This is a genomic window from Deinococcus aerolatus (genome assembly GCF_014647055.1).
Taxonomy (GTDB): Bacteria; Deinococcota; Deinococci; order Deinococcales; family Deinococcaceae; genus Deinococcus; species Deinococcus aerolatus.
In genome coordinates this window covers 1-115343 of sequence record NZ_BMOL01000009.1, presented here as the reverse complement: position 1 = coordinate 115343, position 115343 = coordinate 1, and the positions used below count along the sequence as shown (strand labels likewise).

The following is a 115343-nucleotide window of genomic DNA, read 5'->3' as shown; positions in this document are numbered from 1 at the left end:
GCCGCCCCCACCCCCAGCAGCGGCGAGAGCAGCTTGTAGGCATCCTGAATTTCGGCGATGTCGGTGCGGCCCGCGAAGTGAAAGGCCGCCGCAGCCAGAACCAGAATCGAGGCGTTGATGAAAAAGGCGAAGGTCAGCGCGATGGTCGAATCGATGGTGAAAAACCGGATGGCCTCGCGTTTGCCCTCCGGCGTGCGGTTGTAGCCGCGTGTGTTGACGATGGCTGAATGCAGGTACAGGTTGTGGGGCATGACTGTGGCCCCCAGGATGCCGATGCCTAGGTACAGCACGCCGGAATCGAGCAACTGGCGTGACGGCACAAGGCCCGCCAGCAGGGGCGCAAGTTCGGGCCGTGAAAAGACCATCTCGAAGATAAAGGCCACGGCGATGGTGGCGATCAGGGTGATGACCAGCGCCTCAATGTACCGGAAACCGCGCTGTTGCAGCATCAGAATCAGCAGCACGTCGGCCACGGTGATGATCACGCCGATCAGCAGCGGGATGCCGAACAGCAGATTCAGCGCGATGGCGGTGCCGATCACCTCGGCCAGATCGGTGGCGATGATGGCGATCTCGGCGGAAAGCCACAGGAACATGGCGGCAGGCCGGCTGAAGTGGTCCCGGCAGGCCTGCGCCAGATCGCGCCCGGTGGCAACGCCCAGCCGCGCCGTCAGGGCCTGCAGGTAAATCGCCATCAGGCTGGAGATCAGCACCATGCTCAGCAGCGTGTAGCCGTAGGCGCTGCCCCCGGCGATGGACGTGGCCCAGTTGCCGGGATCCATGTAGCCCACCGCCACCAGTGCCCCCGGTCCCAGAAAGGCCAGGAAGCGCCGCCACGGCGGCTTGCTGTAGTCCACCTTGATGCGCGTGACATCGCTCAGCGATTCGCTGAGGTTTTCCTGCCGCCAGCCCTTTTCGCCGGTCACTCCACCAGTCCAGGGCCGAGCCAGAGGGGCCGGGCGCCCACGCTGCTGTTGCAGGGGTGAACGGGCGCAGACGTGTGAACTTCAAAAAGCATGGCGTACTTTAGGCCCGCCTAAATGAAATCGCAAGCGCTTGCTTGTGTTGATGGTGACTTCTTAAAGCGATTCGTCCGGCTTTGGCCCTCACCGCTGATGTTATTCGTTTTAAGCGGACCATTGGCAGAGTTTCTGGAGCGCTTTGGCCAGAGGCTCGGGCAAAGCAGCGGGGTGGCCGCCAGCCGCCCATCGCCTAAGCTGAGGGCATGGCGATCAAAGCGGTGTACTGGGATATCGGCGGCGTGCTGCTCACCAACGGCTGGGACCGCGAGCAGCGGGCGGACGTGCTGAAGCGTTTCGGCCTGAACACTGGCGAGTTCACCGAGCGCCACAGGCTGGCCGCGCCGGAGCTGGAACTGGGCCGCATGACCCTGGCCGAGTACCTGGACCAGACCCTGTTCTACACCCCGCGCGAGTTCACGCCTGACGAGTTCCGCGCAGCGATGGAGGCCGAAAGCCAGCCGCACGCCGACACGCTGGCGCTGGCCCGCGAACTGTCCGGGCGCTGGCGCATGTACGCCCTGAACAACGAGGGCCATGACCTGAACCACCACCGTATCCAGACCTTTGGCCTGCACGACTGCCTGCTGGCGTTCTTTTCCTCGTGCTACCTGGGCGTTATGAAGCCCAACCCGGCCATCTACCGCATGGGCCTGCACCTTGCCAACGTGCGCCCTGACGAGGCCGTGATGATCGACGACCGCCCGCAGAACGCCGAGGCCGCCCGATCCGTGGGCATGAACGCCGTGCACTACAGGAACGCCGCGCAGCTCTGGGAGGAACTGGCGGCGCTGGGGGTGACCTGAGCTGGTGGGGCGTTCAGACCTTCACGAATTCCTGCACGCCCATCACAAACATCACGGCCCCGCCCACCGGCACCTCCACCGGATCGCTGACCAGCCCCTCGTTCTGCTCGCCCATCGGGACGCTGGGGGCCACCAGACGGCTGCGGGTGCGGCAGGTCTGACGCACGAAGCGTTTCAGATCCTCCATTCGCTCGTCGGACACGCCGATCATCAGGGTGGTGTTGCCCTCGCGCAGAAAGCCGCCGGTGCTGGCAAGTTTAGTGACCTCGAAGGCATTTTCCGAGAGAACGCGGATCAGCGCCGTGGCGTCTGCGTCCTGAATGACTGCGAGTACAAGCTTCATGCGGGGCAGTTTAGCAAATGTGTTGTGGCGAACGGTCAGGGCGGGCTATAAGCGCTCGCCATGGGAAGGTACAGCTACAGCGCGCTCAGATTCGCGAACTTCACCAGCAGTTTCTTGGTGCCCGCCGACGGGAAATGCACCGTGACCTCCTGCTTGTCGCCTGTGCCGGCCACCGCCAGCACCTGACCCTCGCCAAACTTGGGATGCCGGACCCGCTCGCCGCCCCGGTACGCCATGCCTGCCGTGAGGGGGCTGGTGTTCTTGACGGCGCTGGGGGTCACGGGCACGGTGGGCCGGTACTGTTTCCAGGTCTTGGCACGGTACTCGACCGTCTGGCCGTAGGGGTCCACCGTGTCGAAGCCACCCTCGATTTCCTCCAGAAAACGGCTGTCCTCGGCGGCGTTGGTCTTGCCGTACTGCATGCGGTTCTGCGCGGCGGTCAGGAAGAGACGCTCCATCGCGCGGGTGATGCCCACGTAGAACAGGCGGCGTTCCTCCTCAATGCCCCCGGCCTCGGTCAGTGCCCCCTTGCTGGGCAGCAGCCCCTCCTCGGTACCGACGATGAACACCACCGGGAATTCCAGGCCCTTGGCGTTGTGCAGGGTCATGAGCGTCACGGCGTCTTCCGGCACGTCCCTGTTCTCCGTCTTCGAGCGCATGTCGTCCACGCTGGACAGCAGGGCGGCCTCGTCCAGAAAGTCGCCGATGGTGCCGTCGTTGTCGCCGGACCATTCCTCGGCGGCGTTGATCAGTTCGTCCAGGTTTTCCATGCGGACCTGCCCCTCCTGCCCCTCCTGGCGCAGCAGGTCCGTGTACCCGCTGGTCTCGATCACGAAACGCAGGAAGGGGGCGGGTTCGTAGTTGTCGGCGGCGTCGCTCATGGCGGCCATCAGGGCGGCGAACTCCACCGGCTTCTGCGCCCCCCGGTCCAGGATGTGGTCTGTCTCGGCCCGCGCGCAGGCCGCCAGCATGGACGTGCCGTTGATACGCGCCCAGTCCATCAGTTTTTCCAGCGCCGTGTCGCCGATACCGCGCCGGGGCCGCCCGATGATGCGGCGCAGGGCCACGTCGTCCGAGGGGTTCAGTGCCAGACGGGCGTAGGCCAGGATGTCCCTAATCTCACGGCGGTCGTAGAAGCCCACGCCACCCACAATTTTGGCCGGAATCTGCACGCGCCGCAGCGACTCTTCTATCACGCGGGACTGGGCGTTGGTGCGGTACAAAATGGCCATGTCGGCGAACTTGCGGCCCTCGGTGTTGTGCAGCCGGGTCAGCCACTCGGCCACGAAATCCCCCTCGGCGCGGTGGTCCGTGGCGCGGTGGAACATCACCGCGTGGCCGTCTTCCTTGACCGCCCGCAGGGTCTTGTCCATGCGCTCGGTGTTGTTCTCGATCAGCTTGTTCGCCAGATTCAGCACGCTGGCGCTGGAGCGGTAGTTGTGCTCCAGAATGTAGACCTTCGCGTTGGAGTAATCCTTCTGAAAGTCGAGGATGTTCTGAATGTCGGCGCCGCGAAATTTATAGATCGACTGGTCCGGATCACCCACCACAAGCAAATTTTTATCCCTGCTGGCCAGCAGACGCGTCAGCTCGTACTGCGCCTTGTTGGTGTCCTGATACTCGTCCACGTGGATAAATTTGGCGCGGTTCTGCACCGCGCTTAACACGCCCGGTACCTCATGAAACAGCCTCACCGTTTCGGTGATCAGGTCCCCAAAATCAATGGCGTTCTGGCCCTTCTTGCGAGCCTCGTAGCGGCGGTAGGCCTCGGCGGCGGCCTCACGTGGCAGGCCGCTGATGTAGGGATCGCCGCTGCGTGCCAGATCGGCCGGTGTCAGCAGATTGCTCTTGGCACGGTCCACGATGCCGCGCAGCACGCGCGGGCTGGTGTCGGGGCCGATGCCGGGAATACTGCCCATGACTTCCTTGAAGATGTCGAGCTGATCGTCATCGTCGTAGATCACGAAACCACGTCTGAGCCCGATGTGCTCGCCGTAGGCCCGCAGAACCCGCACGCCTGCGCTGTGAAAGGTGCTCATCCACAGTTTGTTGGCGCCGGGCATCAGGTGGGTGGCCCGCTCGCGCATCTCGGCGGCGGCCTTGTTGGTAAAGGTTACCGCCAGAATCTCGCCGGGGTCCACGCCGTAGTGGGTAATCAGGCGGGCAATGCGGTAGATCAGCGTGCGGGTCTTGCCGCTGCCTGCCCCGGCGATCACCAGCGCGGGGCCGGTGTAGTGATCGGCGGCCTGCGCCTGCGTCTCGTTTAACTGGCCCAGCAGGTCTGGCTGGTTCGGGTGGGTCTGGTCCGGCGCGGAAGTCACCGCAGGAGTCTATCAGGCTTGATTCTGCTGGGGGCGTAATGGCGGCAGGCGGCGACGGTGTGGAGGGTGGCGCTCACGCCAGCTCGGCCTCGCCCCGCGTAATGCGGTCCACTTCTGCCAGCTCGGCCTCGTTCAGGGTCCAGGCCGCCGCCTGAACGTTCTGGGCGATCTGCTCAGGCCGCGTGGCCCCGGCGATCACGCTGCTGACGGGTGACTGGGCGGCCAGCCAGCTGAAGGCCAGCTCCAGCAGGGTGTGGCCGCGCCCCTGCGCAAAGGTTTCCAGTGCCTGAACCTTGCGCCAGTTCTCGGGCGTCATGTAGCGATCCTGCGCGCCCTGCGAGGAGGCAAACCGGGTGCCCTCGGGAATGTGGTCCGGCGTGTACTTGCCGCTCAGCAGGCCGCTCGCCAGTGGGAAGTAGGGGAGCAGGCCCATTTCCAGTTCCCGCAGCGTGGGCAGCAGCCCGGCCTCGACGTCTCGCACCAGCAGGCTGTACTCATCCTGGGCGCAGACGAAGGCGGTCAGGTGTTGATCGTGAGCGACCTGCGCCGCCTCCCGCACGCCCGCCGCGTCGAGGTTCGAGCAGCCGATGGCGCGCACCTGTCCGGCCTGCACCATCTCGTGCAGCGTGCCCAGCGTGTCGGCCAGCGGCGTCTCCGGGTCCGGGCGGTGCAGCTGATACAGATCCAGATAATCGGTGCCCAGCCGCTTGAGGCTGGCGGCCAGTGCCTTGTGAATGTATTCGGGTCTGGCGCCCTTTCCCGCCTCGCCCATGTCATGCCCGAACTTGCTGGCCAGCACAATGTTTTGCCGCTCTGTGCCCAGCGCTTTGCCCAGCATTTCCTCCGAGCCCCCCTGGTTGCCGTACACGTCGGCAGTGTCGAACAGGGTGATGCCGTGGTCCAGCGCGGCCCTGACAACGGTATTGGTGGCGTTTTGATCCAGCCGGCCACCGAAGTTGTTGCATCCCAGGCCCACCACGGAAACGCTGGGGCCATTCTTGCCGAGTCTGCGTTGGTGCATGGCGCATTCTGTCGCGTGAGGGGCCGGACGGTGTGAGGAGGATGTCAGGAAAGATTGGCCGTAAGGCGGGGCTGTTCTGGCCCGAGGATACCGGGACTGGGGGCCGTCGCCACCCGGGCAATTCGACGCTGAACGCCCTCTCACGCGCCTATACTTGGGTTCAATGACCACCACAACCTCAGCCCGTCCGCCCCATCCGTGGGTGCTGTCCGCCTTCTGGTTCGGCACGGCGTTTCACTGGCTGGTGCTGCTGCTGATCCTGATGCCGGCCAACGTGGAGATGTTCGTGGGCGAGGCACGCAAGGGCACCTACCTGGGCGCGCTGGTGGCGATCGGCGCGGTGATGGCGCTGATTCTGCCGCCGCTGGTGGGTGCCCGCAGTGACCGGACCGGGCGGCGGCTGCCGTACCTGCGGCTGGGCGTGGGCGTGAATCTGGCCGGTCTGGCGGTGATGGGCTTCGCGGCCATGACCCTGAGTGGCATGACCGGCTTCTGGGTCTACGTGCTGGGCTTCCTGCTGGTGCAGTTCGGCAACAACTACGCCACCGCGCCGTATTCGGCCCTGATTCCGCAACTGGTGCCGCCTGAGCAGCGCGGGCGCTACAGCGGCGTGATGGCGCTGCTGCAGGCGGCGGGACAACTGCTGGGCGCGGTAGCGGCCTTCGCGGTGGGCATTCTCAAGCTGCCGGTTGTGGTGTCGTTCGTACTGATCGCTGTAGTGCTGCTGGTGCCCGCATTGATCACCATGCGCGGCATTCCCGAGGCCACCCACCCGGTGCCGCTGGCGACGGCAGGCGGCCCCACCCTGAGCATCGCTGAACTGTTCGCCCATCAGGCGTTCCTGTGGGTCTTCCTGACGCGGGTGCTGTTCTCGCTGGGGCAATACAGCGTGCAGCCGTTCTTGCAGTACTACAACCGCGACGTGCTGCGTCAGACCGACGCCCCCACCAGCACCAGCATTATGCTGGCGTGCATCATCGTGGGCAGCATCATCTCGGCGCTGATCGGCGGCCGCGTCAGTGACCGGGTGGGGCGTAAGCCGGTGATCTACGTGGCGGGCGCGGCCATGGCCACCGCCGCGTTGTTGCTGCTGGTGGCCCCCAGCTACCCGGTGGCGCTGGCACTGGCGCTGTTCTTCGGGCTGGGCTTCGGGGCCTTTACCAGCGTGGACTGGGCGCTGGGCAGCGACGCCATGCCCAGTGCCAGCAGCTACGCCCGCGATATGGGCATCTGGCACGTGGCCTTTGTCGCGCCGCAGATGACCAGTGCGCCGCAGGGAGCGCTGCTGGACTGGGGCAACGCACGCGGCGACAATTTTGGCTACACGCTGGTGTTCGGAATTGCCGCCGTGTTCTTTATCGCGGGGGTGCTGCTGGTCCGCAAGGTGCCGGACAACACGCACCGTACGCAGCAGGTGGCGGCGTAACTGTCCAGAGTCCCTTACCCGATCTGCCGGAACCCTTAGCCTCCTATTAAGACGGTGCGGCGGGTTTCACAGACCTGTGCGTCTGCGTGGCAGGCTGCTGGCATGAGTGACGATCTGACCCGTGAGCAAGTAATCAAGCACATCGCCAGCATCATCAAGGACGTCAAGTTCGCCATGCTGACCACTGTGACCGATGAGGGCCACATGCACGCGCGGCCCATGACCACCCAGCAGACCGAATTCGACGGCGACCTGTGGTTTATCGGGGGCAAGGACACCGAGGGCGTCCACGACATGGCCCAGCGCCCGCAGGTGAACGTCAGTTACTCCAGTCCAGAGGACAGCAACTACGTCAGCCTGACCGGCACCGCCGAACTCGTGGAGGACCGCGCCAAGCTCGACGAGCTGTGGAGCGACTTCTACAAGACCTACTTTGAAGGCGGCAAGGACGATCCCAACATTCAGCTGATCAAGATCAACGCCCACGGTGCGGAGCTGTGGGAAGGTCCAGGCAAGGTCAAGGCCCTTTACGAACTTGCCAGAGGCGCGGTCACGGGCAAGCGCGGCGAGATGGGCAACAACGAAACCGTCAACCTGTAGTGCTGACTGTCGGCTGAGGCGCAGGCCCTCGCTTCCCCTGACCGGGCGGGCGGGGGCGCTTTTATAGCTTCAGTGTTTTCTGGCAGTGGGCCGGGCGTCCAGACTCAACTGGCCCGCCAGACCCAGATGTGGGGCGGTCACCCGCCACCGACACCCGGTAAACTGGGGGCCGATGCACAAGTTCATGGCCTTTGGCGACGTACACGCGGATTTCGAGACGTTGTGGGCTGCCCTGCGCGCCGCGAGCTGCGTGGACGGTTCCTATCTGCCGACGGCGCCGGTGCAGTCGGGCCTGTTTCAAGTGGTGATCATCGGCGATCTGGTCCATCCCAAGAGCGAGCGTGACTACACCCGGCTGACCGGGCAGCAGGATTTCGACACACACAACCCGGAGCACCTGCTGCTGGCCGCACGCCGTCAGGCGGCCCAGCTGGAGCGGCTGCGAACCTATCAGGCTGCCGCGCCACATGCGGTTCATATTCTGTTGGGCAACCACGACGACGCTGTGCTGAATGGCAGCTACATCCTGGGGACCAGCGGCGGGCTGGTGCATCTGGAGTTTGATCCCGGTCACGGGGGCGTATTGCTGCCGGAGCACCTGCGGACCTGGATGGGCGGCTTTCCCCGCGAACTGCGAGTGGGCGCGGTGCAGTTCGCGCACGTCTCGCCTCTGCCGGCCCACACGCACTATGACGATCTGTTCTACGGGGACCGCAGCACCAAGCACTGGTTCCGCGACACGCCGGAGTACGTGGCGATGTCGGGCCTGGAGTTCGGTGTCTATGGCCACACCCAGATCGAGGACGGCATCCTGCTGGACGGAGTACACCGTTTCGCGATGATCGACGCCCTGCATGCCCGCGAGTACCTGGAGCTGATGATCGATGAGTCCGGTGCGGCGGCCCTTCAGGCGGTGCGGGCCGTCCCATTCTGATTCCGGCACAGCTGATTCCGGCCTGTGGATTCTGCAAGATGGGCGTGCCAGGATTGTCGCCTTGTTGACAAGTTCCCGGGGCGCGGCTATCCTTAACCCCGCTGCTTTTCGTGGGCAGCAAAATGAAAACCAAGCACCAGAAAAGATTTGGTCCGGTAGTGTAGCGGTTAGCATATCTGCCTGTCACGCAGAAGGTCGCGGGTTCAAATCCCGTCCGGACCGCCAAGGTTTTCTCCCGTGGGGGGAAAGCATGGCTGGATAGCTCAGCTGGTAGAGCAAACGATTGAAAATCGTTGGGTCGCCGGTTCAAGTCCGGCTCTAGCCACCAAGTCAAAACCTCGTCCTAGACGGGGTTTTTTCTTTTTGTCCTGCCGTTCCAACGTGTGCTCAACTGACCCATATGCCCAACGGGTTTTTCTTTGCGTCCTTTCTGGTCTTGAATGAGGCGGAGAAGTCCAACGTCAGGGTCTTGCATTCTTTCGCAAAGACTGTTTTGTATCTGTCCCGAATGAGGTGCGGGCGTGTCCCACATGGGTAGAGATGATCTCCTCCGGCTACCTGTGCTGCCCCTCAACGGAAATGAAGCTGTGGCGTAGAACATGGGTCTCTAAAAGGGCATCTCTGCCGCCACGCACAGCCATCTCTTGGCGCCCTACACGGTGTCAGGCAGCATCGGCCCGCCAATCAAGTTGCTGAATACCAGACCACGTACCGCGAGTGCGGCGTGGTCACCGGCACTGCTGTCTACGCCGTTATCACCAGCCGCACTGGCCAGGGTTTCATGACGGAAGTCGACGGGCAGCTGGTGGACGTGCTGACCGCCGACCGCATCCTTCGCGCTGCTGATCGACTGGAAATGCTGGACGAAGTCCTGCCCACCATCGGCAAGCCCGCCGCGTTCAACCTGCACCGCGAGTTGGGCCGATTGGGCCTTCAGGACCACTATCAGACCGCGGCCAATGTGCGAGTAGCGATCGGCTCTCGAAGGAACACCTATCCGTTTTCAAAAGGTAGGTGCCCAGAATCTCATCGATGAGGTCCGGGCACCTACGTTTGGCAGGAAACAATAGGCTTTAAAAGAGTGAAAGGATCAGGATGTTATGTCGCAGATCATTAGTGTTGCGCCATTTGACGCAAAATTCGGCACATCTGCGGCGGTGGCTTGTCCCTCTGGGCTGGCCATGCCTGCCTGGAAGCTTTCCATATTGTCGAAGTACAGTTCAGCAATCAAAAAATAGGGAGGAGGGCTTCCGTCAGGCGTGGCAACGACATGCGCATCTTCAAATCGCACTAGACCAGGGATCTTGTGAACCAGTGGGGTATGCGTTTCCCGGTAGTAAGCATCGAACTGGGCTGGATCGGTGGGATGCGGATACAGCACGGTGAGCTTCATCATGGTGAACCTCCTGAAGATGACTGCAGCTTTTCTGGTGGATGATTGCATTCGTTGTATCAGATTCTGGCAAAGATGTAAAACCCACAATTCGCCCCGATCTGAACTGCTCAATCGTCAGGCTCTCCTGACCTTCTGCCCGCTTTCAGCGCGAGTATCGCCGACGTTCGCCACCATTAATCCCAGCGCCGCGTTGATCTAGCCCTTCCGCTGCAGACACATCCAACCTTTTGCTTGACACGCCAATGGATGGGCGCTGCTGGTGAAGGACGGCCCTAACATAACCAGCCCCGGCGACATGGACGCCTGCCAAGTGGATTCCAGCAGCCCGTAAAGTGCCAACTCCCCTTAAGAAGGGCTTTTAGGCCGCAGCAGCCCGCGCGCCCATTCCCTTCAATTCTCCACGCGGTAGGTGTGAGCGCTGCCTTGCTTGGCCAGGAACGTGCCGCCTAGACCCAGGCGAAGTTCGCTGTCGCCGCTACCCAGTCGCATTTCCCCTTCCAGCACATGAAACATCCCATCCTCGCGCTGATGGACGTGCAAGTGGAGAATCGCCGAAACGCGCGTGATGCCCCATCACGGCGATGCCATCGGAGCCGATGAAATCTGACTGATGAATCGTGACGAGGGTGTTGAGGAACCAGAGCTGCTCTGTTGAACCTGTCAACCTTCTGACCTCCATAGACCCCTGAAGTTAGGGGCGGTGCTGGGTGGGGTTTCAATGCACCATATCGTCAGAGCAGGACAAGTAAAACGGGTTGGAGAAACGGGACGGGAGCATCTCGAGGGCGGTGTCCCTTTATGACCGGCTAGGTCACACACATTGGCCGTTGATGGCCGGCAGGCGAGGGAGATTCGGCGGAACATGGCTATTTCGCCGGTGAGGGTTACGGCCCCCGGTAGACCTTGCCGGAAATCATGACGGTGCACCATGCTTTTCCCCGTAGATGTGCGGTCACATCCTCAATGTGAAGATGGCCGGTACAGAGTCCCAGGTCAGAGAAGCGCACTCAATCAAAATATAAGTGCGCATTATTTGCCTGGCCTATCACATGGTCTCGGCATAGCCCTGAACTTGGCCCCCGATTACTGGCTACTTTTTAACGACGTTGCACCAGGCCAGCGTGACATCCTTGGCCCCCTGAATCCACACTCCGGCGTAAGACACTTTGCTGCTGGTCAGGGTGAACGTCTCGTATGAGCCGTCGTCCAGCTCATCCGCATCAACGAGTTTGTACCTGAAGCTGGCAGGAATTTTGGAGTTGAGGGCCTTGGCAATGGCGACTGGATTGCCCTCCCAGTACAGTAGTTCGTGGTACTGACATTTGCCCTTCATGGTCGCTGCCGTCTCCTCGAGGAGAGTCACCATGTCATCGGAAAAGTCGTCGTCGGTGAGTTCAAGGGCACCTTTGGGAAGCTGGACTCCCGTCAGATTGGACTCGACGACAAAGCCGGTCGCCAGGGCAGAGGGTGTGAACGACAGTGCTGCAAGCATCAGAAAAGCGAATTTTTTATCCACGAGTCAGTATCGGTCGCCTGTCATTACATGGCCCTTACGCGGAAAATACTGACGAGGAGCGCTCCTTACAGTTCAGATGTGTCAGGGCGGCCCGTGGTTCCTTGTCCGTCAAGCCGCGACCGCCTCGCCCATCCGGCCCGCCTCACCTCCCAGGTCCGCATGTCCTGCCCGGCACAACACCGCCGCGCCGCGCCTTCATCCGGTGCGGCCAGCTTCGTGAAGGCTTCCAGGTCGTGTCTGATCGCCCGGGCCTGGGCGTCCAGTGTTTCCCGGTCTGTCGACCCGCCGCTGCGCTGGCCCAGATGGGCGGCCACCGTCCGGGCGGCCAGATCGGACAGCCGGGCCAGTTCGACTTTCAAGCGCCCTTCCAGCTCCTCGACTAGCCCCCGCTGGACGGCCAGGGCTTCAAGGTGCTGCTGAAACATGCCTGCCCGGCATCCTCGTTGGTGAGAACTGCGCCGCCCAGCAGGCAACAGATCTCGCTGTCGCCTTTGGTGTTGGCAAGGAGCCTACCTGCACCTGCCCACAACCGCCACCCGTCCGCTGAAGTGCGGCTCCTGAGAGGGATGCGGACCTCGGTCACCCAGGCGCCTCGGCCCGCACGCTGGAATCGTCATCGTGCATGAGGATGTCGCGCAGGGCGGGGGAGAGGTCCGCGCGGCCCGCCACCGTCAAGCGGACCCCGGCATCCGGATCGGCACCCAGCGCGTCGGCCAGGGCAGTGGGAAGGTCCGCGTGGGCGGCGGCGGCGCGGCGGACCCCGATATTCGGATCAGCGGCCAGCACCCTCAGCGTGTCGGTCCCCGGCGCGGCGGCGTAGGCCACCGCCCGCCGGACTTCAGCGCTGTCATCGCGCGCCAGCCACCCCAGCCGCTCCAGGCCCAGGTCGGGCCGGACCGCCAGAATCGTGCGGATGTTGGGATCGGAGTCGCGCAGCAGCACGTCCAGCACGCTGCCCGGCAGGCCGTCGGCGCTGGCGACATGCAGGCGGATGTCCTGCTCCGGGGCGCGGGCCAGCGCCAGAATTGCGCCTTCCGGCAGGTCATCACGCTCCAGCACGGCGCGGCGGACCGACTCGGCCTCATCGTGGGCCAGCCGTTCGAGGGTGGCTGCGGGCGTATCCGGGCGGCGGGCCAGGGCGGCGCGCACGTCCGGGTCAGCGTCGGTCTGGGCGCGTTGCAGCCACGCGGCGGGTACGTGCCAGCCTTGCAGGGCGGCGGCCCGCACCAGCGGATCGTCGTGGCCCGCCAGCCACTCGCGCACGTTGCGGGGCAGGTCCACCCGCCGCGCCAGTGTGGCCAGCACGTCGCTGTCGCCGTCGGCCGCCAGGGTCAGCATGCAGTCCAGCGGCAGGTCCAGGCGGCGGGCCACGCTGGCGCGCACCAGTCCGTGACTGTCCTCCACCAGCGTCCGCAGAATGTCTCCGGGCAGATCGGCGCGGGCGGCTACGGCCTTGCGCACGTCGTAGTCGTCGTCGGCGGCCAGCTGACGGGTCAGGGCCAGCGACAGCTCGTCGCGTCTGGCCACCGTCTCGCGGATCTGCCAGCCCGCGTCCCCGGCCAGCGCCGTGACGCGGGCCTCACTCAGTCCTGGGCGGGCGGCCAGCGCCGTGCGCACGCTGTAGTCCTCATGGCGCAGCGCCGCGTCCAGCACCCACTCGGGCACCGTGGGCAGCGACAGCAACGCGGACACCCCCTCGCCGGGAAAGACATTCAAAAAGCCTGGACGCGCCAGCCGCAGCAGCGGCACTCCCGGGTTGTCCAGCACCTCCTGCGGGTAGGCGGCGGCCAGCGCGCCCAGCACCTCCAACGGCGCGTTGGGGTGCCGGGCCACCCGAGAACGCACCCGCGCGTCTGGGTGGGCGCTCAGGCCAGACAGCACAGCCGCTGTGGCCCTTGGGTGGGCCGCCGCCTCCAGCGCGCCGTCCACCCCCAGGGCTGTCAGCGTGCGCGGATCGAGGTCAGAAGGAGTGGTCATGGGGAACAGGATAGGCGTCCGCCGGACCCAGTCCCAGGGACACGGCGCGGTCAATGAGGTGCCGGGCAATGCTGAACGGCGCGGGCAGGGCCGGCAAGGCGGAGACGGGAAACCACTGCGCGTCCTCGATCTCGTCCGGCTGCAGCACGATCTCACCGCCGTCGTACTCGGCGTCGAAACCGATCATCAGCGAGTGCGGGAAGGGCCAGGGCTGGCTCACGACGTAGCTCAGGCTCCTGATGTTCACGCCGACTTCCTCCAGCACCTCGCGGGCGGCGGCGCGTTCCAGCGTCTCGGACGGCTGCACGAAGCCGGCCAGCGCCGAATAGATGCCGGGTGGGAAATGGGGGCCGCGGGCCAGCAGCAGCTCGGTGTCTGCGCCTGTGCCGCGCCGGATCAGCACCATTGCCACCGGCGCGACGCGCGGATATACGGTCAGGCCACAAGTCGGGCAGACTTTGGCAAACTCTTGGCCCGTGAAGGCCAGGGGCGCGGCGCAGTGGCCGCAGAACTGGTGCGTGCGGTCAAACTCCACCACCTGCGCAGCGAACCCGGCCAGACCAAACAGGTCTTCGCTGAGGCGACTAAACAGTGAACGGAGGGGGGAGAGGGCATAGCCGACAGGCACGTCGCCTTGCAGCTGAGCGGCGGCGTAAGCCTGACCGTCCAGTTGGCCCAGTGGATTGGGCCGCGCCAGTTCAAAGTCCTCGGCACGGCCCACGGGCAGCGTGTTGTCCTGGCTCAGCAGCAGGCGGCCATCCTGGAAGATGAACCAGCGGGTCCCCTCCTGAGGCACGTCCGGTTGCAGCTCGAAGCGCGCGGGGCGCGACACCATCAGCCCTCCTCCAGCCGCAGAATCTCGCCGAACGGGAAGCCCTCGTCCTCCAGCCCACCGGGCGGCACCACCCACAGCGTCGGCATGCGCGGGGCCGCGTCGGGAAAGTCGCCGTAGCCGTCAGTCAGGTAGATCAGCACGTCCGGCTCGTGGTCATCGAGCAGGGCAAAAATAGGCCGGAAGTCGGTGCCGCCGCCCCCCTGGGGCGCGGGAATGGCGCTGCCGGGGGTCAGCTCGTGCGGCCCATACGCCTCTGTGTCGGCGTAGTACAGGGTGGCACGGACGTGCGGGTACGCGCCAAGGACGCCCTGAACCTCGCCCACCAGCGCCCCCACCGCCTCGTCGTCCACGCTGCCGGAAGTGTCCACCGCGATCAGTGCGGTCAGCGATTCGTCGTCCAGCGCCTCTAGATACAGCCCGCGCCCCACGAAACGGCGGTCAAAGCCCCCGAAATCCACCGGCGTCCGCGCCAGAAAACGCCATAGGTGCGCCCGCCAGTCCAGCCGGGCCGGGGCCAGCCGCGCCAGTTCGCGGTGTGCGCCCAGCGGATCGTCGCCCTGGCCGCCGCTCATGGCGTCCATGCTGCGGGCCTTGGCCATCGCCTGTTGCCACTGCTTCGCGGCACTGGAAGGGTACTTGCCGTTCTTTGGGGGCGCGTCGCTGGGGGGGCCGTCCAGCAGATCGTCGCCCCCCTCATCACCCTCGCCGTCCTCCTCGCCCTCGGCCAGCAGGGCGGTGTAGACCTCTTCCACGCTCAGCTTTTCCAGATGGTCATCGCGGCGCGATCCCTGCGGCGTGGGCAGGCCCGCGGCGTCCACCATGCCGTTCACGATCAGGTCCGCTGACTTGTTCCAGCGCTTCTTCTCGCGCGGCCCGCGGCGCTCCACATGCGACAGCGCCGCGTGCAGCACCTCGTGCAGCAGCAGCCCGTCCAGCACGTCGGAGGGGAGGCTGGCCGCTACCTCCGGATTCACGTAGACCCGCTCGCCGTCCGTCCCCGCCGCCGCCACTTCCTTTGACGGTACGAATTCCGCGTGCAGCAGCAGCGTGGCGAAGAAGGCCGATTTGCCGCGAATCCGCAGTCTTGAGCCGGAAATCAGGTGCTGGAAGTCGGGCGTCATTGCGCCGCCGTCAGGCGTAGGCGGTTCACCTACATTCCCTCCGACATTGCCAGGGTCCCCTCCACCAGGGAAGCCAGCCGCTCGTCGCGGGCCACCAGTTCCGCCAGGTCGCCCAGTTGCCCGATGGCCTGGAACTTGCTGACCAGCGTCGCCACATACAGTTGCAGCCACTCCGGTCCGGCGCTGTCGGCCAGCCAGGTAAAGGCGTGGTAGGCGGCGTCGGCGGTGGCTGCGCGGGCGGCCAGACCCACCACGGCGGCGTAGCGCACGCTGGGCTCGTCCGGCAGCCGCAGGCCCCCGCCCCGGCCCTCCAGCACGATGCCCAGATCGGGCAGTTGCTCGTACAGGCGCACAAAGGCACTGAACTCGGCCCCCGCCGCCTCACCAATCGCGGGGGCGACATCCAGCCCGGCGCGGTGCAGGCCGCTGGCCATCTCCCAGGCACGCGGGCTGGGCCACGCGGGCTGCTGTGGGTCAAGCCGGTGCAGCAACTCCGGGCGGAAGGTCAGGAAGGCGATGATGTGCTCGTGCAGGCTGCGGCCCAGCGCGTAGCTGCGCCACGAGTCGAAATCAGGCCGCACGGTCAGGTGCAGGAAACGGTTGGCCAGCGGCGCGGGCATGTCGAACACGCTGGCGCGGTCCTCCTTGCGGTTGCCCGCCGCCCACACGAACCAGCCGTCGGGCAGCACGTAACTGCCCACCCGGCGGTCCAGAATCAGTTGCTGGGCCATGCCCTGCATGGTGGGCGGGGCCATGTTCACCTCGTCCAGAAAGAGGATGCCGTGGCCGCCGCGCGGCAGGAACTCGGGCGGATACCACTTGGACACGCCGCCGCCCTGGCCGTCCGCCTCCGGGACGGGCAGGCCGCGCAGGTCGGTGGGGGCCAGTTGCGACAGGCGCACGTCCACAAAGTCCAGCCCGCGCTCACGGGCCACCTGCGCCACCACTGCGCTCTTGCCGATGCCTGGCGGTCCCCAGATCATGGTGGACAGCTTGAGTTCGCCCGCGATCAGGGCGCTTAGATAGCTTTGTAGCTCGGTTGCAGTCAGGCTCACCTGTCCACGCTAGGGCTTTTGTGCTGATTGGAGCAAGTTCAATCTTCGGGGGGTGGGTCAGCCGGACAGGGACGGTCCAAACCACAGACACGCCGGCGCGGACGAAGACAGTGTGTCTTCGTCCGCGCGGGGGCCTGAAGTTTCCAGGCTGGACTGCTGGCGGGAATGCGTTACCAGAGGTGCATGTTACTTGCCGCCGGTGCCGACCCCCACGTCCACGCCTACTCCGATACCCACACTGACGCCCAGGCCGCCCTGACCCGAGCCTGAAGCGGTGCCGCCCGCGCTGCCCGAGGCCTCAGCAGATGCGTTGCCTGCAGCCGGGGTGCTGGCGCTGCCCGCCCCACCCGCACTGACGGTGCCGGTTGCGGACGTATCCAGCAGAACACGGACCAATGACGCGCTGCGGTCGTTGGTGCGGACCTGCAGGCTGTCGAGATTCACGGCGCTGCGGGCGTCTACAGCGAGGCGCTGGGTCAGGCTGTAGGTGGCGCGCTGACCGTTCTGGAAGGTCACAAGAACATCGGTGGCCTGGGAGGCGCTGGCGCTGCCCTGCCACTGACCGCGGGCGTTGAAGGTGCCAATGACCTGACCGCTGGCGCTGAGCAGGGCCACCGACTTGCCCACCAGGGCGCGGTCCGTCATGACCTGTGCGGCTGCGCTTGCCTGGGCCTGCATCTCGGCGCGAATGGCCTGGCTCAGGCTTAGCGAACCTGAACCGCCAGCCACCACGACGGCGTCAAGACTGATTCGCGCCTGGGCCTTCAGACGGTTGGACAGGGTGTAGGTGCGTTTCACGCCATTGCGGAAGGTGACCTGTGCGCGTGTTGCAGCGTTGCTGGCGCCCTGGAATACGAACTGCCCGGTGCTGTTGGCGGTGCCGACGATCTGACCCTGGGCATCGAGCAGCACCACAGCGCTGACGCTGAACTGCGCGTTGCCTTCGGCTGTGTCGCCCGCCGCACTGCCGACCGACGTGGCCGCGGTGCTGGAGACAGAGGTCACGGCAGTCGCCTGGGCGGCACCGAAGAGCAAGGTGGTCAGGGTCAGAATATGGGTCATGTTTCTGTTCATGGGATCATCCTTTCCGGTCAGTCTCTCTGACCCGGTGCTTTAAGGCTCGCAAGTGGTTCTAACATGTAGAAAACTGACGTTCTTTTATTTATCGGGGGCGGATAGGGGTAATGAAGTTAAACAGATTCCATGTTAAAGCCGCCCCGCTCAGATCACTCCTGGAGCCGCCTGATTCCATCAGTGGAGGCTCAAAAAAGACACAAAACCGTCCAATCCATGGTTCTCTGGGCGTTGGCGGCCCTTCTGGAGCGGCGCTGACGGCGTGGCGTGGTACGGGGCCATTCACTCTGTCCGCTGTGTTGCCAGCGGCTGGTACCGAGTCCCAGCCACGCCTGGGGCGTATGCTGTGGCGACTCCACTTCGTGCTGCACGCCGCCCCTGCCATTGCCCCTCACCGGGCGGACCCCGCTATACTTGCACCCGGTTCAATATTTGCATCAGGCCACAGGCGCAAGACAGAAGGCCTCAGCCCCGCTTCAACTCCCCCGGAGGTTTCCCCGCCGTGCTGCCCCTTACCCACCAGATTCTGTTTTTCGTCTTTGCCGTCGTTGCCGGGGCCTTTGGCCTGTGGGGCTTTTACCGCCTGTACCTGCGTATTCGCCGGGGTGCGCCCGCCACCGAGCGGCGCTTCGACATTCCGGGCCGCCGCATTCTGGACGCGATTCGGGTCAGCCTGACGCAGGAGCGCACCTTCCGTCGCCGCACGGCGATCAGCGTGCTGCACAGCTTCATCTTCTACGGCTTTGTGTTTTATCTGCTGGTGAACGTGATTGACGGGCTGGAAGGGTATATTCATTTCAGCATCCTGTCCAGCAATCCGCTGGGCGCCGTCTATAACTTGCTGGCCGATGTCCTGAGCTTCCTGGTCCTGTTCGGCGTGGTGGCGCTGGTGGTTCGCCGCCTGTTCACGCCCAGCAAGCGCGACTTCCGCTTTACCGAGAAGACGCTGCTGCACCCATTGCTCAAGAACAACTACATCCTGCGCGACAGCCTGATCGTCTCGGCGTTCATCTTCTTCCACGTCGGCAGCCGGGTGCTGGGCAACGCGGCGAAGGTAGTGGCCGAGGGCGGCGACGCCTTCCAGCCGTTTTCGAACGCTGTGGGCGCGGCCCTGTTTTCCGGCCTGGGCGAGGGCGCGCTGCTGAACTGGCGCATCTTCGGGTTCTGGGGCGCGCTGGGCAGCGTGCTGGCCTTCCTGGCGTACTTCCCGTTCACCAAGCACATTCACATCTTCATGGCGCCCCTGAACTACACCCTCAAGCGCCCGGTGGGCAGCGGCGTGCTGCCGCCCATGAAGGGTCTGGAGGAGGCGATGGAGGCCGACGAGCCGCGCCTGGGCGTGGAAAAGCTGGAAGAACTGGAGTGGCCCCGCCTGCTGGACGCCTACGCCTGCATCCAGTGCAACCGCTGCCAGGACGTGTGTCCAGCGAACGCCACCGGCAAGGCGCTGTCTCCCGCCGCGCTGGAGATCAACAAGCGCATGGAGCTGAACGTTATTGCCGCGCACCCCAGCCCCTTCACCCTCAAGGCCGCGCCCTTCGAGTCCGGGGCCAGCACAGCTCACCCGCTGCTGGAGTACGCCATCAGCGAGGAAGCGGTGTGGGCCTGCACCACCTGCGGCGCGTGCATGCAGGTCTGCCCGGTGCAGGACGAGCAGATGCTGGACATCATCGACATCCGCCGTCAACAGGTGATGGTGGCCGGGGAGTTTCCGCAACAGCTTCAGACGGCGTTTAGAGGCATGGAGCGGGCGTCGAACCCCTGGGGCATCTCGCGCGACAAGCGCATGGAGTGGGCCGAGGGCCTCAAGGTCCCCACCATCGACGAGAACCCCGAACCCGACGTCATCTACTGGGTGGGCTGCGCTGCCGCCTACGATCCCGGCGCGCAGAAGGTGGCCCGCTCGTTCGTGCAGCTGCTGGACAAGGCCGGCGTGAACTACGCCGTGCTGGGCAAGAAAGAGGCCTGTACCGGGGACAGCGCCCGCCGCGCCGGGAACGAGTTTCTGTACCAGACGCTGGCGCAGGAGAACGTGGAGACGCTCAACAGCATCCGCCCCAAGCTGATCGTTGCCACCTGCCCACACTGCATGAACATCATCGGCAACGAGTACCCGCAGATTGGCGGCAACTACAAGACCATCCACCACACCGAGTACCTGGAAACGCTGGTGGCCGCCGGGAAACTGCCGCTGGCGCAACTGGCGGACAACGTGACCTACCACGATCCCTGTTACCTGGGCCGCCACAACGGCGTGTACGACGCGCCCCGCACCCTGATCACCAAGATGGCGGGCGAGGTGCTGAGCCTGGAACGCGAGCGGGACAACAGCTTCTGCTGCGGCGCAGGCGGCGCGCAGTTCTGGAAGGAGGAGGAGGAGGGCCGCGAGCGCGTCTCCGACAACCGCTTCCGCGAGCTGCAGGCGCGGTTGGACGACGCAAAGGTGGCCTCTGAGGAATTCGAGCAGACCGGGAAGGTGGTGGCGGTGGGCTGCCCCTTCTGCAAGGCGATGCTGAACAGCACGCCGGAAAAGCAGAAGCGCGACGACATCGTGGTTAAGGACGTGGCCGAGTTGATGCTGGAGAGCATGCAGCGGGCCACCGGGGAGTGGGTGGCGCCATCGGTACACACCGAACCGGCTGGGGTTCCCAATGCCGAGGTGCCGATGGAGCGCACGGGCGCGGTGCGTTCCGCCGATGCGCCGGACGCCGTGGTGGGGGAAACCTCCGCCGACGTGGTCAACGCGCAGCCGGGCAGCCCCGTTCAGAACGCCGACACTCAGCCGGAACCGCAGGCGGCGCACCCCGAGGCCGTCACCGAGCGCAAGGCCTGGAAGCCGAAAACGGACGTCGCGCCTGGTGTTGCCCCGCAGACAGACGCCAGTGCTGCGCCAGCCCGCAAGAGCTGGAAGCCCAAGGCCGGGGTGGATGACGTGAGCGCCGCGCCAGTTGTGGAAGCACAGGCCGAAAGCGCAGAGACGCCCACCCGCAAAGCCTGGAAGCCCAAGGCGGGGGGGGATGATGTGGCACCGGCGGAAGCGCCATCCCCCACCGAACCCGCGTCCCGCAAGACATGGAAGCCCCAGGCCAGGGTGGACGATGTGAGCGCTGTTCCTGTCGCTGCTGAGCCTGTCATCCCTGAGCCTGATGAGGCGCCTGCCCGTAAGGCGTGGCAGCCCAAAGCCAAAGCGGATGACGTGAGCGCCGACGTTGTGGCCAACGCACCTGCCCCCGCTTCCGAACCGGCCGGAGCCACTCCCGCCCGTAAGGCTTGGAACCCGCAGGCCAAGACAGATGCGGCGCCACCCGCACCTGTGCAGGCCCCGTCCGCCGAGGTCCCGGCCCAGCCTGAATCTGCAACCAGCGGGGGAGAGCGCAAGAAGTGGATGCCGAAAGCCAGCGGCGCAGTGGCAGGTGCGTCCGTCGCGGAGGCCAGCGCCCCAGCAGCCGGGGCTCCAGAAACTGCCGCGCCGCAGGCTGCTCCTGAAGCCCTGGCTGTCGTCCCGCCGCCTGAAGTGGCTCCTACCGAACGCCCCAAATGGCAGCCCAAAGCCAGGGCTGAGGCCGCCCCAGCCACCGCACCCGTCAATGACGCGCCCATCACCGAGCATGTCCATCTGGACGAGGTGGGCGAGAACGCGCTGGAAGCGGGGGAGCAGGCCACCTCCGCGCCGGACGGCACCGAAGCCAATGCGGGTGGGCGCAAGAAGTGGGTGCCCAGGAAGAAGGACTGAGGTCGCAAGGCCCCACGGCCAGGGCAACGCCGTTCACTGCGGGCGGCGTTGCCCTTTGCACCCGGTATAAGGGTGGCCCGAATTCGATGTCACGCTAAGATCGGACCATGACCATCGCCATCGTCACCGATTCAACGAGTGACCTCAGCCCGGAACTCTGCGCCCAGCACGGGATTGTCAGCGTGCCCCTGTATGTGCTGTTCGATGGCCGGATGCACAAGGACGGCACCCAGATCACGCCGCCGGAACTGTTCGCGGGTCTTCGGGCGGGCAAGAAGACGCCCAGCACCTCGCAGCCCAGTCCCGCCGAATTCGCCGACGTGTACACGAAAGCGCTGGAATCGGCCGATCAGGTGCTGAGCATTCACATCAGCGGGCAACTGTCGGGCACGGTGGGCAGCGCCCGACTGGCCGCGCAGGACTTCGGTGACCGGGTCACTGTGCTGGACTCGGGTTCGGTCAGCATGGGCCTGGGCATGCGTGCGCTGCGTGCTGCCGAGCTGGCACAGGCCGGGAAAACCACGCCCGAAATCGTTGCAGAACTGGAGCGGGTCGCCAGGGCGGCCGACATCCGCTTCACCGTGGACACCCTGGATTTTCTGAGGATCAACGGGCGCATCGGCGGGGCGCAGGCGCTGTTGGGCGGGCTGCTGAACATCAAGCCGATTCTGGTGGTCAAGAAGGGCCGGGTGGAATCCGGCGGGCGCGTGCGCGGCCACCGCAAGGCCATTCAGGATCTGGTGGAATACACCCGCAAGTACGTGGCCGCCCACGGCGGGGCGCGGGTGGCCTTCATGTCCACGCTGGGTGGCGAGGAGTCCGTGCAGGAGGTCCGCGCCGGACTGGGGGGGCTGGATGTTCTGGATCTGGGCAACCACGGCATCGGCGCGGTGGTGGCGACGCATACGGGGCCAGGCACGGCGGGCGTGACCCTGGAACCCCTCTGAGGCGGTGAGCGGCCACAGCAGCGGCCTGGGGCGCGGCACCCGCGCCGCCGCCGCCGCGCTGTGCAGCGTGCTGGCACTCCTGGGGGCCTGCCACAGATTGCCGGCGTCCAGCACCGGGAAGGTGATGGCCCCGGCTGGGGGCGCGCCCATAGTGCTCGTTCCCACCGATTTGCCTCGGGCTGCTGGGGTCCGCAGTCCGGTCAACAGCCGCCCCGATGGCTGCCTGGCCGCCGCGCCGGTGGTCAAGAAGGCGCCGCCGCCGCCCTTTTATCTGAGCGGGCGGCTGGGGCTGTGGGTGGCGCAGGTCGATCCCGTGACGCTGGAGCCTGTCCGGGCGGTCGGCACCAACCCGAACAGCGTCTTTCCGCTGGCCAGTGCGTACAAGCAGACCGTGTTGTGGGCGCTGCTGCGGGAATTCGACGCGGGCCGCCTGAGCCCCAATGAGCGCTTTGACGTTACCCGCGAGAACCAGAGCCTGGGCAGCTATCCCTTCGATGGCAGCAACGTCAAGACCCTGAGTGTCCGCATGATCGCCAGCAGTGACAACACCGCCACCGATATCCTGCACCGCCGCGTGGGCCTGCAGCGCGTGCAGGATGTGGCCGACAGACTGGGGCTGTGCCGCACCCGCGTGATCCTGCCCACCCGCGACTGGTGGGTGGCGCAGGCGGGCCTGTCGGCCACCTTCAACGGCACCACGCGCTGGGCCTCAGCCAGCGGCAGGGACCGCCAGCGGCTGGCTGCCCTGATCGACGACGACGCCCGCGCCTACCGCGCCGATTACGTGCAATCCAAACTGGACCGCTACTTCGAGACGCGCCATGCTCCCGCCGATGATCTGCGCGTCCACAACCTCAGCACGCCGTACGAGCTGAGCACGCTGCTGGCCCACGAGTTTCTGCGCCCTGGCCTGTCGCCCCGAGCCGAGCGGTGGCAGCGCGAGGTCATGGCGCTGGGTTACGGCAGAGCGGCGCTTCGGTGGGGGCCGCACATCAACGTCTTTGGCGGCAAGGGCGGCAACGGCTGGGGCATCCTGACCTACAGCGGATTCTTCCAGACCAATGATGGGCGGCAGGTCGTCTACGCCTTCATGCAGCACGGCGCGGACCAGACCTACACCATGCCGAACACCCGCCGCGCCTTTGCGTGGATCAATGCGGGCGTCGAGCAGGTGCTGGGGCCGCCGCCCAGGCCCGAGCAAAAGCTACGGCAAAAGCGGTAGACCCGGCGTCTCACGGGTGGCCACGAAGAATGCCGCCGAGCAGTCGATCCTCGGCGGCATTCTTCAAAATCCATTTCTACAGAAACCGGGTCAGCAGGCCGCTCAGCAGCAGCAGGACCAGCAGCCCCAGCACCACCGTCAGCAGGCCGCGGGCAGACGGAGCTGGATTCATGCGGCCTGCCCCTGCTGTGTGGGCCCTGGATGCAGGCTGCCCAGCGCGGCCTTCAGGTGCTTGTACACCTCTCGTTGCAGGTCCAGGTCTTCCGGCAGTTCGTAGCGCAACTGCTCCATGGCCTGCACCAGATGGGCGCCGCCGGGGCTGCGTTCGTGATCGGGCCGCGCCCAGTCAGGCAGTTCCGGGGTGACCTTCGGCTGCCGCCGGGCGTCATCCCAGTCCACCCACTGCTTGGGCAGATCGTACAGGTAGCGTCCAATGCCGAACTGCACCGCGCAGCGCTTCAGCGCGTCCGAAGAGGCGGCCTTCAGGGTGCCCAGGTTGCCGTCACCCGCCTCACCGATGTCCTCGCGGGTCACGCCCAGCACCGTCAGGCGACCCTTGACGGTGGCGACGGCTGCGCCTGGGATGACCTCAATCTCGAAGCTCCAGGCGTCGGGGCAGATGGCGTCCAGCCGGTCTTGCACCGCGCGGGCATCCACATAGGACAGCAGCAGCGCCCGGCTATGGTCCTTGGTGAATGCCTGGGGTTTCCAGCCCACCAGATGGGACGGAAACGGGGCCTGGAGTCGTTTCTGAACATCACTGAGCTTCATGCATTTAGTATATAACAGAATATAATTACGGTCAAGACAGAATATGCTGCCTCGATAGGGCTGGCAGGAGAAGGAGTGTAAGGACGCGTTGAACGGTTCTGGGGTCAGGTACTTGCGGCCTTTGTCCGCCAGCCCGCCTCCCCTCCGGGGGGCGAACCCTGAGGCAGCCCGTGGTACGTCCGGTTCCTCTCCACTACACTTCTGCCCATGAGTCCCACGGCCCCCGCTCCGCGCACCGCCACCCTGACCCGCAAGACCGCCGAGACCGACATCACGGTCCGTCTGAATCTCGACTCTGCCGCGTACGACGCGCCGCACAGCGGGCATGGCTTTTTTGACCACATGCTCGACGCGCTGTCCCGCCACAGCCGTCTGGGCCTGAGCGTGGCGGCCACGGGGGACCTGCATATTGAGCCGCACCACCTGATTGAGGACACTGGCATCACGCTGGGGCAGGCGCTGTCGCAGGCGCTGGGGGACCGCCAGGGCATCGAGCGCTACGGCAGCGCCTTTGTGCCGATGGATGAGACGCTGGCGCATGTGGTGGTGGACCTGTCGGGCCGCGCCCACCTGGCGTTCGAGCCAGAGACGCTGGATGTGTGGGGCGACGCGGGCGGCATGACCCACTATCACCTGCGCGAGTTCCTGCGCGGCTTTTGCAACCACGGGGGCGTGACCCTGCACGTGCGCGTGCTGGCCGGGCGCGAGGCCCACCACGTCATCGAGGCGGTGGTCAAGGCGCTGGCCCGGGCCCTGCGCGACGCGGTGGCCGTGACCTCGGCCCAGATGCCCAGCACCAAGGGCAGCCTGTGAGCGCGCCCGCCGTGGCCCGGCCGGAAGTGCTGCTGCTGGATTACGGGGCGGGCAACGTCCGCAGCGCAGCCAAGGCGCTGGAGCGGGCCGGCATGACCGTGCGTGTGTCAGACAATCCGCGCGACGTGGCACACGCCTCCGCCCTGGTGGTGCCGGGGCAGGGGCACTTCCGGCAGGTGATGGAAGCCTTCGACACGGGGGGCTTCCACGGTCCCGTGACGGACGCGGCGCGGGCGGAGGTGCCGATCCTGGGCATCTGCGTGGGTATGCAGATGCTGCTGAGCGATTCCGAGGAAGCGCCGGGCACGCCGGGGCTGAACCTGATTCCCGGGACGGTGCGCAAGTTCGCCGCCGCAGCGGACCACAAGGTGCCGCAGATGGGCTGGAACGCGCTGGAACCCGTGGGCGACTCGCCGCTGCTGCGGAACCTCGGCGGCGCGGCCTACGCGTACTTCGTGCACAGCTATTACGTCCCGGCTGAAGTTTCTGTGGAACACGGCGCACTCGCCACCTACGGCGTGCCCTTCTGGGCGGCCCTGAGTGTGGGCAACCTGCACGCCACGCAGTTCCACCCGGAAAAGAGCGGCGCGGTGGGCCTGGCCTTGCTGGAGCGGTTCCGGCAGAACGTGCTGGAGTAAGTGCAGAATGTGCTGGAGTAAGGGAGTAAGAACGTGCGGGCTCAGGGTTCACGGTCCGGTGCCGGGCAGCCTGACTCCCCTGCGTTTCGGCTGCACTGCCCCGCCTTTCAACCGCGCTCCATTTGCGCGACAATCGGGCCATGACCCAAACCGCCTCCAAAGAAGCTCCGAACATCGACTGGGCGAACCTCGGTTTCAGCTACATCCGCACGGACCTGCGCTACCTGTCGCACTGGAAAGATGGCGCGTGGGACGCCGGCACCCTGACCGAGGACAATGTGCTGCACATCGCCGAGGGCAGCACTGCCATCCACTACGGCCAGCAGTGCTTCGAGGGCCTCAAGGCCTACCGTTGCCAGGACGGCTCAATCAACGTGTTCCGGCCAGACCAGAACGCTGCCCGGATGCGCCGCAGCTGCCGCCGCGTGCTGATGCCCGAGATCAGTGACGAGCAGTTTATCGACGCGGTTACGCAGGTGGTCCGGGCCAACGAGCGCTTTCTCCCGCCGTACGGGTCGGGCGGCTCGTTGTATCTGCGCCCCTACATGATCGGCGTAGGCGACAACATCGGGGTCCGGACGGCCCCGGAGTTCATCTTCAGTGTGTTCTGCGTGCCGGTGGGACCGTACTTCAAAGGCGGCCTGACCCCGCAGAACTTTCTGGTCTCGGGCTACGACCGCGCCGCGCCGCACGGCACCGGGGCGGCCAAGGTGGGCGGCAATTACGCCGCCAGCCTGATGCCGGGCCAGCAGGCCAAGGACACTGTGATCGACGGGCACCACTTCGCCGACGCGCTGTATCTGGACCCTGAAACGCACACGAAGATCGAGGAGGTGGGGGCTGCCAACTTCTTCGCCATCACGGGGGACGGCCGCTTTGTCACTCCCAAGTCGCCCAGCATTCTGGAGAGCATCACCAAGTACAGCCTGCTGTGGCTGGCTGAACACCGCCTGAACATGACGGTGGAGGAGGGCGACGTGTTCATCGACGCGCTGGGCCAGTACACCGAGGCGGGTGCTTGCGGCACCGCCGCCGTGATTACCCCCATCGGCGGCATCCAGAACGGTGAGACCTTCCACGTTTTTTACAGCGAAATTGAAGCTGGCCCGGTCACCCGCCGCCTCTATGACGAGCTGGTGGGCATCCAGTACGGCGACGTGCCTGCCCCGGACGGCTGGATCGTGAAGATTTGAGCTAGGGGAAAGATTTCACCGTGCGGGACGCCTTTTGCGGGGTCTGTTCCGATGCCGGAGGGCCGGGGGCATCTGGACGTGGTCCCCTCCCATCTGGTGCCCCCCGTTAGACTCCGGGCATGACTTCACCGCTTCCCCTCGATCACGAACATCTCCAGAAGCTGGCGACGGCGGATCTGGTCCGCCCCGATCACCTGCTGGGCGCACACCCCGCCACCGAGAACGGCGTGGAGGGGGTGCGCTTTGCGCTGTGGGCCCCCAATGCCACCCACGTCAGCGTGGTGGGCGACTTCAACGACTGGAACGGCTTCGACAATGCCATGAACCGCATGGACTTCGGGTGCTGGGGCGTGTTCGTGCCGGCGGCCCGCCACGGCCAGCGCTACAAGTTCCGTATCACCGGGCAGCACGGACAGACCCAGGACAAGATGGACCCCTACGGCACCTACTTCGAGACCCGGCCCGCCACCGGCAGCATCGTGTGGAACCAGCCGTACGAGTGGCAGGACGGCGAGTGGATGAAGCAGCGATCGGCGGGCTTTGACCGGCCTGTCAGCATCTATGAGTGCCACGCTCCCAGCTGGGGCCGGCGAGACGACGGCTGGTTTCTGAACTACCGCGAGCTGGCGCACCGGCTGGGCGATTACGTGCAGTACATGGGGTACACCCACGTCGAGTTGCTGGGCGTCATGGAGCATCCCTTCGACGGGTCGTGGGGCTATCAGGTCACCGGTTACTACGCGCCGACGAGCCGCATGGGCAACCCGGAGGACTTCAAGTATCTGGTGGACCACCTGCACGGCATGGGCATCGGCGTGATTCTGGACTGGGTGCCGGGCCATTTCCCCACCGATCCGGCGGGGCTGGCCAATTTCGACGGCGGCCCACTGTTTGAGTACGCCGACCCGCGTAAGGGCTTTCATCAGGACTGGAACACGCTGATCTTCGACTACGGGCGCAACGAGGTCGTGATGTTCCTGATCGGCAGCGCCGTCAAGTGGCTGCAGGACTTCCACGTGGACGGCCTGCGGGTGGACGCGGTGGCCTCCATGCTGTACCTGGACTTCTCGCGCACCGAGTGGCTGCCCAACATTCACGGCGGGCGCGAGAACCTTGAAGCCATCGCCTTTCTCAAGCGCCTGAACGAGGTGACCCACCACATGGCCCCCGGCGTCATGATGATCGCCGAGGAAAGCACCTCGTTTCCCGGCGTTACCACCCCGGCCCCGTTTGGCCTGGGCTTCGATTACAAGTGGGCGATGGGCTGGATGAACGACAACCTGGGGTATTTCAAGGAAGACCCGTTGTGGCGGGCGCACCATCACCACGCCCTGACCTTCTTCAACGTGTACCGCACCAGCGAGAACTACATGCTGGCCATCAGCCACGACGAGGTCGTGCACCTGAAAAAGAGCATGGTCATGAAGATGCCCGGCGAGTGGTACGCCCAGCGTGCCCAGTACCGCGCTTTCCTGGCGATGATGTGGACCACCCCCGGCAAGAAGCTGCTGTTCATGGGTCAGGAATTCGGGCAGTCCACCGAGTGGAACCATGACGCCGAATTGCCGTGGTACATGGCCGATCAGCCGGACCACCGCGGCATCATGAATCTGGTGCGCCGCCTGAATGAACTGTACGTTAGCCGCCCCGACTGGCACGTGGCCGACACCCGTGAGGAAGGCATGGTGTGGATCAGCGCCGACGACGCCGAGCACAGTGTCTACGCCTACCTGCGCCGCGATCCGGACGGAAACACCTGGAGCCTGACGGTGGCCAACCTGACTCCGGTGTACCGTGACCTGTATCCGGTGGGCGTGCCGCAGGGCGGCGACTACCGCCTGCTGCTGTCCACCGATGACGGCGAGTTCGGCGGCTTCGGCACCCAGCAGCCCGACCTGACCGCCAAGGCCGAGGGCTGGAACGGCCAGACCCACCACCTGCGCCTCAACCTGCCGCCCAACAGCGTGCTGGTGCTGGAACCGGCGGCGTTTCTCTCGCCCGGTGAGGTGGCGGGGACCGACGAGACCCCGGCTGTCCAGCATGTGGAGCCCGCCCCCATCCAGCGGGGCGAGCGCGAGTGGGTGGGCGGCGCACCCTCGGAACTGGCAGCCAGGACCGCACAGGCTCAGGAGGCGGAGGCCCGGCTGATCCAGCCAGAAGAGGCGCGCGAGGGCACCCCATCAGTGCACCCTCCAGTTCAGGGCGGCGGACAGGCGTGGGTGGGCACGGAGTCGGCGTCGGTGTCCGAACAAACCCCCAGTGAGGGTTCCGCTGGCCTGGAGGCCGGCCCGGAGGCTCAGGCCACGCCGGTGGAACTGGAATCCACCCGCACTGTGACCGCGCGGGCCAGCCGCAAGGTCACCGAGTCGCCTGCGGCAGAACCGGCTGAGGGGACGGCGGCACCTAAATCCCGCAAGCCCAGGGCCAGCCGTGCCAAGAAGCCCGCCGTCGAGCCGGAGGCTATGGCCGACGGCGCCGAGCCTGCCAAGCCCAGGCGAACCCGCAAGCCGAAGGCCGTTCCCGAGATGGGCGCGGACGGCACGCCAGTCGAGGGCGAGATCGCCCCCAAGCCCCGCAAGTCCAGGGCCAAAAAGGCGACGGCTGCACCTGAAGACGCCCCGGCCCAAAGCGTGGTCGCCCAGGACACCCCGGCTGAGGAATGAGCAGCCCACGCCCCACGCCCGATGCCCTGACCATGGCCAGTTTCGCGCTGCTGGGCGTGCTGGCAGTGCTGCTGCTGATTCCGCTGGTGACCGGCGGGCCACCACCCAGCCCCTACCTGATCGCCGGGTTGCTTGTGCTGCGTCTGGGTTTGCAGTTCCTGCGCTCCCGGCACGATGAGCGGCTGAGGCGGCCAGCCAGCTGGGCCTTCGACGTGTTGCTGATTGGCCTGATCTTCTACGTGGCGGGGAACCAGCCGGCGTAGGTCCCGTTCAGGTACCTCCGCCTGCACCATTCCCCGGCGTTGTGAAAAATGCGGCGCCCGCGCCTCTGCCCGTCAGAGGTGGGTCAGGATCTGAAAGCTAGTCTGTCCGGCGTGAGCAACTTGGTGACAGTGGCGTGGATGAAGTGGGGAATGCTGGGTGGCCTGTCGCTGGCCCTAGTGGCGTGCGGCGGCCAGGCTGCGCCAGAGGCATCGGATCAGCCCACGGTCGCTACCATTAGCGGCAAGATATCGGTGTGGACCGGCGAGGGCCGCGTGACTGTGCCAGGCCTGCCGGGCGTCTCTTCCAGCGTTCGCAGCGACGGCACGTTTACCCTAACGCTCCCCAGCGACGACGAACTCTCGGGCCAGACCGTCTCTGCCGACGGGATCGCGGCGAAGGTGGGGTGCAGTGGCTCCATTCAGAGCAGTGCCCCGGACCTCCAGACCTACGCCGTCATGTCGGTTGAGGCCCGGGACAGCGCTGGCAACCGCGTGGCCAGCGCCGTGACTGGCAGCAAGCCTGGCCTGCTCAGCCGACGCGTGAATGCCCATATCTGGCTGTACAGCGATAGCGTGACCCAGTTGCGCGGCACGATGGACTGCGCGGCTCTTCTGAGGATGGCGCAGATTCCAACCCTGCCAGTCACGGTGGCTATCAACGCCAAGCCGGGCTGGAATGTTGTCGAGCTGAACATCACTGCCAGCGCCAATGTGCTGGCCCAGGTCAGCGCCTCCGGCTCGCTGGTCAATTCGGGCGCGGGCAGCAGACATGCCACCTTTCGGACGGTGCAGGAGTTACAGGCCCAGGTGGCGTTCTAGGCTGACCCACAGCGGCAACTGAGATTAAGAGCGACACCGGGAGATTTATGGCCCGGTGACGTTTATTTGCGTCGTGCGGTTGAGTTCCAACCGTTCTACTGCTGCATGATCCACTTATCGAGCAACTTCTGGTACTCGCCGCTGGCCTTCAGGCGGACCAGCGTTCGGTTGGCGGCGGCGGCCAGATCGCTGTTCTTGGCGAAGACCATGCCGTAGTTCTCGGCGGCCAGATTCTTACCGGCCTGTTGGAATTGCCCGGGCAGCCGCTTTTGCAGGTCCGTTACGGTGGGCGCGTCCCCGACCAGGGCAGCGATGCGGCCCGCACGCACGTCGGCCAGCCCAGCTGCGAAGTCGTCGTAGACCTTCAGGGCCGCGCCCTTGGGCTTCAGCAGTTCGTCGGCCACGAACTGCCCGGTGGTGTTGGCCTGCACGCCAATGGTTTTGCCCTTCACGTTGCCCGGCCACTCGAACTTGCCGGGGTTGCCGCCCCGGACGATAAAGACCTGGGCGCTGCGGTAGTACGGCGCACTGAACGACACCACCCTGGCCCGTTCCGCCGTGATGGTGATACCGCTCATGGCCATGTCCACCCGGCCAGACGTGACCGACTGCGGCATCAGCGCCCCGAAGCCCACTGCCTGAACCTGGAGCCTGACGCCCAGGTCTTTCGCCACCGCCCGCGCGATGTCGATGTCGAAGCCAGTGATCTGCCCGGATCGGTCCTTGAACTCGAACGGAGCGAAGGTGGGATCGGTGCCCAGCACCAGCACGCCCTTTTTCTTGACCTCGGCGACGGTGGAGGCCCCAGCAGCAGCAGGCAGGACACAGGCGGCGAGGGCCACGGCAAGCAGAAGGGCGCGTGTCATGGACCCAGAGTAAGGCGGGGGCCGGGGCGCTACCCTCTTTTGCATGGACTGGCCCCAACCTGGTGATTTTGTTTATGGCGAACCCCTGCCGCCCCCTGCGGACTGGGCGCGTTCCGGCCTGGTCATGACCTTCAACCTGGAGTGCGCGGGGTGCGTGTCGCGCGGCATTCCCTTTATGAAGCGGCTGCACAGCGAGTTCGGCTCACGGGTGAATCTGCTGGCCGTCCACACCAGCCACGGCCACCGCCCCCTGCCGCGCGAGGACGTGGAGCCGACGCTGATCAAGTTCGCCCGCGATTTTGCCCGTTTGCCGTTTCCTGTGGCCCTGGACGTGTCCGGCACGCTGGCTCGCGCGTGGCAGACCGAGGGAACACCGCACTGGCTGGCCTTTGCCCCTGGCGGCGAGCTGCTGCGCAGCGTGTACGGCAGCCAGGACAACGCCCAGACCCGCCTGCACTACCTGCTGGAAGAGTGGGCCGGCCAGGACCCGGAGGCACAGGGGTAAGACGGACAGTGCCTCATTGCTCGCCCCGGCAGGAGTGCTCTTCGGGGTTGCATTGCTGCATAACGCGCCATCCGCGTTGTTTGTTTCTCCTTCCAATCGGGTTGTCGTCGGCACTTTAACCTCGGTCCTTATCGTTGGTGCAGGCGCCTGCCGGCGGGCGCCTGCACGGCACTCACCGCCGACGCGCCCAGCGGGCCGCCGATGGATTCACCCATGCCGTGCGGCGCAACGCCCCTGTCGATCAGGTTCACGCCGAGCTGCAGGAGTCACCACACCAGCACCACCCCAGCGACGCCCAGCCCGCTCAGCAGCACGGCAAACCCCCCGATCCACCACAGCGGCAGGGTGTGTTCGCCCCTTTCTTCCAGATCGTGGGCCGACTTGTGGTAACTGCGAACGCCGAAGGCCAGCGCCAGCACCCCTAGCCCCACGAGGCCCACGGTCAGCACGCGCAGCAGCCAGCGCGGCTCCAGATCGCCGAACAGCCGGGTGGCGGCCAGCCCCACGCCGATGCTGGACAGTGCGGTGCGGCCCCACGCGGCGAAGGTGCGCTCGCTGGCCAGCGCGGTGCGCCGCTCGGCCCAGTCGGTGCGGATCCGTCCCGGTTCGTCTGACATGTTGCCCCCGAGTGTAGTCAATCCGGCGACGACGGGAGGGGTGTAGGGACCTCCTGCCTGGCCGGATCTCGTTCAGCGGCGAGTGGGCCGAACCGGTTCCGCGCGGCGCTCCGGCGCGAGGTTCTCACCAGCCTGCGCCCGCAGCACATGCTTCAGAACCTTGCCGCTGGCCGTCTTGGGCAACTCCGGCACCAGATGCACCCGCCGGGGCAGCGCATGCTCCGGCAGGTGCGGCGAGCAGAAGCGCAGAAGCTCCTCGCCGCGCACGCCCGCACCGGGGTGCAGGGTGACGAAGGCCACTGCACAGGTCTGGCCCGGCGCCGGGTGTCCGGCCACCACCACCGCCTCGCGCACGCTGGGATGACGGTACAGCACGGCCTCGATCTGGGCGCTGGACACGCTCTGGCCGCCGATGTTCAGCAGGTCGCTCGCCCGGTCCAGAATGTCCACCCGTCCGTCGGCATGCACCACCGCCAGATCGCCCGTGTGCAGCCACCCGCCGTCCAGTGCCCGCCGCGTGGCGGCGCGGTTCTTGTAGTAGCCCTTCATCACCTGATTGCCCCGGATCACGATCTCTCCGGGGGTAAAGCCGTCGGCGGGAACCGGCCCGCCGTCCTCCGAGACCACGCGCAGCTGCCCGGCATACATCATCGGGTGGCCCTGCGGCGTGAGGTGGTCTCCCTCGTTGACAGTCATGACCGCGTTGGTCTCGGTCAGGCCATAGCCGTGCAGAACCTCGAAGCCCTGGGCGCGCAGGTTGCCCAGCAGCCGGGGCGAGGGCGAGGTTCCGGCCACCAGCAGCCGCACCGGGGCCGACAGGTGCAGGGGGGCCGCCGTGTCGGTCAGGGGTGTGAGAATGGCGGGCGAGGCAAACAGGTGCGTGACGGCTCCGCCCCGCAGCGCGGCGCGGACCGCTTCTGGCCCCTCGTTTGTCAGGGTGACGTGCGTGCCACCCGCCGCCGTCACGGCCCACGCGCTGCCCCAGCCGTTGCCGTGCGCCAGCGGCAGGGCATGCAGGTACACGCTGCCGGGCCGCAGGTTCAGGTGGTACAGCAGGTTGGACAGGTTGACGAAGGCGTTGCGGTGCGTGACCATCACGCCCTTGGGATCGCTGGTCGTGCCGCTGGTGTAGTTGATGCTGATGGGTGAGTCCTCATCCAGCGCGGCAGGAAGTTCCAGCGCGGCGGGCAGGACGCCGCCCAGCCGCGCACTCAGCCCGGAGGCGTCGCCGATTTCAAGCACAGGTATTTCCAGCTGGGCCAGTCGCTCGCCCACGCGCGGCAGGCAGGCTGTGTCCACCAGCGCCACCACCGGATCGGCGTGCCCGGCCAGAAAACGCAGGGCCTCGTCGCTGAAGGCTGGATTGAGCGGCACAATCACGCCCCCGGCCAGCGGAACGGCGTGAAAGGCCAGCAGCGCGTCCGGCGTGTTGGGCGACACCAGCAGTGCGTGGGTGCCGGGCGTCAGTCCGTGGTCCCTCAGCAGGGTTACCAGACGGGCCGTGCGCCCCGCCAGCTCGGCGTAGCTCTGCGCCTGTCTTCCATGCTGGGTGGCTGTCCGCGCCGGATGAACGGCGAAAGCACGCAACACGAGTTCCAGCGGGGTCAGGGGCGTTTTCAAATCAGAGTCCTGGGCATCGGTGCCCCTCAGTCTGGGGAGATCGGGGGATGCGCCGAACCGAGTCATCTAGACAAAAGTTACCTTTCCTCTCATTTTTAGATGAATCGTCTAGACAGATATGAGTCGGCGGCCCTGGGGCTGGCCCCATAATCTGCCCACCGACAACCCCTTTTCTGTGCCGTGCAGACGCCACCCTTCCCGCCCTTTTCCAAGAGGTGCCATGTCTCAACTTCAGCCTTCCCAACTCGAAGTTCAGGGCGTCACGCTGACGTTCGGCGGGCTCAACGCGCTGACCGACGTGAGCTTGACCGTCCCGCCGGGCGAGATCGTCAGCATCATCGGGCCGAACGGGGCGGGCAAGACCAGTCTGCTCAACTGCATCAGCGGCTTTTACCATCCCACGCGCGGGCGAATCACGTTCGGCAGCCATGACCTGAGCCGCGCCGCGCCCAACGTGGTCACCGGCTACGGCATCGCCCGCGCTTTCCAGAATCTGGAACTGTTCCGGGGCCTCAGCGTGGTGGAGAATCTGTTGCTGGCCCGGCACACCCACCTGCGCTACGGTCTGCTGGACAGCCTCGTGTTCTACGGCCGCGCCAGCCGTCAGGAGGCCGAGAACCGCGCCTACGTCGAGCGCATCATCGATTTCATGGAACTGGAGGAATACCGCGCCCATCCCGTCGGGACGCTGGCCTACGGCATCCAGAAGCGGGTGGAGGTGGCCCGCGCCCTGACCCTGGCGCCCAAACTGCTGCTGCTCGACGAGCCGATGGCGGGCATGAACGTGGAGGAGAAGGAAGACATGGTGCGCTTCATCCTCGACATCCAGCGCGAGCAGGGCGTCACGGTGGTGCTGATCGAACACGACATGGGCGTGGTCATGGACATCAGTGACCGCGTGTACGTGCTGGATTTCGGCCAGTTGATCGCGGGCGGGCGGCCCGAAGTGGTCAGCGCCGATCCGCGCGTCATTGAGGCGTATACCGGCGTGGCTGAAGCCCGCCCTGACCGGGCGGCGCAGGCGGTGGGCATATGAGCGCCTACGACGTGGGTGACGTGACCGCCCTGACCATTCCGCAACTGCTGGCAAAGCGCGCCGCCCAGACGCCGCGGGCGGTGGCCCTGCGTCACAAGGAATACGGCATCTGGAACGAGACGACGTACGCCGACTACCTGACACGGGCGCGAGAGGTGGCCGCCGGGCTGCATGCGCTGGGCGTCGTGCGCGGCGAGAAGGTCGCGGTGATGGCCGACAACATTCCCGCCTGGGTGTTCATGGAGGTTGGCGCGCAGGCGCTGGGGGCCGTCAGCGTGGGCGTGTACCAGAGCAGCGTGGCCGAGGAAGTGCGCTACGTGCTGGACTATACCGATGCCGTGGTGGTCATGGCCGAGGACGAGGAGCAGGTGGACAAGCTTCTGGAACACCGCGGCAGCCTGCCGAACATCCGCAAGGTCATCTACGAGGACCCGCGCGGCATGAGCAAGCACGCGGGTGACGAGTGGTTCATCTCCTTTGAACAGTTGTTGAAGCTTGGCCAGAAGGAGGCGGCCACCGTCTTTGACCGCGAGGCCGCGCTGGGAAAGCCCGATGACGTGTGCCACTTCAGTCTCACCTCCGGCACCACCGGCAATCCCAAGGCGGCCATGCTCTCGCACCGCAACCTACTGTACATGGGCCAGGCGCTGGGCGAGGTGGACCCGCTGAACCCCGGTGACGACTACCTCTCCTTCCTGCCGATGGCATGGATTGGCGAGCAGATGATGACGGTGGCGGTGGCGCTGGCAAATGCCGTAACGGTCAACTTCCCCGAGAGCAACGAGACCGCCATGAGCGATCTGGTGGAAATCGGCCCGCACTTCATGTTCGCGCCGCCGCGCGTGTGGGAGGGCATTCAGAGCGCCATGTTCATCCGCATGCAGGAGAGTTACGGGCCCAACCGGGCGCTGTACCGCAAGCTGCTGCAGTGGAGCACTGACGCCGCCGACGCCAGCCTCAGCGGCAAGAAGGCCAGCGGCGCGGCAGGATTCAAGCGCTGGCTGGCGTACTGGGGCCTGACCCGTCCGCTGCTGGACCAGCTGGGGTTTTTACGTCTCAAACGTGCGTACACCGGCGGCGCGGCGCTGGGGCCGGACGTGTTCCGCTTCTACCACGGCCTGGGCGTGAACCTCAAACAGATCTACGGCCAGACCGAGAACATCGGCATTGCCTACGTTCACCGCGACGGTGACGTGCGCTTCGACACCGTGGGCAAGATTCTCCCTGGCGGCGAGGTCAGGATAACCGACGAGGGCGAGATCCTCAGCCGTAGCCCCGCCGTGGTGGCCGGATACTACAAGCGCGATGACGCCAGTGCCGAGACCATCCGGCCGGACGCCTGACCCCCGACGGGCATCTTCAGGTGATTGACCGCCTGAGCGACGTGATGAAGACGGCGGGCGGCGAGACCTTCAGCCCGCAGTTCATTGAGAACCGCCTGAAGTTCAGCCCCTACATCAAGGAGGCCGTGGCGTTCGGGGACGGCCAGGACGAGGTCACCGCTTTCCTGAATGTCGATCCCCTGACCGCCGGGCAGTGGGCTGAGAAACGCCAGATTGCGTACAGCACCTACATGGACCTGAGCAGCAAGCCGGAACTGGCCGAACTGATCCTGAAGGAGGTGGAGGAGGCCAACGGGCGGCTCGAGCCCCACGAGCGCGTGGCCCGCTTTGTGCTGCTGTACAAGCTGCTGGACGCCGACGACGACGAACTGACCCGCACCGGCAAGGTGAGGCGCAAGCTGATTCGTGAGAAGTACGCGCCCATTGTGGCCGCCCTGTACGACGGCTCGGCCTCGGTGCGGGTGGAGGCGACGTTCAAGTACCAGGACGGCCAGACCCAGCGTGTGGAGACCGAGGTGACGGTTCACCGCGTGCCGGGCATGGAACCGCGTCTGCCACGCGCCGGCGTGACGGTGGCCCAGGCAGGCGCATGAACGGCCCGCCCTGTGCCGCGTCCACCGTTTTCAATCGCCCCTTTCGCACTTCACCGGAGGTCTGAGTGGAACTACTGCCGCAACTGCTGATTGCAGGCGTCGTGATCGGCAGCGTGTATGCCCTGGCCGCGCTGGGCTTCGTGCTGATCTACAAGTCCAGCCGCGTTATTAACTTTGCCCACGGGCAGATCATCGCCACCGGGGCCTTTATCGCCTTCGCCCTGACGCAGCGGGGCGTCAACTTCTGGCTGGCCGGGCTGATTGCCATGCTGGCGACGTTCCTGCTGGGCATGCTGATCGAGCGCGTGTTCCTGCGGCGCATGGTGGGCCAGCCGATCATCGCCGTCATCATGGTCACCATCGGTTTGAGCAGCGTCATCGACGGGCTGATTCACCTGACGCCCTACGGCGCGGGCACCTTTGGATTCGAGCGGCCCGCCCTGCTGACCGGAGAGGGCGTGGAACTGTTCGGCCTGCCCCTGTCCAAGACGCAGATCGCCGGCGTGCTGATGGCGCTGGGCCTGCTAGGAGGCTTCACCTACTTCTTCAACAAGAGCACCCTGGGGATCACCATGCGCGCCGTGGCCGATGACCAGATGGCGGCCATGAGCGTGGGCACCAGCGTCGAGCGCGTGTTTGCCCTGGCCTGGGCAGCGGCGGGCCTCACGGCGGCGGCGGCCGGCGTGATTCTGGGCCTGATGAGCGGCCTGACGCTGGGCGGGCTGGCAGGGATCGGCCTCAAGGTCTTTCCGGTGGTCATCCTGGGTGGCCTGGACAGCGTGGTGGGGGCCATCGTGGGCGGCATGCTGATCGGGATTCTGGAAAACCTCTCGGCGGGCTACCTCGACGGCATCGTGCCGGGCGGCGGCACCCGCGAGGTGTTTCCGTTCATCATCCTGATCATCGTGCTGCTGATTCGTCCTTACGGGCTGTTCGGAACCAGGGAGATCGAGCGTGTGTAGCGCAGGTGTGGCCATGCGCCATGAGCCGTCTAGGGGCGTGCGCTGATGCCTGCCTCCCGCTTCACGCAGACCGGCAATTACCGGACCAGGTACCGGCAGGACCAGACCATCTTTGCCACCTACGCCGAGCAACTGAGCCTGATCGTCCTCATCGGTCTGCTGCTGCTGCTGCCACTGATCCTGCCCAAGACCATGCTGCGCGACGTGAACATGATCATGATCTACGCGGTGGCGGTGATCGGGCTGAACATCACCACCGGCTACACCGGCCTGATCAACATCGGGCAGGCGGCGTTCATGGGCGTGGGGGCGTACGCCACGGCGCTGGCGGCCACACGATGGAACCTGCCATTCTTTCTCGCCATTCCGGTGGGCGGGCTGGCGGGCGCACTCGTCGGAACGTTTGTCGGTCTGCCCAGCCTGCGCCTGAAATACCTGTACCTGGCCGTCGCCACCCTGGCGTTCCAGATCATTTTCGAGTGGGGGGTGGGGCACACACCGCTGCTGGCGCAGGGGGGGGCGATCAGCCTGCCGCAGGTGCAGGTGTTCGGGGTCAAGGCCACCTTCTTTAACCACAATTTCGTGTGGTACTACCTGATTCTGCCGGTGCTGGTGGTGATGGGCCTGCTGTGGCGCAACGTGCTGCGCACCAAGCATGGGCGCTCGCTGATCGCCGTTCGGGACAACGACCGGGCCGCCGCCGCCATGGGCATCAACCCCGGCACCGCCAAGATCACGGCGTTCATGATCGGCTCGTTCTACGCCGGCATCGCGGGTGGACTGTTCGCCTACTTTCAGAAAGCCGTGGTGATCGAGGATTACGGTCTGCACATCTCCATCCAGCTGCTGGCAATGGCCATCGTGGGCGGTCTGGGCAGCCTGCCGGGCTCGTTCCTGGGCCCCCTGTTCATTGTGGCGCTCGACCGCATCGTGGGCGGCACCAGCAACTGGATCGGCTCTCAGAACCTCTTTCCGGCGGGGGTCGACGCGGCCACTGCCCTGCGCCCGCTGTCCTTCGGTCTCGCCATCGTGCTGTTCCTGATGTTCGAGCCGCGTGGGCTGGCCAACTGGTGGCGATTGTCCAGGCTCTATTTCAAGAAGTGGCCGTACAAGTTCTAGCGCCCACCCCTCCACCTCAATCTCAATCCACATCAACCTCAGGCCACACCCGGACCCGCCCTCTCACCCACTGGAGGTTTCACCCATGAAGAAAACCCTGCTGCTGTCCGCCCTCGTGTCCATCTCCTTCGCCGCTGCCCAGAAAACCGTCACGTTGCCGTGGTCCGGGGCCATCACCGGCCCCACGAGCGACGCCGGGGCCAGCTACGCGGCGGGCGTGGAGGACTACTGCAAGTACGCCAACGCGCAGAAGATGCTGCCGGGCATCACCCTGAACTGCGTGACCCGCGACGACCAGTACAACAACGCCAACACCCAGCGCAACTTCGAGGATTTCGTGGGCAACCTGAACGCCCCGGTGTTCCTGGGCTACGCGACGGGTGGGGCGCTGCAACTCAAGAGCGTGATTCAGGAAACCAAGATCCCCACCCTGACCGCCAGCTACCACATCGGCATCATCGACGCGCCGGACAACACCTACACCTTCCTGCCGGTCAGCAGCTACAGTGAAAACATCGTGGCGCTGCTGGAATACATCGCCAAGAAGGAGCGCGGCGCAAAGGTGGCGTTGATCGTCAATCCCAGCCCCTTCGGGCGTGACCCGGTGGTGGACGCCCGCAAGGCCGCCACCCGCCTGGGCCTCAAGATCACCGACGTGCAGGAAGTCGGCGGCAACAACCTGGACAACACGGCCCTCCTGAAGCGGCTGGAGGCGCAGGGTGCCAAGTACATCATCAACCAGAACACTGCCGGACCCGTGGCGAACATCCTCAAGGACGCCAAGCGGCTGAACCTGCTGGGCAAGATGCAGTTCATGGGCGCGCACTACACCGGCGGTGAGGACCTGACCAAGCTGGCCGGGGACGCCGCAAAAGACTTTATCTGGGCCACCAGCTACTACCTGTACGACGAGGCCAATCAGCCGGGCATTCAACTGGTCAAGAAGATCGGCGCGCAGTTCAAGCGCGGCGCGGACACCATCCGCAGCGTCCACTACACCAGTGGAATGCTGGCCTCTGCCATTGCCATCGAGGCCATGAAGCGTGCGGGAAACAACCCGGACGCCGCCGGGGTCTACAAGGGCCTGATCAGCATGAACGGCAGCCGTTCCTTTGATCCCGGCTTCGCGGTCGGTCCGGTGACCTTCAGCGCCAAGGACCACATCGGCGCCGAAAGCCTGCGTCTGCTGCAGGCCGACGCCACCGGCAACTTCAAGGCGATCACCGGGGCGCAGCGCAGCGCGATGTTCCAGCTCGTTCACCCCATGAAGTAGCGCGCTGAGGTGGGGGCCGGCTCCACCGTAGGGCCGCGCTCCCTGGCGCCCGCGGCGTACTTTTCGCCATCCCCCATCTTCCGGAGGTGAACGTTTGACCCTTTCTTCCCCCCAGCCTGTCTCCACCCCACCCCCCCGGGCGGCGCCCGGCACCGATGACCTGACCGTCAACAACGTGGAGGTGGTGTACCACGACATCATTCAGGTGCTGCGCGGCGTCAGCCTGACCGTGCGGGCCGGACAGGTCACGTCCCTGCTGGGCACCAACGGCGCGGGCAAGACCACCACGCTGCGGGCCATCTCGGGCCTGCTCAAGCCCGAGAACGGCAAGATCCGCGAAGGCACCATCTCGTTTGCGGGCAAGACGTTAAGCGCCCTGACCGGCACCGACGTCGTCAAGTCCGGCGTGGTGCAGGTGCCGGAGGGCCGGCGCGTGTTCAAGCACCTGTCGGTGGAGGAAAACCTGCGGGCCGGGGCGATTCTGGGCCGGGGCAACTGGCATACGGACCTGGAGCGCATCTACTCCTACTTTCCCAAGCTGCCCGCGCTGCGGCACAAGCAGGCCGGCTACACCTCCGGCGGCGAGCAGCAGATGATCGCCATTGGCCGCGCGTTGATGGCGCACCCGCGCGTGCTGCTGCTGGACGAACCCAGCCTGGGCCTTGCGCCGCTCCTGGTGGCCGAGATCTTCGACAACGTGCGCCGCATCAACCGCGAGGAGGGCCTGAGCGTGCTGGTGGTGGAGCAGAACGCCAACATCGCCCTCAGAAACAGCGATTACGGCTACGTCATGGAAAACGGACGCATCGTGATGGAGGGTCTCAGCGCCCAGCTGGCCAGCAATCCGGACGTCAAGGAGTTCTACCTGGGCGTCACCGAGGGCGGCGCCCGCAAGAGTTTCAAGGACGTCAAGAGCTACAAGCGGCGCAAACGCTGGATGTAAGGGCGGCGCGTCAGCTCCCTGGCACCCACGCAGGCTTGAGTGTGCAGGCCCTCCAGTCGGGGACGGCACCCAACGCCTGCCTTCTTTGAGGACACCCATGACCCACACACGCCAGCCCGGTTTCACCTCGCTCCCCCAGCAGGCCGAGCTTCTGGACCGACTTGCACAGCTCCCGCTCTACCGCGTGGCCCTCCAGAACCTGTCGGAGCAGACCGGATGGGCCAGCGTTCCCTTTCTGACCCGCGAGAGGCTGACGCAAGCCTTTGAGGCGGGCGAACTGGCCCATCCCGACGCCGTGCGCGTTCACCTCACGCCGCATGTGGGCGGGGGCTGGCTGCCGGAATACGCGACGCAGGCCGACATCGACGCGCATGGGCGGGCGGCTGGGGCGGCCCTGGCACGGGCGGGCGTCCGCCGCGAGGACCACGTTCAGATCGCCTTCGGCTTTCACCGTTTTGCGGGCGGCTGGATCATGCAGGGCGGCTTCGAGGCGCTGGGCACCAAGACCCTGCCCTTCGGCCCCGGCGAGTCCGAGGCACAACTGGAAGCTATCCGGAAGCTGGGCGTGCGCGTGCTGGTCTCGGCCCCGAGTTTCGCGCAGCGGCTGGGCGAGGCGGGCGCGCGGGTGGAACTGCTGATCTCCTCTGGCGAGCCCTTGACCAGCATCGCGGGCCGCCGTGAGCGGGTGGAGGCGGCGCTGGGCTGCGTGGCCCTGGACGCCTACGCCAGCAGTGAGGCTGGCCTGATGGCCCTGGAAACCCCCGAAAAGAATGGGCTGCGCGTGCTGGAAGACTGGGTGTACCTGGAGGTGGTTGACCCGGAGACCGGCGAGGCCCTGCCGGACGGCGAACGCGGCGAACTGGTGGTCACGCACCTGAGCAAACAGGCCATGCCGCTGCTGCGCTTCCGCACCGGGGACCTGACCCGGATCGAGCGCCGGGCCGACGGCGCCTATCTGCCGGGCGGCGTCTTCGGTAACGTGGGGGGTATGCTCAAGGTCAAGGGCGTCAAGCTGTTTCCGCGTGAGGTGGCGTTCTGGCTGGCGGGCCAGGGGCTGGACCACACCCAGCACACGCTGCGGCTGTGGTCCCAGGCCGGGGCCGATCGCCTGGGCCTGACCGTTCGTGGGGAGCGTACAGACGCCATGGACACGCTGAAGGTCGATTTCCAGCGCCGTTTCGTGATCCGGCTGGACGAACTGACGGTTACCCCCGAGCACGAGGGCGAGGGCGTGCTGGACGGGCGGGAATAGCGGCACAAAAAGCCCCACTCGGCGGTGGGGCAGCCTCCCTGACTTCACCCGGTCAGGTTCAATTGTTGGGCTTCTCCAGCATGGGGGCCGCACCTGTGCAGCGTGTGTGAGGGGCATTGGGTTGCCCTTGGGAGAGCGCAGACCGGAGCGTCATGTGATACATGAAGGGGCGTGACTGGCCGCAAAAAGCAGAAAATCAGAATTGCCCGCCCGCCTGTCCGTGAGGAAAGTGCGGACGGCGGGGATTACTTCGCGGTGCGTCCGGCCAGGCTTGGCCAGCGGCTCGAAGGCCTGAGTACGCTGACCAAACCTGGCGTGCGCGGCTTTGCGGGTGTGGAGGCCGCCCAAGAGTTGCTGGCGCAGACCATGCGCAAGGACCGCGTTTCCGGCGAGGTGCTGGACCTCTCGGCGGCGGGCGGCCTGCTGGGTAGCCTGCCCGGGGTGACCCTGCGGGCGGTGGAGGGCTCGGCAGCGGCCCTGACCGTACTGGAAGCAGCAGGGTACGAGCTGATGGCCGCGGTCCCAGGCGACACTTTGCAGGAGCGCTGGCCCGAGCGGGCACGGACGGTGGCCCTGACCCTGGCCGGGGACCGGGGCAACGCCTATGTGCTGGCGCAGGTGGCCTGGGCACACGCGCAGACGCCGCCCGGCGGCACGCTGTACCTGGCTGGAGACCGTGACAAGGGTTTTGACCGCTATGTCCGGGCGGCCGGGGCGGCCTTCGGAACGGGGGAGACGGTGGCCCGCGACGGCGGCATGCGCGTGGCCCGCCTGACGCGCCGCCCTGGCCCCACGCCCCCGATGCCAGCGGCAGAGGGCTACGAGGCGTTCGGCGTGCAGGTCACCGGCCTGCCCGGCGTGTTCAGTGCCGGAAAGGCGGATAGGGCGACTTCGCTTCTGCTTGAAACGCTGGGAGAACTGGAGCTGGCCGGTCAGCGTGTGCTGGATCTGGGCTGCGGTGCAGGTTTGATCGGGGCCTGGGCGGCCAAACGTGGCGCAACTGTGACCCTGGCCGACGGCGACTTACAAAGCGTCCGCAGCTCCCGGATGACGCTGGAGGCAAACGGCCTCCAGGGCGAGGTGGTCCACTCCGACGTCGATGCGGCGCTGGGTGAGCGCACGTTCGACACTCTTCTGACCAACCCACCCTTCCATGTCGGGCGCGGCGTGGTACTGGACGTGGCCCTGCAGTTCCTGGCCGCCGCCTCGCGCCGCCTGAAGCCGGGCGGCACGCTGTATCTGGTGGCCAACGAGCCCCTGCCGTACGAGGCGGCGCTGGGTGAGATCGGTCCTGTGAGGGAACTGGCCCGTGCCCACGGCTTCAAAGTGCTGGCTGCCACACGCGCTCAGGACTGATGGGAACCTTTTCTCCGTGCGTCACGTACTCCCTGTGTTGATTCCCGTGTTGGAAGATTCACCGCAGACGTGGTAAAATCGACGACTGCTTTCAGGCGGGCGATGGCCCGCAAATGCGTTTGCTAGACTGGCGCGTTCCGGCATCTGGTCCTGCTCCCTCACGGCCCGAATTCCGCCCGCCCCCGATTGTTTCATTCTCTTGCCGCAGGAGGCCGCATGGCAGAGTCCACCAAATCATCACCCGATCAAGCATCTGACGTCCCCGCGACGGCTCCCAAAGCAACCGACAAGAAGCGCGCCCGTGTGGGCGGCGCCAAACCCAGCGCTCCTGTGGCCGAGGCTCCGGCCAAGGCTGCCCCGGCCAAAAAGCCGGCTGCCCGTAAGGCCGCAGCCCCCAAGACCGAGGGCGACGCCCCCGTGAAGGCGGCAAAGAAGCCGGCGGCCACGACGACCGCCTCTGACACGGCTGCGGTGGGTGCCGACCCCAAGGCACCGCCCAAGAAGGCTCCCAAGGCCGCTTCCAAAAAGACGGCTGACGCGGCGGCGGAAGCCCCCGCTAAAGCGCCTGCGGGCAAGGCTGCCGGCAAGGCCACCGCCGCCAAGGCCAGCCCGGCCAAGGCGGGCGCGGCCAAGACCAGCGCTGCGCCCAAGGTCAGCGTGGCCGACAAGCCGTACTACGCCCATCCCGGCATTCAGGAACTGTTGAAGTCCGGCAAGGCGGCTGGGGTCCTGGCCTCCGAGGACATTGCTACGGCCCTGGCCACCGCCCTTGAGGCCAACGGCCTGGACCCGGAGAACCCGGAGAACGCCGACGCCTTCGAGGACCTTCAGTTGTACCTGGCCGCCCAGAACATCGAGGTTCAGGACGCCGAGGACGACGACGAGGAGGAGTCCGAGGACGAGGAAGCCGAGGACGGCCCCGCCGCCGCCCGCGCCACCAACCAGCCCGACGACGAGGAAAAGTACTTTGACGACATGCCGCGCGCTGTCAGCAATGACCCGGTGCGCCAGTACCTGCATGAGATCGGGCGGGTGCCGCTGCTGACGCTGGAAGAGGAAATTGCGCTGGCCCGCCGTATCGAGGAAGGCGAGGAATCCCGCAAGATTCTGGAAGAAGAGCTGGAGATGGAAGACCGTGCCCGCCGCCGCCAGATGCGTCAGGTGGAAGACGGTGCGGCGGCGCGTCAGGGCCTGATCGAGGCCAACCTGCGTCTGGTGGTCAGCATTGCCAAGAAGTATACCGGCCGTGGCCTGGGCTTCCTGGACCTGATTCAGGAGGGCAACCAGGGCCTGATCCGCGCGGTGGAGAAGTTCGAATACCGCCGCCGCTACAAGTTCTCCACCTACGCCACGTGGTGGATCCGGCAGGCCATCAACCGCGCCATCGCCGATCAGGCGCGCACCATCCGCATCCCGGTGCATATGGTGGAAACCATCAACAAGCTGACCCGCACCGCCCGGCAGCTTCAGCAGGAACTCTCGCGCGAGGCGACGCACGAGGAGATCGCCGAGGCGATGGGACCCGGCTGGGACGCCAACAAGGTGGAAGAGGTCCAGAAGGTCAGCCAGGAGCCGGTGTCGCTGGAAACGCCCATCGGTGACGAGAAGGACAGCTTCTACGGCGATTTCATCCCCGACGACAACCTGGATTCCCCGGTGGACAACGCCGCCAAGACCCTGCTGAGTGAGGAGTTGGAAAAGGCCCTGTCCAAGCTGACCGAGCGCGAGGCCATGGTTCTGAAGTTCCGCAAGGGCCTTGTGGACGGCCGCGAGCATACGCTTGAAGAGGTCGGTCAGCGCTTCAACGTGACCCGCGAACGCATCCGTCAGATCGAGAACAAGGCGCTGCGTAAGCTCAAGTACCACGAGAGCCGCACCCGCAAGCTGCGCGACTTCCTGGACTGAGCCGCAAGTCTCTCTGCGCCGCCCCCGACTCCGGTCCGGGGCGGTTTTTGTGGTGCTGGGGCGGGGGCAGCTTGAGTGGACTTGCCCACAGGATGCCGGCGTGTGGCAGTCTCTTCGCAGTGGAGGGGATTTCGCCTGCCACCCTGACCTCCAGCTCTCCCCAACCCGGGCAACTTTTTCCGCCCCGGCGCGTATTCTCCAGGCAAGATGATGTTCAAGGCCCACTTTTGACCGCCGCGCCGCGTGAGGACCCCTGGCTTGACGCCCCCTCGCGGGTGTCGTGGCGGGCCTACGGGCTGGCGCTGTTGCCGCTGGCGGCGGCGGGCTGGCTGCCGTGGTGGGCCACCGCGCTGCTGTGCGCCCTGTTCGCCGTGGCGGTGCGCTGGCCGCGCTGGGAGGAGGGCCGCCTGTTGCTTAGCCTGCTGATTGTGGGCGGCGCGGCGCTGGCCCTGGCCCCGGCGGCGCTGGCCCTGGGGCGCGGTGCGTTGGTGGGGCCTGGCGCTGCATTACCTGGCGCTGTTCTTTGTGGGACTGGCCCTGAACTGGGCCGCGAGCCGCATCAGCGACGGGCTCAGGGGTAGCCGGACGGCGCTGCTGGCGCCGCTGCTGATCGGTCTGCTGGCCCCGCAGCCGGGCCTGCTGCTGGCGCTGGCCGGGGGCCTGCTGGCGACAGCCGGCCGAGACGAGCGCCTGGGCCAGCGCCCGCACCGCCCGGTGCCCCGCGTGTGGTGGGCAGCGGGCGCGGCGTTGGGAGGCGTCCTGCTGCTCAGCGTCATGTTGCCGCGTCAGGCGATGGACTGGGCGGCGCTGGGTGGGCCCACACCGCCGCCTGCCGTCCAGGGGCCGTCGTCCGCCCCCCAGCCCGCCGCCGCCGACCCCACACAGACGCCGTCTGCTCCGGCCACGCCCGGTATGGAGCTGCCGTTCCAGTTCAGCCTGGGCAACGTTGCTCTGCCCACCGACGCGATTCTGCTGGGCGGACTGCTGCTGCTCCTGGCGGGCGGCGGGCTGATGTGGCGGCTGCGCCGCAGAGAGACCGGCAAACCCCGTCTGATCGAACTGTTGATGGTGGCAGGCCTGCTGCTGACCGGGGCGCTGTGGCTGGCGGCGGGCGTGCTGCTGTCCGGCAGTGGTGGGGGCAGTTCGGGGGCCGGGGCGCAGGCTGGCTCCGGCGCGGGCAACGCCCTGGCGGGACTGCTCAGCAACATCACCGGGCGGCGGCAGATCGACATCAGCGCCTTTGTGCAGGGCCTCCTGTGGCTCAGCCTGGTTGCGTTGTTCGCGCTGGCCGCGCTGCTGGTCTGGATGAACGTCATGCAGGCCCGGGAAGGGGAGGAGAAGGTTGAGGCCCCGCTGGCGCTGAAGGGCGGCCCCTCCCCCTCGGCCCAGCCGGCGCTGCACCGCGTCCGTCTCGCGTACCGGCAGGCCGAGGAGGCCCTGCGCCAGCATGGGCGTGGCCGCAGGGCGGCAGAGACCCCGGCGGGCTACGCGGCGCGGCTGTCCGGCTTTGATCCGGCGCTGGCCGGGCCGCTGGACACCCTGACCCGTGCCTACGCCCCGGTCCGCTACGGCGGGCGCGTCACCGATGAGGACGCCGAGGGGGCCGAGGCGGCGGCGCGCGAGCTGGCCAGGGCGCTGCCTGCCTTGCCGCCTCCCCACGATCCTGACGACGACTCCACTTCTGACCACGAGGACAACCCATGACCGATTCACCCATCTTCCAGCCATTCGCCCGCTCGATTCTGGACAACGTAGCCCGTGTGCTGGTGGGTAAGACCGAGGTCACGGGCCTGGCCCTGGCCGGCGTGCTGGCCGGCGGCCACGTGCTGCTGGAAGACGCCCCCGGCACCGGCAAGACCATGCTGGCCCGCGCCCTGGCCGTCAGCCTGGGCCTGACCTTTACCCGCGTGCAGTTCACCCCCGATCTGCTGCCGGGCGACGTGACCGGCGTCAGCGTGTACCGCCCCGCCAGCGGCACCTTCGAGTTCGTGCCGGGGCCGATCTTTACCGGCGTGTTGCTGGCCGACGAGATCAACCGCGCCACCCCCAAGACGCAGTCCGCGCTGCTGGAGGCGATGGGGGAGGGGCAGGTAACCGAGTCCGGCGTGACCCACACCCTGGAGCAGCCCTTCGTGGTGATCGCCACCCAGAATCCCATTGAAAACGAGGGCACCTATCGGCTGCCCGAGGCGCAGCTGGACCGCTTCTTGTTGCGCCTGTCGGTGGGTTACCCCACGCTGGACGAGGAGGTGCGGATGCTCTCGCGCCTGCAGGGCCAGCACCCGATCCACGCGTTGGAGCCGGTGGCCGCGCCTGCCGAGTTGCTGGCGGCCCGCCGGGAGGTTCAGACGGTGCACGTCTCCGAGGACCTGCGGCGCTACGTGGCGGCGCTCTCGGCCCGCACGCGCTCGCATTCCGCCGTAACCCTGGGCGGCAGCCCACGGGCCAGTCTGGCGTTGCAGGGCGTGGCACAGGCGCTGGCATGGATGGAAGGCCGCGGGTTCGTGATTCCGGACGACGTGCAGCGTGCCGCGCCAGGTGTGCTGGCCCACCGCCTGAGCCTCAACATCGAGGCCCGTTTGCAGGGTCTGCCCGCTGAGGAAGTCGTGCGCGAGGTGCTGCGGTCCGAGCCGGTTCCGGTGGAGACCGTCCCCCGGCCGCCCGAGACCGCCGCCGCCCGGTGAGCCTCCTGCTGGCCGCGCTGCTGTGGCTGGGCGCAGTTGGTCTGCTGGCGGCGTTGTTGTGGTGGGCCTACCGCATGCCGCCGCAGGTGTCGTTTTCGCGGGAGCTGCCGCACAATGGTTTTCAGGGCACCCGCCTGCTGCTGACGCTGCGGGTGGCCCTGCACAGCCGGCTGCCGGTGCGCTACCTGATCGAGGACCCCACGCCGCGCACGGTGGTGCCAGACGCGCCCCTGCGCCTGTCCGGCGAGATGCTGGGCATCCAGCACCTTGACGTGGCCACCCGCCTGACCCTCAACAGCCGGGGTGTGTACCTGTGGCCGGGCGCGACGCTGCACTGGGCCGATCCGCTGGGCCTGTTCTGGCACAGCGTGTCCATTCCGGCGGTTCAGCGCCTGGACGTCTTTCCCACGCCCCACGGCCTGCGCCTGCCGGACCTGCTGCGTCCCCTGCTGAGCGAGGGCGGGCTGAGCCGCCGCCTGGGGCTGGAAGATCCCATCAGCCTGCGCAGCGTGCGCGGATACGCCTCCGGTGATCCGCCGGGCCGCATCCACTGGCGCTCCAGCGCCCGCACCGGCACCCTGTCGGTCCGCGAGCCGGAGCGCACGGCGGCCAGCAGCGTGACCGTGTATCTGGATGTCAGCAGCGGCGGAGAGGTCTTTGCCGAGAGCGCGGTGCGGCTGGCCGCCAGTCTGGTGCAGGAGGCGCTGGCCCTGGGCCTTCCCGTCTCGGTGGCCACCAACGCGGGGGCGACGCCCGCAGGCCGCCACGCCGAGGCCCTGCACGCCGCCCTGCTGCGGCTGGCTCAGCTGCAGCCGGACCCGGCGCCGCCGGTGATTCCGCCCACACGCTCCGGCGGCAACCTGATTATCCTGAGCGCGAGCCCGGCGCCCGCACTGATCACCGGGGCCATGCGGGCGCGGGCCACCGCCAGCCGGGTCGCCATCGTCGCCATGCCCGAGGGCTTTTACCTGGAACCCGGCGAGAAGCCGCGCCGCCAGTGGGTGGCGGCCCCCGACGCGGTCAGGAATCTGGAGCGGCAGGCCGGGGTGCTGGCCGGGGCGGGCATCCTGGTGTTCGTGCTGCGCGGCAACCAGAGCGTGCTGCGGCTGGGCGGGTAGAGTTCTGGCTGCACAGGCGTGGGCCTGCCGTGAAGCCAGATGAAGGAAGCGCTCAGACCGCGCATTTCCCGGCTTGGTAGCGTAGACGCATGACCCAGAATGATGACCGCCGTGATCCCAGGGCTGCTGCCGACGAGAAACACGAACCCACCAACGTGGAGTTGCAGTTCATGGGCCACGTTGACGAGCGCGAGGAGCTGGAAGCCGAGGTGGAGGCCGAGAGCCGTGAAGCCGGGGAATTCAGGGAGCGCGGCATGGACAAGCAGGATGTGGCTGTGGCCCAGACCATGGACGGCAGCGATCCCCCCAGCACCAACATGGGGGACACCGATGAGAAAACGACGCCCTGAGCTGACCTCCTGGCACGTTGTTTCAAGGCACCTGGCCTCAGCGCCGGGTGCCTTTGCTGTGCGGGGCCAGGGGGGACAGGGCCAGCCGTTCAATCTCAGCCGCGATCACGGGCAGGGCGCCCGCCGGGCCGATTCTGGTCAGTCCGGCCAGCGCCGCCCGCGCCTGCCGTGAAGGGTCGCCCAGCAGGGCCCGGACCTGTGCGGCCAGTTCGGGTGCGGATGCGCCCACCACGCTGAGTGACGCGCCCAGCAACCGCCCCTGCCGCCGCGCAAATCCGGCGGTGTACTGCGGGCCGCGCGTGGCAAAGCTGATAACCGGCACCCCCAGTCCCGCCAGCTGCTCATTTGCCGTGCCCGAGGTGCCGATGGCGATGTCCGCCGCCCGCGCCACCGCGCCGAACGCCCGGCGCACCAGGGTCACGCTTGTGCCCTCACCCCTGGCCATCGCCTCCGCATCGCCGTGATGCTCCAGCGTCCAGCCGCCGGGCAACGTCACCGCATCCCAGATGTGCGGCCACGCCACCACCGGCGTGACCTCCGGCAGCAGGGCGGCGGCCCTGAGCATCAGGGGCAGGCTCTCGCGGTGGTCGTCCCGCGAGCCGGGCAGCAGGGCCAGGACCGGGCGGCCTGCCGGGAGCCGCAGGTCTCGCTCCGGGACGGACAGCACGTCCATGGCGAAGCTTCCGGCAAAGCGGGCCGCAACGCCGCGCTGGCGGTAGTACCGTTCAGTGGCGGCGTCGCGCACGAACACAGCGTCGGCCCCACGTGCCAGCCGCAACTCGTAGGGCATGGGCCGGTTGGCCCCCAGCGCGTTCAGTTCCCGCAGCGCCCCGCGCAGACCCAGGCCGTCCAGGTAGTGCGCGCTCAGCAGCGGCTGAACATGAACCAGTGGCAGGCGCCTCATTCTGGCCGCCACCGTTCCCACCATCAGCGCGTAGGCGTCGCCCACAACAACGACGGTGCCCGTCTCACTGGCCCCGCGCGTGGCATCAGTCCACTGCCCCAGCGACTCGCCGACTAATCCGGCCCGCAGGTCGGCGCGCAGGTTGTCCAGGCTGCCAAAGGGAAACCCCCCGCTGGGCAGCCGCAGAACCCGGCCCACCCGCGTTGCGTCGGAAAGGGCCGCGTAAGCCCGGCCCTCGCCCACCAGCGGGCTGTACCGCACGCGGCGTGTCAGGAGGCCTGCCAGCCGCGCCCCGATCAGGTCTTCCGCCGTGCCGTTGGAAACGAACAGAACGGGCGCCGTGGAAGGAATCACGCGCCGCAGCATACCGCCGGTGCCGGTGGCCCGGCCCTGCACTCCAAGCGGGCATGGTACGAATAGAGCCGACATGCCCGCCGCGAGTGACCTGCCATGAGTGAATTTGACGAGCTTCAGGCGGCCATTCGCCGCCATGCCCACGAGCGGCAGGCCGAGGAACGGGCCTGTGAGGCGTTCATCAACGCGCTGTATCACGCCCTGCGGGCGGCCAGTGGACCGGGATTGCCCCTCAACAATGTCACGCTGGATTTCACCACCGACCCGGCCAACCGCCTGCGCCCCGTGCCCACCGGGGGCTTTCACGCCGCCTGGCTGCGGCTGGGGCTGTGTGAGGTACTGGTGCGGGTGCGCCGCGTGGGCGGGGCGTTTCAGGGCGAGTACGGCGAGGGCGGCACCTTCCGCCTGGAGCAGACCGGCGAGGACGAGCTGTTCACCCTGGCCCGCCAGATGCTGTGCGACGTGGCCGACACCTACGCGGGCGTGGGCTGGGAGCGGACCAGACCGCTGAACTGAGCCGGGGGCCAGCCCAGAACAGACGGGCCGCCTCTCCAGTGTCTCGGAGAGGCGGCCCTGGACGGTCCAGTACGTTAGCCCTTGACTGCCCCCGCCGTCAGGCCGGACACGATATTGCGCTGGAAGATCAGGACCAGGGTGATCAGCGGAATGGTCACCACAATGCTGGCGGCCATGATCGGCCCCCACGGCTGGTCAAACTGCGACGCGCCCGAGTAGTTGGCGATGACCACCGGCACGGTGCGGTTGGTGCTCATGAAGGTCAGCGCGAACAGGTACTCGTTCCAGGCGTTGATAAAGGCCAGCAGGCCGGTGGTGACCAGCGCGGGCATCATCACCGGGAACAGCACCTTGAACAGCGTCTGTAGCGGGCTGGCCCCGTCGACCAGCGCCGCCTCCTCCAGCTCGCCGGGAATGTCGCGCACGAAGGAGGTCAGCACCCAGACCGTGAACGGAATGGTGAAGATCAGGTACGAGACCATCAGGCCCAGCGGGTTGTCGAACAGGCGAAAGCGGGTGATCAGCGTGAACAGCCCGCCCAGCACGGCGATCTGCGGAAACACGCTGACGGCCAGAATGATGTACATGATGAACTGTTTGCCCTTGAAGCGGAACCGGCCCAGCGCGTAGGCGGCAAACGAGCCGAACAGCAGGCTGACGGCCACCGCTCCCACTGCGACAATGGTGCTGAACAGCAATCCGCGCCGGAAGCTGGGGTTGCCGAACACCTGCGTGTAGTTGTCGAGGGTGGTGGGGGCGGTCATAAATTGAAGCGGCGGCAGGAACAGGTCGGTCGCCCGACGGAAGCTGGTCAGCACCGCCCACGCGAAGGGAAACAGCAGGTACGCGGTAATGACCAGGACCAGCAGGTAGAACAGCGTCCGCTGGAGGTAGTACATGCTGGGATTGGTGCGTTTCAGGTTCATGTCCAGACCCCCTAGTCGAACTTCACGCGGAAGGCGGTCACGTAGATGACCACAATCGTCATGATGATGATAAAGATCGCCACGGAAACGGCGCTGCCGGTGCCCAGCAGCTGATTGTCGATCAGCTGCTGGCGGGCGTAGCCGGTCATGCTGGTGCTGGCCGCCACGTTGGCCCCCAGCATCACGTACATGATGTCGAACACCCGCAGGGCGTCCAGGCTGCGGAACACCAGGGCCACCAGCAGCGCGGGCCGCAGCAGAGGCAGGGTCATGCGCCAGAACTGCGTCCACTTGCTCGCGCCGTCCATGTCGGCGGCCTCGTACATGTCACCCGGCAGGCTCTGCAACCCGGCCAGAATCAGCAGCGCCATAAAGGAGGTGGTTTTCCACACGTCCACCGCGATCAGCGCCCAGATGGCCTTGGACGGATCGGCCAGCAGCGCCTGCCCGCCCAGCAGCCCCTGCCCGATCAGCCCGAAGGAGTCGTTGTACATGTAGGCCCACATCTGCGCCGAGACCACCGTGGGAATGGCCCAGGGAATCAGCATGGCGGTTCGCAGGAACGAGCGCCCCGCAAACGCGCTGTTGACCACCAGCGCGATGATCATGCCAAACACGGTTTCAAGAAACACCGAGAACACCGTGAAAATCAGCGTGTTACGGACGGCGGTCCACCACTGCGGGTCCTGCAGGAAGCCCAGGCCAATACCCTCGGCGGTGGTAAACCAGAAGTTCTGCAGCCCGATGAAGGTGGACTGGTCCGGCGTGGTCAGGTTGGCTTCCTGCACGGAAAAGAAGATCGTGCGGTACAGCGGAAAGCCCGCCACCAGCGCGATGGCGATCAGGGTGGGCAGCAGCAGGATGATGGCCGTTCGGGCGCGGGACGCCTCGATGCCCGGCGTCCGCTTGCCCCGGGCCGGTGGAGCGGGTGGAGGCGTGGTGGGGGCGTTCGTGGTCATGGTCTGTGGCCTCCTGGTCCCTGAAAAAGAAGTCCCGAAAAAGAGTGGGCTGCCCGGCAATGTGGGCGGCTACGCGGTCAATAACGTGCTGCGGTGGAGAATGGCTGGCCTAGTTTGAGGCCCTCAGCTTAACGGTCCACGCTGGTCTCTGTTTGAAGGTTCTGGTGCAAAAGCGGTTGACGTTGACAACGCGGAGGGTCTGGCAGGTGAAGATCACGTCTCCGTATTGGTCTTCTTGTTTGCTGGAAGGCCCGGGCGGTATCCGAATCGGGCTGGAGAACCAAAGTGGGGGACGCCCAGTCCAGCGGGCGTCCCCCAGCTTCACCTGACGGTGAGGGGTGGGTGGGCCGCGCTTACCAGCCGCGTCCCTTGATGCGTGCCAGATCCGTTTCCAGCTTCTTGACGGCGGCTGCACCCTTCGTCTTGCCGGCCAGCACGTCGCTCACCGAGCCAGCGAAGGCCTGCGAAACCTGGTTGTACTTCAGCTTGGTGGGGCCAGAGGGCCGGGCCACGGCGCTGGTGAAGACGTCCAGCAGGCTGCCGAAGAAGGGGTTGGCCTTCAGCACGGCCTGGTCCTTGTAGAGGGCCGGACGTGTGGGGTTGTAGGCCGCTTCCACCGCACGGATCTTCTGCTCTTCCGCGCCGGTCAGGTAGCGCACCAGATCAATGGCGGCCGCCTGGTTCTTGGAGTACATGCTGACGCCCAGGTTCCAGCCGCCCAGGGTGGCCGCGTTGCCGTTGCCGCCGCTGGGGAGGGGGGCCACGCCGATCTTGCCCTTCACCTTGCTGTCGTCGCTCTGGCCCAGCGCCCAGGCGTAGGGCCAGTTGCGCATGAAGGCTGCGTTGCCCGACTGGAAGATGCCGCGCGCCTCTTCTTCGCCGTAGGTCGTCACGCCGGCCGGGCTGATGTTTTTGACCCAGCTGGCGGCAGTGTCCAGCGCCTTGGCCGCGTTAGCGTTGTTCACAGTGATCTTGCCGCTGTCATCCACGATGGTGCCGCCGCCGAAGGACACGAGCCATTCCAGCGCGTCACAGGTCAGGCCCTCGTAGTTCTTGCCCTGGAACACAAAACCGGTGAAGGTGCTGTTAGTCTTCTTCTCGCCGTCCTGGATCTTCTTGGCCATGGTGGCCAGCTCGGCCCAGGTCTTGGGCGCGCCGCTGTAGCCGTACTTCTTCATCAGGTCGGTGCGGTAATACAGCAGTCCGGCGTCCGTGAACCATGGCAGTGAAACCAGCTTGCCGTCCACGGTGTTGGCCGCGATGATACCCTTGAAGTGCTCGTTGACTTCGGTGGCCGGGACCTTGCTCTTCAGGTCCACGAAGTGCTGCGACAGCAGGCCGGGCCAGATGATGTCAAGCTGGTACACGTCGATGGCGTCGCTCTTGGCGGCCAGCTGTTGCTGGTACAGGCCCAGGCGATCGTTGGTCAGGTTGGGGCTCTCAAACACCTTGACCGTGTTGCCGGTCTTCTTGGCCCAGCGCGCCGCGCCTTCCTTGCAAAGCTGGAGTTCCTGGCCCACCGTTCCGCAGGCGAGCGTGACTTGAACGGCTCCGGCCTGGCTGGAAGCGGCGATGGCGGCGGTCAGGCTGACAAGTGCAATGGCTTTCTTCATGAATCCTCCTGTGTGGACTGGCCGGGGTTCCGGCACGCCAGCTTCCCCTCGGAAGCGGTTCCACGATTACGCAGTTGTGATTGTGGAAGGCTACACCGCCCGTTGCGGGGTGTCAATGTGAGTTTTCTCAATTCCGGCCAGGCATGCGCTGCAACAGGGCGAATGACCATGTCAGCACAGACGTCCCGCACGCACGACACGCTGCTCCCTTCCAGCCAGGGGTTGTCCAAAACCTCCGGAGTGCTGCTGAGCATCGCAGGCCTTCACCATGCCACAGAGATGTGGTTCACGCCCCGGCCTGCACGGTGTGGGATTCACCGCTTGCGGAGCGTTGTCCTGGTCGGGCGGGGCATCCATACAACGCTGCGGCAGTCTCTGCCACCGCCCGTGGCGCTGCGCCACTGTTGCGGCTGGCAGGGGAAGCAGGGGCCGCGCCGGGAATCTATACTGCCTGTCATGATTGACGCGGCCCAGATGAACCACCTCGCCAGCCTCGCGCGGCTGGAACTGACTCCCGAAGAGCGGGAAACCATGACCCACGACCTCAGCCGCGTGCTGGGCTACTTCGAACAGTTGCGCGAGGTGGATACGGATGGCGTGGAGGAAATGCAGCGCCCGGTGACGCTGGTCAACGTGCTGCGCGACGATGTGCCCGGCGAGGCGTTCCCCGTGTCGGTGATTTACGGGCTGGCCCCCGAGACCCAGGACGGCTTTATCCGCGTGCCCCGCACCGTCGAGGCCGAGTAGATGCTGGACCTGAAATTCATCCGTGAGAACGCCGGGGCGGTCAAGCGCGCCATCAAGGTGAAGGGGATCAGCCTGGATCTGGACGAACTGCTGGCGCTGGACCATGAGCTGCTGGGCGTCAAGCAGCGTGTGGAGGCCATGCAGGCCGAGCGCAACGCCAATGCCAAGCTGGTCCCAAAGGCCACGCCCGACGAGCGCCCTGCCCTGATTGTAAAAGGCAAGGAGCTGGGAGAGGAAATTAAGGCGCTGGAACCGGCCCTGCGCGCCCACGAGGAACAGCTCCGGCAACTGCTGCTGCGCGTGCCGAACATCCCGCTAGACAGCGTGCCGGTGGGCGCGGACGACTCCGAGAACGTGGAGCTGCGCCGCGAGGGCACGCTGCCGGAGTTCGCCTTTCCGCCGCTGGACCATGTTGAATTGCTGGAGTTGCAGGGCTGGAGCGATCCCGAGCGGGTGGCGCAGGTGTCGGGCAGCCGCAGCTATCTGCTGAAGGGCGAGGCCGTACTGCTGGAGATGGCGGTGCAGATGTTCGCGCTGGATTTCCTGTCGGCGCGCGGCTTCACGCCCCTGAGCACCAGCGCCCTGGTCCGTCCGGAAGCCTTCTTGGGCAGCGGCCATTTCCCTGGCGGTGAGGATCAGGTCTACAAGATCGAGGGCGACGAGCTGATGCTGGCCGGAACGTCCGAGGTGCCAGTCAACAGCCTGTACGCCGGGGAGCAGCTGCCTCTGGCGGCGTTGCCGATCACGTTTGCCGCCATCAGCGCGGCCTTCCGCAGCGAGGCCGGATCGGCGGGGCGCGACGTGCGCGGACTGATCCGGGTTCACGAGTTCCGCAAGGTTGAGCAGTACGTCCTGTGCCGCGCCGATGAGACCGAGGCGCTGGAGTGGTTCGGCAAGATTCTGAAGAACGCCGAGGACCTGCTGACCGCCCTGGAACTGCCGTACCGCGTCGTGCAGAACTGCACCGGCGACATGGGCGCCGGCAAGGTGCTGATGTACGACCTGGAAAGCTGGGTGCCCAGCGAGAACCTCTACCGCGAAACGCACAGTTGCAGCTACCTGGGCGACTGGCAGGCCCGCCGCACTGGCCTGCGCTACCGCGAGGAGGACGGCAAGCTGACCTACGCGCACACGCTGAACAACACCGGCATCGCCACACCGCGCATTCTGGTGCCGTTTCTGGAAAACCACCAGCAGGCAAACGGCACCATCCGCGTGCCGCAGGCGCTGCGGGCGTATCTGGGCGGGAAGGAAACGCTGGGCAGGGCGGTCCGGTAGGTTCAGAAACAAACCGTGAGGGCCGGGTCAGACGACTGGCCCTCTTTTCGTGGTCTGGGCATCCGGGCGCGGTGGTTTTCTCTGCGCCGGGTGAGGTCCAGCCGTGAATTCCGCCGGGGTCCGTCCATTACGCTACCGGCATGGACATTCCGCCCGAGGTGCTGGAACAGACGCACGCCCGTTATGTCAGCCGCGATACCGAGAGGGCGCGCACGCACGAGCGCCTGATCGTGGGCGGCCCGCTGGCGGCCAATTCCGAGGGACGCATGGAAGCCCGGTTGACCCGCCTGGGGGTGCCGTATGCCGACGCCTGCGCCCTGGCCGAGGGCCGTGAGACGATGGCGGCTGTCACCGAGCGCCTGCCCGGCAAAACCCGGATTCAGGCCGAGCGGGTGCTGGGGGCCAACGATCTGGTGGGCGTGGCGTACCTGGATCTGGCCCGCAGCGCCTCGCGGGCGGTGGGCCGGGTGGTGCTGAAGGACGCGCGGGGCCGCACCGTGGGCTTTGGCACCGGCTGGCTGTGCAGCCCGCGCGCCATCCTGACCAACCACCACGTGCTGGAGGACCCGGCCACCGCCCGATTGGCGGTTATCGAGTTCAATTACGAGCTGCTGCCCGGCGGCGAACTGGCCACGCCCGTCGCGCTGCCGCTGGACCCGGACGCGCTGTTCGTGACCTCCGAGACGCTGGATTACTCGCTGGTGGGGGTGCGCGGCGACACTGGGGCCTATGGATGGCTGCCGCTGATCGCCAGCACCGACAAGACCCTGCTGGGCGAGGCCCTGAGCATCGTGCAGCACCCCGGCGGCGAGACCAAGCAGATCGCCCTGCGCGAGAACCGCCTGATCGACATGCTGCCCGACTTCCTGCACTACGAGACCGACACGGCCCCCGGCAGCAGCGGCAGCCCGGTGTTCAACGACGCCTGGGAGGTGGTGGCCCTGCACCACAGCGGCGTCCCGCGCACGGACAGCCAGGGCCGCACGCTGCGCCGGGACGGCCAGCCGCTGCAACCCGGTGACCCGGACAGCGCCATCGACTGGATGGCCAACGAGGGCGTGCGCGTCAGCCGCATCCTGAATGATCTGCGGACCCGTGCCGACGCGGCTGGCAATGCCCTGGTCACCGAAGTGTTGAGCGGCAACCGGCTACCTGTGAGTCTCGCCGGCCCGGTGGGCCCAGGCGGGGGCGCGCTGGAAGCGGTCAGCCCTGTGGACTTGGGCCAGATCACCCCAGGCGCGGACGGCGTGGCCAGCTGGCCCGTCACGCTGAAGGTGAGGGTAGCCCAGACGCTAGCGCCGCCGCTGCCCGTGCCCGCGCCGCGCAGCCCACAGCCGTCCGGCAGTTACCTGAAGCCGCAGGACGAGGCGGACGCGGCAGCCTACTACGCCGGTCTGGCGACGGACGGCACGCCCCAGAACCGCTTTCTGGCGCTGTCACAACTGGTGACGCGCACGCACGCACGTCAGCCCCGGTACTCGCCCGCCACCGAACTGTACCCGGCGGTAGACGTCTGGCCGGATGGCAAGCTCCGCAGCCTCTACAGCGCCCGCGAACACACCCCTGAACAGTTCATCGCCGCGGATCTGGCCGCGCAGGCCCGCCGCGCCGAGCTGGCCGCCCGCGAGGGCCTCTCGCTGGATACGCTGGAAGATGCCTTCCCGTACAACTGCGAGCATGTCGTCCCGCAAAGCTGGTTCAGCAAGCGCGAGCCGATGCGCGGGGACCTGCACCACCTGTTCGCCTGCGAACCCGACTGCAATTCGTTCCGGGGCAACACGCCGTATTTCGACTTTCCCGACTACGGCGAAGCGCTGCGTTCAGACTGTGGCCGCCGCGATCCCGGCGAGTTCGAACCCGCCCACGGCAAGGGCGCGGCGGCGCGGGCCACCCTGTACTTCCTGCTGCGCTATCCCGGCGTGGTGCGGCAGTACAGTGCCCGGCACCTGGACACCCTGCTGGCGTGGCACGCGGCCACCCCGCCCGGCGACTGGGAACGCCACCGCAATTCCCTGATTTTCGCCCGCCAGGGCAACCGCAATCCGCTGATTGACCGCCCGCAGTGGGCCGCAGAGGTGGACTTCTCGGAAGGGCTGGGCCGGTAGCGGTCCCTGGGCAATCTGCCAGAGCGCCTGCGGTCTGCAAGGCGGCGTGTAGACGCAACCGTAAGGGCTCAGCTGGCCCCCGGTCCCCGGCCTCACCCGCTAGACTGCCGGCATGACAGAACCGATGTTCGATGCCTCCGCGCTGCAGTTCGTGGGCCAGACGGCGGAAGAAGTCCGCACCCGCCTGAGTGTGGAGCTGGACCGCCTGGAAGCCCAGTTGCGTGGCCGTCAGGCCGACTGGAACACCACCCAGCCGGGCCGCGACTGGTCTCCTGCCCAGGAGGCCGAGCACGTCTTGAAGATCGACAACAGCATCGTGCCGATCATGCGGCTGCTGCTGTCCGACAAGCCCCTGCGCCCCATGCCCCAGGTGCCGGGGCAGCTGAAGGACGGCAAGCGTCAGGCCCCCGACTTCACCTTGCCCAGTGAGACCGGGCTGTCCTTTGCGGCGCTGGAGACCGAGTGGGCCGAACACCGCAGAACGCTGGAGGAAACTGCCGCCCGCGTCGAGCCGACGCCGGGGCGGACCTTCTGGCATCAGTTCCTGGGCGAGCTGGACGCGCTGGACTGGCTGCGGATGATCACCGTGCATCTGCGTGCCCACCGCAAGCTGCTGGAGGCGAGCGCGGCCGCATGACCGGAGACCCATCCGTCAGGACCGACAAGGGCTCGCGCGGTCACGAACTGGACATTCACGTCACCTTCGCCCATCCGCTGCCCGAAGCGCAGGCCCTGGCCGCGCTGCTGGTGCTGGACGGCTTCCGGGTGGAACTGTACCGCCCGCACCCCGCGCCCACCCGCCCGGCGGGCGAGCCTGTGCCGGAGCCGGAAGTCACCCCCGACATTCCCTCCGCCCGCCTGACCGGTCCCCTGCGTGACGCGGAGGCGGTGCGTGCGGGCCTCAGTGCCCTGCTGGGCAAGGACGCCCGCTACGTGGAAGTGGGCCTGCGCGGCTTCCTGAGAAGCACCACGGGCCAGACCGAGTGGATGCCCTGGAAGCTCAACAAGGTGCTGAAGCGGGCAGAGGCCGGGAAGGTGGGCTTCGAGGAGGCCGTGCGTTACGTGCTGGAGTGAGGGAAACGCACGGCGCCCTGTTCCTTCCCGCCTGAATGGCCCAGGCGGCCTAACCCATACGGAAGAAACTTATACGGAAGAAGAGGCCGAGTTTACGTGGCCTCTTTTCTCCTGCCGCGCTTCCTATCCGCTTCCCACTGCCGCACTCTCCGGCTTGATTGCCACCCTGGGTCGGGCAATCAGGACCCAGACCAGCGCCAGCACCAGCACCCCGCCGCTCAGCAGGTACGGGGCGCCGTGGCTGACGCTCTGGTACAGCCCGGTGCCGATCAGCGGGCCGGTCATGCGGCCCAGGGCCAGGGCGCTGCTGTTCAGGCCCGCGACGGCGCCCTGCTGGTTGGCGGGAACGCTCAGGCTCAGGGCAGCGCTGAGGGTGGGGGACAGAACGGCGCTGCCCACGCCGATCACGGCCAGGGCCACGGTGATGGGCCAGTACGTGGTCATCTGCGGCAGCAGGAACATGCCTGCGGCCATAACCGCCAGTCCCACCAGGATCAGCAGGGTGGGGCTGATGCGCCGACTCAGCGGACGGATGGCGCCGCCCTGCACCAGCGCGGCCACAATGCCGAATACCGCCAGCATGCCGCCCACCGTGCGGGCCGTCTCGCCGGGCTCCAGTTTCAACGTGTCCTGCACGTAAAAGCCGATGGTCTGCTCCATGCCCACGCTCGCCAGGGTGGACAGGGCGCTGACCGCCAGAAACAGCGGAATGGCCCCGCGTGTCAGTAGAGAGCGGCGTTCGCCCTTGCCCATCGGCACCGAATCGGCTCGGCGCGTCTCCGGCAGTACCCGCCACGCGACGGCGGCGGTGGCCAGCCCCAGCACGGCGGAAAAGTAGATGGGCGTGGTCAGGCTGAAGGTGCTGAGCAGCCCGCCCAGTGCGGGGCCGAAGACCACGCCCAGCCCAAACGCCGCGCCGATCAGGCCCAGGCTGGCGGCACGGTCTTTCTCGCTGCTCAGGTCCGCCATCATCGCCTGCGCGGTGGGCAGGGTGGCGCTGCTCAGCAGGCCGCCAATCACCCGCGAGGCCAGCAGCAGCCCGAACAGGGTTCCTCCTGCAACGACGCCCTGCAGGCCCAGGTGCGCGACGTACCCGAACAGCCCGAAGCTGACCGAGAACCCGATCAAACCCATGATCAGCACCGGTTTGCGCCCCACCCGTTCGCTGCGCGAACCCCAGATGGGGGAGAACACGAACTGCATCAGGCTGTACACCGTGGAGAACCAGCCCACCTGCGTCTCCGAGAGGCCCAACTGCCGACCCAGCGGGGCCAGAATGGGAAACAGCACGCTCAGGCCCAGCATGGCGACAAAGATGGTAAAAAAGAGGATAATCTTGGTGCTGGCAGCGGGTCTGCCGCGGGCAGGCGGTGGGGGGGAAGCGTGCGCGGGCATCCCGAAAGTGTACACCCGACTGACCGGTCGGTAACATTCTGTCGCTGCCCTGATGTTGGTGTCCATTGCGCACCACCAGCCTGACGATGTGATGAACGGACCCTGCAGACTCTGGTCCCTAGCCTGAAGTGTGGGCTGTGGCGTATAGTTTCTGTCGGGTCACCCCCATCCCTTTAGTTGCTCGCCCGCCCAACACCGTAAACAGGCATCTTTATGTTTTGAACGCCTGCGGTACGGCAAGTGCTGGACGGACAGCCCCGTTGCACACCGAACTTTGGAAGCGTTTCATTTACCGCCATGATTCTAGGAGAAACCATGAAAAAAGCACTGACCATTCTGTCCCTCGCCCTGCTGGGCCAAGCTGGCGCCGCCAACATCACCGTCTGGACCCACTTTGGAGGCTCCGAGCTGACGTGGCTCAAGGAGCAGGCCGCAGCCTTCGACAAGAAGGGCAACAAGACCACCATTGTCAGCGTGCCTTTTGACCAGATTCCCGACAAGCTGATCCAGAGCGCCCCCAAGGGTCAGGGCCCCGACGTGATCGTGACCCTGCCGCAGGACCGTCTGGGTCAGCTGGCCTCGGCTGGCGTCATTGAGCCGATGGACAAGTACATCACCAGCAAGACCGACTTCGACAAGACCGGTCTGCAGGCCATGACGTACCAGGGCAAGCTGTTCGCCATCCCCATGTTCGCCGAGTCCGTGGCGCTGGTGTACAACAAGAAACTGGTGCCCAAGGCGCCCGCCACCTGGGCCGAGTTCCTCAAAGTTGCGCAGGACAACACCGGCAACGGCAAGTTCGGCTTCCTGGCGGACCTGAGCAACGCCTACATGAACTACGGCGTTGTCAGCGCCTACGGCGGCTACGTGTTCAAGAACACCAATGGCACCCTGAACATCAAGGACATCGGTCTGGCGAACGCCGGGGCCGACAAGGCCAGCGCCTTCCTCAACGACCTGCGCTACAAGTACAACCTGGTGCCCGAGGGTGTGTCCGGCGACGTGGCCAAGGGCGCGTTTACCGACGGCCGCCTGGCGATGTTCCTGACCGGTCCCTGGGACATGGGCGACATCAAGAAGGCAGGCATCGACTACGGCATCACCACCTTCCCCACGCCTCCCGGCGCGAGCGGCAAGTGGAGCCCCTTCGTGGGCGTGCAGGGCACGATGATCAACGCCTACAGCAAGAATAAGGTGGCGGCGGCGGGCTTTGCCAAGCAGATCAGCTCCTCGGACGCGCAGTTCGCGTTCAACAAGGCGGGCGGACGCATCCCGGTCAGCCTGAGCGCCCGCACCAAGCTCAAGAGTGACCCGGTAGTGGCCGGCTTCGGCAAGTCCATCAGCGCGGGCACCCCCATGCCCAACGTGCCGGCAATGGGCGCCGTGTGGGCCCCCTGGAGCGCCGCCATCGCCCAGAGCGTGCAGAAGCCCAACCCCGACTACAGCCAGATTCTGGACAAGGCCGTGCAGGAAATTCAGGGCAACATCAAGTAAGCCCCGTTGTTGAACCAGCGGGTCTGAGGAGGATGGGCGAGATACACAGCCCATCCTCCTTGCTGTTGTCCGTCCGGCCCAAACCCCGCTGAGGGTGTCCCATGCGCCGAACGGACCGGCGGCCGCCACGCGGGTTCAGCAGAGAAAAATCGCCGTATGATTGCCGGCACTACCATCCCATTCTTTTCAAGGAGACGGAGCATTCCCATGACAGCGATTCCGCACCCCCCCCGTTCGAGTGTTCGTTCCACGGTCCCCCCTGAAGGAACGCGCGGAGTGCTGCTGGCAGTGCTGATTCTGGCCGTGATGATGGGTGGGGCCACCCTGATCGGCTGGCTCCTGAGCGGCCTGACCGCCCGGTTTTACCCGGAAGCGCCGCCCTACATGATCCTGATCTACGTGGTGGGCGTGCTGCTGGTGATGCTGCCCATCGTCCAGCGCGTCTTTCCGTGGATGATCAACTGGTATTACCTGTTCCCGGCGCTGGTGTTTCTGGCGGCCTTTACCATCCTGCCCATCGTCCTGACCGTCAACTACGCCTTCACCAACTACAACGCGGTCAACAGCGGCAACCCGGATTCGGCGCTGCGGACTACCGCGTCCATCAGCCCGGACGGCCGGGTGGTCACGCTGGCCGAGACGCCGCAGTCCGAGAGCGTGCAGCAATACCTGCGCTGCGAGACGCCGGACTGCGCGGGCGCCACGCTGGTGCTGTTCGACGATCAGGCGTCGGTGCCCTACAAGACCAGGGTGGCGGGGGTCGATGGCCTGCAGGTCACGCTGGCCGCGCCGTTCACGGGTCCCATCGACGTGGAACGGGCCACCCGCCTGAACAGCTACACCTACGTGGGTCTGGAGAACTTCCGCGAGATCTTCTCCAAGGCCAGCCGCGCCCTGATTCCGGTGTTCATCTGGACGGTGGTGTTCGCGTTTTCTACCGTGATCATCAACGCCCTGGCCGGGCTGATCCTGGGCATCCTGCTGTACAACAAGAATCTCAAGGGGCGCAACATCTACCGCACGCTGCTGTTTCTCCCGTGGGCCATTCCCGCCGTGATCAGCGTGCAGATGTGGGTGGCGCTGTTTAACCAGCAGTTCGGCATCGTGAACAAGGGACTGGGCCTGCTGGGTCTGGCCGCCGTGCCGTGGCTGGGGGATCCGCTGTGGGCCAAGGTCAGCGTGCTGGTGGTGAACCTGTGGCTGGGCTTTCCCTACATGATGACCGCCACCATCAGCGCCCTGAGCACCATCAACGAGGACCTGTACGAGGCCGCCAGCATTGACGGGGCCAGCCGCTGGCAGCAGATCACCAACATCACGCTGCCGCTGCTGCGGACGAGCTTCACGCCCATTCTGCTGTCGGGCTTCGCGTTCAACTTCAACAACTTCGGCATCATCTACCTGCTCACGCAGGGTGGGCCGGACCAGGTGGGTCGCGAGGCCACCGCCCGCAGCACCGACATTCTGCTGTCGTGGGGCTACAACACGGCCTTTGCCTCCAGCGGCGGGCAGAACTTCGCCCTGGCCAGCGCCATCGCGCTGATCATCTTCTTTCTGACCCTGGCAATCTCGCTGGTGAACTTCAAGGCTGCCGGCGTGTTCGAGGAGGCCCGCAAATGACCACCCTGCCCACGCGTGAAGACGCTGCACCCGAGGTCTACGTTCACCGTGAGCCGGGACCGCTGCGAAAGGCCCTGCCGTGGCTGGTACTGGCGGCCCTGGTGACCATCGTCGGGGTGCTGGCCTTCTACCTGAACAGGAACATGGCAGGGCGCCCCAAGAGCTTCACCATCTACTTCGTGGAGCGCGGCTGGATTCGGTTTTTGCTGTTCCTGCTGGCCGCCAGTGGCGTGCTGGCCCTGACCAGTCTGATCGGCCAGCGCGTCGGCATGGTCCGCACCGGGCGCAAGATCAATTACAGCGCCGTGCTGGGTGTTCAGCTGACCCACCTGTTTCTGATGCTGGTGGTACTGGTGGCGATCTACCCGCTGTTCTACGTGCTGATTGCCGCCTTTGATCCGCGCAACAGCCTGTTCGCCTTCCCGGATTTTTCCAATCCCAACATCCTCTACAAGACCGGCCTGCTGCCCCGCCTGGAAGTGCTGAGTTACGAGAATTTCCAGAAGCTGTTCGAGGGCGTCGCCATTCCGCTGTGGCAACTGCTGCTGGCGGGGCTGTCCGGCGCGGCGCTGACGGCGCTGGGGATCATGGCGATCATCGCCAGGGCGGGGGGCGAGAGCGAGGGCCTGAACCGCACGCGCACCTGGGCCCTGCGCATCCTGACCGTGGCGGTGGCGGTGCTGGTGGTGTTTATGGGGCCGGCCCAGTTCGGCGGCAGTACCAACGAAAGCAAGTTCCTGTTGTCAGTCCGCAACACCCTGCTGGTGTCGGGGATTACCGGCATCCTGGCGATCCTGCTGTCCACCACCGCCGGGTACGCGATGGCCCGCCTGCGCTTTCCGGGCCGCTTTCAGACGCTCCTGTTCTTTATCTTTATTCAGATGTTCCCGGTGTTCCTGGCGCTGGTGGCCGTCTACGCGCTGATGGTGGTTCTGGGCCTGAGCAACACCTTTACCGGATTGATCCTGGCCTACAGCGGCGGCGCCATCGCCTTCAATACCTGGATTTTCAAGGGCTACGTGGAATCGCTGCCCGAATCGCTGGAGGAGGCAGCGATGGTGGACGGCGCAACGCGCTGGCAGACCTTTATCAAGGTGGTGCTGCCGCTGTCGGGCGGGATTCTGGTGTTCATCTTCCTGAACCAGTTCATCGGGACCTACGCCGAGTTCATCCTGGCGAACATCCTGCTGACCGGGGTGGAAAAGTGGACGGTGGGGATCATGCTGCTCTCGTTCACGCAGGGCCAGTTCAGCACCAAGTGGGGGGTGTTTGCCGCCGCCGCCACACTCGGCGCACTGCCCATCGTGGCGCTGTTCTACGGGTTCCAGGGCTACTTCGTGGGCGGCACGGTGTCCGGTGGGGTCAAGGAGTAGCGCCCCGTCCGCCGCAACGTGCATAAGGGAAGGCCCCCGCGTGACTTGCGGGGGCCTTCCCTTTGCCGATTGATGTCAGGCCTGGGCGTCCGGGTCAGGCATGCTGTCCGTCACCGACTGGTCCACGCCTGCTTCGAAGCGCTTGAAGTTGTCACGGAACATGCGGGCCAGTCGGCGGGCCGTCTCGTCGTAGGCGGCCTTGTCGGCCCAGGCGCCGCGGGGGTTGAGAACCTCGTTGGGCACGCCCGGCACTTCGGTGGGGATCTCCAGATTGAAGAACGGCTCGCGCTCGAACTTCACGCCGTCCAGTTCGCCGCCCAGGGCCGCGTTGATCAGGGCGCGGGTGTGCGCGATGCTCATGCGCTTGCCCTGACCGTACATGCCGCCGCTCCAGCCGGTATTGACCAGCCACACCGCCGCGCCGCTGTCCTGCACCTTCTTCGCCAGCAGACGGGCGTACTCGCCGGGATGCCGGGGCATGAACGGGGCGCCGAAGCACGCGCTGAAGGTGGGACTGGGCTCGGTGACGCCTTCCTCGGTGCCGGGAATCTTGGCGGTAAAGCCGCTGATGAACTGGTACATGGTCTGGTCCGGCGACAGGCGGCTCAGCGGCGGCAGCACCCCGAAAGCGTCGGCGGTCAGGAAGATGATGTTCTGCGGGTGGCCCGCAAGGCTGCCCGGCTGAATGTTGTCGATCTGCGTGATCGGGTAGGCGCTGCGGGTGTTCTCGGTCAGGCTGTCGTCGTTCAGGTCCGGCACGCCGCTTGCGTCAAGCACCACGTTTTCCAGCACCGTGCCGTAGGTCTGGGTGGTGCGGTAGATGTCGGGCTCGGCTTCCGGGTTCAGGCGAACGACCTTGGCGTAGCAGCCGCCCTCGAAGTTGAAGACGCCCGAATCGGTCCAGCCGTGCTCGTCGTCGCCGATCAGCTTGCGGCTGGGATCGGCGCTCAGGGTGGTTTTGCCGGTGCCGCTCAGGCCGAAGAACAGCGCCACGTCGCCGCCCTCACCCACGTTGGCCGAGCAGTGCATCGGCATCACGCCGCGGCCCGGCAGCAGGAAGTTCATGACGCTGAAGATGCCCTTCTTGTTCTCGCCCGCGTACTGGGTGCCGCCCGCAATGATCATGCGCCTGCCGAAGTTCACCAGAATAAAGGTTTCGCTGCGCACGCCGTCCACGGCCGGATCGGCCCGGAAACTGGGAATGTTCAGGACGGTCCAGTCGGCCTCGAAGTCGGCCAGCTCCCCGGGGGTGGGCCGCACGAACATGTTGTGGACGAACAGCGAGTGGTACGCCATCTCGGTGACCATCCGCACGGCGATGCGCTGCTCCTTGTCGGTGCCCGCGAAGACCTGCTGCACGAATAGCTCGCGGCCCTCGGCGTAGCTGGTCATTTTTGCCAGCAGGGCGTCGAAGACCTCGCTGCCGATGGGACGGTTAAAGCCCTCCCACCACACCGCGTCCCGCGTCTCGTCGTCCTCCACGATGAAGCGGTCCTTCGGGCTGCGTCCGGTCTTGTCCGTCTGCACGGTCAGCGGCCCGGTGGCGGCCTTGACGCCTTCGCCCAGCCGGATGGCGTGCGCGTACAGATCGTCGACGCCGGGGTTGAGGTGAACGGTGGCATTCTGGATGCCCAGATCGGTCAGCGGACTGTCGGTGGTCAGGCTCATGGGGTCAGCTCCTTGAAAGCAAAAGAGGCCGCGCATCGGCTCGGCACACAGGGGCGCGGCTGAATTGGTGTATGGACGAACCTATCAATTGTGGCCTATGAAGCGGTTCCAACCCAACCTTTCGGGTGTCACGATGGGGGAAACAACAAGGCGGGGTGTCCAGTTCAGACAGACGGGAGGCCTCTGCGTTTGCCGAACGCAGAGGGCCAGATGGGCGACCAGGAAAGTGTTCACCCGGTCGCCCATCTGGCCCTGCGTCACCTCTGGCTCAGTTGGTCTTGGACTGCGCGTCCTTATCGGAGGGGGTTCTGGGAGCGTCGGCCGGGCTGCCGCTGGCGGGCTTGTGGGCCTGTTCCTCAGCCTGGGTGCGGGCGGCGGCAGGTGAACCCGAGGCGACCGACGCTGCGGCCGAGGCGCCGGTGGTGGCCGCCTGGGTCGTGGCTGCCGCACCGGGTGCGGGGGGCGCGGCCGGCTCCTCGATTTCCTGCAGCCACGCCGAGCCGATCAGGTTGCGGGCGTTGCGGCTGAAGCGGTGCAGGTTCTGGGCGGCCTCGGGGCTGATCGAATCCACCACGTCCAGGATGGCCTTGCGTGCGGCGGGCACGCGGGCCAGCACCACGGCGCCGCCGCCCACGAGCAGCAGCGCCGTAACGCCGGCGCCCAGTCCGCCGCCGCCGCTGCGGTCACTCTTGCGGGCCAGTCGGGCCTGCTTTTCCAGGGTCTTGAGTTCCTTGCCCAGTTCTTTTTGCAAGGGGGCAATCTTCTTTTCCACCGCTTTCTCCAGCTTATTGACATTCCGGTTTTTCTTACCCGCGCTCAATTCCCTCTCGGCCTGACGGCGGGCGCGGTTTAGCGCCTTCTCGGCAGTGCGGCGGCGGTGTTCCAGGGTGTCGCCCGTGTCGCTCAGGGTGTCGTGCATCCAGCCCTGGAGGTTGCTGAGCAGACCCAGCCCGCTGTCCTGAACGTCGTCGAGGGTGCTGACGGCAGATTTGCGGGCGGTCTGCATGGCCTGCTGGGCCTGCCGGCTGCGCTGTCCGGCCATCTTCTGGGCCTCTTTTTCCAGGCTGGCCGCACGTTTCTGAGCAGTTGCGGAAAGTTCCGCCGCCCGGTCCTGTGCCGCTTCTGCCAGGTGACTGCCGCGCTTCTGGACCGTTTCGGCCAGTTCGCCGCTGCGCTGCTGGGCCACTTCAGCCAGTTCGCCGCTGCGTTTCTGGGCCGTTTCTGCCAGATCAGAGGCCCGCTCCTGAACCGTTGAGGCCAGCTCCGCCGCCGTCTCGCGGGCGGTGTCCAGCCACGCCTGCGCGCGGGGTGGCCCCTCTTCCTTCAGGGTTTCCAGGGTTGCGGCCCCGCGCCGGGCGGCCTCGTGGGCCAGCTGCTGGGCGGTGTGCTGGGCCTGTCCGGCGGCCCCGGCCAGGGCGGGCCGGACGGTGCCTTCCAGCGTTTCCTGGGCGTCGTGCCAGGCGTGGCGGGTACCCCCCACCAGCGAGCGGCGGACGTCCTTGTTCAGGGCCAATGCGGCCAGGCCGCCCAGCAGCAACAGGCTGCGCTTGCTGACGCCGCCAGTGGATTCGTGTTTCATGGACATGGTGAACTCCTTTTGCGTCCGCCGCCGCCCCCGCGTCTTTGTGCGGGGTCTGGGGCACGGACAATGCCGCCATTGTGGCGTGCGTGGTGGGTGACAACGTGGGGGAACTGTAACGGAAGATTCATGCTTGGTGAAAACAGGAGTGAGGGCCAATGGGGGAGCCCGGCCTCTGCATGTTTCATTCATGGCCCGTATGCCGACGCCAGCGTGCCGATGCTGCCCGGCCTCACAGTGCTGAACGCGTGCGCCGCGAAGCCTTAAACTACCGGGCGTGACCCGCAAGGCCCGCGCCCCCCGCGCAGAGAAAACTGCCACGTTGCCCCGGCTCCCGGTTGCGGCTGCCCCAGCTGCCCCGGCGCTGGTCCGGCTGGAGGTCCGCAACCTCGCCACCATCCGCGAGCTGGAACTGGAGTTCGCCGGCGGCCTGAGCGTCTTTACCGGTGAGACCGGCGCGGGCAAGAGCATCATCGTGGACGCGCTGGGGCTGCTGCTGGGGTCGCGGGCCAACACGGACCTGATCCGCACCGGCGAGACGGACCTGCTGGTCACCGGCTTCTGGAGCGAGGTGGCCGACCAGAGCAGCGCCAGCCGCCGCGTTTCGGCCCAGGGGCGCGGCGTGGCGCGGCTGGACGGCGAGGTGGTCAGCGTGCGCGAGTTGCAGGAGTGGGCACAGACCCGGCTGACCATTCACTGGCAGCACAGCGCGGTCAGCCTGCTGGGGCCGGCCAACCAGCGTGCCCTGCTGGACCGGGGGCTGCCGGATCAGGTGGCCGCCTACACCCACGCCTACCGCGAGTGGCAGGAGGCCCGCGCCCGGCTGGAGCGGCTGCGCACCGGTGAGCGAGAGCGCGCCCGGCAACTGGACCTGCTGGTCTTCCAGTCGCATGAAATTGCCGAGGTGGCCCCGCTGCCCGGCGAGGAAGAACCCCTGCAGGCCGAGCTGAACCGCCTGGCCAACCTGGAGACCATCGCCCAGAGCGCGGCAGGGGCGCTGACCCTGATCTCGGACGGCGAGGAGAACGCGCTGGGCTTCCTGGGTGAGGCGGTACGTGCCCTGAACGCCAGCGCCCGTTACGACGACACGAGCGCGGCGCTGCAACAGGAATTGCGCGCGGCCCTGGACAGCCTGCAGGCCGTGTCCGGCGAACTGCGGGCGGTGGCCGAGGACGGCGCGGCGGACCCTGAGGAACTGGCGCGCGTGGAGGGCCGTCTGGGGGCGCTGGGCAAGCTGCGGACCAAGTATGGCCCCACGCTGGACGATGTATTGACCTTCCAGGCCGGGGTGGAAGAGGAACTGGCCGCCCTGACCCGTGACGAGCAGGACGCTGGAACCCTGGACGCCGATGTGGAGGCCCTGCTGGAGGTGCTGCGCCGCGCTGGGGCCGCGCTGGACCGCGCCCGTGAGGAGCGTGCCGCGCCGCTGGCTGCCGAACTGGTGGCTGTGATCCGTGAGCTGGGCATGCCGCACGCCCGGCTGGAATTCCGGCTGTCCGCGCTGGCGGACCCTGCCCTGTACGGCCTGAGTGACGTGACCATTCAGTTCACCGCCAACCCTGGCGAGGATCTGGCCCCGCTGTCGGACGTGGCCTCCGGGGGAGAACTGTCGCGCGTGATGCTGGCCATCAGTACGGTGCTGGGCGCGGACACCCCAGCGGTGGTGTTCGACGAGGTCGACGCCGGCATCGGCGGCGGCGCGGCGCTGGCGGTGGCCGAGCAGCTGTGGCGGCTGGCCCGCAGCCGTCAGGTGATGGTGGTGACCCATCTGGCCCAGATCGCCGCCCGCGCGGACCATCACTTCAAGGTGGAGAAGGCCGTCGAGGGGGGCCGCACCGTCAGCCGGGTGCGCCCGCTCTCGCCCGACGAGCGCCTGGAGGAAATTGCCCGGATGCTGGGCGGCAACACCTCCGAGGCCGCGCTGGGCCACGCGCGGGAGCTGATGGCGGGCGGGGCCGGGCGCTGACCCTGCGTGAACCCTGAGGACAGCCACAGACAATGGCCGCACCTCCGGCCCGTCTCGCCTCTTCGTTTGGCGGTCCATTCACCCGTTGGGCAGCATGCCAGCCCGTTGATCAGATGTGCGTTTGCCCAAGGTCCCGTTCAGGGTGTCATCAGACGGGCTGCCTAAGCTGGAAGCATGAAGAAATCCCTCCTGCCCGTCCTGCTTCTCAGCGCGGGCCTGTTCAGCGCCTGCACCATGACCGGCCCCAGCAACCTGCGGGTGCACGAGGCGCTGCTGTACGGCGGCTCTCAGGAGCGCATCGTGTGGGTCTACGGCTCCCTGACCGGCGGACCTGCGGGCAGCCTGAAACTGGGCGGGCAGACCGTGGACCTGCGGGCGCAGGTGGAGGACGTGGTGGCGGTGCCCGGCACCCTGAGTGTGGACGGCAAGGCCACCTTCCGCCAGCCCACGTCCAGCATCGCCGTGCCACTGAACGTTACCCGCCTCTCGAACGGCTCTTTCGAGGTGGTCACGCCCGGCGGCCTGAGCGCCGTGTACTACACCGACGGCCAGACCTGGAGCAAACTGAGCGGCCTGAGCGGCACGGTGGGGGCCAGCGCAGTCAGCGGCCTTCAGAGCGCGGGACAGTTGACCGCCGAGGAGGCGGGCGTCCTGAGCCGGGCGCTGCTGGGCCAGGGGCCGCTGGCGGTGGGCGTGCTGGTCGCCGTTCCGGCTGCCGACGCCGCGCTCGCGGTGGAGCCCAAAACCAGCGAGTACCGCCGGACCGCGCTGTACGTGCTGCCCGGCGTCGCCACCGTCGCGGCCCAGTTGCCCCAGCTGCCTAGGCCCACCCCCCCGGCCCCCCAGCCCACAGGAGCGCGCGTGAACTTTACCGAGGTTGTCAGCGGCAGCCAGTCTGGCGTCACCGAACCCACCGTCACAGTGGCCGCCACCTCTGCGGCGGCGGTGTCGCTGTATGGCCAAGCCTACGCGCGCCAGACCGGAGCGCCCGCCGCGCCTGATCCCGGCACCGGCACCCTGGTCGGCGTGTTCCTGGGGCAGCGCTCCACGGGCGGCTACGGCGTGACGGTCACCAGCGCAACGGCGTCCGGCGACACCCTGACCCTGGTGGCCCAGGTACGTGCCCCCGGTCCCGGCAGCATCACCACCCAGGCCATCACCAGCCCGTGGACCATCGTGCGGGTGGACGGCAAGTACCAGAACGTGCGCGTCGTGGACGGGTCAGGTCAGCCGCTGCGCTGAGCCGCAGGAGCCCCAATCAATTTGTGGACACAGGAGGGGCTGACCGATTGCGCGTCAGCCTCTTCTTCTGCCGGGCATCCGGGCTGGGGGCAGCACCCTTGAACTGCGGTCCCGCAGCGCCGGCGAACCGCTGCCGCCCAGCGCCACCGCCAGGCTTCCGGCCAGCAGCAGCAGGGCCGCGTCCAGGCCCTCGGGGTTCAGGCGGCCCGCCGTCAGGGGAGCCAGAGCCACCAGCGCGGTCATCAGCGCTAGCGCCCCGCCCAGCCCGCGGGCGCCCAGGCCCAGCACCAGCAGCGGTCCGCCCACCAGTTCCAGCACGGCCACCAGCGGCGCAAACAGCAGCGGCAGCGGCACGCCCGCCGCCTGATACTCGGTGGCCAGCCGGTCCAGTCCCAGTTCAAAGACCTTGCTGAAGCCGTGCCACGCGAACACCGCGCCCACCGTCACGCGGACCAGGGCCAGAGCGGATTCGGGCAGGGGCCGCATGGGACTAGCGTAACATTACGCACATTAGAGAGGGACGGCCCCGAGCAGATGCGGTCGTCCAGCGGCGCAGGCCCGGATGCCTGCCCGCTATCCACCCTCTCCCACAGAAGCCCGTCCTCATCCCGCCTAGAATGGGCCCTGTGCGCCTGGAGTCCCTCTCAACTTTGAACTACCGCAACCTCGCGCCGTGCACGCTGCGCTTCGGGGCCGGGGTGACCGGCGTGTTCGGCGAGAACGGGGCGGGCAAGACCAACCTGCTGGAGGCCATCTATCTGGCGCTGACCGGGCAGACCGACGTGGGCCGGCTGGAACAGCTGGTGCAGTCCGGTGAGAGCGAGGCCTATGTGCGTGCCGATCTGGAGTCCGGCGGCAGCCTGAGCGTGCAGGAGGTGGGGCTGGGCCGCGGGCGGCGGCAGCTCAAGGTTGATGGCGTGCGGGTGCGCGCCGGTGACCTGCCACGGGGCAGCGCGGTGTGGATTCGCCCGGAGGACTCGGAACTGGTCTTCGGCTCGCCGTCGCTGCGCCGGGCCTACCTGGACTCGCTGCTCTCGCGCCTGAGCGCCCGCTACGGCCAGCAGCTGGGCCGCTACGAACGCACCGTCTCGCAGCGCAATGCGGCCCTCAAGGGCGGCGAGGAATGGGCCATGGCGGTGTGGGACGACGCCCTGGTCAAACTGGGCACCGAGATCGTCACCTTCCGCCGCCGCGCCCTGACCCGCCTGGGCGAGCTGGCCACCGATGCCAACGCCGCGCTGGGCAGCCGAAAGACGCTGGAACTCAGATTGCTGGAAACAACGACGCCTGAAACCTATGCCCATGATCTGAACTCCAAGCGGGCCGAGGAACTGGCGCGAGGCTCCACCGTCTCGGGACCGCACCGCGACGATCTGGTGCTGACCCTGGGCGGCTTCCCGGCCAGCGAGTACGCCAGCCGGGGCGAGGGCCGCACGGTGGCGCTGGCGCTGCGCCGCGCCGAACTGGAACTGCTGGCCGAACGCTTCGGTGAGCAGCCCATCCTGCTGATCGACGATTTCAGCGCCGAGTTGGACCCCGGACGCCGCACCTTCCTGCTGGAACTGGCGGCGGGGGTGCCGCAGGCCATCGTGACCGGCACCGAGCGCCCGCCCGGCGCGGCGGCGCAGTTCTGGGCGCAGTCGGGGCGGTTCACGCCGGTGGACGCGCCCCCCCTGGCCGCTGCTCTGAGCACCCTGACGCCCGAAGACGACTTCGCCGGCCCCCCGCTGGAGGTCCGCTCGTGAGCTGGGACCGTTACAACCGCGACCGCTACAACCGGGGCCGCCGCCTCAGCGGGCCGCGCGGGCTGGGCGAGCTGATGGGCGCGACGCTGGGCACAGCGCGCATCGCCAAGGGCGTCGGACGGGCGCGGGCCATTCTGGCGTGGCCAGGGGTGGTGGGGCCGGACATCGCGCGGATCACGCGCCCGCGCACCCAGCAGGGCAGCGTGCTGTTCGTGGACGTGCGCGACAGCGCCGCCGCCCACCACCTGAGCATGCAGCGCCACCATTTTCTCAAGGCCATGAACGCCCTGTTGCCCGACGCGCCGCTGAGTGACATCCGGTTCAGCGTGGGCAGCGTGCGCGAGCCGGTGATGCCCCCCGCGCCGGCCCCGCTGCCCGCCCCGGACCGCGCCCGCGCCCGCGAACTGGTGCAGGAGGTCAGCGAGGACCTGCGCCCAGCCGCCCTGCGCGCCGCCGAGGCGATCACCCGTTCCCGCAGGTGGCGCGAGGAACAGGGCTGGCGCCCCTGCCCGGTGTGCGGCGAGGCCAGCCAGGAACAGCCGTGCCGCGCCTGCGCCCTGACCCTGGATGACCCCAACGTCCGCCGGGCGGCCAGGGTGTTGATTCAGCAGCCCGAGTACCTGGCCGCCCTGCCCGACACCCTGGGGGACAGCGGCGCCAACGCGGCCCGCCACCTGGCGCTGCGGCGGCTGGACGAACAGCTGGAACTGCTGGCCCTGGAATGCGTTCGCAGCGGCCAGGAGGACGGCTACCGCGAATTTTTGGCTCAGCAGGCGGGCGTGTACCTCGCGCTGCATCTGCGCTGTGCCCGCTCGGACCTGAAACGCCCGGACCGCGCCCACCTGCCCGAACGGGCGCGCAACGTCCTGAACGCCGGGCGCTGACAGTCTGCGGCGGGTCAGGGGGTGGGAAGGTGGGGCCTGACCCCGGCCCGTGTGGCGGCGGTATGGTGGGTCCATGACGGACCCCTCCCGCCCTCCCGAACAGACCGACGGCGCTGGCCCCGGCGTCCCACCACAGGCCGCCTCCCAGCAACACCGCGCCGCCGCGCCGCGCCGCGTGCGGGTGGCGGTGCTGACCATCAGTGACACCCGCACGCCCGAGACCGATACCAGCGGCCAGTACCTGCTGACCGAACTGAAGGCGGCGGGCCACGAGGTGATTCATTACCGGGTGGTCAGGGACGACGCTGTCGCGATCCGTACCACGCTGGTGCAGTTCCTGCGCGAGGCGACGGTGGTGCTGACCTCCGGCGGTACAGGCCTGACCGGGCGCGACGTGACCGTGCCGGTGGTGGAGTCCCTGATCACCAAGCCCATCCCCGGCTTTGGCGAGCTGTTCCGCATGCTCAGTTACCGCGAGGTGGGCGGCGCGGCCATGCTGTCGCGGGCGCTGGGCGGGCTGTGCCGGGGTTCGGCGATCTTTGCCATGCCCGGCAGCCTGAATGCGGTCAAGACTGCCTGGGAAGGCATTCTGGGGGCCGAGATCGGCCACCTCGCCTTCGAGATCGAGCGCCACGGGCAGCCGGGCGTGGTGCTGTCCGGGCCTGCCGCGCCGGCCCTGTCGCCCGCCGTGTCGCCGACACCTCCGGCCCAGGCCAGACCGCCGGTGGCCGTGCCTCCCGCAGATGTGGCTGAGGCGCCGGAAGCTGCCCCGCGGCAGTCCGGCGGCCCGAGCAATCCTGCATCCCGCCTGGGCCGGCACAAGAAGGAAGAACCGCGTCTGTAGAGGTGGCCGTCGGTCAACCCCTTCGGTTCGGACGGCCCCGGCCATCTCTGCCGATGTTCCATTCCGCGCGGCAACGGGGAGATACTTTGGAGGGGGCCGGAGGCGGTCAGGGCCGGCCATAGGGAGGCTGACGTGCAAGATGTGGGGGTTCTGGGGGCCGGGTGGAGCGGGCTGAGTCCGCTGACCGAGGTCACGGGGGTGTACGCCCTGGTGCTGGCCCTGATCGCCCTGCACTGGGTGCTGCGGGTGGGCCGCGAGGCCCGGCTGGGCTACCTGCCCGGTGTGGCGTGGTGGGCCGTGCCGGGCGTGGCCATGCTGCTGCTCACGCCCACGCTGGACGTGCCGGCCCTGTTCGGACTGGGGGCGGCGGCGCTGCTGCTGGCCGAGTTCTGGCCGCTGCCGTACCGCCGCGCGTCCCGTCGCCCGTCGCCCGCGTGGCCAGTGGTGTGGGTGCTGATCGGCGGGGTGCTGGCCCTGAACGTGTGGCAGGGGGGGCAGGCTGAGCCGCTGGCCTTCGTGGTGGCCCTGTCCGCGCTGCTGGCGGGTCTCGCGGGCTTGCTGGGGGTGGCGCTGTATCCGGCAGGCGGCACAGCCGCGAAAACCCGTCCCGTACTGAATTTTCAGACGCGCTGGCACCGCACCGTCACACCCGACTGGCCGGACCTGAGCGTGACCCTCAGCGAGCAGGGGGCGCACCTCAGAAACATCTCGCCGCGCCCGGTGAGGCTGGCCGGCTGGTCCCCCGCCGGGATCAACGGGTGGTTCCGCGTGCGCGGCCCCGACGGTCAGGTGCTGTCCGAACTGCGTGCCGGTCAGGAGGCCCTGCTGCCCGTGGGCGAGCGCGACAGTGGCGTGCGCGTGTGGTACGGCCCCGACAAGTCGTCCGAGGCCCATCTGTTCCGCGCCGACTGGACCCCGGTGGGCCGGGCGGACCAGCGCGTGCTGAACTGAGATGGCGCGCGCGTCTGCGTTTCTCTGCGGCCCCGCCCTCTCACGCCCGCCGCAGGAAGCCGCGATAGGCTGTGCGACATCGTGAGTCTGGTGTTTGGATGGGCGGCCCTGCGGGCATGGACGGAAGACGTGGGCACCGGCGGGACCCTGCGCCAGGAACCACAGGATTTCCGGGTGGAGGAGGTTGCGGCCTACCCGCTGTCGGGTGAGGGCGATCACCTGTACCTGCATGTGGAAAAGACCGGGCATACCACCGCCCACGTGCTGCGGGAACTGGGCGCACAACTTGGGGTGCGTGACCGTGACATTGGCGTGGCGGGCCTCAAAGACCGGCACGCGGTCACGACGCAGTGGCTGAGCGTGCCGGCCAAATACGAGCGGCGGCTGGGCGACTTTGCCCTGGACGGTGTGCGAATTCTGGACACCACCCGCCACAGCAACAAGCTGGGGATGGGTCACCTGCGCGGCAACCGCTTTGTGGTGCGCGTGCGCGGCGCAGAGGGTGGGGCAGCCGAGGCACAGGCCACCCTGGCAACGCTGGGTGCCCACGGCGTGCCCAATTACTTTGGTCCGCAGCGCTTCGGCCTGGGCGGTCTGAACGCCGAGGAAGGCCTGCGCGTGCTGCGCGGCGAGTCGCGTTTGCGTGACCCACGCGTGCGCCGTTTTCTGATCTCCAGCGTGCAGAGCGCGGTGTTCAATGCCTTTCTCAGCCTGCGTCTGGAACGCGGCGTCTTTGCCTCGCTGCTGGCGGGCGATATGGCGAAAAAGCACGACACGGGCGGCGTCTTTCTGGTGGAGGACGCCGCCGCCGAGTCGCCGCGCGCCGAACGTGGTGAGGTCAGCGCCACGGGCACGCTGTTCGGCAAGAAGACCAAGCCGCTGACCCTGGATGCCGGAGCCCTGGAGGCCGAGGCCCTGGCGCTGTTTGACCTGACCCCCAGCGTGTTCGCCTCCCGGCGCGGGGACCGGCGCCTGACCCGTGTGTTCCCGGAAGAGGCCAGCGTGACCCCACAGGACGACGGTTACACACTGGCCTTTACCCTGCCCAAGGGCAGCTTTGCCACCAGCGTGCTGCGCGAGGTGATGAAGACCGACGTCGACAGTGCCGAACCGGCGGACGCGGACAGCGGTGACGACGCCGGGGGAGAGGAATGAGGTGGAAAGGAGCGGCGTTGGCGGCCCTGCTGCTGTTGCCCGGCGCGGCAGCCCAGAACCCGCCGGGCCTGAGCGCCGATCTGAAACTCACGCCCAGCTACGGCGGCGCCCTGCTGACCGGCCGCATCAAGGCATCGAAGGCGGACGAGCTGATGGGCGTCTGGAGCAGCCTGGGCCGCGCCCGGTTGATGAAGTGTGCGCCCCGCTGCGAGGTGGTCAGGTCCGTGCCGATCAGCGGCAGCGTCATTCTCAGCGGCAACTCGGGATACCGCGTGGTGCTGGGCGGCAATTTCAAGGTCGGTCAGAAGGTCAGCGTGGTCCTGCGCCTCCGTCAGGGTGTGGTGCTCAACGTGATGGCGACGGTGTCCCGCTAGTCCCACATGAGGGAGGCCCAGCGAGCCGCTTTCCTCGCCGCGCTCTACGGCACGCCGCGCGAACGCTTTGGCCTCGCCGCCGGATCCCCAGGCGCCGCGCCGTCCTGGGCTGCCAACCGGTGGGCCGTCGTCACCGCCTGGAATCCGGGTGGAAGGCTTCAGCCCCGGGCCGACAATCTGCGGGCTGGGCGTGAGTTGCTGGATTTGATCGCCTCGCGTCCACACCTGCCCGGCGTCAACGGCGAGGGGCAATGGGCCGAGGCATCGGTGATTGTCCCCGGCCTCCACTTGAGGGAGGCCGCAGAACTGGGCCGCCGTTTCGGTCAGGCCGCCGTCCTCTTTGGCGTGGGGCGGAGGGTGGCCCTGGTGTGGCTGGAGGCCGCTGGTGTGTGCGTGGAGCGGTTCTGGGTGCGGCTCCTGCCGGATTGACGGCGGTGCCGGGGTTCATTGAAATGCGGAGGGAAATGCCAGGACAGCGACAGGGCTTTCCCCTGCGCCGTACGGTGCCTTCCAAACCGCTTCGCCCCTTTGCGTTAGGCTGACCTGTTGCTGCGGGACGGCCCTTTCTTTGGCTGCCCCCGGATTGCCGCCTCCGAGCTCAAACACTGCTCAAGCAGGAACGGGGGTGGCCATGACACACCAGCCCTTATCGTTGGGGCAAGAAGGAGGGCGAAGTATGACCACTCAAACCCTGAACATCAGAAATTACAGGCTGGGGCCGGACGCCCCGGACACCCTGAAACCCGAGGACCGGCAGCGCGTGGCCGGGTTCTTGCACACCCATCTGGACGAGTACGGCGACGCCCTGGAAGACATTCAGGCGTGCCTGGCCTACGCGCAGGAGCGCGGCGGCAGCGTGACCTACGCTGAGGAAGACGGAGAGTTGCTGGGCGCGGTGGTCACCAACCGCACCGGTATGAGCGGCTTTATTCCCGAAAATATCCTGGTCTACATCGCCGTTCACGGCAAGACGCGCGGGCGCGGCCTGGGCAAACAGCTGATGGAAACGGTGCTGGCAAATGTGGAGGGCAACGTTGCCCTCCACGTCGAGCCCCATAACCCCGCGAAGAAGCTGTATGAGCGGCTGGGCTTCACCAACAAGTACCTCGAAATGCGGCTGACCCGTTCAGGAGGGGAGTGAATGGCCTACCTGACGCTGAACCGCCCCAAATTGCAGGCCAACTTTGACTTTCTGGAGACCCTGTTCGGCGAGCATCACATCGACTGGGGCATCACCACCAAGCTGCTGTGCGGCAACAAACTGTTCCTGAACGAGGTGATCCGGTTGGGCCGCCTGGAATTGCTGGACTCGCGCATCAGCAACCTGCGGGCCATCAAGGAACTGAGTCCAGAGGCGCAGACGGTGTACATCAAGCCGCCCGCCTCGGCGCTGATCGAGGACCTCGTGACCTGGGCGGACGTGAGTTTCAACACCGAGCTGGAGACCATCCGCGCCATCTCTGCCGAGGCGGTGCGGCAGGACCGGCAGCATCTGATCATCATCATGATCGAGATGGGCGACCTGCGCGAGGGCGTGCTGCGCGAGGACATTGAGGCGTTTTACGCCCAGGTGTTTCAGCTGCCCAACATCAAGATCATCGGCATCGGCACCAACCTGAACTGCCTGAACGGCGTGATGCCCAGCGAGGACAAGCTGATTCAGCTGGGCCTGTACAAGAAGATCATTGAGCTGAAAAATGGCGTGGACATCCCCTGGGTCAGCGCCGGCACCACCGTGACCATTCCGCTGTTGATGGCGGGCGGGCTGCCGGGGGCCATCAACCACTTCCGCATCGGCGAGGCGCTGTTCTTCGGGCAGGATCTGGTGGCAGAAGGCACCTTCGCCGGCATGCACGACGACGTGCTGGAGCTGCACGCGCAGGTGATTGAGCTGGCCGAGAAGCCCAACACGCCCTCCGGCACGCTGGGCAAGAACCCTTTCGGTGTCACTGCCGAAGCCGAGAACAGCGGCGGCACCAGTCACCGCGCGATTCTGGACGTGGGGTACCTGGACATCTCGCCGCAGTACCTGGAACCGGTGGACGGGAGGCTGGAGGTGATCGGCGGCAGCAGCGACATGCTGGTGCTGAACGTGGGCGAGAACGAGGCCGGGCTGAAGGTGGGCAGTTACGTCAAATTCCGCCTGAAATACATGGGTGCGTTGCATCTGATGAACTCGGCGTACATCGACAAATTCGTGCTGGACGAATCGGGCGAGCAGATTGCTGAGCTGCCTGAAGCGCAGGCCGTGGGCGGCTGACCACCTCTGGCGCAACCCCCAACCTCGCTTTTCGCGCCGCCCGGACCCCGTATTCTGGGCGGCGATGTCTGCTCCTGCTTCCCCGCGCTCTGCCGTCCACGACACCCACCCCGACTTCCCACATGAAACCGCGCACCTGAAGGGCACGGTGGACGCCATGCTGCGTCAGATCGACTTCTGGGAGGACCGGGACCGCCAGATGGGCGCGGACCTGGAAACCAGCATCATCCTGGCTGACGAGGCCGGGGAACACGCCGCGATGCTCTCGCCGCATGTGCACCATCCGTACTTCGGCAGCCTGAAGGTGCGGGTGGGCGGGCGCGAGCAGACGCTGTACATCGGCAAGCACGGCTTCCGCGACGTGAAGGGGCCGCACAGCGTGGTGGGCTGGGACAGCGAGGTGGGCAGCCTGTTCTACTCCGACGCGCTGGGCTGGACGCCGCGCCGGGGCGGGCAGGGCACGATCAAGCGGCGGCGACAGCTGGACATCGCCGCCAAGACGCTGCACCGCGTCACTGATCTGTACGACGACGAGGCTGGCGGCGACACCGGGGGCCGCGAGGAGGTGCTGCTGCGCCGCCTGGAAGAAGGCAGCACCGCTGGAATGCGCGACGTGGTGGAAACGCTGCAGCCCGAGCAGAACGCGGCCATGCGCCACCCTGCCGGAACTCCTGTGATCATTCAGGGCGCGGCAGGTTCGGGCAAGACCACCATCGGCTTTCACCGGCTGGCCTGGATGACCAACGCCGAGCGCGGGCCGCATCAGGCGCAGGCGGGGGCGTGCATGGTGTTGATGCCCAACCGGGTGTTGGCCACCTACGCCGCCCGGATTCTGCCAGAGCTGGGCATCGGGCCGGTCAACGTGACCACGCCGGAAAGCTGGGCGGTTGGGCTGCTGGGGCTGGAAAAGCTGGAGGTCACGGACCGCACCCTGACCCTGCTGCTCACCGACCACGACAACACCCGCCGGGCGCTGGCGTGGCGGCGCGCCAAGCTGCTGGGCGACGCCCGCATGCTGGACGTGGTCCGCACCCACCTGTGGAACCGCTTTAATGCCGCCCTGCGCGGGCAGTCGTTGCGCGAGGAGGTGGCCCTGAACCGCCGCGAGCCGCAGGTGTTTGCCCTGACCGACACCGATCTGCACGCCATCCTGCGCGACGTGTTCGCCGCCGATCCCCTGAGCGGCTACCGCGCGGGTTTCCGCCGAGCCGTGGAAGCCCTGGCCCTGTCACACCTGAACGTGCCTGACGACGAGGAAGCGGGGGTGCTGCGCCAGCTTTCCGCGCCCATCACGGCCCTGCTGGGCCGCGTTTTCGCCAGTACCACGCCCGTCACCGAGGCCCGCCGCCTGCTGGGCAGCCCCGAGGCGCTGGCCGCCAGTGGCCTGCTGACCGAGCGCGAGATCGCCCTGCTGGGCACCGATCCGCTGAGCGGCATTCCCACCCCGCGCCGCGCCCACGCCGACGCCACCGAACTGCCGCTGATGCTGGCCGTGCAGGCGTTTACCGGGGGCATCGGGCGGCAGGACGGGCGCACCCTCGAACCGTTTGACCATGTGGTGCTGGACGAGGCGCAGGACTACTCGCCGCTGCTGTACGCGCTGCTGGGCCGCGCCACCCGCCCCGGCCACCTGACCGCGCTGGGTGACCTGAATCAGGGCATGCACGGCTACAAGGGACCCAGCAGCTGGGAGGCGGTGCAGGCCGTGCTGCCCGGCGCGGAGGTGCTGACGCTGGGCCGCACCTACCGCAGCACCCGCCAGATCACCGAACTGGGAGCCCGGATTGCCGCCACCTACAACCGTGCCGCCCAGGTTCAGGGCGTGGACCGCGATGGGGCCGAGGTGCAGCGCTACGTGGCCCCCGCCGATGCCCCGCACGGCGAGCTGCCGCTGATTGCCCGGGCGGTCAAGGACGCGCAGGCTGCCGGGCATGTCAACATCGCCATCGTGACCCGCCGCGCCGTGGACGCGGACCGGCTGGCCGAGACCCTGCGTGACTTCGACACCGACGCCCAGCCGATCACCACGCAGGAACACCGCTTCCGGGGCGGGCTGGTGGTGCTGCCGGTCAGTCTTGCCAAGGGGCTGGAGTTCAGCGCGGCCATCGTGAGCAGCGCCAATGTCCAGACCTACGATGAAAGCACCGAGTACGAGCGTCGGCTGCTGTACGTCAGCGCCAGCCGCGCCCTGCACTGGCTGGCGCTGGTCAGCGCGGGCGAACTGCACCCGTTGATTGCTTGAGTACTGGAACGAAAAAGCCGCCCCGGTACTGGGGGCGGCTTTCAGTCATGAGGTTATTGACAGTTGACGACAGGAATTGCAGTCACGCTCTCAAGAATATTGCTGTTGTAACCGCTCTGATCGATGCCTTGCACGCGCACGTAAGTGTTGCCCTTAACATTGACGATAACGGGATTCACCACAATGGCCTGCGAGACGAGCTTGCTGCTTAGGCTGAGTGGGGCTGTGTTCGGGCCGAAGGTGAACTTGGCCTGTCCTGCACCGCTGGTATCACTGCCGTTAAACGCATAAAAAGGCACCGTCTGCGTTGCTCCTGTGCTCAGGCCCTTGAACTGTAGGTAAAGCTTGTTCAGTCCGCCCGTCCATTTAAGATCGACGAGCATGGTGGTGTTGGCATTATCGCAGATCAGATACTCGCCCGCCCTAACCGTGTTTCCATTTTGATCTGTGAAAGCTGTTTTAGCCTGGTAGTTGGTGCTGTAGCTAAGTTCATTGAGCTTAAGGCTCGGTGCGTACTGGCTGCCGGGGGCAAAGCCAAAATCGGCGGTGACGGTCACGCCACCACAGCTCGCCAGCACGCCCGTCAGTCCTACCGCCGCCATCATCAGTCTTTTCATACTGTTCACTCTCCGGCATGAAGCTGATGCGGGCGTGACCGTCGCCTTCAGAAAACCTGAGGACGGCACAAAGAAAACGCCGGGGCGACTGCTCCGGCGTCCGTTAAGTGCTTAGATTAAACGTCTTCGTCGGTGGTCTGGGTAACCGTGCAGTTCGTGTACACATCTGTTGTGTAACTCAGAATACCGCTGAAAGTAAAGGTGTCTGAGCCAGTGTTCACACGGAAAGCCGGGTAAAAGAAGCCCGCACGGCTGTTGGCGTTGGTGGTAACTACTTTTACCTTGACCGAAGCAGGAGTGACGATGATGCTCTGCGGCAACAGGGTGTCTGCGGCGCTGGAATCAGCGTTGAAGGTAATCCGGTACTTGCCGCCGGTTCCGGGCAGCTCGGAGCCCTTGACGGTCGTCGTGAAGTTGTTGTCGTATTTTGTGGAGTTGCCACCCTTCAGGCCGATGGTGATGTCCTGAACCGTGCCGGCCAGATCAAAATCCACGGCTACCTGGGTCAGGTTTGCCCGGCCAGGATTGTTGGCGATATTGTCGCAGGCGACGAATTTGCCAGATGTGTTATTCAGGCGATACTCGGTGCGGACCTTAGTGATCTCGCCCCGTGCGCTGCCGTCCGGTGCGCTTCCGCTTCCGCAACCTGCCAGAAGTCCAGTCAACCCGATTGCGGCGGCGGCCATCATCATCTTCTTCATGTCGTCCACTGTGGCGCATCCCGCTTTTTAATGGGTGACCGGAACATTTATAAAACGTGAGCTTCGTTGTGACCGTGCGGGCGTGGGCGCCTATCGCCTTGAACGCTTCCCGGCACTCTGCTCATGGAGGCAGGAAGCGGTCAACCGGCCCGGTAAACTCCTGAACATGACCCTCAGCGAACTGGCCGGAAAACCCGCTCCCCAAAGCCTGCTGACCAACATTCCCCGTCTGGTGGCCCATTACTACGAAACGCGCCCGGACGTGCACGACCCCTTGCAGCGCGTCGCCTTCGGCACCAGCGGACACCGGGGCACCAGCCTGAACGGCACCTTCAACGAGGCGCACATTCTGGCGGTGGCGCAGGCAGTGGCCGAACACCGCCTGACGGCGGGCATCAGCGGGCCGCTGTTCATGGGGCTGGACTCACATGCCCTGTCCGAACCCGCGTGGATGAGTGCGCTGGAAGTCCTGACCGCCAACGGCGTGCGCGTGTGCGTGCAGCCCGGCGTGATGACCCCCACACCGCTGATCAGCCACGCCATTCTGGAACACAACCGCGCAGGCAAGGGGGGCACGGCGGACGGCATCGTGATCACACCCAGCCACAACCCGCCGCAGGACGGCGGCTTTAAATACAACCCCCCGTCGGGCGGCCCCGCCGATACCGACGTGACCGGGGCGGTGCAGGTCCGCGCCAACGCCATCCTCGAAAACGAGATGCGCGACGTGAAACGCCTGTCGCTGGAAGACGCGATGGGCAAGCTGGAGGAGTACGATTTCATCGCGCCCTACGTGCGCCAGTTGCCTGAAGTGATTGATCTGGACGCCATCAAACAGAGCGGCGTTCATGTGGGCATTGATCCGCTGGGCGGGGCCAGCCTGCCGGTGTGGGAGGCAATCCTGGCCGAGTACAACCTGAACTTCGAGATCGTGAATAAAACTGTCGATCCCCGCTTCGCCTTCATGAGCGTCGATAAGGACGGCAAGATTCGCATGGACTGCTCCAGCCCCTACGCGATGGCCGGGCTGCTGCGCCTCAAGGACGATTTTGACGTGGCCGTGGGCAACGATCCAGACGCCGACCGCCACGGCATCGTCACCGCCGACGGCCTGATGAACCCCAACCACTACCTCGCCGTCATGATCGACTACCTGTTCACGCACCGTCCCGGCTGGCGGACGACGGCAGGTGTGGGCAAGACGCTGGTCAGCAGCGCCCTGATTGACCGGGTGGCCGGTGGCCTGGGCCGCCCGCTGGTGGAGGTGCCGGTGGGCTTCAAATACTTCGTGGACGGCCTGCTGACCGGCGATCTGGGGTTTGGCGGCGAGGAATCCGCCGGGGCCAGCTTCCTGCGCCTGAACGGCGGCGCGTGGAGCACCGACAAGGACGGCCTGATTCCCGGCCTGCTGGCCGCCGAGATGACCGCCAGGACCGGCAAGACCCCCAGCCAGCGCTTCGCCGATCTGACTGGGAAATACGGCGCCACCGCCTATGACCGCCAGGACGCCCCCGCCACGCCCGCGCAGAAGAAGATTCTGGGCAACCTCTCGCCGGATGACGTGAAGGCGCAGACCCTGGCGGGCGACCCCATCACCGCCCGCCTGACCCGCGCCCCCGGCAACGACGCGCCCATCGGTGGCCTGAAGGTCACCACTGCCGAGGCGTGGTTTGCCGCCCGCCCCAGCGGCACCGAGGACGTGTACAAGATCTACGCCGAGAGCTTCAAGGGCGCAGACCACCTGAAACAGGTGATGCAGGAGGCCCGCGAAGTGGTGTCTGAGGCGCTGGGGGGCAAATAGGAATGGGGGAGACGGCGCCGGGAGGGGCTGATCCCCACACCGTGATCACCCGCGAGGAGCTGGCGGGCGTGGAGTTCGACTGGTTCGCCGCCGACGTACGCGGCCATGTGGCGCAGTTCATGGCGGCAGGCGACACCCAGGTGCCGGAGGCAGCCCTGCACTCCGAGGAACTGCTGGAATCGCTGCACGTCTGGATCGACACCCGCCCGGAAACGGAACCGCCCAACGCTCCGGCGGGCGGCTTCGACGAGCACCTGACCCCGCCCCAGCGCCGGGGAGCTTCCGTCTATGACCGCGTGCCGGGGCAGTCGGGCCTGTACCGTCTGGTGGCCGCGCCGCGCACGCCGTTCACGGTGGCGGAACTTCCGGCGCCTCTGCGTGACTATCTGGAAAGTCTGACGTTGGACGTGTCGTTTGGGGAAGGGTGGCTGCACGTCGCGCCGGACGGCGTGGCGCAGGCCGGGGCAGACCCGCAACCATCCCCCGGCTGAATCCTGCGGGCCACGCGCTACAGTTGGCCGCGTGACCGTTCCGCCCGCCGCCCCTGACCCACCCGAAGCCCACAAAGGCCCGGCCACTCCAGCCCCGCTGCCGCGCAAGTCGCTGCGGGCCAACACCCTGATCGTCATGGCGGGCACGCTGGGTTCGCGGCTGTCGGGCATCGTGCGGACCCAGATCATGGGAACCTTCGGCAACACCCTGCTGGACGCTTTTCTGGTGGCGGTGCGCGTGCCCAATCTGCTGCGCGAGCTGCTGGCGGAGGGTGCGCTGGTCAATTCGTTTATCCCGGTGTACAAGTCGCTGGACGAGACGGAGAGAAGGAAACTGGCCCAGACCTTCAGCGGCGTGCTGATCGCGGTCAATCTGCTGCTGATGGCGCTGGGCATCCTGGCGGCACCGTTCATCGTAGACCTGCTGATTGCGGCCACCCCCAACGTGGACCGCGCCGTGGCGGTGTACATGACCCAACTGGTGATGCCGTTCCTGATGCTGATCAGTCTGTCCAGCATCGCCATGGGCCTGTTGAACGCCGACGAGCATTTCCGCGAGAGCAGCTTCGCCCCGGTGGCCTTCAACCTCGCCAGCATCGTGGCGCTGCTGCTGCTGCCCAACACGGCCACGTGGCTGGCCTTCGGCTGGCTGATTGGCGGTCTGGCGCAGCTGGCTGTACAGCTTCCGGCCCTGACACGTTTCGGTTTGCTGCCCACCCCCAGTCTGAAACCAAATCCATCGCTGATGCGGGTGCTGCGGCAGATGGCCCCGTTTACGCTGACCGCCGGAGCCCGGCAGTTCCTGAACCTGTATGTCACGAGGCTGCTCAGCGACAACACCAGATTTCTCCCCGGAACCCAGTCCGGGTACTTTTACGCCGAGACGCTGTTTACCACAGTGAACGGGCTGTTCGTCGTGTCGCCTGCACTGGCCCTGTTCCCCCGCTTCTCCGAACACGCTGCCGCGAGGGACTGGTCGGCCTTCAAGGCACTCACTGTGCAGGGCATTCGCACCACCACGTTCCTGGCCGCCCCCATGAGTGCGCTGCTGGTGGTGCTCGCCGGGTACGCGGTCAGCATCGTCAATATTTCCCGTGGTTACGACGTGGCGCGGTTTGAAGCTGCGAGCGAGATTCTGACCGGCTGGGGGCTGGCCCTGGTGCCCTGGGCCATGGTGACCCTGCTGCTGCGTACCTTCTACGCCCGCGAGCGCACGATGGAGGCCGTGACCGTCAGCGCGGTGGGCTTCGTGCTGGAAGTCGGGCTGTACCGCCTGCTGGTGCCGCCGCTGGGGCTGCTGGGCTTCGGCGTCAGCACCGCGATCAGCGGCGTGCTGATGGCCGGGGCGCTGGCCCTGCTGTACCGCCGCGCCCTGGGCTTTCCGGGCCGCGAGATCACGGCGCATCTGGCGCGGGTGCTGCCGCTGTCGCTACTTGCGGGGCTGGTGGCGTGGCTGGCGCTGCGTTTCGTGCCCTTTATTCCCGCCCCGGGCTTTATCGTTCCTGGGCTGATCGGCCTGAGCGTGGCGGGCGGCGCGGGGCTGGCTGCCTACCTGCTGGGCGCACTGCTGCTGAGGATGCCGGAAATGGGCGGCCTGCTGCGGCGGCTGCGGCGCTGAGTGACAGCGTCTGAGTGGGCCTCGTTACTTCGTCATGGAATACGTGGGACAGGTGGGCGTTACAGGCGGATGCCGATCAGCGCGTAGGCCACCAGCGCCACCTTCTCGCGCAGCAGGTAACTGCGGCTGACGCCCCGGCTCAACGGGCTGGCGCTGACGTTGGCCTCCAGGCCCAGGGCGCGGGCCAGGGCCTGGGCACGCGGGGCATGCGCCTCGTCGGTGACCAGCGTGAAGGGCGTGTGGGGCGGCAGCATGGTGCGGGCAAAGCGCAGATTCTCGATGGTGGTCCGACTGCGCGCCTCGGCCAGCAGGGCCTCACGCGGCACGCCATGCTGGCCCAGGTACGCCTGTCCCACCTCGCCCTCGCTGAAGGGGTCGCCGGGCCGCCGCCCACCCGTGACCACGATCTGCGTCACGCCGCCGCCCCGGTACAGCGCCAGCGCGTGATTGAGCCGCCGCTGAAAGGCCGGGCTGGGCCGGCCCGCATACTGCGCCGCGCCCAGCACGATCAGGGTGGGGTGGGGGCGCTCAGCATTCGGCACCCGCAGGTTGGGGAGCGCCAGAAAACCCACGGCCAGCAGGGCCACGACGGCCAGGGGCAAGACGGTGAGGGTGGACCCCCGGATGTGCATGCGGGCAGCGTAGCATGAAGAAAACATCAAGGTGTGGTGCCGGCCCGGAATGAAAAAGGCCGTCTGGACGGCTCTGTTTCCACTGTCTGGGCGGGCACCTACGACCTGCTATTCAGATGGCCACATGTGTCTCATCGTTTGCGCCCTACCTTCCGGAAGCCCGCCAGGGAGCATGCTACCCTCGTGCCTCTGCCTTCAGGCCGTCGGGATCGCGGTGACATTGCCGCGCCGGACGCACCGGCCAAGAGCAGTGCCAGGAGCGTAAACCCCTTATGTCCAAGACCCTAGTCATCGTCGAATCCCCCGCCAAAGCCCGCACCATCGAGAAGTACCTGGGAAAAGGGTACGCGGTGGAATCCTCGATCGGGCACATCCGTGACCTGCCCAAAAGCGCGGCGGACATTCCCGAGAAGTACAAGGGCCTGGCCTGGGCGCGGCTGGGGCTGGACATCGAGAACGACTTCCAGCCTTTGTACGTGGTGTCGCCCGAGAAGCGCCAGCACGTGGCCAAATTGCGGAAGATGGCGGCTGAGGCCGACGAGATCATTCTGGCCACAGACGATGACCGCGAGGGCGAGAGCATCGCGTGGCACCTGTTTCAGGAATTAAAGCCCAAGGTGCCGGTCAAGCGCATGGTCTTCCACGAGATCACCAAGGAAGCGATTCAGGCCGCCATTGCCTCCCCCCGCCAGATCGACACCAATCTGGTGGAAGCGCAGGAGGCCCGCCGCGCCCTGGACCGGCTGTACGGCTACGAGGTCAGCCCGGTGTTGTGGAAGAAGGTGGCCCCCAGGCTGTCGGCGGGCCGCGTGCAGAGCGTGGCGACGCGCATGCTGGTGGAGCGCGAGCGCGAGCGGATGCGCTTTGTCAGCGGCTCGTGGTGGGACCTGCTGGTCACCGGCCGCACGGCGGAAGACGCCACCTTCCCTGCCCGCCTGACCGACGTTGCTGGACAGAAGCTGGCGGTGGGCAAGGACTTCGATCCCCTGACCGGCAAACTGAAGCCCGACGCGAAGGTCCGCACGCTGGCCGAGGCCGAGGCCCGCGCCCTGGCGGATGGCCTGACCGGGCAGCCGCTGACGGTGACCTCTGCCGAGGAAAAGCCGTTCACGCAGCGCCCTTATCCACCTTTTATTACGTCCACCCTGCAGCAGGAGGGCAGCCGCAAGCTGGGCTTCGCCGCCACCCGCACCATGCGGGCTGCCCAGCGGCTGTACGAGGGCGGCTATATCACCTACATGCGGACCGACAGCACCAACCTCTCGTCCGAGGCAGTCACGGCGGCCCGCACCCAGGTGTCGCAGATGTACGGCCAGCCCTACCTGTCGCCGCAGCCACGCGTGTACGCCAAGAAGGCCAAGAACGCCCAGGAGGCGCACGAAGCGATCCGGCCGGCCGGCAGCAGCTTCCGCACCCCGGACTCCTTGCGTGCGGAGCTGGGCGGCGACGAGTGGCGCCTGTACGATCTGATCTGGAAGCGCACTGTGGCCTGCCAGATGGCGGATGCGCGGGGCCGTAGCCTGCGGGTCCGGTTAAACGGGAAAGCAAAAACGGGCGAGGAAGTGGGCCTGAGTGCCTCGGGCCGCACCATCGACTTTCCCGGCTTTCTGCGCGCCTATGTAGAAGGAAGCGACGATCCCAGCGCCGCCCTGGAAGACCGTGAAACGCCGCTGCCGCCTCTTCAGCAGGGCCAGCGCGTGACCGCCGAGACCGTCAAGCCCGACGGCCACGAGACACAGCCCCCAGCCCGCTACACCGAGGCCAGCCTGGTGCAGTCCCTGGAAGGCGCGGGCATTGGCCGCCCCAGCACCTACGCCAGCATTCTGGGCACCATTCAGGACCGGGGTTACGCCAGCAAGAAGGGGCAGGCGCTGGTGCCCAGCTGGACGGCCTTTGCCACCTCTGCGCTGCTGGAACACCACTTCGGCAATCTGGTGGACTACGACTTCACCGCCAAGATGGAAGAGGATCTGGACGACATCGCCGGGGGCCGCGCCCAGCGGGTACCGTACTTGAAGCGCTTTTACCTGGGTGTGGACGGCGAGGGCATGGCCCTGCGGCCGCTGATCGACCGTCAGATGGGTGAGATCGACGCGCGCGGCATCGCCACCATTGCCGTGCCCCGGCTCTCCGACAGCGGCATAGAGGTCCGGGTGGGTCGCTACGGTGTGTATATGCAGCGCGGCGACGACAAGGCCAACCTGCCCGAAGGTCTGGCGCCCGACGAGCTGACGCTGGAACTGGCCGAGGAGATCATGAGCCGCCCCAGCGGGGACCGGCCCCTCGGGATCGACGAGGCCAGCGGGCATCCGGTGGTGGCCCGCGCCGGGCGCTACGGCCCCTATGTCACGCTGGGCGCGGAGAATCCGCCGATCCGTACCGCCAGTTTGTTTCCCACCGACGATCTGGACACCCTCACGCTGCCGCGCGCCATGAAGCTGCTGAGCCTGCCCCGGCTGGTGGGCACCTCTGAGGGCGAGGAGGTCTGGGCGCTGAACGGCAAGTACGGCCCGTACCTGAAACGCGGGAATGACAGCCGCAGCCTGACCACCCACGAGGAACTGTTCACCGTGACGCTGCCCGAGGCCGAGGCACTGTTTCTTCAGCCGCGCTTTGCGAAGGGCCGCACGCCCACCCCGCCCCTCAGCACCTACAAATATGAGGGCCGCGCCGACATTGTCCTGAAGTCCGGGCGCTTCGGCCCCTACCTGACCGACGGCGAGCGCAACGCCACCCTCCGTAAAGGCGAATCCGAGGACAACCTGACCGCCGAGCGTGCCCTGGAAATTCTGGAGGAACGCGGCAAGGAGCCGAAGGCGAAAGCGGGCAAGCCCCGGAAGGCGGCGGCCAAGGCTGGAACGGCGAAGAAGACGGCGACACGCAGCGCGGCCCCCAAAAAAGCTGCGGCGAAGACGGCAGCCACCAGAACTCCGACCTCCAAGACCGCGAAAAAAGCCCCTGCCAAGGCTCCGGCCAGGCCCACATTCACCTGGGCCCAGCTCAAGCCGCACCTGAATGTTCTCTCGGCGCAGGAACGCGAGCTGGTGACTGCCACCCGCGAGCAGGGCCGCAAGGTGGACGAGGTGGCCCCCGAACTGGGCCTGGACGTGAAGAAGGCCAAGGGGATGGCCCTGCAGGCCAGCAAGAAGCTGAACCAGGCGGCGCGCGGAGAGTAGGAGGATGCCCCGCGAACGCTTTGTCCGTGAGAGGGCCGCCGCTCCGCAGGCGCTGCACCTGATCCGTCTGGCACAGGGTTCGCCGGGGCAGTGGTTGGGGCTGCCCGGCGGCGACCTGCGCGTGCTGAACCTCAGCGGCAAGCACAGCGGCAACCAGCCTGGCAGTGACGCTGTGACCGGCTGGCTGCTGTGCCTCAGCGGCGAGGCCGTTGTCGACCTGCCGCTCAACAACTTCGTGCGTCTGCGGCCCGGCGAGGGCTACCGCGTCACGGCGGGCGAACCCTGGACGGCTTTTGGCACCAAAGACGGAAGTGTGCTGCTGTTCTCGGCAGACGCTGGATAGATGGGGGATACAGGGCACCCCTCGCCCCCGGCAACCGTGACGGGCACGTGGCAAGGTGCGTGCCCTGCGGCTATTTCTTCTTGCGCTTGCTGGCCTTCGCGGCTTCCCTGGCGGCCTTGGCCTCGGCCTTCTGCTTCTCGGCCATCTCGCGGCCCATGTCCTCCATCAGCTGCGCGCCCTGGGCGTCCACAGCCCGCTGCAGGGCCACCAGCGTGGTGACCACCATGTTGTTCAGGACACGCTCCACGGGCGCCTTGATCCACTTGTAGCGCACCCGGCCGTTCAAGGTCATCGTGACTTCGGTGCCGCCGGGCATCGGCTTGAACTGCCAGCCCTGGGTCAGTTTTTCCAGCGGACCGACGTGCCGCACGCTTTCCCAGCCGCCGCGCTGCGGGGCCTGCAACTGACCGTACTTGGCGGTGAAACTCAGGCCCAGCAGCTTGCGGGCAAATTTGTAGCGCACCAGGGCGTTGTTGGCCAGCCGGCCCTCGCCGCCCTGGTACTCGGCCTTTACCAGATTGGGATCCCACTTCACGCGGCGGCGCGGCTCCAGCGCCAGGCGATAGAGCACGTCTGGGCGGGACCGGACCACGATGGTCTGCTTGATGCTGATGGACTCGGACATATCTGGGCCACTGTAGCGCGGGCCGGGGCCGGAGACAGGATGGAGACAGGGTCCGTGGCGTTGGCGCCCCCGCCTTTCGCGCAGCCCACTTGCTACACTCCGCCGTGTGATGTTTGGACCGCAAAATCCCCGCAGCCAGCCGCAGCCGGGCCACCTGTACGACGTGGCGGTGGTGGGCGCGGGCGTGGCCGGAACCGAGATGGCATGGCGGCTGGCCCGCGCAGGCGCGGACGTGCTGCTGGTGTCGCAGGCGCTGGACCACCTGGGCAACTTGTACGCCCCCACCACCCGCGACGCCGATTTCCCGCCCGGCAGCGTCTTTGCCCTGATCCGGGACCGGATGGCCCCCGACACCGACGGCTGGAGCTTTCACCGCCAGCTCAAGGCGGAACTCGAGGGCACCTCCGGCATCCACCTGCTGCAAAGCACCGTGACCGAGCTGGACGAGACCGACGCCGGAGTCGTGCTGTCCACCTGGGAGGGGCCGAAACTGCACGCCCGGCAGGTGGTGCTGGCGGTGGGCGCTTTTCTCAAGGGCCGCCTGCTGATCGGCGACAGCATGGAGGAGGCCGGACGGCTCTCAGAGGTGGCCTATGACTTCCTGGCCGATGATCTGGCCCGTGCCGGGGTGTTCCTGACCGGCGCGGAGGCCACGGCGGCGGCGGTGGAGGGGGCGCCGCCCTACGACGTGCGCTTCCTGACGCCCGCACCCGGCGAGCTGAGCGGCTTTCAGCTGACCCGCTTTGACCGGGTGCGTGCGGTGGGCCGCATGTTGCCCGGCGAGTGTTCCTACCGCAGCGTGCTGGACGACGCGTCCCGACTGGCCGACGAACTGCTGGCCCTGGCTAGGGTGAACCCGTGATCTTTCCGCTGGGCGATTTTCACTTTCCCGACGCGGCCTCCCGCCTGTACCCGCACACCGCACAGCGCCCCTGGGTACTGGAAATTGGATTCGGGGACGGGCGCTTCTGGCCGCATCACGCTGCGGACTTCGCCGAGCCGCCGAACTACCTGGGCGTGGAACTGTCGGGCGTCTCGCTGCTCAAGGCCCAGCGCCGCCTGAAGGCTGCGGGGCTGGACAACGCCATCCTGACCAAGCTGCCCGCCGACGTGCTGCTGCGCGAGGTGGTGCCGCACGGCGGGCTGGACCGCATCGTCGTCAACTTTCCCGATCCCTGGCCCAAGGCCGGGCACCTGGACCACCGGCTGCTGCGCGCGCCGTTCTTCAGTCTGGCGGCCTCGCGCCTGAAAGCGGGCGGCGCGGTGCTGCTCACCACCGATCACGACGAGTACTTCGAGTTCGCGTGTCAGGCGGCGCGGGACAGCGGCGTGATGACCGTGGACCTGGCTGATCCCCCGCCCGCCGCGCTGGAGACCAAGTACGCCCTCAAGTGGCGTGACCTGGGGCTGGCCCCGCAGCACGCCCGCTTCACGCCCACCGCCCACCCGGACGTCCCCCACGGCGACATCCACCCCTACCCGGAGGACCCTGCCCACGTGCCACACGCCATCCTGTCTCTGCCCGCAACGTTTACCCCCGCCGCTCCCGGCCAGCCGTTCGAGAAGCGCACCGCCCGCGCCGGCGGCTGGACCGTCATCCTGCTGGATTTGTACGCCAGCTTGCGTGTGGGCGGCTGGGTGGCGCTGGCCCACGTCGTGGAGGGCGAGCTGACCCAGGAGGTGCTGGTCGGCATCACCGCGCGTGAGGACGGCAGTCATCTGGTGCGTCTCGCCAAGTTCGGCGGCCCGATCATCACGCCGGGGGTCAAGGCGGCGGTGGGCGCGGTCACCGACTGGCTGGAAGAACGGGGCGGACAGGTCACGCACCGGGGGTACTGAGGCGCTGGAGCGCTGGGCGCTCACCAGCCTGCTCGGTGGCCACACCTGACTGATGGGTATGGGGCCGCCTCCTGCCGGGCATCCAATCGCCCTGCGCCGGAACCCGTATTGTGTGCCCCATGGTGAAGGTGGATGAGACCCTGCTGCCCGGTGTGGGCATGCGTTACGACTTTGATGGCCGCTTCGGCAAACGCGTGGGCGTGATCACGCACCGCGACGGGCGGCGCGAGCTGTTCGTGTCGCTCAAGGAAGACCCCGACGCCTGCGCCCAGAGCATCGTGCTGGCAGAGGATGAGGCCGAGGTGGTCTCCGATCTGATGGGCGGCAGCACCGTGACCCGCCGCATGGGCCAGAGCATGCAGGACATCGAGGGGCTGGCAATGGACTGGCTGCCGCTGGCCGGCACGACGCCGTTTGACGGCAAGCCGCTGGGCAGCACCATGATGCGCACGCGCACCGGGGCCAGCATCGTGGCGATTATTCGCGGCGGCGGGGCCATTCCCGCGCCGGGACCAGAGTTCGTGCTGCATGCTGGCGACACCGTGGTGGTGGTGGGTACGGCCGAAGGCGTTACCCACGCCGCACGGCTGCTGAACGGACAGCCGGAGCCCCAGAAGACCAGGGCGAAGACAGGGTCGCCTGTGGCCGGAACATCCTAAGCCGGCCCGTACCCTTACCGGGGAGGTGAAGCGTGGAGCTGGGCCAGCTGTTTCTGGAAATTGGCGGCGTGATTCTGTTGCTGGCCCTGGTGGGCCGCGCCGCCGGACGCCTGGGCATCACCCCCATTCCGCTGTATCTGCTGGCAGGCATCGGCCTGGGCGCGGTGATGTCGCTGGGCAACGCGCCCGAGGAATTTATCCACACCGGCGCGGAAATCGGCGCGGTGCTGCTGCTGTTTACCCTGGGACTGGAGTACACCAGCGAGGAACTCAGCAGCAATCTCAAGGCCAACCGGCAGATCGGCATCATTGATCTGGCCCTGAATTTCACGCCGGGACTGGTTGCGGGGTTTCTGCTGGGGTTCACGCCGCTGGCCGCCGTGCTGCTGGGCGGCGTGACCTACCTGACCTCCAGCGGCATTGCCAGCAAGATCCTGCGCGATTTCGGGCGGCTGGGCAACCGCGAGACGCCGCTGATCCTGGCGGTGTGCGTGATCGAGGACGTGGTGATGGCCGCCTACCTGCCGGTGGTGGCCGCGCTGCTGATCGGCGGGACACTGTTCGCGGTGGGCATCAACCTGCTGGTGGCGCTGGCCGCCTTCGGGCTGGCCTTTTTTCTGGCGCTGCGCTACGGCCATGTCCTGAGCCGCGTGATGAACGTGCCCAGCGATGAGGCGCTGCTGCTGGGCGTGCTGGGGCTGGTGCTGGTGGTGGCAGGGGCGGCGGACCAGCTGAACGTCAGCGCCGCCATCGGTGCGTTTCTGGTGGGCATTGCGCTGTCGGGTGAGGTGGCGGACCGGGCGCGTCAGCAGATCGAGCCTCTGCGCGACCTGTTTGCCGCCGTGTTCTTCGTGTTTTTCGGCCTGCAACTGAATCTGGCTGAGGTGCCGTCGGTGCTGCTGCCCGCCATTCTTTTGACCATCGTCACCGGGGCCACCAAATTCGCGGTGGGCTGGATGGGCGCGGCCCGCGCGGGCGTGCAGCTGCGCGGGCGTTTTCGTGCCGGGACCACCCTGATTCCGCGCGGCGAATTCAGCATCCTGATCGCCGGCCTGGGGTTGGGGCTGGCCCCCAGCCTGGGCCCGCTGGCCGCCGTGTACGTGCTGCTGACCGCTATCCTGGGGCCGGTGCTGTCGCGCTTCGACGCCCAGCTCGCGCCGCTGCTGCAGCGCCGGCCACGCGGCGAGGCGGGCAAGGAGGTCTCCGCGCCGGGCCAGGGATGAACGCGGGAGGGGCGGACGCTTTGTGGCGTATTTCCAGGGTGACGCACAGCTGCTGTCTATACTCTGGCCGTGAACTCTACAACCGTGATGACGGAGAACCCGCTGCTCAACGTGGGTTTCCGCGTTCCCTTCGATCAAATTAAGCCCGAGCACGCCGAGAGCGCCGTGGACCAGTTGCTTGCCGAGGCCAGCGAGCGGCTGGAGCGGCTGGCGCAGTCCGGTGAGCGTCAGTTCGTCGGCTTCATGGCCGATCTGGACACCTTGACCGAACAGCTCGGCACCGTGACCACCATCGTCCATCACCTGGACGGCGTGGTCAGCAGCCCGGCCTGGACGTCGGCCAAGCTGGCGATCCTGCCCAAGGTCAGCGCGTTCTACACCGGCCTGAGCCTGCATCCTGGCCTGTGGGCCGCCCTCAAGACCTTTGCCGCGACCGACGACGCCCGGGGGCTGGACCCGGTGCGTGCCCGTCACCTCAAGCTGACCATCGACGACTTCAAGCGCGAGGGTGCGGACCTGAATGACGCCGACAAGGCCCGGCTGCTGGAACTGAACACCCGCCTGGCCCGCGTGACCAGCGATTTTGGCAAGAACGTGCTGGACGCCAATGCGGCCTACGAGCTGTACGTGGAGGAGGACCGGCTGGCGGGCGTACCGCAGCGCGTGCTGGAGGCCACCCGGGCTGATGCCCAGGAACGCGGTCAGGCTGGCCACCGCCTGACGCTGCACCAGCCGGTTACCACGCCGCTGATGATCTACGCCGACGACCGCGAACTGCGCCGCGAGATCTGGGAGGCCCAGCAGCAGGTGGGCCGCGGCGAGGGCCGCGACAACCGTCCCCTGGTGGGCGAGATCCTGAAACTGCGCCGTGAGAAGGCCCAGTTGCTGGGCTTTGCCAACTTTGCCGACTACGTGTTGCAGGACCGCATGGCGGGCGGCGGCGAGGCGGCCCTGAACTTCGAGCGTGACCTCGAAGCCCGCACCCGCCCCGCCTTCGAGCGCGAGAACGCGGAGCTGGAAGCGTTCTACCGCGAGCACGCCGGGGCCGACGCCCCCGCTCTGGAAGCCTGGGATGTGACGTACTGGGCGGAAAAGCAGCGTCAGGCCCAGTATGACTTTGACGAGGAAGCCCTGCGGCCCTACTTTGCGCTGGACAACGTCCTGTCCGGCCTGTTCGAGATCACCCGCCGCGTGTTCGGCGCGTCGGTGAAGGAGGCGCAGGCCCCCGGCTGGCACCCCGATGTGCGCTACTACGACATCCACGACGAGGCCGGCACGCACGTCGCGTCCTTCTACACCGACTGGTTCCCGCGCGACACCAAGCGGGCCGGGGCGTGGATGAACGGCTTCGTGACCGGCGGCCCCCGCGAGGGCGGGGTGGACCCCCACCTGGGCCTGATGTGCGGCAACATGACCCCTCCGGGCAAGGACGCCCCTGCCCTGCTGTCGATCCGCGAGGTGGAGACGGTGTTCCATGAGTTCGGACACCTGCTGCACCACGCCCTGTCGCGCGTGCCGGTCAAGTCACTGAGCGGCACCAGCGTCGCCTGGGACTTCGTGGAACTGCCCAGCCAGATCATGGAAAACTGGGTGATGGAGCGGGAGGCCCTTGACCTGTTTGCCCGCCATCACCAGACCGGAGAGGCGCTGCCGCAGGACCTGTTCGACAAGATGGTGGCGGCCCGCAATTACCGCGCTGCCAACACCGCCATGCGCCAGTACTCTTTCGGGTCCACTGACCTGATGCTGCACGTCGAGTACGATCCGGCGGGCGAGGCGGACCCGATTGCGCTGGCCCGCGACAGCATGGCCCGCTTCGTGCCGTTCGCGTTGCCGGCCGATTACGCCATGGTGGCGGCCTTCAGCCACCTGTTCAGCAGCCCGGTGGGCTACGGGGCCGGGTATTACAGCTACAAGTGGGCCGAGGTGCTGGACGCCGATGCCTTTACCCGCTTCGCCAGCGAGGGGATCTTCAACCGCGACACGGGCCGCGCCTTCGTGGACAGCGTCCTGAGCCGGGGCGGCGGCGAGGATCCCGCCCAGCTGTACCGGGAGTTCATGGGCCGTGACCCCGATGCCGATGCCCTGCTGCGCCGCAGCGGTCTGCTGCCCGGCTGAACCCGCTCCGCAAGAACGCCGGCCCCCTGACCATCGGGGGCCGGCGTTGTCTTGTTCGGTGTGGATGCCGCCGTCAGACTCCCGGAATCCCCCCGAAGGTGGGGCGTTCTCGCTGACCCTGGACGTGCGTCCCCACTGGGGGCAAGGGCAGATCAACGACGTTCATTGTGCGGGTGCCAGAAGCTGGTCTCCGGGTTGTGCGGATTTGTACACGCGCCAAAAGACATTCGTATTACTCTGCGCGGATGGTCAAACGCGCCCTGTTGCTCGGTGCCGCCGTGTTCTCCCTGCTGGCCAGCCCGGCCGCCCACGCCCAGACGGCGCCAGAGGCCCACCTGCTCGCGCGGCTGAACGAGATCCGGACACAGGGCGTAACCTGTCCCGGCAGCGGCCGGCGCCCGGTGGCCGGCGCGTTGAGCGACAGCGTTCCCCACGCGCAGGCCGCCCGGCTGCAGTCCGGGTACATGGCCGCCTCCGGGCAGGTGACCCACACCGGGCAGGGCGGCAGCACGGTGCGGGTCCGGGCGGCCAGCACTGGCGTCAACGCCACGAGCGTCACGGAGATTGTCTACATGGGTTTGGGCCTGGATCCCGAACAGGCCATGCGCTGGTGGCTGGGCAGCGCCGCCCACTGCTACTGGATGACCGAGGGCCGCTACACCCATGCCGGAACCAGCATCGTGCAGGGCGCGCGCGGCACCGCCTACGTGATTGTCCTGAGCAGCCAGCCCAGGTAAGCGGCGGTCAGGACGGGGCGCAACACAGCCTCGCGCCCTGACCGTCCTTCCTTACCGCGCCGTCCAGCCCAGGTCCAGATCCAGCACGGCCCCGGTCATGCCCCAGGCGGCAGGGCTGGCAACATAGCTGGCCAGGCCGGCGATGTCCTCGGGGTCCAGCAGGCGCTTGATGGCCGCACTCTCCAGCATCACCCGCTGCTCGACCTCCTCAACAGTGATGCCGCGCGTGCGGGCCTGATCGGCCATCTGGCCGGTGACCAGCGGCGTGCGGACATAGCCGGGGCAGATGGCGTTGACGGTCAGGCCCTGATCGCCCGCCTCCAGCGCTGCGGTACGCGTCAGGCCGATCAGCCCGTGCTTGGCGCTGACATACGCGCTCTTGAAGGGGCTGGCAACGTGGCCGTGAATGCTGGAAATGTTGATGATGCGTCCCTGCCCGCTACGCGTCAGGTGCGGCCAGGCGTACCTGGACAGCAGAAACGGCGCGGTGAGCATCACGCGCAGCATGGCGTCCCAGGTGTCTTCGGGAAAGTCGGCCACCGGGGCGATGTGCTGGAAGCCCGCGTTGTTGACCAGCACGTCCAGCCCGCCCAGCGCCGCCACCGTCTCATCGACGGCGCGGCGGCAGTCCTCGCGCTGCCCCAGATCGGCCGCGATAAAGGTCAGGCCGTGCTCGGCGGCCACCTCGCGTGCCTGTGGCCGGTCCAGGTCCAGGACGGCCACTCGCAGTCCGTCGTTTCGCAACCTGAGCGCAATGGCGAGGCCGATGCCGCCTGTGCCGCCCGTGACCAGCGCCGTTCTCTGTTCCTGTGGAGTTGTCATGCCCCCGAGTGTAGGGCGCTGGCGTTACCGCGCCGTTCGGGTGGCCGGCTCCGGTTCCTCACCGGCGTCAGCGCTGGCCCCCTGCCTGACCGTGGGTGCCGGTCCGCCGCGTCCCGCCTCGGCCAGCGCCCGCGTCTGCGGCAGCGGCCCCAGCCCCAGATCGTCCAGCGCGCCGCGCAGCTGGTCGTACACGCGGCGGGCGGCGGCGGCGTTGCCGCGTGCGTGCCAGGCGCGCATCAGGACCTGCGCGGCCCCCTCGTGGGCAGGGTCCAGGGCCAGGGCGCGTTCGGCGGCGCGGACCGCCCGTTCGGCGTGGCCACTGTTCAGGGCGTGTCCGGCCTCGGCGGCCAGGGCGTCGGGCAGGCGTGCGGCGTAGCGCTGGGCTTCCTGCTGCACGTCGCCCAGGTCCGAGTCGGCGACCCGGTCCGGCAGGGCCAGCAGGTCGTCCAGGCGTCCGGCCCCGCCGGTCGGCGCGTCCAACCGTGCACGGGCTTCCGCGAGATCGACGTGCAGGCCGGGGCCGGTCCTGAGGCGAATCCAGTCGCCGCGCTCCAGAAAGACGCCGCTGACGGCTCCTTCCTCCAGCACCTGCCCCAGTGCGTGCAGCGTGACCCGGAAGTTGCGCTCGCCGACGCCGGGATCGGCCCCTGGAAACAGCGCCTCCTGCGCGGCCTCGCGCGGCAGGCCGCCGTCATGAACCGACAGCAGGGCCAGCAGATCGCGCGCTCTGGCCCGGCCCCACTCACGCGGGCGGCGCTCGTGACTGCGCGTCACCGACACCCGCCCCAGGACCGAGACCCGCACCCCGAACCCAGGCGTCTGATCGGGGTGGGGCAGCTCGGGGTAGCCTAGGGCGTGGGCCAGCGGTGTCAGCGCGTGGCGCAGTTCGGGCTGGGCGTGGGCCAATTGCGCCAGCACACGCGCCCGGCCGGGGGCGTCGGCCAGCGGCGAGAACAGGCTGTGCCGGGCCAGCAGGAAGGGGAAACGCGCCGCCGCGTGGGCGGCTTCCTGGGCTCCGGCCCCCTCTGCGGCAAAGCGGGCCAGCGCGACGCAGGCCAGCCCAAACGCGTCACCGCAGGTCTGGAAGGCGGACAGGGCCGCCGCCAGGCCGTCCGGGTCCGCGCCCCCGGCCTGCTGAATGCTCAGGGCCGTCGCCAGATGCAGCAGGCCGGCCATGTAGCCGTCGCCGCCCGTCTGCGCCAGCGCCTCGGTCTTGAGCGTCCTCGCCGCCTGCGCGTCGCCTGAAAGGCCCGCCAGCGCAGCCAGTCCCATCAGCGGCTCGGCCCGCAGGCGCCCCGAAACTTCTTGCGCCAGCCCCAGCGCCTCGCCGTAGGTGGTGCGCGCGCCGTCCAAGTTCCCGGCCGTCAACTGGGCGTGGCCCAGCCGGGCCAGGGCCAGCGAACGCACAAATGGGCTTTCCAGGCGCTCGCCCTCCGCCAGCCCGGCGCGGGCGTGCGCGCAGGCCTGTGCCGTCTCGCCGTGCAGCGCCGTGACGAAGGCGGCCAGCAGCAGCCCCTCGCGGTGGTTCTGGGCCGCCCGCGCCCCGCCGGCCTCGCCGTGTGCGGCGGCCAGCGCCAGGGCCAGCGCCCGCTCCAGATCACCCGAACGCAGGGCGTAGCGCGCCCCGTCGCGCAGCTCAGGAGCCATGGCCAGCGCCTCCGGCAGCCGTCCAGCGTTCAGCAGGTTCTCGGCCCGCATGCGCCGGACCCTCTGCTCTCCGGGCGCCAGGGTCTCGGCCTGGGCCAGCGCCTCCCAGCCCGCGTCCGGCTGCACGGTGTCCAGGGCCACCTGTACCTGCCCCAGCGCCCGCAGCAGGGGCGTGGCCTGCCCGTACTCGGCCAGCGCCTCGCCGTAGCGTGAGGACAGGCGCAGCGCGTCACCGGCCAGCCCGTGCAGCTCGGGCGTCCAGACCGCACGCGGCACCCGCCCCAGACTGCGCTCGATCAGCCCGGCCCGGCCCAGGGCCAGCCACCCGGCCCCGTGCGCCGAGAGCAGCGCCGCCGCCCGCGCCGCGTCGCCGGCCAGCACGTAGGCCGACAGCGCCCGCCGGGGCCGCCCGCTGCGCTCGAAATACGCTGCCCCCCGCGCGGCCAGCGCCTGGACCTCGGTGCGGGGCAACCCGGCCCGCAGGTGAGCGCGCAGCAGCGGGTGGGCGCGGTACACGGCTCCCTCCGGCAGCGCCGAATCCTCGGCCCTGGTTAGCGCGTCGGTGCGGATCAGCAGGGTCCCGCCCGCCGCCAGTGCCTCCAGCAGCGCCGCCCCGTCCGCCTTGCCCAGCACCTCGCAGACCAGTTCGGGGGTCAGTTCCTCGAACACGCTGCCGCGAGTCAGGACCGCGCGCAGGCCGGGGTCCAGCGGCCCCAGCACCTCGCTGGCCAGGTACGCGAACAGGGTGCCCAGCTGCGCCTCGCCGCCGTCCAGATCCGCCAGCTCGGCCAGCCGCACGCGCCCCTGTGCCGCCGCCTGGGCCAGAAAGCGCACCGCGATGGGCCATCCCTCGGTGGCTGCGTGGGCCAGCCGCACCTCCGCGTCGGTGGGGAACAGGCCCCCGGCACGCAGCAGTTCGCCCATCTCCTGCCGGGTAAAGGCCAGTTCCGCCGTGCCCAGCCGCGTGACCTCGCCGGCCGCGTCCAGCCGGGCCAGTTCCGGCAGCATCAGCGGCACGCGGGAGAGCAGAGCCAGCCGCCCGGCGGTGGTTCCAGGCAGGCCGCCGCCCAGCAGTTCGCGCAGCACGTCCCCCGCGCCACCGTTTCCTGCGTCGCCGCCCAGATGCTGCGCCTCGTCCAGCACCAGCAGGCCCCCGCAGGCGTCCAGCAGGTCTGCGACCCGGGCCGCCACGCGTCGGGGCGAGGCTCCGGCGTCCAGCAGTTCCGTGGCCACCGCGCCGCCGGGCAGTCCCTCGGCGGCCAGCGCCAGCCCGGCGGCCAGCACCTGCGGGTCACTGTCGTCGGCGTCCAGGGTCAGCCAGATGCGTGCGGGTTCCAGACCGCTGCCGGCCAGCGCGGTGGTCTTGCCGTAGCCCGCCGGGGCAACCAGCACCAGCACCCGCGCCGCGTCCAGGGCTGCCTGCAGACGGGGCCGCAGCAACGCGCCGCGCACGGCCGGCACCCGCGCCCGCCGCCGCGAGGTCAGGTCACGCCAGTTCAGGGTCATGGCCGGATGCTAGCAGGGGCGGCCGAATCCGGGGGTGGCCAGGGCGCGGGAACGGGTGCAGCGACGCAGGTGTCCAGCAGGGCTGGCGCGGTGTGCGCTGCCAGACATGGGCCACGCGGCAGGCGCAGCGCGGCGAAGGTGGGCCGCCCTAGAATCGCGGGGTGAGCCGCGCTGACCTGACCCCTCCCCTGAAAGTGATTTTTGACGGCGATCCTGGCCTGGACGACGCCGTGGCTTGGCTGCTGGCGCTGGCCAGTCCGGAGCTGGACGTGCTGGGCATCACGGTAACGCACGGCAACGTGAGCCTGCCACTGACGGTCCGCAACGCCGGGGTGACCCTGGCTCTGGCCGGCGAGGCTGGCGCGGGCGTGCCGTATTTCGCCGGGGCGCAGGGCCCACTGGTGCGCGACCCGGTGACGGCGGCGGCGGTCCACGGCGACTCGGGGCTGCCGGCGGCGGGACTGCCCAAACCCCTGCGGCCCCCGGAAGCTGAACACGCCGCCGACTTCATCATCCGTACAGTGCGCGCCCACCCGCACGAGATCACGCTGCTGGCGACAGGGCCGCTGACCAACCTGGCGCTGGCCTTTCGCCTGGAGCCGGCCCTACCGGCGCTGCTGCGGGAGGTGGTCTGGATGGGCGGCAGCACTGGCGGCGGCAACTGCACTCCTGCCGCCGAGTTCAACGTGTTCGCGGACCCCCACGCCGCGCACATCGTGTTCGAGTCCGGCGTGGCGCTGCGGATGGTGGGCCTGAACGTCACCATGCAGTGCGTCGCCGGCCCCGAACGAATCGCTGCCCTGCGTGGGCTGGACAACCGTGCCGGCGCGGTGTGCGCCGAACTGCTCACCTTCTACGCGGGCGTCTACCGCGAGCGCTACAACCTCAGCGGCGGCGCGTTGCATGATCCGTTGGCGGCGGCGGCTGTGATCCGCCCGGACCTGCTGGACTGGCAGGCCATGCGCGTGGACATCGAGGTGCAGGCGGGTCTGAATCTGGGCCGCACGGTCTGTGACGTGTACGGCGTGAACGGGGGCGGGCGCAACGTTCAGGTGGCCGTGGGCGTGCGGGACCAGGCGTTTTTCGAGTTGTTGCTGGAGCGTGTCGCATTGCTGCCGTAGGGTCAAGGCGGGAACGGGAGAAGCTTTTTCCCGGCGGGTCCGCCGGCCTCGTCGGGCCGCGTTTGACCGGCCCTGCCCCGGCACGCTAAGATTCCGTCCGCGCTCAGTCAGGCGCAGGCCGATGTGGCGGAATGGTAGACGCACTCGACTCAAAATCGAGCGGGAAACCGTGGGGGTTCGAGTCCCCCCATCGGCACCACCACGAGCACAAGCCCATGCGTCTGCGTGGGCTTTTTGCGTTTGCTGGGGCGGGCGGTGCGTGACGAGAATGGCCCCCAGCCTCCTCCAGCAATCGAGTGCCGCCCACAGGACGCCCGAATGCGGTCAGCAGGGAGGCTCCATGCTGCTCACAGACCTGCACCAGATGCACGTTCGCCACCTCGCCGCGCTGCGCCTCTCGCCGGCCACCATCGCCTATTACTTCTACTCCCTGGAACCGCTGCTGCAGTTCATGGAGGCCCAGGGGCTGGCCCGGGACGCGGAGCTGATCACCCTGCCGCTGCTGCGCGAGTTCCAGCTGTGGCTCCGGGACACGCACGGGATGAAGGCGGGAGGGGAACACGCCGTCTTGCGGGGCGTGCGGGCCACGCTGCGCTGGGCCGCCGAGGAGGAGCTGCTGGCGTGCGACCCCACCGCGAAACTGCGGCTGCCCACCCTGCCGCATGAGCGCCCCCCGGCGGTGCAGCCCGATGAGGTGGAGCGCTGCCTGAAGGTGGCGGCGGGCATGACCCAGCCGCTGCGCAACCGGGCCATCCTGCTGTGCCTGTACGATACCGGGCTGCGCATGGGCGAGGTGCTGCAGCTGCGCGTGGACGACCTGAACATGACCACCGGCATGATCACGGTGCGCGCGGAGACGGCCAAGCGCGAGAAGGCCCGCGTGGTGCCGATAGGGCTCAAAACGTCAAAGGCGCTCAACGCCTATGAGCGCAAGGAGCGCCGCGCTGCCCTTCCGATGGTGCAGCAGCTGTTCCTGGGCCGCACGGGGGAACCGATGACGAAAGGGGGGCTCACACACCTGCTGGTCAAGATCAGCGCCGCCGCCGAGGTTCCGAGGTCACATACCGCGCCCCACGCCTGGCGCCGCGGCTTCGCGGTGGGCTACCTGCGGGGCGGGGGCGACATTTTCAGCCTGCAGCAGATCCTGGGGCACACCACCCTGGAGATGACGCGGCGGTACGTCAAGTTTTTGCCCGACGACCTGCAGCGCCGGCACAGCCTCGCGTCACCGGTGGACAACCTGGGGCGGCGGTGAGGGCACAGGGGGGGGCTGGGGCCGGAGACGGAAGCGTCGCCGGCCTGGACGGCCTGGCGGCCCTGGTGCTGGTGGGGCTGCGGTGTTCGCCCCAGAGCCTGGCGCTGCTGGTCGAGATCAAGCAGTGCGCGCCCGACTTTTTCACGCTGCTGCTGCCGGTGCTGGGTCACGCAGATGTTGTTCGTGTCGCCCGCGAGTGCCTGCCCACGCGTGGTCAACTGCCGCCCTGTGACGTCAGCCACACCCTGACGCTGCTGTGCGCCTGCGCGCACCTGCAGGTCAGTGGGGGCAGGCTGTCGCGGCGCTGGCCCGCGTGCGTGGGTCCTGCCGCTGCGGCCCTGCCGTACTGGACCGTCGAGCGGGTGATGGGCGCCCGGCTGACGGCTGTGGCGACTGGGGTAGGGACTGCGGCAAGGAAACGACGGGAGCAGGGGGAGAGGGCGGCACACTTTCACGGTTGTCGGTGGCGCAGCCCATCTACGATCTCTGGAACGTGTGATGGGGGGTACAAGTCCAGGTGACCTGCGCCCCGCCATGGACGTTCAACAGGCTCAGTTGGCATGGTCTATCCGCAGCTGTCAGCGAGGCGCGGGCAGCCGGCGCGCAGACCACGACCGCCAGCGCCGGCCCGGGCCCCCGGCAGTTCCAGCTTGAGAGCGTCACAGAGCGAACGTGTCCAGCCAGCCGCCTTGCAGAGGTTCGGGCAAGTCCTCTCCTGGTCCGTGCCTGGCAGCGCTTTCCGAAGGGCCTGCTGGCCTGCTGATGTGTGCAGCAGTGTCCGCGCCGCGCTCAGCACCTGGCCAGCACGACCACCATCTCAGGGCCGCCGGGGAGTCTCGTCTACGCTCCATGCGCTCACGCGCTGGCGGCGCAGCCGGGCCATCTGCCCTCGCTGGGCCACGCTGGGGTGTGGGACCTGGGCGAGCAACTGGCCCCCCATCCGATCCAGGACGCCGCGCCGGCGACGCCGCCTGAGATGGCCCACGAGAATGAAGCTGGCATCCAGGTGGGCACCTCCCGCGAAGCGCCGAAAGAGCGCAGCCCTGTAGTCCTGGTCACCGGTCCCCGCCGGGAAGGAACTGACCTCGCGAAGGCCAATATTTTGTCGTGCCCCATGAACAGCCAGTGTCCTTGATGTCACAGGGACGTCTTCATCAGACAGCAGCAGGTCTCGATGTCGGCACCGGCTTCCCAACCGCCCGGTCCAGTCCGGCCATCACAGCCCGCCCCCACCGGGGTCTACACTGATCTATGAACCACCTGCCGGGGTTACCGCCGGGTGCGCTCGCTCCGCTATACGGCCGCGAGCATGACCTGCGCCAACTGCTCAAATTGCTCTGTAATGGGATGCGGCTGCTCACCCTGCGCGGCCCCGGTGGAATCGGCAAGACCGCCCTGGCCCTCCATCTGGCCTACGCCTTCCGGCAACAGAACGTGCCCCATCTTGATCACGTGCAGTTCATTGATCTCAGCGCCGTCCGCGGCCCGGAGCAGGTGATGGGCCTGATCGCGGCGTCCCTGTCCGACAGTGGACCACGGAGCACACCACAACGGCAGATCCAGGACTTCGTGGCCCGCCGCCGCACGCTGCTGATCCTGGACAACTTCGAGCAACTTCTCCCTGCAGCCCCAGGACTGGGTGATCTCCTGGCCCGCACAGACACGCTGCAGCTGGTGGTCACCAGCCGGGCGGCGCTGCGGCTCCACGACGAGACGGAATACACGGTGGAACCGCTGGCGCTGCCCCACCGCGTTCATGACGCCGCCTCGAGCGCCGCGGTGCAGCTGTTCGTGGCGCGCGTGCAGGCCCTGAGTCCCACGTTTGTGCTGAACGAGGCCAACGCCGCCCAGGTCACGCGGCTGTGCGAGCTGCTGGAGGGTGTGCCCCTCGCGCTGGAACTGGCAGCCATGCGCACCCGAACGTATGCCCTGGGGGACCTGCTGGCCCAGCTGGAACATCCCCTGGATGTGCTCAAGGCGGACTTCCGGGACCGGCCCGAACGCCTGCGTTCCCTGCGGGCCACCGTGCAGTGGAGTTACGACCTGCTGGGTGAGGTGGACCGGGCGGTGTTCGAATGCTGTGCGGTGTTCGCAGGTCCGTTCACGCCGCAGGCGCTGGCCGAGGTATGGGGCTCGTCTGAAGTGCTGGAGCGGGCGGAAGCGCTGCTGGAGCAGAGCCTGTTGCAGCGCCTAGACACGCCGGTTACCCTGTGGAAGATGCTCCAGCCTTTGCGGGAACTGGCCGTGGAACACCTGAACGGCCACCCGCAAGCCGCCATCTGGCGAGAGCGACATGCGCGGCACTTTCTGGAAATGCTCGAAGAGCTCCAGCGCAGCTGGCAGCACGAGACCGTGGACCGACGGGACGCATTCCTGCCGCATTACCCGAACATCCGGTCCGGGATGGTCTGGGCCGTGGAGGGGCGCCACTCTGATCTCGCCTACCGCTACCTCGGCGCCATCGGCCGCCTGTGGTTGCCTTTCGGACTGCATGTGCAGGAGGCGCCGCTGGTCGAGCGGGTGCTGGCCCTGCCCCCGCCGGAGGACCGGGGCACACTGCTCCGGGCACTGGAAATCACTGTGGACAACCTGAGGTTCACGGGGCAGTTCCAGGCCTGTGAGGCGCGGTTACAGGAGGTTCTGGCACTTTGTGAAGCGCTGGGCGATGTGGAGAGCGCGGCCTGGGCCAGCGGCAATCTGGCCTACGTGATGCGTGACACCGGTCAGGGGGAACAGGCCTGGACCATCACCCAGGACGTCATCCGTGAGCTGCGCGAACGGATGGGCAATAACCCGCCGACCCGTAAGCAGCAGATGCTGCGGGCCAGTGTCTACCTGGGCGGCGCACTGGATCTGCTGGAAATGAACCGATATACAGACGCTCTGGAGTACGCCCAGCTGGCCTGCGAGTACTTCCAGGAGGCGGTCAACCCGGTCTTCGAGCTGGTATCCAGGGTCATGATCGGCCAGCTGCTGGTGTACCTGAACCGACTGCCTGAAGCCAGGGGCCAGCTGCTGTCCTGTCTGCACGATGCGGTGGCCCGGGGGTTCCGGGGGATAGTCGACTTTGCGTTGCGTCTGGGACTGACCCTGATTGCGGCTGAGCAGCGCGACTGGGCAACGCTGGTGCAGTTCACAGCGTTCGTGAATGATCCCGACTGGGGCCGCTCGCAGAATTTGCCGGACCGCCGCTTGCGTCAGGATATGGCCCTGGCCAGGCAGGCGCTGGGCGAGACGGCGTATCATCAGGCCTGGACGACAGGGCTTCACCTGCAGGTGGCGGACATGGTGGATCTGGCTGAGCGGCTGGTTCAGGTGCCGATCTTGAAGGCCGCCCATCCTGAGTTGACGCCACGCGAACTGGAGGTGCTGGCGCTGGTGGCGCAGGGTCACCCGGACCGCAAGGTGGCGCGACTGCTAAAGATCAGCCCCGGCACCGCGAGCAAGCACGTGGGTAACCTGCTGGGCAAGCTGGGCCTGCACAACCGCGTGGAACTGGCCCGCTGGGCCCTCGCGCATGGTCTGGCGGACACGGCAACGCCCGGGCCGCCCCCGCCGTAGGAGACCCGGCCTTGCGGCTGGACACGCCAGCGTCAGCCTGTCCGGGCCGGACGCCCGGCAGCTTTGTTCTGCCGTGACTTCCAGCCAAGGACTGGGGCCTACCGGATTCTGTCAGGGTCGCCTGACTGCACCGTACCCAGTCCTGGCGATGTGCTTTGTCCCGGGAACGCGCACCCTGAAGGCATCAGCCCAGCGCTGATCTACGGCAGGAGCCGAGCACCACGCTCCCCGGATGTGCGGCAGCGGTCCACTCCGTCTCTCTTCGCGCTGTCTCTGGTTCCGTCTGGAACGGGAGGCGCGGCGGCAGGTCTGGCCTGCCCTGGAGGATCACCATGCCTACCCTTCACAACTTCGTCCGCCGCACCTCGGCTGTGCTGCTGACCCTGGCCCTGCTGGGGGTGCCCAGCGCCCTTGCCCGGCAGGCGGACGCACTGGGGACCCAGCTCAGCGCCATGTCCGGCACCGGGCTGATGGGGAGCGAATGCCAGCAGCGTATGGGTGCCCTGGACCTGGTGCTCCGCGAGGCGGGCTACCGCCTCGTGCGCTCGCAGCTGGTTGACGGCACCATGATCGCGCGCTGGTCCCATCCGGAGCGCCGCACGTCAGTTCTGGTCTTCGCGGGTTGGCAGGAGTCCGGCAACGAGTTCTCTGCGACTGAACTGACTGGCCTGATGCGCTGGAATGAACCTCTCGCATTCTGAGCGGCAGACACGGCGCCCGCCGCTGGCACGTGAGCAAGGCAGGGGCGCCCGGTCTCGCGACTTACCGCACGGCCGTCTGTTCTGGACCCGCCATGCGCAGCCTCCGGAGCACACGCCCCCACCGTGGACGGCAGGAGCCAGGCACCACGCTCCGCAGATGTCCGGCAGCGGTCCACTCTTTCTCTCCGCGCTGTCTCTGGTTCCGTCTGGAACGGGAGGCGCGGCGGCAGGCCAGGACTGCCCTGGAGGACCTTCATGTCCACGCTTAAGACTGTAACTGTAGTCCGCCCTACCTCGTCCGCGCTGGTCCTGCTGGTCCTGCTGGCCTTTCCCGGTACCCTGGCCATCAGGCAAACGCCTGGTCCACCCGACACCCTGGCCACCAAGGTGAGCGCCATGTCCGCAACAGGGCTGAAGCTCGCCGAGTGCGAGACGCGCATGCAGACCCTGGGGACCATGCTGAGCCGGGCGGGATACGTCTCCAGGCGCGCCCACGTGAGCGCAGACACCGTTATGACGGCCCTGTGGTACCACCCACTGCATCACATGTCCGTTGTGGCGTTCTCGGGCTTGCGGGCGTCGGACAACACGTCGTCATTCTCAGCAGTGGGGATGGCCGGCGAGGTGGGCTGGAACGACCTCCTGCCCACGCCCTGACCCGGGCTTCACTGAGATCAGCTGAGGGTTGGTCCGCCTCAGAGGTGATCGCCCGGACCGCAGGTCCCTGCAATCCGGTGTCTACAGCCAGGCGGTGTACGTCATGCCCCGCAAGGCGTGGCGCACAGACGCGCCACCCTGGATTGTGAAAGTCCGCTGTCTGTCTCCCCACCATCTTTCCCTGCACTCTTTCCACCCGCCGAGGAGAGCCACCATGAAAAAGATGCTGACCGTCCTGCTGACCCTGACCGCCCTGAATGGAATGTATGCGGTCGTCGCTGTCCCGTTGCCACTGGCCACGGTGGTGGCCAACGCAGACGGGGGAGACGTTCTGAGATACGACAGTCTCTACACTGAAAGCAACTGGCAGGGGGTGGCGCTGCCCCCTGAGGTTATGTTCGCGCTGGGCGATCCGCGGCAGATGGTGCTGACGGTCGAAGACCTGCCGAGCAACGTGAAGGCCAGTCTCCGTCCTTCACACGCTGCAGGCGTGGTCGGGCTGAAAATCTCGCGCGACGACCGGCGTCAGGCAGTGCGTCAGACAGGCCGGTTCACCCTGACCAATCCGGCTTCGGGGTACAGCTACACTGTTCAGGCGATGGTCGTTGGGGAAGAACAGCCTGAAAAGGACTGAAAAGCAGCTGCGTCATGGGTGACGCTATCTCCCTTGTAGAGGGTCACGACACGGCTGGGTCCTGGCCGTACGCCAGGAGTGCGGAAACGAAGGCTGGCGCATTCCTGGAGGCATCGCCATAGCACAGCGCCAACTGCACGTCGGCCTGCTGGGCGTCCAGGTGGAGCGGCCCTGGAGAAAGGGGCCTGACAGCTCGAAGTCTACCCGTATGCGGTTCCTGAGCGCTTCGTGATGTCGCAGCCAGGCGCAGAAAGATTCCAGAGTGCTGCGACTTCGCACGTCGACGCGGAATTGACGGCGACTTGACGCCGTTCCCTGCACACTCGCCTCACCCTTGAGGGTGACGGGCGGTGTTCCCCCTCCCTCCGTCAACTTCCGGGGCAGAGGGGGTCGTTATGAACGCACCACTGGTCCGGCTCGGTCTTCCACTTCTGTCCCTGTCTGTGCTGCTGGCCGCTTGCGGCGGTGGCAACGTCGATCCACCGCTGGTGGGCACGCCCGTGACCAGCCTGGCCGACAGCGGCCCCGGCACCCTGCGCGAACTGCTGTCCAGCGCCGGGGCGGGGGATACGCTCAGGCTCGACGCCGGCACCATCACCCTGGCCGGCCCACTCAAGGTCACCAGAAGCGTGACGCTGAACCTGGGCAGTGGCGTCATCGACGCCGCCGGCAAGGGCCGCGCCCTGGAACTTCCCAGCGGGGTCACGGTCATCATCACAGGCGGCACCTTGAAAGGCGGCACGGGAGCGCCCATCACGCTCGCGACTGTCGGCAAACAGGACCTGACCGTGGCGACCTACGGCGGCGTGCTGCTCAACGAGGGCACGCTGACGCTGGACGGCACCACCGTGACGGGCGGCGCGGCCAACATGGGCGGCGGCATCGCCAACCTGAAAGGGGCAACGCTGACCCTCAGCGGCAACAGCAGCGTGACCGGCAACTCGGCGCAAGGTCTGGCTGAGAACAAGGAGGAAAGCAGCGGCGGGGGCGGGGGCATCTTCAACAAGGGCACATTGAAAGTGGAAGCAGGCAGCGTCAGCATGAATACGGCCACGTACTCTGGCGGTGGCATCTATGGTGGGGTGGGCAGCGCCACGACGATCAGCGGTGGCAAGGTGGACGGCAATACCGCGACTGAGCCGGTGGTCCAGACCGGGACGAACACGACCGGCAGCGCGGGCGGCGGCATCTACAGCAACGGTGACGTGACCATCACGGGTGGCAGCGTCAGCGGGAATACGGCGGCCTATTTTGGTGGCGGGATCACGGTGCAGTCGACGCTGGAAGCGCAGAACAACTTGGTCATCCCCGAGGTCACTGTGAGCGGCGGCAATATCGATAACAACCGCGTGACCGATGACGCGGCGGGGGGTAGCGGTGGGGGCCTGTGGATCAACGGTAACTTCACGATGACGGGCGGAGCTGTGAGGGACAACGCGGCTCCTTACGGAGGCGGCATGGGCATATTCCGTGACGCCAGCATCACGGGCGGCACCATCGAGGGCAATACAGCGTCCAAGAATGGTGGCGGCCTGCTGCTGATCACTCCTGCCAATCGCGCCATCAATTCCACCGTGACCTTCGGTGGAACGGCCACTGTGAAAGGCAACTCGTCCGGTGAAGATGGCGGCGGCATTTCGGTTAGCCGCACCACCTTGACCATGACGGGCGGAACCGTCACGGGGAACACCACTGTCAACACGGGTGGTGGCATCGGCCTGGGCAGCGGCACGAACAGCACCATCGGGGGCGGCGTGATCAGCAACAACAAGGTCACCGGCAGCACCGACGGCGGCGGCGGCATTCGCGTGTTCAGGAGCGGCAAACTCACGCTCTCGGGCGGCGTGATCAACGCCAACAGTGCGCCCCGCACAGGCGGCGGTCTGGTGGTGGACGGTCAGGTCACTATGACCGGCGGCGAGATTAGCGGCAACACAGTCACTGGTAAAGGCGCGGGGGAAGGTGGGGGCGGCGGCATCCGCATGTATCCCAATTCTGTCTTCATAGCCAGCGGCGGCGGGATTAAGGACAACACCGCTCTGTACGGCGGCGGCGTCTTCGTGGGTGCAGCCAGTGCCACCAACGGCGATCCGGCCGCACAATTTACGCTGTCAGGGGCCACGGTCAGTGGCAACCAGGCCACCGACGCTCTGGGCGATGGAGGTGGCTTCTACAACGATGGGAAGCTCACCATCACCAACGGTAGCGTGACCGGGAACACCGCAAGGAACAAAGGGGGAGGCGTCCGAAACACCAAGCGGGCCATTTATGTCCAGCCCGGCGGCAGCGTCACCGGCAACAACCCAGACAACGTGTTCAGCGAGCCCTGAGACGCGTTGACAACCTTTCACGCGATTTCTGGATATCAGGCTGCTGAAGGCCAGCGACCACGTCACGTTACGTACAGGACGCCGCCGCATGGCGCCGACGTCATCAGGCCTGCCCTCCGGACGTTCATGTCTGAACAGCCTGCAGAGCAACCCTTCATGTGTGGGACGAACGTCATGCGCCTGTGACAGCGCGCGGGCTAGGCTCACTCCAACAAGCAGGACCTGCCCGTGTGCGGCAGGAATACCGCCCCACAGTGCGTGGGGCTTTTTCTTTGCCGTCAAGAGCGATCAGGCCCAGCGCTCTCCAGCTCAGCGGGTGGGGCCGCGCCCTTGAATTCGCCTGAATGTCCGTGTTCAGGGCTGACAGTTGGCGCTGCGTACCACCACATTCACGTTGCGGACTTCCTGGCCATCACGTCTCTCTTCGAGGACATACCCCACGATCAACCGGCCGGTCTGGTCACGGGAGAGATGCAGCGCGGCCAGCTGGTAGTTGGACTGATCTTCCCGCCGCGCGCCCAGGGACCAGGTGTAGCCCGAGCGGACTCCCAGCGGATCGTCAGCCGTGGTGGTCCAGGCCCGCTGGTCGCCCGCCGTGCCAACCCTGGTGTTGACCGCGTAAGTCCCGCCCGGCCATGGCCTGAGTGAGACGCCATTCAGACCGTCCAGGCCAGGACCGCCGCGCAGGTAGACCTGCCCAGGTACCTCCTTGATGGTCAGGAGCGTGATGGTGCTGCACCCGGTCACCGTGACGGTGCGGCGGGCGGTAACGAGACGCTGAAATTCCGGTTCGGTTATGCCCAGGCGGGCGTCATAGGGGATGATTCCACCTTCGGGTGTCTGCTCCCACAGCTCCAGGTACCAGCCCGGCCGCCCCTTGACTGCCTCCCGGACACGGGCTTCGAGCGCCAATGCATCGTCTGGGAGGGCAATCTTCAGAATCTCGACCGTGACCTTGCCGGGCGTGAGCAGGGTGGACACGGGCGCTACGTCAGACAAGGTGGCCTGTCCATACACGTGGCCGAACAGCAGGGCGGCGGACAGGAGCCAGCGGGTGCGCAACACCAGCCCATGGTAGCGACTGAGGACACGTGGGCGGCCACAATTTGGCGCACCTGGCCTCAGGGGCCTCACGCCACCTAGAGGCTGCCAAGAACCCTACCCAAGAAAGGGCCTGATTTTCGCCAACATCAGAACGCAAGCAGCGACGAAA

At 67.2% G+C, this 115343-nt stretch carries 100 protein-coding genes, 3 tRNA genes and 1 pseudogene (1 of these 104 running past the window's edge); 72 read left to right on the top strand and 32 right to left on the bottom strand.

All coding sequences use genetic code 11. The features are described 5' to 3' along the window. Positions 1 to 926, bottom strand: partial view of an Nramp family divalent metal transporter gene (locus IEY31_RS10870; RefSeq protein ID WP_229723494.1) — the 5' portion only. The gene continues 397 nt to the left of window position 1, outside the view; only the first 926 of its 1323 coding nucleotides appear in the window; the start codon lies at positions 924 to 926; its stop codon lies off the left edge, out of view. A gap of 299 nt (positions 927 to 1225) precedes the next feature. Between IEY31_RS10870 and IEY31_RS10865 the strand changes: the two genes are divergently transcribed. Then, entirely contained in the window at positions 1226 to 1825 is a 600-nt protein-coding gene (locus IEY31_RS10865) for an HAD family hydrolase (protein ID WP_188971818.1), read from the top strand. Between the two features lie 13 nt (positions 1826 to 1838). On the opposite strand, the gene IEY31_RS10860 is transcribed toward IEY31_RS10865, so the two are convergent. The 3 genes from IEY31_RS10860 to IEY31_RS10850 all read right to left on the bottom strand — a co-directional run bounded on the left by IEY31_RS10860 (position 1839) and on the right by IEY31_RS10850 (position 5510). Continuing rightward, positions 1839 to 2168 carry a cyclic-di-AMP receptor gene (locus tag IEY31_RS10860; protein WP_188971816.1) on the bottom strand — a complete coding sequence of 110 codons (330 nt, stop codon included), beginning with the start codon at positions 2166 to 2168 and terminating at the stop codon, positions 1839 to 1841. 74 nt (positions 2169 to 2242) lie between these two features. Continuing rightward, entirely contained in the window at positions 2243 to 4489 is a 2247-nt protein-coding gene (locus IEY31_RS10855) for an ATP-dependent helicase (RefSeq protein WP_188971814.1), read from the bottom strand. Positions 4490 to 4562: 73 nt separating this feature from the next. After that, positions 4563 to 5510 carry an aldo/keto reductase gene (locus IEY31_RS10850; RefSeq protein ID WP_188971812.1) on the bottom strand — a complete coding sequence of 316 codons (948 nt, stop codon included), beginning with the start codon at positions 5508 to 5510 and terminating at the stop codon, positions 4563 to 4565. Between the two features lie 163 nt (positions 5511 to 5673). On the opposite strand from IEY31_RS10850, the gene IEY31_RS10845 reads away from it, so the two are divergent. The 5 genes from IEY31_RS10845 (at position 5674) to IEY31_RS10825 (ending at position 8798) form a co-directional block, all read left to right on the top strand. Further along, entirely contained in the window at positions 5674 to 6936 is a 1263-nt protein-coding gene (locus IEY31_RS10845) for an MFS transporter (RefSeq protein WP_188971810.1), read from the top strand. Positions 6937 to 7038: 102 nt separating this feature from the next. Continuing rightward, the gene (locus tag IEY31_RS10840) at positions 7039 to 7536 is read left to right on the top strand and encodes a pyridoxamine 5'-phosphate oxidase family protein (RefSeq protein ID WP_188971808.1); all 498 of its coding nucleotides are present in this window, start codon (positions 7039 to 7041) and stop codon (positions 7534 to 7536) included. A gap of 172 nt (positions 7537 to 7708) precedes the next feature. After that, positions 7709 to 8470 carry a metallophosphoesterase gene (locus IEY31_RS10835; protein ID WP_188971806.1) on the top strand — a complete coding sequence of 254 codons (762 nt, stop codon included), beginning with the start codon at positions 7709 to 7711 and terminating at the stop codon, positions 8468 to 8470. Positions 8471 to 8619: 149 nt separating this feature from the next. Continuing rightward, positions 8620 to 8695: transfer RNA gene (locus tag IEY31_RS10830), tRNA-Asp, on the top strand. A 27-nt stretch (positions 8696 to 8722) separates the two neighbouring features. After that, positions 8723 to 8798, top strand: a tRNA-Phe gene (locus tag IEY31_RS10825). A gap of 324 nt (positions 8799 to 9122) precedes the next feature. Here the strand turns inward: IEY31_RS10825 and IEY31_RS10820 are convergent. From IEY31_RS10820 to IEY31_RS10775, 9 genes are all read right to left on the bottom strand, one after another. Then, a complete protein-coding gene (locus IEY31_RS10820; RefSeq protein WP_188971804.1) occupies positions 9123 to 9413 on the bottom strand; it encodes a hypothetical protein in 291 nt (96 codons plus the stop codon). Between the two features lie 147 nt (positions 9414 to 9560). Then, complete coding sequence (locus IEY31_RS10815; protein ID WP_188971802.1) at positions 9561 to 9866, bottom strand: EthD family reductase; 306 nt, start codon at positions 9864 to 9866, stop codon at positions 9561 to 9563. Positions 9867 to 10956: 1090 nt separating this feature from the next. After that, entirely contained in the window at positions 10957 to 11382 is a 426-nt protein-coding gene (locus IEY31_RS10805; protein WP_188971798.1) for a hypothetical protein, read from the bottom strand. Between the two features lie 65 nt (positions 11383 to 11447). After that, complete coding sequence (locus tag IEY31_RS10800; RefSeq protein ID WP_188971796.1) at positions 11448 to 11807, bottom strand: hypothetical protein; 360 nt, start codon at positions 11805 to 11807, stop codon at positions 11448 to 11450. A gap of 154 nt (positions 11808 to 11961) precedes the next feature. Beyond that, positions 11962 to 13359 carry a hypothetical protein gene (locus tag IEY31_RS10795; RefSeq protein ID WP_188971794.1) on the bottom strand — a complete coding sequence of 466 codons (1398 nt, stop codon included), beginning with the start codon at positions 13357 to 13359 and terminating at the stop codon, positions 11962 to 11964. Continuing rightward, positions 13343 to 14194 (bottom strand): NAD(+) diphosphatase, encoded by an 852-nt coding sequence (gene nudC, locus IEY31_RS10790; protein ID WP_188971792.1) that lies wholly within the window; start codon positions 14192 to 14194, stop codon positions 13343 to 13345. Before nudC ends, IEY31_RS10795 begins: the two co-directional genes overlap by 17 nt. Continuing rightward, positions 14194 to 15315 (bottom strand): vWA domain-containing protein, encoded by a 1122-nt coding sequence (locus IEY31_RS10785; RefSeq protein WP_188971790.1) that lies wholly within the window; start codon positions 15313 to 15315, stop codon positions 14194 to 14196. Before IEY31_RS10785 ends, nudC begins: the two co-directional genes overlap by 1 nt. A 29-nt stretch (positions 15316 to 15344) precedes the next feature. Next, a complete protein-coding gene (locus IEY31_RS10780) occupies positions 15345 to 16370 on the bottom strand; it encodes an ATP-binding protein (RefSeq protein ID WP_188971788.1) in 1026 nt (341 codons plus the stop codon). Positions 16371 to 16556: 186 nt separating this feature from the next. Beyond that, complete coding sequence (locus tag IEY31_RS10775) at positions 16557 to 17444, bottom strand: hypothetical protein (RefSeq protein ID WP_188971786.1); 888 nt, start codon at positions 17442 to 17444, stop codon at positions 16557 to 16559. A 502-nt stretch (positions 17445 to 17946) separates the two neighbouring features. On the opposite strand from IEY31_RS10775, the gene IEY31_RS10770 reads away from it, so the two are divergent. From IEY31_RS10770 to IEY31_RS10760, 3 genes are all read left to right on the top strand, one after another. Further along, positions 17947 to 21177: a heterodisulfide reductase-related iron-sulfur binding cluster gene (locus IEY31_RS10770; RefSeq protein ID WP_188971784.1), complete on the top strand. Its 3231-nt coding sequence runs from the start codon at positions 17947 to 17949 to the stop codon at positions 21175 to 21177. 107 nt (positions 21178 to 21284) lie between these two features. Beyond that, a complete protein-coding gene (locus IEY31_RS10765; protein ID WP_188971782.1) occupies positions 21285 to 22124 on the top strand; it encodes a DegV family protein in 840 nt (279 codons plus the stop codon). Between the two features lie 4 nt (positions 22125 to 22128). Beyond that, positions 22129 to 23346 (top strand): serine hydrolase, encoded by a 1218-nt coding sequence (locus IEY31_RS10760; protein WP_229723493.1) that lies wholly within the window; start codon positions 22129 to 22131, stop codon positions 23344 to 23346. A gap of 168 nt (positions 23347 to 23514) precedes the next feature. On the opposite strand, the gene ddrA is transcribed toward IEY31_RS10760, so the two are convergent. Then, a complete protein-coding gene (ddrA, locus tag IEY31_RS10755; RefSeq protein WP_188971780.1) occupies positions 23515 to 24117 on the bottom strand; it encodes a single-stranded DNA-binding protein DdrA in 603 nt (200 codons plus the stop codon). A 207-nt stretch (positions 24118 to 24324) separates the two neighbouring features. On the opposite strand from ddrA, the gene hisB reads away from it, so the two are divergent. The 6 genes and pseudogenes from hisB to IEY31_RS10725 all read left to right on the top strand — a co-directional run bounded on the left by hisB (position 24325) and on the right by IEY31_RS10725 (position 30506). Then, positions 24325 to 24930, top strand: coding sequence for an imidazoleglycerol-phosphate dehydratase HisB (gene hisB, locus IEY31_RS10750; protein WP_188971778.1), 606 nt, complete (start codon positions 24325 to 24327; stop codon positions 24928 to 24930). Continuing rightward, on the top strand, positions 24927 to 25568 hold the full coding sequence (hisH, locus tag IEY31_RS10745; protein WP_229723492.1) for an imidazole glycerol phosphate synthase subunit HisH: 642 nt from the start codon (positions 24927 to 24929) through the stop codon (positions 25566 to 25568). Before hisB ends, hisH begins: the two co-directional genes overlap by 4 nt. A 140-nt stretch (positions 25569 to 25708) precedes the next feature. Then, positions 25709 to 26761 (top strand): branched-chain amino acid aminotransferase, encoded by a 1053-nt coding sequence (locus IEY31_RS10740; RefSeq protein ID WP_188971776.1) that lies wholly within the window; start codon positions 25709 to 25711, stop codon positions 26759 to 26761. 119 nt (positions 26762 to 26880) lie between these two features. Continuing rightward, positions 26881 to 28743 (top strand): annotated as a pseudogene (locus IEY31_RS10735) (1,4-alpha-glucan branching enzyme); the annotation flags it as partial. A gap of 677 nt (positions 28744 to 29420) precedes the next feature. Continuing rightward, positions 29421 to 29687 carry a hypothetical protein gene (locus IEY31_RS10730; protein WP_188971774.1) on the top strand — a complete coding sequence of 89 codons (267 nt, stop codon included), beginning with the start codon at positions 29421 to 29423 and terminating at the stop codon, positions 29685 to 29687. Between the two features lie 111 nt (positions 29688 to 29798). After that, on the top strand, positions 29799 to 30506 hold the full coding sequence (locus tag IEY31_RS10725) for a hypothetical protein (RefSeq protein WP_229723491.1): 708 nt from the start codon (positions 29799 to 29801) through the stop codon (positions 30504 to 30506). 95 nt (positions 30507 to 30601) lie between these two features. Here the strand turns inward: IEY31_RS10725 and IEY31_RS10720 are convergent, their stop codons facing one another. Then, positions 30602 to 31372: an ABC transporter substrate-binding protein gene (locus IEY31_RS10720; RefSeq protein ID WP_188971772.1), complete on the bottom strand. Its 771-nt coding sequence runs from the start codon at positions 31370 to 31372 to the stop codon at positions 30602 to 30604. A 43-nt stretch (positions 31373 to 31415) separates the two neighbouring features. Here IEY31_RS10720 and IEY31_RS10715 point away from each other — a divergent pair, with 43 nt between their 5' ends. After that, the gene (locus tag IEY31_RS10715) at positions 31416 to 31877 is read left to right on the top strand and encodes a TlpA family protein disulfide reductase (protein WP_188971770.1); all 462 of its coding nucleotides are present in this window, start codon (positions 31416 to 31418) and stop codon (positions 31875 to 31877) included. A 266-nt stretch (positions 31878 to 32143) separates the two neighbouring features. Here IEY31_RS10715 and IEY31_RS10710 read toward each other — a convergent pair whose 3' ends face one another. Both IEY31_RS10710 and IEY31_RS10705 read right to left on the bottom strand, forming a co-directional pair. Next, entirely contained in the window at positions 32144 to 32494 is a 351-nt protein-coding gene (locus IEY31_RS10710; protein WP_188971768.1) for a YidH family protein, read from the bottom strand. A gap of 72 nt (positions 32495 to 32566) precedes the next feature. Then, entirely contained in the window at positions 32567 to 34114 is a 1548-nt protein-coding gene (locus tag IEY31_RS10705; protein ID WP_188971766.1) for an AMP-binding protein, read from the bottom strand. A gap of 220 nt (positions 34115 to 34334) precedes the next feature. Here IEY31_RS10705 and IEY31_RS10700 point away from each other — a divergent pair, with 220 nt between their 5' ends. From IEY31_RS10700 to IEY31_RS10635, 15 genes are all read left to right on the top strand, one after another. Next, entirely contained in the window at positions 34335 to 35150 is an 816-nt protein-coding gene (locus IEY31_RS10700; RefSeq protein ID WP_188971764.1) for an ABC transporter ATP-binding protein, read from the top strand. Continuing rightward, entirely contained in the window at positions 35147 to 36493 is a 1347-nt protein-coding gene (locus IEY31_RS10695) for an AMP-binding protein (protein WP_229723490.1), read from the top strand. Before IEY31_RS10700 ends, IEY31_RS10695 begins: the two co-directional genes overlap by 4 nt. Positions 36494 to 36513: 20 nt before the next feature. After that, positions 36514 to 37086, top strand: coding sequence for an acyl-CoA synthetase family protein (locus IEY31_RS18690; RefSeq protein WP_229723489.1), 573 nt, complete (start codon positions 36514 to 36516; stop codon positions 37084 to 37086). A 65-nt stretch (positions 37087 to 37151) separates the two neighbouring features. Next, on the top strand, positions 37152 to 38048 hold the full coding sequence (locus tag IEY31_RS10690; protein ID WP_188971762.1) for a branched-chain amino acid ABC transporter permease: 897 nt from the start codon (positions 37152 to 37154) through the stop codon (positions 38046 to 38048). 45 nt (positions 38049 to 38093) lie between these two features. After that, the gene (locus IEY31_RS10685; RefSeq protein WP_188971760.1) at positions 38094 to 39167 is read left to right on the top strand and encodes a branched-chain amino acid ABC transporter permease; all 1074 of its coding nucleotides are present in this window, start codon (positions 38094 to 38096) and stop codon (positions 39165 to 39167) included. An 85-nt stretch (positions 39168 to 39252) separates the two neighbouring features. Beyond that, positions 39253 to 40440, top strand: a complete 1188-nt coding sequence (locus tag IEY31_RS10680) for an ABC transporter substrate-binding protein (protein WP_188971758.1) — start codon at positions 39253 to 39255, stop codon at positions 40438 to 40440. Positions 40441 to 40534: 94 nt separating this feature from the next. After that, complete coding sequence (locus IEY31_RS10675) at positions 40535 to 41383, top strand: ABC transporter ATP-binding protein (RefSeq protein WP_229723488.1); 849 nt, start codon at positions 40535 to 40537, stop codon at positions 41381 to 41383. Between the two features lie 97 nt (positions 41384 to 41480). Continuing rightward, a complete protein-coding gene (locus IEY31_RS10670; RefSeq protein ID WP_188971756.1) occupies positions 41481 to 42635 on the top strand; it encodes a phenylacetate--CoA ligase family protein in 1155 nt (384 codons plus the stop codon). 171 nt (positions 42636 to 42806) lie between these two features. Further along, positions 42807 to 43991, top strand: coding sequence for a methyltransferase (locus IEY31_RS10665; protein ID WP_188971754.1), 1185 nt, complete (start codon positions 42807 to 42809; stop codon positions 43989 to 43991). A 702-nt stretch (positions 43992 to 44693) separates the two neighbouring features. After that, positions 44694 to 45896 carry an RNA polymerase sigma factor RpoD gene (rpoD, locus tag IEY31_RS10660; RefSeq protein ID WP_188971912.1) on the top strand — a complete coding sequence of 401 codons (1203 nt, stop codon included), beginning with the start codon at positions 44694 to 44696 and terminating at the stop codon, positions 45894 to 45896. A 227-nt stretch (positions 45897 to 46123) separates the two neighbouring features. After that, positions 46124 to 46477: a hypothetical protein gene (locus IEY31_RS10655; protein ID WP_188971751.1), complete on the top strand. Its 354-nt coding sequence runs from the start codon at positions 46124 to 46126 to the stop codon at positions 46475 to 46477. After that, a complete protein-coding gene (locus tag IEY31_RS10650; protein ID WP_188971749.1) occupies positions 46377 to 47600 on the top strand; it encodes a DUF4129 domain-containing protein in 1224 nt (407 codons plus the stop codon). Before IEY31_RS10655 ends, IEY31_RS10650 begins: the two co-directional genes overlap by 101 nt. Further along, positions 47597 to 48580, top strand: a complete 984-nt coding sequence (locus IEY31_RS10645; RefSeq protein ID WP_188971747.1) for an AAA family ATPase — start codon at positions 47597 to 47599, stop codon at positions 48578 to 48580. Before IEY31_RS10650 ends, IEY31_RS10645 begins: the two co-directional genes overlap by 4 nt. Beyond that, positions 48577 to 49698: a DUF58 domain-containing protein gene (locus IEY31_RS10640; protein WP_188971745.1), complete on the top strand. Its 1122-nt coding sequence runs from the start codon at positions 48577 to 48579 to the stop codon at positions 49696 to 49698. Before IEY31_RS10645 ends, IEY31_RS10640 begins: the two co-directional genes overlap by 4 nt. Before the next feature lie 89 nt (positions 49699 to 49787). Beyond that, entirely contained in the window at positions 49788 to 50048 is a 261-nt protein-coding gene (locus IEY31_RS10635) for an M-like protein (RefSeq protein WP_188971743.1), read from the top strand. 37 nt (positions 50049 to 50085) lie between these two features. Here the strand turns inward: IEY31_RS10635 and IEY31_RS10630 are convergent, their stop codons facing one another. Continuing rightward, positions 50086 to 51306, bottom strand: a complete 1221-nt coding sequence (locus IEY31_RS10630) for a lipid-A-disaccharide synthase-related protein (RefSeq protein WP_308424320.1) — start codon at positions 51304 to 51306, stop codon at positions 50086 to 50088. A gap of 96 nt (positions 51307 to 51402) precedes the next feature. Here IEY31_RS10630 and IEY31_RS10625 point away from each other — a divergent pair, with 96 nt between their 5' ends. Next, positions 51403 to 51822: a hypothetical protein gene (locus IEY31_RS10625; RefSeq protein WP_188971741.1), complete on the top strand. Its 420-nt coding sequence runs from the start codon at positions 51403 to 51405 to the stop codon at positions 51820 to 51822. A gap of 74 nt (positions 51823 to 51896) precedes the next feature. Here IEY31_RS10625 and IEY31_RS10620 read toward each other — a convergent pair whose 3' ends face one another. The 3 genes from IEY31_RS10620 to IEY31_RS10610 form a co-directional block, all read right to left on the bottom strand. After that, the gene (locus tag IEY31_RS10620; protein ID WP_188971739.1) at positions 51897 to 52748 is read right to left on the bottom strand and encodes a carbohydrate ABC transporter permease; all 852 of its coding nucleotides are present in this window, start codon (positions 52746 to 52748) and stop codon (positions 51897 to 51899) included. A gap of 11 nt (positions 52749 to 52759) precedes the next feature. Next, on the bottom strand, positions 52760 to 53707 hold the full coding sequence (locus IEY31_RS10615) for a carbohydrate ABC transporter permease (protein WP_188971737.1): 948 nt from the start codon (positions 53705 to 53707) through the stop codon (positions 52760 to 52762). Between the two features lie 353 nt (positions 53708 to 54060). Then, a complete protein-coding gene (locus IEY31_RS10610; protein WP_188971735.1) occupies positions 54061 to 55320 on the bottom strand; it encodes an ABC transporter substrate-binding protein in 1260 nt (419 codons plus the stop codon). Between the two features lie 456 nt (positions 55321 to 55776). On the opposite strand from IEY31_RS10610, the gene gatC reads away from it, so the two are divergent. The 5 genes from gatC to IEY31_RS10585 all read left to right on the top strand — a co-directional run bounded on the left by gatC (position 55777) and on the right by IEY31_RS10585 (position 60524). Next, on the top strand, positions 55777 to 56067 hold the full coding sequence (gene gatC / locus IEY31_RS10605; RefSeq protein WP_188971733.1) for an Asp-tRNA(Asn)/Glu-tRNA(Gln) amidotransferase subunit GatC: 291 nt from the start codon (positions 55777 to 55779) through the stop codon (positions 56065 to 56067). Further along, positions 56068 to 57345, top strand: a complete 1278-nt coding sequence (gene serS / locus IEY31_RS10600; RefSeq protein ID WP_188971731.1) for a serine--tRNA ligase — start codon at positions 56068 to 56070, stop codon at positions 57343 to 57345. Positions 57346 to 57485: 140 nt separating this feature from the next. Then, positions 57486 to 59450, top strand: coding sequence for an endonuclease (locus IEY31_RS10595; protein ID WP_188971729.1), 1965 nt, complete (start codon positions 57486 to 57488; stop codon positions 59448 to 59450). Positions 59451 to 59562: 112 nt separating this feature from the next. Next, positions 59563 to 60087, top strand: a complete 525-nt coding sequence (locus tag IEY31_RS10590; RefSeq protein WP_188971727.1) for a DinB family protein — start codon at positions 59563 to 59565, stop codon at positions 60085 to 60087. Continuing rightward, complete coding sequence (locus tag IEY31_RS10585) at positions 60084 to 60524, top strand: hypothetical protein (RefSeq protein WP_188971726.1); 441 nt, start codon at positions 60084 to 60086, stop codon at positions 60522 to 60524. Before IEY31_RS10590 ends, IEY31_RS10585 begins: the two co-directional genes overlap by 4 nt. 123 nt (positions 60525 to 60647) lie before the next feature. Here the strand turns inward: IEY31_RS10585 and IEY31_RS10580 are convergent, their stop codons facing one another. Continuing rightward, a complete protein-coding gene (locus tag IEY31_RS10580; RefSeq protein WP_188971724.1) occupies positions 60648 to 61919 on the bottom strand; it encodes an MFS transporter in 1272 nt (423 codons plus the stop codon). A 315-nt stretch (positions 61920 to 62234) separates the two neighbouring features. Between IEY31_RS10580 and IEY31_RS10575 the strand changes: the two genes are divergently transcribed. The 3 genes from IEY31_RS10575 (at position 62235) to IEY31_RS10565 (ending at position 66406) form a co-directional block, all read left to right on the top strand. Next, positions 62235 to 63413, top strand: coding sequence for a sugar ABC transporter substrate-binding protein (locus tag IEY31_RS10575; RefSeq protein ID WP_188971722.1), 1179 nt, complete (start codon positions 62235 to 62237; stop codon positions 63411 to 63413). Positions 63414 to 63692: 279 nt separating this feature from the next. Further along, positions 63693 to 65033: an ABC transporter permease subunit gene (locus IEY31_RS10570; RefSeq protein ID WP_229723504.1), complete on the top strand. Its 1341-nt coding sequence runs from the start codon at positions 63693 to 63695 to the stop codon at positions 65031 to 65033. After that, positions 65030 to 66406 (top strand): sugar ABC transporter permease, encoded by a 1377-nt coding sequence (locus IEY31_RS10565; protein ID WP_188971718.1) that lies wholly within the window; start codon positions 65030 to 65032, stop codon positions 66404 to 66406. Before IEY31_RS10570 ends, IEY31_RS10565 begins: the two co-directional genes overlap by 4 nt. A 75-nt stretch (positions 66407 to 66481) precedes the next feature. Here IEY31_RS10565 and pckA read toward each other — a convergent pair whose 3' ends face one another. Further along, on the bottom strand, positions 66482 to 68074 hold the full coding sequence (pckA, locus tag IEY31_RS10560) for a phosphoenolpyruvate carboxykinase (ATP) (protein WP_188971716.1): 1593 nt from the start codon (positions 68072 to 68074) through the stop codon (positions 66482 to 66484). 268 nt (positions 68075 to 68342) lie between these two features. Then, entirely contained in the window at positions 68343 to 69659 is a 1317-nt protein-coding gene (locus tag IEY31_RS10555; protein WP_188971714.1) for an alginate biosynthesis protein AlgP, read from the bottom strand. Between the two features lie 271 nt (positions 69660 to 69930). Between IEY31_RS10555 and recN the strand changes: the two genes are divergently transcribed. Together recN and IEY31_RS10545 are read left to right on the top strand one after the other, a co-directional pair. Beyond that, positions 69931 to 71619, top strand: a complete 1689-nt coding sequence (recN, locus tag IEY31_RS10550; RefSeq protein WP_188971712.1) for a DNA repair protein RecN — start codon at positions 69931 to 69933, stop codon at positions 71617 to 71619. A gap of 174 nt (positions 71620 to 71793) precedes the next feature. Then, entirely contained in the window at positions 71794 to 72861 is a 1068-nt protein-coding gene (locus IEY31_RS10545; protein WP_188971710.1) for a protease complex subunit PrcB family protein, read from the top strand. A 54-nt stretch (positions 72862 to 72915) separates the two neighbouring features. On the opposite strand, the gene IEY31_RS10540 is transcribed toward IEY31_RS10545, so the two are convergent. Beyond that, entirely contained in the window at positions 72916 to 73347 is a 432-nt protein-coding gene (locus tag IEY31_RS10540) for a DoxX family protein (protein WP_188971708.1), read from the bottom strand. Between the two features lie 131 nt (positions 73348 to 73478). Between IEY31_RS10540 and recF the strand changes: the two genes are divergently transcribed. From recF to IEY31_RS10490, 10 genes are all read left to right on the top strand, one after another. Next, positions 73479 to 74606, top strand: coding sequence for a DNA replication/repair protein RecF (gene recF, locus IEY31_RS10535; RefSeq protein ID WP_188971706.1), 1128 nt, complete (start codon positions 73479 to 73481; stop codon positions 74604 to 74606). Between the two features lie 74 nt (positions 74607 to 74680). Continuing rightward, entirely contained in the window at positions 74681 to 75490 is an 810-nt protein-coding gene (locus IEY31_RS10530) for a DUF721 domain-containing protein (RefSeq protein ID WP_188971908.1), read from the top strand. Positions 75491 to 75563: 73 nt separating this feature from the next. After that, on the top strand, positions 75564 to 76334 hold the full coding sequence (locus IEY31_RS10525) for a MogA/MoaB family molybdenum cofactor biosynthesis protein (RefSeq protein ID WP_188971704.1): 771 nt from the start codon (positions 75564 to 75566) through the stop codon (positions 76332 to 76334). Between the two features lie 132 nt (positions 76335 to 76466). Beyond that, complete coding sequence (locus IEY31_RS10520) at positions 76467 to 77285, top strand: hypothetical protein (RefSeq protein ID WP_229723487.1); 819 nt, start codon at positions 76467 to 76469, stop codon at positions 77283 to 77285. 81 nt (positions 77286 to 77366) lie between these two features. Next, a complete protein-coding gene (gene truD, locus IEY31_RS10515) occupies positions 77367 to 78440 on the top strand; it encodes a tRNA pseudouridine(13) synthase TruD (RefSeq protein WP_188971702.1) in 1074 nt (357 codons plus the stop codon). After that, positions 78437 to 78814, top strand: coding sequence for a hypothetical protein (locus IEY31_RS10510; protein WP_188971700.1), 378 nt, complete (start codon positions 78437 to 78439; stop codon positions 78812 to 78814). Before truD ends, IEY31_RS10510 begins: the two co-directional genes overlap by 4 nt. Positions 78815 to 78820: 6 nt before the next feature. Next, complete coding sequence (locus IEY31_RS10505; protein ID WP_188971698.1) at positions 78821 to 79243, top strand: DUF3293 domain-containing protein; 423 nt, start codon at positions 78821 to 78823, stop codon at positions 79241 to 79243. A 247-nt stretch (positions 79244 to 79490) separates the two neighbouring features. Further along, positions 79491 to 79955: a GNAT family N-acetyltransferase gene (locus tag IEY31_RS10500; RefSeq protein ID WP_188971696.1), complete on the top strand. Its 465-nt coding sequence runs from the start codon at positions 79491 to 79493 to the stop codon at positions 79953 to 79955. Then, positions 79956 to 81074, top strand: coding sequence for an alanine racemase (locus IEY31_RS10495; RefSeq protein WP_188971694.1), 1119 nt, complete (start codon positions 79956 to 79958; stop codon positions 81072 to 81074). It abuts the gene before it with no gap. A gap of 64 nt (positions 81075 to 81138) precedes the next feature. Then, positions 81139 to 83316 carry a HelD family protein gene (locus IEY31_RS10490; protein WP_229723486.1) on the top strand — a complete coding sequence of 726 codons (2178 nt, stop codon included), beginning with the start codon at positions 81139 to 81141 and terminating at the stop codon, positions 83314 to 83316. A gap of 53 nt (positions 83317 to 83369) precedes the next feature. On the opposite strand, the gene IEY31_RS10485 is transcribed toward IEY31_RS10490, so the two are convergent. Beyond that, entirely contained in the window at positions 83370 to 83933 is a 564-nt protein-coding gene (locus tag IEY31_RS10485; RefSeq protein ID WP_229723485.1) for a hypothetical protein, read from the bottom strand. A 116-nt stretch (positions 83934 to 84049) separates the two neighbouring features. Then, a complete protein-coding gene (locus IEY31_RS10480; protein ID WP_188971692.1) occupies positions 84050 to 84634 on the bottom strand; it encodes a hypothetical protein in 585 nt (194 codons plus the stop codon). A 166-nt stretch (positions 84635 to 84800) separates the two neighbouring features. On the opposite strand from IEY31_RS10480, the gene pgm reads away from it, so the two are divergent. Genes pgm through murJ form a run of 3 tightly spaced genes read left to right on the top strand, consistent with a single transcriptional unit; the run spans position 84801 to position 88544 of the window. Beyond that, positions 84801 to 86435: a phosphoglucomutase (alpha-D-glucose-1,6-bisphosphate-dependent) gene (gene pgm / locus IEY31_RS10475; RefSeq protein ID WP_188971690.1), complete on the top strand. Its 1635-nt coding sequence runs from the start codon at positions 84801 to 84803 to the stop codon at positions 86433 to 86435. A 2-nt stretch (positions 86436 to 86437) separates the two neighbouring features. Continuing rightward, positions 86438 to 86926: a hypothetical protein gene (locus IEY31_RS10470; protein WP_188971688.1), complete on the top strand. Its 489-nt coding sequence runs from the start codon at positions 86438 to 86440 to the stop codon at positions 86924 to 86926. Positions 86927 to 86957: 31 nt separating this feature from the next. Continuing rightward, positions 86958 to 88544 carry a murein biosynthesis integral membrane protein MurJ gene (gene murJ / locus IEY31_RS10465; RefSeq protein ID WP_188971686.1) on the top strand — a complete coding sequence of 529 codons (1587 nt, stop codon included), beginning with the start codon at positions 86958 to 86960 and terminating at the stop codon, positions 88542 to 88544. 59 nt (positions 88545 to 88603) lie between these two features. Here the strand turns inward: murJ and IEY31_RS10460 are convergent, their stop codons facing one another. Next, on the bottom strand, positions 88604 to 89176 hold the full coding sequence (locus tag IEY31_RS10460; RefSeq protein WP_188971684.1) for a YdcF family protein: 573 nt from the start codon (positions 89174 to 89176) through the stop codon (positions 88604 to 88606). Positions 89177 to 89448: 272 nt separating this feature from the next. On the opposite strand from IEY31_RS10460, the gene topA reads away from it, so the two are divergent. Then, the gene (gene topA / locus IEY31_RS10455; protein WP_188971682.1) at positions 89449 to 92352 is read left to right on the top strand and encodes a type I DNA topoisomerase; all 2904 of its coding nucleotides are present in this window, start codon (positions 89449 to 89451) and stop codon (positions 92350 to 92352) included. A 4-nt stretch (positions 92353 to 92356) separates the two neighbouring features. Further along, complete coding sequence (locus tag IEY31_RS10450) at positions 92357 to 92695, top strand: hypothetical protein (RefSeq protein WP_188971680.1); 339 nt, start codon at positions 92357 to 92359, stop codon at positions 92693 to 92695. A 70-nt stretch (positions 92696 to 92765) separates the two neighbouring features. Here the strand turns inward: IEY31_RS10450 and IEY31_RS10445 are convergent, their stop codons facing one another. Further along, a complete protein-coding gene (locus IEY31_RS10445) occupies positions 92766 to 93320 on the bottom strand; it encodes an SRPBCC family protein (RefSeq protein WP_188971678.1) in 555 nt (184 codons plus the stop codon). Between the two features lie 109 nt (positions 93321 to 93429). On the opposite strand from IEY31_RS10445, the gene IEY31_RS10440 reads away from it, so the two are divergent. The 6 genes from IEY31_RS10440 (at position 93430) to IEY31_RS10415 (ending at position 99896) form a co-directional block, all read left to right on the top strand. Beyond that, positions 93430 to 94182 carry an FAD-dependent oxidoreductase gene (locus IEY31_RS10440; protein ID WP_188971676.1) on the top strand — a complete coding sequence of 251 codons (753 nt, stop codon included), beginning with the start codon at positions 93430 to 93432 and terminating at the stop codon, positions 94180 to 94182. Further along, on the top strand, positions 94179 to 95159 hold the full coding sequence (gene trmB, locus IEY31_RS10435; protein ID WP_188971674.1) for a tRNA (guanine(46)-N(7))-methyltransferase TrmB: 981 nt from the start codon (positions 94179 to 94181) through the stop codon (positions 95157 to 95159). Before IEY31_RS10440 ends, trmB begins: the two co-directional genes overlap by 4 nt. 119 nt (positions 95160 to 95278) lie before the next feature. Beyond that, positions 95279 to 95818 carry a cation:proton antiporter regulatory subunit gene (locus IEY31_RS10430; RefSeq protein WP_188971672.1) on the top strand — a complete coding sequence of 180 codons (540 nt, stop codon included), beginning with the start codon at positions 95279 to 95281 and terminating at the stop codon, positions 95816 to 95818. A 32-nt stretch (positions 95819 to 95850) separates the two neighbouring features. Continuing rightward, positions 95851 to 97041, top strand: coding sequence for a cation:proton antiporter (locus IEY31_RS10425; RefSeq protein ID WP_188971670.1), 1191 nt, complete (start codon positions 95851 to 95853; stop codon positions 97039 to 97041). Positions 97042 to 97128: 87 nt separating this feature from the next. Next, positions 97129 to 99159, top strand: coding sequence for a M3 family metallopeptidase (locus IEY31_RS10420; RefSeq protein ID WP_188971900.1), 2031 nt, complete (start codon positions 97129 to 97131; stop codon positions 99157 to 99159). Positions 99160 to 99404: 245 nt separating this feature from the next. Next, positions 99405 to 99896: a CAP domain-containing protein gene (locus tag IEY31_RS10415; RefSeq protein WP_188971668.1), complete on the top strand. Its 492-nt coding sequence runs from the start codon at positions 99405 to 99407 to the stop codon at positions 99894 to 99896. Between the two features lie 51 nt (positions 99897 to 99947). Here the strand turns inward: IEY31_RS10415 and IEY31_RS10410 are convergent, their stop codons facing one another. Further along, positions 99948 to 100718 (bottom strand): 3-hydroxybutyrate dehydrogenase, encoded by a 771-nt coding sequence (locus IEY31_RS10410; protein ID WP_188971666.1) that lies wholly within the window; start codon positions 100716 to 100718, stop codon positions 99948 to 99950. Positions 100719 to 100742: 24 nt separating this feature from the next. Further along, positions 100743 to 103871: a BTAD domain-containing putative transcriptional regulator gene (locus IEY31_RS10405; protein ID WP_188971664.1), complete on the bottom strand. Its 3129-nt coding sequence runs from the start codon at positions 103869 to 103871 to the stop codon at positions 100743 to 100745. A 161-nt stretch (positions 103872 to 104032) separates the two neighbouring features. Between IEY31_RS10405 and IEY31_RS10400 the strand changes: the two genes are divergently transcribed. The 9 genes from IEY31_RS10400 to IEY31_RS10360 all read left to right on the top strand — a co-directional run bounded on the left by IEY31_RS10400 (position 104033) and on the right by IEY31_RS10360 (position 114130). Continuing rightward, on the top strand, positions 104033 to 104992 hold the full coding sequence (locus IEY31_RS10400) for a nucleoside hydrolase (protein WP_229723484.1): 960 nt from the start codon (positions 104033 to 104035) through the stop codon (positions 104990 to 104992). A 117-nt stretch (positions 104993 to 105109) separates the two neighbouring features. After that, positions 105110 to 105191 (top strand) — tRNA-Leu (locus IEY31_RS10395). Positions 105192 to 105332: 141 nt separating this feature from the next. Next, on the top strand, positions 105333 to 106247 hold the full coding sequence (locus tag IEY31_RS10390) for a tyrosine-type recombinase/integrase (protein WP_188971662.1): 915 nt from the start codon (positions 105333 to 105335) through the stop codon (positions 106245 to 106247). Beyond that, positions 106244 to 106768, top strand: coding sequence for a hypothetical protein (locus IEY31_RS10385; RefSeq protein ID WP_188971660.1), 525 nt, complete (start codon positions 106244 to 106246; stop codon positions 106766 to 106768). The genes IEY31_RS10390 and IEY31_RS10385 overlap by 4 nt, the downstream gene beginning before the upstream one ends. A 730-nt stretch (positions 106769 to 107498) precedes the next feature. Further along, positions 107499 to 109808 (top strand): ATP-binding protein, encoded by a 2310-nt coding sequence (locus tag IEY31_RS10380; protein WP_188971658.1) that lies wholly within the window; start codon positions 107499 to 107501, stop codon positions 109806 to 109808. A gap of 332 nt (positions 109809 to 110140) precedes the next feature. Next, on the top strand, positions 110141 to 110509 hold the full coding sequence (locus tag IEY31_RS10375; protein WP_188971656.1) for a hypothetical protein: 369 nt from the start codon (positions 110141 to 110143) through the stop codon (positions 110507 to 110509). A 255-nt stretch (positions 110510 to 110764) separates the two neighbouring features. Then, on the top strand, positions 110765 to 111166 hold the full coding sequence (locus IEY31_RS10370) for a hypothetical protein (protein WP_188971654.1): 402 nt from the start codon (positions 110765 to 110767) through the stop codon (positions 111164 to 111166). Between the two features lie 214 nt (positions 111167 to 111380). Next, a complete protein-coding gene (locus tag IEY31_RS10365) occupies positions 111381 to 111800 on the top strand; it encodes a hypothetical protein (protein ID WP_188971652.1) in 420 nt (139 codons plus the stop codon). A 395-nt stretch (positions 111801 to 112195) separates the two neighbouring features. Then, positions 112196 to 114130 carry a beta strand repeat-containing protein gene (locus IEY31_RS10360; RefSeq protein ID WP_188971650.1) on the top strand — a complete coding sequence of 645 codons (1935 nt, stop codon included), beginning with the start codon at positions 112196 to 112198 and terminating at the stop codon, positions 114128 to 114130. A 354-nt stretch (positions 114131 to 114484) separates the two neighbouring features. Here IEY31_RS10360 and IEY31_RS10355 read toward each other — a convergent pair whose 3' ends face one another. Next, positions 114485 to 115195 carry a hypothetical protein gene (locus IEY31_RS10355; RefSeq protein ID WP_188971648.1) on the bottom strand — a complete coding sequence of 237 codons (711 nt, stop codon included), beginning with the start codon at positions 115193 to 115195 and terminating at the stop codon, positions 114485 to 114487. Positions 115196 to 115343: the final 148 nt, after the last annotated feature.

Bases quoted from the DNA above. Each gene is read 5' to 3' on its own strand.
- IEY31_RS10865 (WP_188971818.1), top strand. From the start codon at position 1,226: ATGGCGATCAAAGCGGTGTACTGGGATATCGGCGGCGTGCTGCTCACC.
- IEY31_RS10860 (WP_188971816.1), bottom strand. From the start codon at position 2,168: ATGAAGCTTGTACTCGCAGTCATTCAGGACGCAGACGCCACGGCGCTG.
- IEY31_RS10850 (WP_188971812.1), bottom strand. From the start codon at position 5,510: ATGCACCAACGCAGACTCGGCAAGAATGGCCCCAGCGTTTCCGTGGTG.
- IEY31_RS10845 (WP_188971810.1), top strand. From the start codon at position 5,674: ATGACCACCACAACCTCAGCCCGTCCGCCCCATCCGTGGGTGCTGTCC.
- IEY31_RS10840 (WP_188971808.1), top strand. From the start codon at position 7,039: ATGAGTGACGATCTGACCCGTGAGCAAGTAATCAAGCACATCGCCAGC.
- IEY31_RS10835 (WP_188971806.1), top strand. From the start codon at position 7,709: ATGCACAAGTTCATGGCCTTTGGCGACGTACACGCGGATTTCGAGACG.
- IEY31_RS10815 (WP_188971802.1), bottom strand. From the start codon at position 9,866: ATGATGAAGCTCACCGTGCTGTATCCGCATCCCACCGATCCAGCCCAG.
- IEY31_RS10800 (WP_188971796.1), bottom strand. From the start codon at position 11,807: ATGTTTCAGCAGCACCTTGAAGCCCTGGCCGTCCAGCGGGGGCTAGTC.
- IEY31_RS10795 (WP_188971794.1), bottom strand. From the start codon at position 13,359: ATGACCACTCCTTCTGACCTCGATCCGCGCACGCTGACAGCCCTGGGG.
- nudC (WP_188971792.1), bottom strand. From the start codon at position 14,194: ATGGTGTCGCGCCCCGCGCGCTTCGAGCTGCAACCGGACGTGCCTCAG.
- IEY31_RS10785 (WP_188971790.1), bottom strand. From the start codon at position 15,315: ATGACGCCCGACTTCCAGCACCTGATTTCCGGCTCAAGACTGCGGATT.
- IEY31_RS10775 (WP_188971786.1), bottom strand. From the start codon at position 17,444: ATGAACAGAAACATGACCCATATTCTGACCCTGACCACCTTGCTCTTC.
- IEY31_RS10765 (WP_188971782.1), top strand. From the start codon at position 21,285: ATGACCATCGCCATCGTCACCGATTCAACGAGTGACCTCAGCCCGGAA.
- ddrA (WP_188971780.1), bottom strand. From the start codon at position 24,117: ATGAAGCTCAGTGATGTTCAGAAACGACTCCAGGCCCCGTTTCCGTCC.
- hisB (WP_188971778.1), top strand. From the start codon at position 24,325: ATGAGTCCCACGGCCCCCGCTCCGCGCACCGCCACCCTGACCCGCAAG.
- IEY31_RS10740 (WP_188971776.1), top strand. From the start codon at position 25,709: ATGACCCAAACCGCCTCCAAAGAAGCTCCGAACATCGACTGGGCGAAC.
- IEY31_RS10730 (WP_188971774.1), top strand. From the start codon at position 29,421: ATGAGCAGCCCACGCCCCACGCCCGATGCCCTGACCATGGCCAGTTTC.
- IEY31_RS10720 (WP_188971772.1), bottom strand. From the start codon at position 31,372: ATGACACGCGCCCTTCTGCTTGCCGTGGCCCTCGCCGCCTGTGTCCTG.
- IEY31_RS10715 (WP_188971770.1), top strand. From the start codon at position 31,416: ATGGACTGGCCCCAACCTGGTGATTTTGTTTATGGCGAACCCCTGCCG.
- IEY31_RS10710 (WP_188971768.1), bottom strand. From the start codon at position 32,494: ATGTCAGACGAACCGGGACGGATCCGCACCGACTGGGCCGAGCGGCGC.
- IEY31_RS10700 (WP_188971764.1), top strand. From the start codon at position 34,335: ATGTCTCAACTTCAGCCTTCCCAACTCGAAGTTCAGGGCGTCACGCTG.
- IEY31_RS10695 (WP_229723490.1), top strand. From the start codon at position 35,147: ATGAGCGCCTACGACGTGGGTGACGTGACCGCCCTGACCATTCCGCAA.
- IEY31_RS10685 (WP_188971760.1), top strand. From the start codon at position 38,094: ATGCCTGCCTCCCGCTTCACGCAGACCGGCAATTACCGGACCAGGTAC.
- IEY31_RS10680 (WP_188971758.1), top strand. From the start codon at position 39,253: ATGAAGAAAACCCTGCTGCTGTCCGCCCTCGTGTCCATCTCCTTCGCC.
- IEY31_RS10670 (WP_188971756.1), top strand. From the start codon at position 41,481: ATGACCCACACACGCCAGCCCGGTTTCACCTCGCTCCCCCAGCAGGCC.
- IEY31_RS10645 (WP_188971747.1), top strand. From the start codon at position 47,597: ATGACCGATTCACCCATCTTCCAGCCATTCGCCCGCTCGATTCTGGAC.
- IEY31_RS10635 (WP_188971743.1), top strand. From the start codon at position 49,788: ATGACCCAGAATGATGACCGCCGTGATCCCAGGGCTGCTGCCGACGAG.
- IEY31_RS10625 (WP_188971741.1), top strand. From the start codon at position 51,403: ATGAGTGAATTTGACGAGCTTCAGGCGGCCATTCGCCGCCATGCCCAC.
- IEY31_RS10620 (WP_188971739.1), bottom strand. From the start codon at position 52,748: ATGAACCTGAAACGCACCAATCCCAGCATGTACTACCTCCAGCGGACG.
- IEY31_RS10615 (WP_188971737.1), bottom strand. From the start codon at position 53,707: ATGACCACGAACGCCCCCACCACGCCTCCACCCGCTCCACCGGCCCGG.
- IEY31_RS10610 (WP_188971735.1), bottom strand. From the start codon at position 55,320: ATGAAGAAAGCCATTGCACTTGTCAGCCTGACCGCCGCCATCGCCGCT.
- gatC (WP_188971733.1), top strand. From the start codon at position 55,777: ATGATTGACGCGGCCCAGATGAACCACCTCGCCAGCCTCGCGCGGCTG.
- serS (WP_188971731.1), top strand. From the start codon at position 56,068: ATGCTGGACCTGAAATTCATCCGTGAGAACGCCGGGGCGGTCAAGCGC.
- IEY31_RS10595 (WP_188971729.1), top strand. From the start codon at position 57,486: ATGGACATTCCGCCCGAGGTGCTGGAACAGACGCACGCCCGTTATGTC.
- IEY31_RS10590 (WP_188971727.1), top strand. From the start codon at position 59,563: ATGACAGAACCGATGTTCGATGCCTCCGCGCTGCAGTTCGTGGGCCAG.
- IEY31_RS10585 (WP_188971726.1), top strand. From the start codon at position 60,084: ATGACCGGAGACCCATCCGTCAGGACCGACAAGGGCTCGCGCGGTCAC.
- IEY31_RS10580 (WP_188971724.1), bottom strand. From the start codon at position 61,919: ATGCCCGCGCACGCTTCCCCCCCACCGCCTGCCCGCGGCAGACCCGCT.
- IEY31_RS10575 (WP_188971722.1), top strand. From the start codon at position 62,235: ATGAAAAAAGCACTGACCATTCTGTCCCTCGCCCTGCTGGGCCAAGCT.
- IEY31_RS10565 (WP_188971718.1), top strand. From the start codon at position 65,030: ATGACCACCCTGCCCACGCGTGAAGACGCTGCACCCGAGGTCTACGTT.
- pckA (WP_188971716.1), bottom strand. From the start codon at position 68,074: ATGAGCCTGACCACCGACAGTCCGCTGACCGATCTGGGCATCCAGAAT.
- IEY31_RS10555 (WP_188971714.1), bottom strand. From the start codon at position 69,659: ATGTCCATGAAACACGAATCCACTGGCGGCGTCAGCAAGCGCAGCCTG.
- IEY31_RS10545 (WP_188971710.1), top strand. From the start codon at position 71,794: ATGAAGAAATCCCTCCTGCCCGTCCTGCTTCTCAGCGCGGGCCTGTTC.
- IEY31_RS10540 (WP_188971708.1), bottom strand. From the start codon at position 73,347: ATGCGGCCCCTGCCCGAATCCGCTCTGGCCCTGGTCCGCGTGACGGTG.
- recF (WP_188971706.1), top strand. From the start codon at position 73,479: ATGGGCCCTGTGCGCCTGGAGTCCCTCTCAACTTTGAACTACCGCAAC.
- IEY31_RS10530 (WP_188971908.1), top strand. From the start codon at position 74,681: ATGGGCGCGACGCTGGGCACAGCGCGCATCGCCAAGGGCGTCGGACGG.
- IEY31_RS10525 (WP_188971704.1), top strand. From the start codon at position 75,564: ATGACGGACCCCTCCCGCCCTCCCGAACAGACCGACGGCGCTGGCCCC.
- IEY31_RS10510 (WP_188971700.1), top strand. From the start codon at position 78,437: ATGAGGTGGAAAGGAGCGGCGTTGGCGGCCCTGCTGCTGTTGCCCGGC.
- IEY31_RS10505 (WP_188971698.1), top strand. From the start codon at position 78,821: ATGAGGGAGGCCCAGCGAGCCGCTTTCCTCGCCGCGCTCTACGGCACG.
- IEY31_RS10500 (WP_188971696.1), top strand. From the start codon at position 79,491: ATGACCACTCAAACCCTGAACATCAGAAATTACAGGCTGGGGCCGGAC.
- IEY31_RS10495 (WP_188971694.1), top strand. From the start codon at position 79,956: ATGGCCTACCTGACGCTGAACCGCCCCAAATTGCAGGCCAACTTTGAC.
- IEY31_RS10490 (WP_229723486.1), top strand. From the start codon at position 81,139: ATGTCTGCTCCTGCTTCCCCGCGCTCTGCCGTCCACGACACCCACCCC.
- IEY31_RS10485 (WP_229723485.1), bottom strand. From the start codon at position 83,933: ATGAAAAGACTGATGATGGCGGCGGTAGGACTGACGGGCGTGCTGGCG.
- IEY31_RS10480 (WP_188971692.1), bottom strand. From the start codon at position 84,634: ATGAAGAAGATGATGATGGCCGCCGCCGCAATCGGGTTGACTGGACTT.
- pgm (WP_188971690.1), top strand. From the start codon at position 84,801: ATGACCCTCAGCGAACTGGCCGGAAAACCCGCTCCCCAAAGCCTGCTG.
- IEY31_RS10470 (WP_188971688.1), top strand. From the start codon at position 86,438: ATGGGGGAGACGGCGCCGGGAGGGGCTGATCCCCACACCGTGATCACC.
- IEY31_RS10460 (WP_188971684.1), bottom strand. From the start codon at position 89,176: ATGCACATCCGGGGGTCCACCCTCACCGTCTTGCCCCTGGCCGTCGTG.
- topA (WP_188971682.1), top strand. From the start codon at position 89,449: ATGTCCAAGACCCTAGTCATCGTCGAATCCCCCGCCAAAGCCCGCACC.
- IEY31_RS10450 (WP_188971680.1), top strand. From the start codon at position 92,357: ATGCCCCGCGAACGCTTTGTCCGTGAGAGGGCCGCCGCTCCGCAGGCG.
- IEY31_RS10445 (WP_188971678.1), bottom strand. From the start codon at position 93,320: ATGTCCGAGTCCATCAGCATCAAGCAGACCATCGTGGTCCGGTCCCGC.
- IEY31_RS10440 (WP_188971676.1), top strand. From the start codon at position 93,430: ATGTTTGGACCGCAAAATCCCCGCAGCCAGCCGCAGCCGGGCCACCTG.
- IEY31_RS10430 (WP_188971672.1), top strand. From the start codon at position 95,279: ATGGTGAAGGTGGATGAGACCCTGCTGCCCGGTGTGGGCATGCGTTAC.
- IEY31_RS10420 (WP_188971900.1), top strand. From the start codon at position 97,129: ATGACGGAGAACCCGCTGCTCAACGTGGGTTTCCGCGTTCCCTTCGAT.
- IEY31_RS10415 (WP_188971668.1), top strand. From the start codon at position 99,405: ATGGTCAAACGCGCCCTGTTGCTCGGTGCCGCCGTGTTCTCCCTGCTG.
- IEY31_RS10410 (WP_188971666.1), bottom strand. From the start codon at position 100,718: ATGACAACTCCACAGGAACAGAGAACGGCGCTGGTCACGGGCGGCACA.
- IEY31_RS10405 (WP_188971664.1), bottom strand. From the start codon at position 103,871: ATGACCCTGAACTGGCGTGACCTGACCTCGCGGCGGCGGGCGCGGGTG.
- IEY31_RS10390 (WP_188971662.1), top strand. From the start codon at position 105,333: ATGCTGCTCACAGACCTGCACCAGATGCACGTTCGCCACCTCGCCGCG.
- IEY31_RS10380 (WP_188971658.1), top strand. From the start codon at position 107,499: ATGAACCACCTGCCGGGGTTACCGCCGGGTGCGCTCGCTCCGCTATAC.
- IEY31_RS10375 (WP_188971656.1), top strand. From the start codon at position 110,141: ATGCCTACCCTTCACAACTTCGTCCGCCGCACCTCGGCTGTGCTGCTG.
- IEY31_RS10370 (WP_188971654.1), top strand. From the start codon at position 110,765: ATGTCCACGCTTAAGACTGTAACTGTAGTCCGCCCTACCTCGTCCGCG.
- IEY31_RS10365 (WP_188971652.1), top strand. From the start codon at position 111,381: ATGAAAAAGATGCTGACCGTCCTGCTGACCCTGACCGCCCTGAATGGA.
- IEY31_RS10360 (WP_188971650.1), top strand. From the start codon at position 112,196: ATGAACGCACCACTGGTCCGGCTCGGTCTTCCACTTCTGTCCCTGTCT.